The organism is Dactylosporangium sp. NPDC049742 (assembly GCF_040674675.1).
Lineage (GTDB): Bacteria > Actinomycetota > Actinomycetes > Mycobacteriales > Micromonosporaceae > Dactylosporangium > Dactylosporangium maewongense.
Genome location: NZ_JBFANF010000015.1, coordinates 57,672 through 173,014, shown reverse-complemented (window position 1 = coordinate 173,014; position 115,343 = coordinate 57,672). Strand labels below are relative to the sequence as shown.

General features: G+C 73.3%; 79 protein-coding genes and 2 pseudogenes (2 of these 81 cut by a window edge). 38 read left to right on the top strand and 43 right to left on the bottom strand.

Annotated features, from left to right (window positions below; all coding sequences use genetic code 11):
* From AB0J72_RS20890 to AB0J72_RS20875, 4 genes are all read right to left on the bottom strand, one after another.
* On the bottom strand, positions 1–645 hold the 5' portion of the coding sequence (locus tag AB0J72_RS20890) for a hypothetical protein (protein ID WP_363401049.1). Its footprint begins 288 nt before the window's first position; only the first 645 of its 933 coding nucleotides appear in the window; it begins with the start codon at positions 643–645; its stop codon lies beyond the left edge, outside the window.
* A 41-nt stretch (positions 646–686) separates the two neighbouring features.
* Complete coding sequence (locus tag AB0J72_RS20885; RefSeq protein WP_363401047.1) at positions 687–1,682, bottom strand: peptidoglycan bridge formation glycyltransferase FemA/FemB family protein; 996 nt, start codon at positions 1,680–1,682, stop codon at positions 687–689.
* 605 nt (positions 1,683–2,287) lie between these two features.
* Complete coding sequence (locus tag AB0J72_RS20880; protein WP_363401045.1) at positions 2,288–3,430, bottom strand: DUF5925 domain-containing protein; 1,143 nt, start codon at positions 3,428–3,430, stop codon at positions 2,288–2,290.
* A gap of 143 nt (positions 3,431–3,573) precedes the next feature.
* Positions 3,574–4,689, bottom strand: coding sequence for a hypothetical protein (locus AB0J72_RS20875; protein WP_363401043.1), 1,116 nt, complete (start codon positions 4,687–4,689; stop codon positions 3,574–3,576).
* Positions 4,690–4,786: 97 nt separating this feature from the next.
* On the opposite strand from AB0J72_RS20875, the gene AB0J72_RS20870 reads away from it, so the two are divergent.
* From AB0J72_RS20870 to AB0J72_RS20840, 7 genes are all read left to right on the top strand, one after another.
* Positions 4,787–5,863, top strand: coding sequence for a hypothetical protein (locus AB0J72_RS20870; RefSeq protein WP_363401041.1), 1,077 nt, complete (start codon positions 4,787–4,789; stop codon positions 5,861–5,863).
* Entirely contained in the window at positions 5,863–6,978 is a 1,116-nt protein-coding gene (locus tag AB0J72_RS20865) for a hypothetical protein (RefSeq protein ID WP_363401039.1), read from the top strand. The genes AB0J72_RS20870 and AB0J72_RS20865 overlap by 1 nt, the downstream gene beginning before the upstream one ends.
* Positions 6,975–7,838, top strand: coding sequence for a hypothetical protein (locus AB0J72_RS20860; RefSeq protein WP_363401037.1), 864 nt, complete (start codon positions 6,975–6,977; stop codon positions 7,836–7,838). The genes AB0J72_RS20865 and AB0J72_RS20860 overlap by 4 nt, the downstream gene beginning before the upstream one ends.
* Complete coding sequence (locus tag AB0J72_RS20855; protein ID WP_363401035.1) at positions 7,835–12,412, top strand: CHAT domain-containing protein; 4,578 nt, start codon at positions 7,835–7,837, stop codon at positions 12,410–12,412. The genes AB0J72_RS20860 and AB0J72_RS20855 overlap by 4 nt, the downstream gene beginning before the upstream one ends.
* A 103-nt stretch (positions 12,413–12,515) precedes the next feature.
* Positions 12,516–12,791, top strand: a complete 276-nt coding sequence (locus AB0J72_RS20850; protein ID WP_363401034.1) for a hypothetical protein — start codon at positions 12,516–12,518, stop codon at positions 12,789–12,791.
* 56 nt (positions 12,792–12,847) lie between these two features.
* Entirely contained in the window at positions 12,848–13,030 is a 183-nt protein-coding gene (locus tag AB0J72_RS20845) for a hypothetical protein (protein WP_363401032.1), read from the top strand.
* 16 nt (positions 13,031–13,046) lie between these two features.
* A complete protein-coding gene (locus tag AB0J72_RS20840) occupies positions 13,047–13,715 on the top strand; it encodes a class I SAM-dependent methyltransferase (RefSeq protein WP_363401030.1) in 669 nt (222 codons plus the stop codon).
* Between the two features lie 340 nt (positions 13,716–14,055).
* On the opposite strand, the gene AB0J72_RS20835 is transcribed toward AB0J72_RS20840, so the two are convergent.
* Genes AB0J72_RS20835 through AB0J72_RS20820 form a run of 4 tightly spaced genes read right to left on the bottom strand, consistent with a single transcriptional unit; the run spans position 14,056 to position 17,895 of the window.
* On the bottom strand, positions 14,056–14,925 hold the full coding sequence (locus tag AB0J72_RS20835; RefSeq protein ID WP_363401028.1) for an ROK family protein: 870 nt from the start codon (positions 14,923–14,925) through the stop codon (positions 14,056–14,058).
* An 8-nt stretch (positions 14,926–14,933) separates the two neighbouring features.
* The gene (locus AB0J72_RS20830; protein WP_363401026.1) at positions 14,934–16,106 is read right to left on the bottom strand and encodes a sugar ABC transporter permease; all 1,173 of its coding nucleotides are present in this window, start codon (positions 16,104–16,106) and stop codon (positions 14,934–14,936) included.
* Positions 16,103–16,822: an ATP-binding cassette domain-containing protein gene (locus AB0J72_RS20825; RefSeq protein WP_363401024.1), complete on the bottom strand. Its 720-nt coding sequence runs from the start codon at positions 16,820–16,822 to the stop codon at positions 16,103–16,105. Before AB0J72_RS20825 ends, AB0J72_RS20830 begins: the two co-directional genes overlap by 4 nt.
* A complete protein-coding gene (locus AB0J72_RS20820) occupies positions 16,822–17,895 on the bottom strand; it encodes a sugar ABC transporter substrate-binding protein (RefSeq protein ID WP_363401022.1) in 1,074 nt (357 codons plus the stop codon). Before AB0J72_RS20820 ends, AB0J72_RS20825 begins: the two co-directional genes overlap by 1 nt.
* 120 nt (positions 17,896–18,015) lie before the next feature.
* Here AB0J72_RS20820 and AB0J72_RS20815 point away from each other — a divergent pair, with 120 nt between their 5' ends.
* The gene (locus AB0J72_RS20815) at positions 18,016–19,215 is read left to right on the top strand and encodes an ROK family transcriptional regulator (RefSeq protein WP_363401020.1); all 1,200 of its coding nucleotides are present in this window, start codon (positions 18,016–18,018) and stop codon (positions 19,213–19,215) included.
* A 53-nt stretch (positions 19,216–19,268) separates the two neighbouring features.
* On the opposite strand, the gene AB0J72_RS20810 is transcribed toward AB0J72_RS20815, so the two are convergent.
* The 13 genes from AB0J72_RS20810 to AB0J72_RS20750 form a co-directional block, all read right to left on the bottom strand.
* Complete coding sequence (locus tag AB0J72_RS20810) at positions 19,269–21,914, bottom strand: hypothetical protein (protein WP_363401018.1); 2,646 nt, start codon at positions 21,912–21,914, stop codon at positions 19,269–19,271.
* Between the two features lie 75 nt (positions 21,915–21,989).
* The gene (locus tag AB0J72_RS20805) at positions 21,990–23,591 is read right to left on the bottom strand and encodes a family 20 glycosylhydrolase (RefSeq protein WP_363401016.1); all 1,602 of its coding nucleotides are present in this window, start codon (positions 23,589–23,591) and stop codon (positions 21,990–21,992) included.
* 312 nt (positions 23,592–23,903) lie between these two features.
* On the bottom strand, positions 23,904–24,824 hold the full coding sequence (locus AB0J72_RS20800) for a zinc metalloprotease (protein WP_363401014.1): 921 nt from the start codon (positions 24,822–24,824) through the stop codon (positions 23,904–23,906).
* Between the two features lie 247 nt (positions 24,825–25,071).
* Complete coding sequence (locus tag AB0J72_RS20795) at positions 25,072–26,667, bottom strand: ATP-binding protein (RefSeq protein ID WP_363401012.1); 1,596 nt, start codon at positions 26,665–26,667, stop codon at positions 25,072–25,074.
* The gene (locus tag AB0J72_RS20790; RefSeq protein WP_363401010.1) at positions 26,664–28,052 is read right to left on the bottom strand and encodes a hypothetical protein; all 1,389 of its coding nucleotides are present in this window, start codon (positions 28,050–28,052) and stop codon (positions 26,664–26,666) included. The genes AB0J72_RS20795 and AB0J72_RS20790 overlap by 4 nt, the downstream gene beginning before the upstream one ends.
* Positions 28,027–29,031 carry a sugar transferase gene (locus tag AB0J72_RS20785; RefSeq protein ID WP_363401008.1) on the bottom strand — a complete coding sequence of 335 codons (1,005 nt, stop codon included), beginning with the start codon at positions 29,029–29,031 and terminating at the stop codon, positions 28,027–28,029. The genes AB0J72_RS20790 and AB0J72_RS20785 overlap by 26 nt, the downstream gene beginning before the upstream one ends.
* Before the next feature lie 40 nt (positions 29,032–29,071).
* A complete protein-coding gene (gene asnB / locus AB0J72_RS20780) occupies positions 29,072–30,958 on the bottom strand; it encodes an asparagine synthase (glutamine-hydrolyzing) (RefSeq protein ID WP_363401006.1) in 1,887 nt (628 codons plus the stop codon).
* A gap of 41 nt (positions 30,959–30,999) precedes the next feature.
* Positions 31,000–31,779 carry a WecB/TagA/CpsF family glycosyltransferase gene (locus AB0J72_RS20775; protein WP_363401004.1) on the bottom strand — a complete coding sequence of 260 codons (780 nt, stop codon included), beginning with the start codon at positions 31,777–31,779 and terminating at the stop codon, positions 31,000–31,002.
* Between the two features lie 374 nt (positions 31,780–32,153).
* Positions 32,154–32,840, bottom strand: a complete 687-nt coding sequence (locus AB0J72_RS20770) for an ElyC/SanA/YdcF family protein (RefSeq protein ID WP_363401002.1) — start codon at positions 32,838–32,840, stop codon at positions 32,154–32,156.
* Positions 32,841–32,861: 21 nt separating this feature from the next.
* Positions 32,862–33,329, bottom strand: coding sequence for a hypothetical protein (locus AB0J72_RS20765; RefSeq protein ID WP_363401000.1), 468 nt, complete (start codon positions 33,327–33,329; stop codon positions 32,862–32,864).
* A gap of 26 nt (positions 33,330–33,355) precedes the next feature.
* Positions 33,356–34,951, bottom strand: coding sequence for a BTAD domain-containing putative transcriptional regulator (locus AB0J72_RS20760; protein ID WP_363400998.1), 1,596 nt, complete (start codon positions 34,949–34,951; stop codon positions 33,356–33,358).
* A gap of 164 nt (positions 34,952–35,115) precedes the next feature.
* Entirely contained in the window at positions 35,116–35,634 is a 519-nt protein-coding gene (locus AB0J72_RS20755; protein WP_363400996.1) for a MauE/DoxX family redox-associated membrane protein, read from the bottom strand.
* Between the two features lie 144 nt (positions 35,635–35,778).
* Positions 35,779–35,973 carry a hypothetical protein gene (locus AB0J72_RS20750; RefSeq protein ID WP_344508793.1) on the bottom strand — a complete coding sequence of 65 codons (195 nt, stop codon included), beginning with the start codon at positions 35,971–35,973 and terminating at the stop codon, positions 35,779–35,781.
* A 207-nt stretch (positions 35,974–36,180) separates the two neighbouring features.
* Between AB0J72_RS20750 and AB0J72_RS20745 the strand changes: the two genes are divergently transcribed.
* The 4 genes from AB0J72_RS20745 to AB0J72_RS20730 all read left to right on the top strand — a co-directional run bounded on the left by AB0J72_RS20745 (position 36,181) and on the right by AB0J72_RS20730 (position 40,298).
* The gene (locus AB0J72_RS20745; protein ID WP_363400993.1) at positions 36,181–36,687 is read left to right on the top strand and encodes a TlpA disulfide reductase family protein; all 507 of its coding nucleotides are present in this window, start codon (positions 36,181–36,183) and stop codon (positions 36,685–36,687) included.
* Positions 36,684–38,465 (top strand): ABC transporter ATP-binding protein, encoded by a 1,782-nt coding sequence (locus tag AB0J72_RS20740; RefSeq protein WP_363400991.1) that lies wholly within the window; start codon positions 36,684–36,686, stop codon positions 38,463–38,465. The genes AB0J72_RS20745 and AB0J72_RS20740 overlap by 4 nt, the downstream gene beginning before the upstream one ends.
* Positions 38,462–38,911, top strand: coding sequence for a signal peptidase I (gene lepB, locus AB0J72_RS20735; protein ID WP_363400989.1), 450 nt, complete (start codon positions 38,462–38,464; stop codon positions 38,909–38,911). The genes AB0J72_RS20740 and lepB overlap by 4 nt, the downstream gene beginning before the upstream one ends.
* A 199-nt stretch (positions 38,912–39,110) precedes the next feature.
* The gene (locus tag AB0J72_RS20730; protein WP_363400987.1) at positions 39,111–40,298 is read left to right on the top strand and encodes a hypothetical protein; all 1,188 of its coding nucleotides are present in this window, start codon (positions 39,111–39,113) and stop codon (positions 40,296–40,298) included.
* Between the two features lie 70 nt (positions 40,299–40,368).
* On the opposite strand, the gene AB0J72_RS20725 is transcribed toward AB0J72_RS20730, so the two are convergent.
* The 5 genes from AB0J72_RS20725 to AB0J72_RS20705 form a co-directional block, all read right to left on the bottom strand.
* Positions 40,369–44,079: a tetratricopeptide repeat protein gene (locus AB0J72_RS20725; RefSeq protein WP_363400985.1), complete on the bottom strand. Its 3,711-nt coding sequence runs from the start codon at positions 44,077–44,079 to the stop codon at positions 40,369–40,371.
* A 71-nt stretch (positions 44,080–44,150) separates the two neighbouring features.
* Positions 44,151–49,013, bottom strand: coding sequence for an NAD-glutamate dehydrogenase (locus AB0J72_RS20720; protein ID WP_363400984.1), 4,863 nt, complete (start codon positions 49,011–49,013; stop codon positions 44,151–44,153).
* A 200-nt stretch (positions 49,014–49,213) separates the two neighbouring features.
* The gene (locus AB0J72_RS20715) at positions 49,214–49,831 is read right to left on the bottom strand and encodes a hypothetical protein (protein WP_363400982.1); all 618 of its coding nucleotides are present in this window, start codon (positions 49,829–49,831) and stop codon (positions 49,214–49,216) included.
* 43 nt (positions 49,832–49,874) lie between these two features.
* Positions 49,875–52,211 (bottom strand): FHA domain-containing protein, encoded by a 2,337-nt coding sequence (locus AB0J72_RS20710; RefSeq protein WP_363400977.1) that lies wholly within the window; start codon positions 52,209–52,211, stop codon positions 49,875–49,877.
* The gene (locus AB0J72_RS20705) at positions 52,208–54,001 is read right to left on the bottom strand and encodes a protein kinase (RefSeq protein ID WP_363401101.1); all 1,794 of its coding nucleotides are present in this window, start codon (positions 53,999–54,001) and stop codon (positions 52,208–52,210) included. The genes AB0J72_RS20710 and AB0J72_RS20705 overlap by 4 nt, the downstream gene beginning before the upstream one ends.
* Positions 54,002–54,157: 156 nt before the next feature.
* Here AB0J72_RS20705 and AB0J72_RS20700 point away from each other — a divergent pair, with 156 nt between their 5' ends.
* Together AB0J72_RS20700 and AB0J72_RS20695 are read left to right on the top strand one after the other, a co-directional pair.
* Positions 54,158–58,171 (top strand): BTAD domain-containing putative transcriptional regulator, encoded by a 4,014-nt coding sequence (locus tag AB0J72_RS20700; RefSeq protein WP_363400975.1) that lies wholly within the window; start codon positions 54,158–54,160, stop codon positions 58,169–58,171.
* An 87-nt stretch (positions 58,172–58,258) separates the two neighbouring features.
* Entirely contained in the window at positions 58,259–58,669 is a 411-nt protein-coding gene (locus AB0J72_RS20695) for a hypothetical protein (RefSeq protein ID WP_363400973.1), read from the top strand.
* Positions 58,670–58,778: 109 nt separating this feature from the next.
* Here the strand turns inward: AB0J72_RS20695 and AB0J72_RS20690 are convergent, their stop codons facing one another.
* Positions 58,779–59,465 (bottom strand): hypothetical protein, encoded by a 687-nt coding sequence (locus AB0J72_RS20690; RefSeq protein WP_363400971.1) that lies wholly within the window; start codon positions 59,463–59,465, stop codon positions 58,779–58,781.
* 232 nt (positions 59,466–59,697) lie between these two features.
* Between AB0J72_RS20690 and AB0J72_RS20685 the strand changes: the two genes are divergently transcribed.
* The 9 genes and pseudogenes from AB0J72_RS20685 (at position 59,698) to AB0J72_RS20645 (ending at position 69,511) form a co-directional block, all read left to right on the top strand.
* Complete coding sequence (locus tag AB0J72_RS20685; protein ID WP_363400969.1) at positions 59,698–60,849, top strand: histidine kinase; 1,152 nt, start codon at positions 59,698–59,700, stop codon at positions 60,847–60,849.
* Positions 60,846–61,508, top strand: coding sequence for a response regulator transcription factor (locus AB0J72_RS20680; protein ID WP_363400967.1), 663 nt, complete (start codon positions 60,846–60,848; stop codon positions 61,506–61,508). The genes AB0J72_RS20685 and AB0J72_RS20680 overlap by 4 nt, the downstream gene beginning before the upstream one ends.
* A gap of 425 nt (positions 61,509–61,933) precedes the next feature.
* Entirely contained in the window at positions 61,934–62,569 is a 636-nt protein-coding gene (locus tag AB0J72_RS20675; protein WP_363400965.1) for an NADPH-dependent F420 reductase, read from the top strand.
* Positions 62,570–62,657: 88 nt separating this feature from the next.
* Positions 62,658–63,335: pseudogene (locus AB0J72_RS20670) on the top strand (SDR family oxidoreductase); the annotation flags it as partial.
* 171 nt (positions 63,336–63,506) lie between these two features.
* Complete coding sequence (locus tag AB0J72_RS20665; RefSeq protein ID WP_363400963.1) at positions 63,507–64,094, top strand: vitamin K epoxide reductase family protein; 588 nt, start codon at positions 63,507–63,509, stop codon at positions 64,092–64,094.
* Entirely contained in the window at positions 64,084–64,503 is a 420-nt protein-coding gene (locus AB0J72_RS20660; protein ID WP_363400961.1) for a cytochrome c oxidase subunit 4, read from the top strand. The genes AB0J72_RS20665 and AB0J72_RS20660 overlap by 11 nt, the downstream gene beginning before the upstream one ends.
* Positions 64,500–66,032: a cytochrome bc complex cytochrome b subunit gene (locus AB0J72_RS20655; RefSeq protein ID WP_363400959.1), complete on the top strand. Its 1,533-nt coding sequence runs from the start codon at positions 64,500–64,502 to the stop codon at positions 66,030–66,032. The genes AB0J72_RS20660 and AB0J72_RS20655 overlap by 4 nt, the downstream gene beginning before the upstream one ends.
* Positions 66,025–67,728 carry a cytochrome c oxidase subunit I gene (gene ctaD, locus AB0J72_RS20650; protein ID WP_363400957.1) on the top strand — a complete coding sequence of 568 codons (1,704 nt, stop codon included), beginning with the start codon at positions 66,025–66,027 and terminating at the stop codon, positions 67,726–67,728. The genes AB0J72_RS20655 and ctaD overlap by 8 nt, the downstream gene beginning before the upstream one ends.
* Before the next feature lies 1 nt (position 67,729).
* Positions 67,730–69,511 carry a glycoside hydrolase family 15 protein gene (locus tag AB0J72_RS20645; protein WP_363400955.1) on the top strand — a complete coding sequence of 594 codons (1,782 nt, stop codon included), beginning with the start codon at positions 67,730–67,732 and terminating at the stop codon, positions 69,509–69,511.
* Between the two features lie 10 nt (positions 69,512–69,521).
* Here the strand turns inward: AB0J72_RS20645 and AB0J72_RS20640 are convergent, their stop codons facing one another.
* The 3 genes from AB0J72_RS20640 to AB0J72_RS20630 form a co-directional block, all read right to left on the bottom strand.
* Positions 69,522–69,776, bottom strand: coding sequence for an SHOCT domain-containing protein (locus tag AB0J72_RS20640; RefSeq protein ID WP_363400953.1), 255 nt, complete (start codon positions 69,774–69,776; stop codon positions 69,522–69,524).
* A 10-nt stretch (positions 69,777–69,786) separates the two neighbouring features.
* A complete protein-coding gene (locus tag AB0J72_RS20635) occupies positions 69,787–70,233 on the bottom strand; it encodes a DUF6325 family protein (protein WP_363400951.1) in 447 nt (148 codons plus the stop codon).
* 73 nt (positions 70,234–70,306) lie between these two features.
* Positions 70,307–71,296 carry an aldehyde reductase gene (locus tag AB0J72_RS20630; RefSeq protein ID WP_363400949.1) on the bottom strand — a complete coding sequence of 330 codons (990 nt, stop codon included), beginning with the start codon at positions 71,294–71,296 and terminating at the stop codon, positions 70,307–70,309.
* 172 nt (positions 71,297–71,468) lie between these two features.
* Between AB0J72_RS20630 and AB0J72_RS20625 the strand changes: the two genes are divergently transcribed.
* Together AB0J72_RS20625 and AB0J72_RS20620 are read left to right on the top strand one after the other, a co-directional pair.
* A complete protein-coding gene (locus tag AB0J72_RS20625) occupies positions 71,469–73,064 on the top strand; it encodes a histidine kinase (protein ID WP_363400947.1) in 1,596 nt (531 codons plus the stop codon).
* 181 nt (positions 73,065–73,245) lie between these two features.
* A complete protein-coding gene (locus AB0J72_RS20620) occupies positions 73,246–75,159 on the top strand; it encodes a DUF4118 domain-containing protein (protein ID WP_363400945.1) in 1,914 nt (637 codons plus the stop codon).
* A 346-nt stretch (positions 75,160–75,505) separates the two neighbouring features.
* On the opposite strand, the pseudogene AB0J72_RS20615 reads toward AB0J72_RS20620, so the two are convergent.
* The 8 genes and pseudogenes from AB0J72_RS20615 to AB0J72_RS20580 all read right to left on the bottom strand — a co-directional run.
* Positions 75,506–75,649, bottom strand: a pseudogene (locus AB0J72_RS20615) (MbtH family NRPS accessory protein); the annotation flags it as partial.
* Between the two features lie 11 nt (positions 75,650–75,660).
* A complete protein-coding gene (locus tag AB0J72_RS20610) occupies positions 75,661–81,180 on the bottom strand; it encodes an amino acid adenylation domain-containing protein (protein ID WP_363400943.1) in 5,520 nt (1,839 codons plus the stop codon).
* Complete coding sequence (locus AB0J72_RS20605; RefSeq protein ID WP_363400941.1) at positions 81,177–87,239, bottom strand: amino acid adenylation domain-containing protein; 6,063 nt, start codon at positions 87,237–87,239, stop codon at positions 81,177–81,179. The genes AB0J72_RS20610 and AB0J72_RS20605 overlap by 4 nt, the downstream gene beginning before the upstream one ends.
* Positions 87,236–88,330, bottom strand: a complete 1,095-nt coding sequence (locus tag AB0J72_RS20600) for a 2-oxo acid dehydrogenase subunit E2 (protein WP_363400939.1) — start codon at positions 88,328–88,330, stop codon at positions 87,236–87,238. The genes AB0J72_RS20605 and AB0J72_RS20600 overlap by 4 nt, the downstream gene beginning before the upstream one ends.
* Complete coding sequence (locus AB0J72_RS20595; protein WP_363400937.1) at positions 88,323–89,291, bottom strand: transketolase C-terminal domain-containing protein; 969 nt, start codon at positions 89,289–89,291, stop codon at positions 88,323–88,325. The genes AB0J72_RS20600 and AB0J72_RS20595 overlap by 8 nt, the downstream gene beginning before the upstream one ends.
* Positions 89,288–90,202 (bottom strand): thiamine pyrophosphate-dependent dehydrogenase E1 component subunit alpha, encoded by a 915-nt coding sequence (locus AB0J72_RS20590; RefSeq protein ID WP_363400935.1) that lies wholly within the window; start codon positions 90,200–90,202, stop codon positions 89,288–89,290. The genes AB0J72_RS20595 and AB0J72_RS20590 overlap by 4 nt, the downstream gene beginning before the upstream one ends.
* On the bottom strand, positions 90,183–91,643 hold the full coding sequence (locus AB0J72_RS20585; RefSeq protein ID WP_363400933.1) for a condensation domain-containing protein: 1,461 nt from the start codon (positions 91,641–91,643) through the stop codon (positions 90,183–90,185). The genes AB0J72_RS20590 and AB0J72_RS20585 overlap by 20 nt, the downstream gene beginning before the upstream one ends.
* Entirely contained in the window at positions 91,640–93,103 is a 1,464-nt protein-coding gene (locus AB0J72_RS20580) for a class I adenylate-forming enzyme family protein (protein ID WP_363400931.1), read from the bottom strand. Before AB0J72_RS20580 ends, AB0J72_RS20585 begins: the two co-directional genes overlap by 4 nt.
* Positions 93,104–93,180: 77 nt before the next feature.
* On the opposite strand from AB0J72_RS20580, the gene AB0J72_RS20575 reads away from it, so the two are divergent.
* Positions 93,181–94,506 carry a hypothetical protein gene (locus AB0J72_RS20575; protein WP_363400929.1) on the top strand — a complete coding sequence of 442 codons (1,326 nt, stop codon included), beginning with the start codon at positions 93,181–93,183 and terminating at the stop codon, positions 94,504–94,506.
* A 59-nt stretch (positions 94,507–94,565) separates the two neighbouring features.
* Here AB0J72_RS20575 and AB0J72_RS20570 read toward each other — a convergent pair whose 3' ends face one another.
* On the bottom strand, positions 94,566–95,771 hold the full coding sequence (locus AB0J72_RS20570) for a hypothetical protein (protein WP_363400927.1): 1,206 nt from the start codon (positions 95,769–95,771) through the stop codon (positions 94,566–94,568).
* A gap of 290 nt (positions 95,772–96,061) precedes the next feature.
* Here AB0J72_RS20570 and AB0J72_RS20565 point away from each other — a divergent pair, with 290 nt between their 5' ends.
* From AB0J72_RS20565 to AB0J72_RS20555, 3 genes are all read left to right on the top strand, one after another.
* Positions 96,062–96,463: an SH3 domain-containing protein gene (locus AB0J72_RS20565; RefSeq protein WP_363400925.1), complete on the top strand. Its 402-nt coding sequence runs from the start codon at positions 96,062–96,064 to the stop codon at positions 96,461–96,463.
* Positions 96,391–96,984 (top strand): response regulator transcription factor, encoded by a 594-nt coding sequence (locus tag AB0J72_RS20560; protein ID WP_363400923.1) that lies wholly within the window; start codon positions 96,391–96,393, stop codon positions 96,982–96,984. Before AB0J72_RS20565 ends, AB0J72_RS20560 begins: the two co-directional genes overlap by 73 nt.
* A 74-nt stretch (positions 96,985–97,058) precedes the next feature.
* A complete protein-coding gene (locus AB0J72_RS20555; RefSeq protein ID WP_363400921.1) occupies positions 97,059–98,261 on the top strand; it encodes a sensor histidine kinase in 1,203 nt (400 codons plus the stop codon).
* Positions 98,262–98,277: 16 nt separating this feature from the next.
* Here the strand turns inward: AB0J72_RS20555 and AB0J72_RS20550 are convergent, their stop codons facing one another.
* Entirely contained in the window at positions 98,278–99,129 is an 852-nt protein-coding gene (locus AB0J72_RS20550; RefSeq protein WP_363400919.1) for a helix-turn-helix transcriptional regulator, read from the bottom strand.
* Between the two features lie 85 nt (positions 99,130–99,214).
* Between AB0J72_RS20550 and AB0J72_RS20545 the strand changes: the two genes are divergently transcribed.
* From AB0J72_RS20545 to AB0J72_RS20535, 3 genes are all read left to right on the top strand, one after another.
* Positions 99,215–100,174: an SDR family oxidoreductase gene (locus AB0J72_RS20545; RefSeq protein ID WP_363400917.1), complete on the top strand. Its 960-nt coding sequence runs from the start codon at positions 99,215–99,217 to the stop codon at positions 100,172–100,174.
* A 21-nt stretch (positions 100,175–100,195) separates the two neighbouring features.
* The gene (locus tag AB0J72_RS20540) at positions 100,196–101,143 is read left to right on the top strand and encodes an acyltransferase domain-containing protein (RefSeq protein WP_363400915.1); all 948 of its coding nucleotides are present in this window, start codon (positions 100,196–100,198) and stop codon (positions 101,141–101,143) included.
* 103 nt (positions 101,144–101,246) lie between these two features.
* A complete protein-coding gene (locus AB0J72_RS20535) occupies positions 101,247–101,696 on the top strand; it encodes an SCP2 sterol-binding domain-containing protein (RefSeq protein WP_344508720.1) in 450 nt (149 codons plus the stop codon).
* 57 nt (positions 101,697–101,753) lie between these two features.
* On the opposite strand, the gene AB0J72_RS20530 is transcribed toward AB0J72_RS20535, so the two are convergent.
* From AB0J72_RS20530 to AB0J72_RS20520, 3 genes are all read right to left on the bottom strand, one after another.
* On the bottom strand, positions 101,754–102,752 hold the full coding sequence (locus AB0J72_RS20530; RefSeq protein ID WP_363400912.1) for a carboxymuconolactone decarboxylase family protein: 999 nt from the start codon (positions 102,750–102,752) through the stop codon (positions 101,754–101,756).
* A 124-nt stretch (positions 102,753–102,876) separates the two neighbouring features.
* Positions 102,877–104,514: a GMC family oxidoreductase gene (locus AB0J72_RS20525; RefSeq protein ID WP_363400910.1), complete on the bottom strand. Its 1,638-nt coding sequence runs from the start codon at positions 104,512–104,514 to the stop codon at positions 102,877–102,879.
* Positions 104,511–105,041, bottom strand: coding sequence for a DUF5987 family protein (locus AB0J72_RS20520; protein WP_363401099.1), 531 nt, complete (start codon positions 105,039–105,041; stop codon positions 104,511–104,513). Before AB0J72_RS20520 ends, AB0J72_RS20525 begins: the two co-directional genes overlap by 4 nt.
* 285 nt (positions 105,042–105,326) lie before the next feature.
* On the opposite strand from AB0J72_RS20520, the gene AB0J72_RS20515 reads away from it, so the two are divergent.
* The 6 genes from AB0J72_RS20515 to AB0J72_RS20490 all read left to right on the top strand — a co-directional run.
* The gene (locus tag AB0J72_RS20515) at positions 105,327–106,475 is read left to right on the top strand and encodes a carboxymuconolactone decarboxylase (RefSeq protein WP_363400908.1); all 1,149 of its coding nucleotides are present in this window, start codon (positions 105,327–105,329) and stop codon (positions 106,473–106,475) included.
* The gene (locus AB0J72_RS20510) at positions 106,433–106,999 is read left to right on the top strand and encodes a hypothetical protein (RefSeq protein WP_363400906.1); all 567 of its coding nucleotides are present in this window, start codon (positions 106,433–106,435) and stop codon (positions 106,997–106,999) included. Before AB0J72_RS20515 ends, AB0J72_RS20510 begins: the two co-directional genes overlap by 43 nt.
* 2 nt (positions 107,000–107,001) lie before the next feature.
* Entirely contained in the window at positions 107,002–107,577 is a 576-nt protein-coding gene (locus tag AB0J72_RS20505; protein ID WP_363400904.1) for a copper resistance protein CopC, read from the top strand.
* Between the two features lie 53 nt (positions 107,578–107,630).
* Positions 107,631–108,623, top strand: coding sequence for a DUF1702 family protein (locus AB0J72_RS20500; protein ID WP_363400902.1), 993 nt, complete (start codon positions 107,631–107,633; stop codon positions 108,621–108,623).
* Between the two features lie 111 nt (positions 108,624–108,734).
* Positions 108,735–109,706, top strand: a complete 972-nt coding sequence (locus AB0J72_RS20495; protein ID WP_363400900.1) for a DUF1702 family protein — start codon at positions 108,735–108,737, stop codon at positions 109,704–109,706.
* A 6-nt stretch (positions 109,707–109,712) separates the two neighbouring features.
* Positions 109,713–115,343, top strand: partial view of a type I polyketide synthase gene (locus AB0J72_RS20490; RefSeq protein ID WP_363400898.1) — the 5' portion only. 201 nt of this gene lie beyond the right edge of the window; the window shows 5,631 of its 5,832 coding nt (coding positions 1–5,631); it begins with the start codon at positions 109,713–109,715; its stop codon lies beyond the right edge, outside the window.

Sequence of the window (115,343 nt, the reverse complement as noted above, 5' to 3'; positions counted from 1 at the left end):
CTCCAGGGCCTCGGGCGTGACGCTGTCCATCCGCTCGAGGTACCACGCGGCCTGCACGGCCCGGCCGTCGTCGGGCCCGTGCAGGTCGGCGAGCACCGCCGCGAGGATCTCGGGATCCGGCCGCAGCCCGGCGCAGACCACGCACCCGCACCGTGCCCGCGCGGTGCCGGCGCGGGCGGCCTCCTCCTCGGTCAGCTCGTCGAGCGGCAGCAGGAGGTCGTCGCCCCGCAGCCCGTCGTCGTCCACGAGCCACAGCCGGTCGCGCAGGACCACGAACCGCTCGTCGCCCGCCGTCGCTTCGGGCCGCGGCCCGGTGATGGTGACCCCGTGCCGCCCGGCGACGTACCCGACCCGCTTCCAGTCGACGGCGGCGGCGACGGCGCACCAGTGCGCCCAGGCGAGCATCGAGCGCGGGCAGGTGCCGGCGGGGTTGGGAAACCACCAGTACATCCGCCGGTCTCCGGCCCGATGCGGCTCCGCGGCCGGTTCGAGCCCGTCGAGGTAGTGGTCCAGCTCGTCGTACGCCTTGCCGCCGAGCACATGGAACCACTGCGCGAACGTCCGCAGCTCCTCCCACACCGCCACGCGCGCCGTGTCGACGTCACCGTCGCCGTCAATGCTGATCGAGAACCCAGTGCCACCCATGCGCGCGGACGTTACCAACCGCGCGCCACCCGCTCGGCCCGTCAGCGACGGGTCGCCGAATACGCCAGGTAGACCGACCGGTAGGCGTGGTACAGCGGGCTCACCGGCAGTTCCCAGGTGCCGAGGTAGTACCGGTAGTCGCCGCCGAACGACAGTTTGAACCTGGTCAGTCCGGCCCACGGGTGTTCCGGCTCGTCGGGCGGCGCCACGCCCAGCGAGTCGAAGATCTTCTGCCCGCGATCCTGTGCGTCCAGGACCATCGTGGCGCGCATGATGGCGCCCGGGTGGACGTGCCGGTGGGCGTGCATGCTCCCGGAGTGTGCGACGTGGCGGGTGGTCGGGCTGTCGAAGACGATCGCCGCGGAGACCGGCTCGCCGTGGTGCCGGGCGATGTACAGGGTGGCCGCGTCGCGGGGCAGCAGCACCTGCGCCATGGTCCGGTAGTAGTCGTCCGGGTGCTGAACGATGCGGTTGTGGACGGCCACCTCGTGGACCACCATCAGCAGACCCTCCACATCGCCGGGATCATGGCTTGCCTCGATGCGCACACCCGCCTTGGCGGCATTGCGGTACCGCTGCCGGTTGTTCTTGGACATCTCCTTGAGAATCTGGTCGCGCGGCTTGGTCAGGTCCTGCAGCCACACCAGCGAGGGCTGGATCTCCTTCAGCGCCGGCCGATGTTTGAGCTGCTTCAGGTCGGCCTTCGTCACCGGCGCCCACGGCTCCATCCGTACGAAGATGGCACCCTGGTCCTGGGCCAGCGCCTTCAGCTCCTCGATCGCCTGCTGGTAGCTCACCATGCTTTCGGCGACCGGACCGTACGGGCAGTAGAGGCGGGTCGCCTTGTTGGAGCGCTCCAGAATGGCGAAGCACTGCCAGCCGGGTCCCCGGCCGAAGAACAGTTTCCGGCCGAGCTGCTGGTTGAACGCGCCCCAGTGGGTGCTCTGCAGGAAGTGCCCGCCGCGGGCGAACAGGTCGTCGTCCCACGACTTGCCAGGCACCTCGTCGGACCACGCGATGGGGGAATGCTGTGACATGCGGGGGTCACCTTTCGGAGGGGGAGAGCAGCTGAGCCGGGACAAGCGCCGCGCTGGAGGGGGCGGCCACCTCCGCAGGCCGACCCGCTGCCCCGGGGCGCGGCTCGCTGAGGTCGGCCGCGCCGGCCCGGTCGATCGCGCTGAGGCACATCAGAAGTCCGCACATGAGCTTCCTCATTCGTCGCGCGCCGCTCCGGCGCCGCATGCGCCCCGGTGGCGGAACGGTAGGGAGGCGGTCGTGCGGATCCGATGAAGAAGCCGCGCGGAAGCCGCGAACGGCCGGGATCGGATCGAAACCCAACGCGGGCTTCACAGGTTGCTCATGATCGGCCCGGTGGCGGCGCTGACCATGGGTGCGCGAACCGCGGATCCTGGTCGCCGAGCACGACCGAAGCAGGCCGGACTTCGACGCCGGCGACTGCCTTGCTTTGACCTAGCAGCCTAGGATGCCGTGGTTGAAAGTGATGGCCATCTCAGCGTGTTGACCGGACTCAAAACCTGTCCGCCTCACCCCGACATCGTCAGGATGAGGCGGACGGCAGGACGTTCAGCGTCACGGTGACCGGTGCACCGGGTAGGGCGTGCCGGTCCGCACGGCCGGGCGTTTACAGGTACTGGCCGCTGAGGACCGGCTCGCGTTCGACCGTCATGTCGAAGCCGTCACGCAGTGCGTACAGCTGGGCGAGGGTCGCGCCGTCGGCTGGGATGCCGGCCGACGTGCCCAACCAGCCCGCCGCCTCGCCGAACGGCAACGCGGGCACCTCGATCCGGGCCAGGCAGCGGCCCGGCCGGACGACAGCCGGGTGCAGCCGGGCGAGATCCTCGTTGGTGGTGATCGCCACCAGAACCTTACGACCTTGGCCGAGCAGACCGTCGGTCAGGTTGAGCAGCCGGGACAGCGCCTGCCCGGTGTGCTGCTTGGCCTCGCCGCGGATCAGTTCGTCGCAGTCTTCGAGCAGGAGCAGCCGCCACTTCTCGTGCTTCTTGTCCGGGCACGAACAGTCGCCGGCCCGGTTGAGCGCGACCTCCATCAGGTAGGCCGGGCTGCTGAACAGCGAGTCCGGGTCGAGCACGCAGTCGAACTGGCACCAGTCCTGCCACTCGTGGGCCAGCGCGCGCAGCACCGTGGTCTTGCCCGTGCCCGGTGGCCCGTGCAGCAGCAGGAGCCGGCCGCGCACCGAGGTGCGGTCGACCCCGACCAGCCGGTCGAACTGCGTCGCGGCGCTGCGGGCATAGTTGTTCCGGATGTCGGACCACGGACCGGCGGTGATGGGCCGCGGGTTGCGTTGCGGGCCGTTCGCCGAGGCGTACCAGAAGCCCATCGAGACGGCCTTCTCCAGCGGTGGCGGCTCTTCGGTCATCCCGGCGACCGCCGACGCGATGATCTCGTCGCCGAGCTCCGCGCTGGTCGCGGTGACCGACACCGTGGCGGTCTTGTTGCGCGGCCAGTGCACCGCGCGCAGGGTCCAGCCGTCGCCGGTGGCCAGGCTGGCGCGCTCGGTCTCGTTGACGGCCGTGCGCAGCACCAGCACATCTGGCGGGAGGAGGGTCGCATCGTCGCGGACGTTGTTGAGGTCTTTGGTGGCCGCGTGCGGCTGGGCGCCGGTGACGAACGAGGTCAGCGCGAGGGCGTCGATGACGTCGCGCGGGGAGTCGGCGTCGTCGACCGTGACGACGATGGGCAGCAGCGCCTCCGGCGCGGTGCCGGGGGCGCCGAGCTGCAGCGGGAACTGCCGTGGAGTACGCACGGATCAATGATCGCCGCTGAAGTTGTTGCGGTACACCGATTTTCCAGGACCTGGCCGGCCGCGGCGGCGCCGCCGCCGAGCACCTGGATGGCGACTTCGTCGATCCGGCGGCGGCGGTCGGGCACGCGGATGAGACGGGCGGGTCACCACTGCCAGCGGAAGCCGGCGGCGGAGCGTTCGAGGAGGCGGAGGAAGCGGTGCACGCTGTGTTCGGTGTCCAGGGCGACTGGCTCCTCGTGCACGAGGCGGCCGGCGCTGTAGTCGTCCCAGACCGCCCACCAGACGCGGGACGGCAAGCGGTGCGGGTGGAACGTGACGCGGATGTCGACGTTGTCGGTCTGGTTGTGGGCGAACCGGCGGAACTCGGTCGGCGGGAGGCGCTCGGGGAAACGGGTGTCGTAGCGCAGTGAGGTGACCTGCCCGGGATTCAGTGGCGTCGTCAGCCTGATCTCCAGGGCGTCGAGTTCGGTGCCGAACGGGAAGCGGCTTTCGATGGTGCCGCCGTGGCGGACGGTGACGTCGGCGCTGCGGATGTGCGGCACGTACACGTATCGGTCGACGACAGTGTCCAATGCGGTGATCGCATGAACGGTGGTGTGCACGGCGCGGCGGCCGTCGGCGTCGAGTTGATGATGTTCGAACACGGCGATGGTGCGGTGCAACTGCTCGACGACAAGGGGGACAGGACGGGCGAGTGAGCCGGTGACGGTCGTCGCGTGGGTGCCGCTGTAGGCGGCCCAGAGCTGGTCGGCGTGATGGGAGCGGATGCCGAACGCGTCGATGAACCACTGCAGCGTCTCGGGTGTGAGCACCGTCCCGCGCAGCGCCCTGGCGACCTTGTCCTTCAGCTCCCGGGGCAGTGTCGTGCGGCTTTCCTGCTGCTCACCGCTGTCCCAGAGCTGCTCGGCGATGACGCGCGACACCGCGGCCAGGTTCAGATCCGTCGATGTGGTGCGTGCCGCCCTGCGCATCCACAGATCCCGGTAGCGGGGTTCGGTGCGCAGCAGGTCGGCGAGGAGCCGGGCGGCCGCCGCGACCCTGGCCGTGCCGGCGCCTCCCTGCGTCATACCTGCAGCATCGACCAGACGCATGGGCGGCGACAATGCGAATCGCCGACGACGAACCGATGGTTTCGCGGTTGCCGGGAACGGCTGATCCGGGGCGGTGCGCGCAGGTGTCGGCGTGGGGCCGACCGGCCGGGCGTTGTGACCCGAAAGCTGATTACGCACCGCAAGCGCACCGATACGTTGACGCCGCAACGGTGCGTGTCCGCAGAGTCACCTGCGTCATTGCTGCGACGTACCCGCGCTCTACTGACCTCGAACCGGTCCACGTGTTGAGAGGTGTTCCTTGAGCATGGTTGACGTTCCCGCCGACCGGCATTCACCGGTCAGGCCGATGCTGGCGGGCGACATCGTCGAAGGCCGCACGGTCGCCGGCTTCGCCTGGGTTTCCCCCGGGGTCGGGGTGCGCACCACCCACGTCGACGACCGGCTGCTCTTCGAGGGCGACGAGGCGCTCGCGGCACCGCCGCGGCGGCCCGTGCCGCAGACCGTCGACGGGGCGGCCGCAGGGGCGCCGATGCCACCCGCCGACCTGCCTCACGCGCTCGTCCGGCCGGCGGCGTCAGTCGACCCGGCGATCGAGCTGCGTGCCGGCGCGCTGCTGGACCTGCCGGGCACCCCGTGGCAGCCGGTGGCCAGGGCACTGTTCGCCGCCGTGCACGGCACCGGGCACCGCATGTGGCTCGCCGGCGGGACCGCGCGTGACATCGTCGCCGGGGTGCCGGGCCGCGACGTGCGGGACCTCGACCTGTCCGGCACCGTCCCGGCGGGCCGGTTCACCGACATCGCCTACCAGTCGTTGCGGGCCTCGCAGATGTCGGAGTACCGGATGACCGTGACACCAGACTCGCTGGTCTGCGCGGTCGTCCCACCCCGCTCGAAGGTCCGGCTGTTCGAGTACCGCGGACTCAAGCGCGACGGGTTCCGCTTCCCCGCCGTCGGCAGCGCCCTCGCCGAGGACGCCCGGCAGCGCGACTTCACGTTCAACACGCTGCTGTACGACGTCATGGACCACGTCGTCCTCGACCCCGGCGGTCACGGGCTCGACCACCTGCTCGGCGAGCGGCGCCTGTTTCAGCCGCTGGCGACCGCCCCGGACGCACCGGGCGCGGCGCACCTCGTCCTGCGGGCGATGAAGTTCGCACTGCGCTGGGACGGACACCGGGCGTGCGACCTGACACCGCTGCGCACCTGGATCGGCACCCTGCCGCCGGACCTGTGCCGGCGGCTGCCGGCCAAGACCGTGCAGAAGCTGCGCGAGACCTGCAAGAGGGACGTCGACGCCCCGGCCGAGCGGCAGCTGGCGTTCGCCGCGACCATGCCGCAGCCCGCCCGTGAGCTGCTCGAACTGCTGATCGGACGGGGCTGATGAACGCCGTACACCGGCCGCTGAGCGCCTGGGTCGCGCAACTGCACGCCGACCCGTCGGGGCGGCTCGCCCTCGGGTCCGTCAACGACGGCGACGACCGCGCCGACGCCCGGCTCCTGGCCGACTTCGCCGAGGACTGGCGCCGCACTGCCGTGCAGTGGGGTGACCGGCACGTCCTCGGTCTCGTCCACCCCGCCACGAACGTCGCGGTCGTCGAACTCGACGACTTCGGCGCCCCGATCGTCGTCAGCACCGCCGCCGCCGCGCTGATCGATCGTGCGGAGCGGGACTGGCCTGCCGTCGACGACGCGCTCGCCCTGGAGTTCCAGGCACTGGCCGAGGAGCCGTTGCCGCTGCGGTACTGGCTGCTGGAGCGACTCGACGCCGAAGGCGCCCCGCCCGACACGGTCTTCTCGGTCCTGCCCTGGGAACTGCTCGACCGGGCCGTCGCAGCGGTCCGCGCAGCGCTCGACGGCGGCGTCGGCGACCTCGTCGAGATTCGGCACTGGCTGACCCCTGCCGTGCGTGGGGTGTCCGGTCCGCTGGAGCAGCTCGACGAGGCGCTGCGAACCCGCCCCGACCTGTTCATCGTCGCCGCGTCGGCGCTACTGCGAAACCTGACCGCCGTTCCGGTGACACGGATCCCGTGGTCGTCGCGGGAGCGGCTGCGCGGCCTGGTGGTCATGCTCGGCCGCGTCGACGTCCGGCTCACGCACCTGGCCGATGAGGCCGACGCGGTCCTCGCCGGCCCCGCTGCCGGCGGGCCAGCCGAGCCGCCGGCCGCATGGTTCGGGGCCGAACTGGTCAGCGTCGGCTACAAGGGAACCCCCGCACCGGCGACGCCCGGCGTCGCCACCCTTGCGCTCACCGCGTCCGCGGCGGCGCGGCTCGGACCGGGCGTGCGGGGCACCGTGTCCCGTGCTGCCGGCGGGCTGGTCGTCACCCTCGCCCGGCTGGACCCGGCCGCACCGGCGATGACGGTCAGCACCGGCGAGCCCGGCGCCCCGGTCGTGCCGTTCACCCGCCGCGGTGCGGCGCTCATGGCGATCCTGCCGTGGGACCGCCCGGAGCTGCCGGCCCGCCTTGTCTTCCACCTGCCGGACGACCCGTCATGAGCCGCCGGGAAGGGCGGCCGGGCGCTCCACGGGAAGGCCGGTCCGGTGCTTCGCCGCAGCAGGACGGGGAGACGTTCGACGACGTCGTCGCCGAGCTCGGCGGTGCGCCGCGCCTCGCGGAGCGCGACGCGCTGCAACTGCTCGCCGCCGCGCTCCAGCACGCCGGCGACCCGAAGCTGCTCGCGCGCTACGAGCGGCTGCTGCTGGACCGCGCCGCCGTCGACACGGTCCGCCCGATGGTCGCAGGCCTCGCCTGCCCCAGCGCACAGCAGATCGTGGACGCCGCCCGCGACCGTTTCGACACGAACCACCCCGACGCGCGGCAGCTCATCGCCGCCGTCACCCACCGGCCCGCCGAACGTGTCCGCCGGGCTCTGTGGCTGCTCGCGGTCCCGCCGCGGACCGTCGCGTTCGAGGCCGCCGACGCCGACGCGCTGGCCCGCGAGGGCGACAACCCGATCAGCACCAGCACCAGCACGTTCACCGTGCTCAACGCCCTGGTGTCCGTCGCCACGTCGGCGTTCATCGTCCGGTACGCGATCCAGCATCACGACTGGTGGCCGGTCGCGCTGATCTGGCCGGTGTGGCTCGGCCACCCGATCGTGACCCTGCTGATCGCCGCGGTCCTGTGGCCGGCGACCGACGCGATCACTACCCTGTCCGCGCTGGCACTCGCGGTCCTCGATCTTGCGATGGTGCGCACAGAGCAGCGCAACGCCCTGATCCGCACCGGGATGCGGATGACGATCGGCCAGTGGCGCACACACGTGCGGCTGGGCCGTCGGAGCCAGGCCCGGATCGTCACGGCGCTCGTCCAGCTGCGGCGTGCCCGCCGGTGCGCCGCCGGAGGAGCGGCATGAGAGGCGGGCGGCTCGTCAGCAACGGCACCCTGGTCGCGATCTGCGCATATCTTGTCTGGTCGGTGCTGGTCATCCTCGACGACCGGTGGGTGGTCCTCGGCACAGGCACCGTCCTCGCGCTGATCGCCCTGTCGGGCCCGACGGTCGCGTCGCTGCCCGGACTCGCGTTCGCGATCTACCTGGTCGAGCCGTGGCTGATCGCGGCGTTCACGATCATGTTTCTGATCCACCTGTACCCGCAGGTGATGCCGATTTGGATCGTCCGCCGGCGGACCCCGCCGGAGGTGCTGCTCGCCGCCCTCGAGGCGGTCGAACCCGCAACGCTCGCGGCGCTGACGTCCCACGCGCCGGCGCAGCCGATCTCCACCGTCACCCTCGTGCACGCGGCCGCGGCACAACACCCGGCGCTCTGGCGCGACCACCTCGCCGAACTCACGGGCGCCCGCTGGGACGGGTACCTGCTGCGGCCCGGCCACGGGCACACCTGGACCTCGGTCGCCGCGGAAGCGGTCGTACTGGCCGGGCTGCTCGCCAGGGAGAGCAAGGAGACCCGCCAGCTGCAGCTGCTGGCCGCGGCCGCCACCCTCGTGGCAGAGTCCGCGGCGTCGGCACTGCTACCGCGGCTGAAACCGCCGCTGGCGGTGCGGGCCACCGGCCTGGCGCTGCAACACCTCGGCGAACTGGCCGCGGAGTTCGGCACAGGTCCCGCCGGCGGCGACGCGGTCCGCCGGGCCGCGCTCAGGATGCAGCTGGACCCCGACCGCACGGTGCCGAACGAGGTGCTGTTCGCCACCTCCGACCGCCGGCTGCTGCTGGCCACGCTCGGCGGCGGGATGGCCGGGCCGGTGGCGGTGGTCGCGTTCGTTGCGACGCTGCCCTTCCAAGGGCTGCGGTGGTTGTGGCGCCTGCTGACGGGGCGCCGGCCGGACCGTCGACCGCGACCTGCGACGACGACGCGCCCCGAGGTGGGAGTGCAGACGGTGTACCCGGACTGGACGGCCTCCTCGCCACAGGGTTGGACAGGCCCGCAACGCCCGCCGAACCAGGGCTGGACCGGTCCGTCCCGGTCGCAGGGCCCGGGCCGCCCGCACTCGTCCGCGCCGGTGCGGAGCACTGCCGGCCCGTCCGTGGCGTCAGCGGCGCCGGTGGCGGGTCCGACGGTGCCGCCGGCGGCGTCGAGGCCGGGTGTGCCGGGGCAGCGTCAGCCCCGCGTGGTGCGGCCGCCTCGAGCGTCCGGGCCGCCGCCGGGTGGCTTGTTCGCCCGAATGGGCGCGTGGTGGCAGATGACCGCCGCGCGGACGTCGTGGCCGAGCACGATGGCGCTGCGGCTCGTCCGTCCCGCATGCGCCGTCGCTGTCGCGGTCCTTGCCGTGCTCTCCGCGCTGCCCTGGTGGGCCGGTGTGCCCATAGCGGTGACCGTTCTCATCGTCAAGCCACTGCGGCGGTGGTGGCTGGAGCTCCTGCTCGCCGCCGGTCTCGCGGCCGCAAGCCTCAGTGGTGGCCCGCTGCTGCTGTCCGCGGCGGCGATCGTGCTCGCCAGGCTCCTGGTGACCCGCTTGGCGCTCATCGGCACCGACCTGGACCGCGCGGTCGTCGGCCCCCGCCGCCTGCTGCCGGAGGCGTTGACCGGCGAAGACGACGCGCGCCTGACGACACCGAAGGAGACGCGGGCTCGCTACCTGGCGATCCTCGCCGACGATGACAGCTTCGCCGGCGACAGCCTCGAATATGTCGCCTCGGCGTGGGCCGCCGCAGACGGGCCCGTGCTCGCCTTGGCGCTCGTCGAGGCGGTGCGGTGCGAGCTGTTCGGCTGGATGCCGCAGGCCCTGCCCCGGCCGCTGCTGATGCGGCGTATGCGGCGGTTGGTGGTCGTGGAGTCGGTGGTCAGCCGGGTGCCCCAGTACACCCTGGCGGCCCTCGCGGCAGTGTCCGCGGTCATCACGCTGCCCGGCGGCGATCTGACGCCTGGCCCGGTCCGGCTGCCGGTGGCGTGGCTGTGTGCCGCCGGGGCCGCGGCCGTCGTGCTGCTGACCACCCGTCCCAAGCCGCGCTACGTGCCCGCGAGTGTGGTGGTCATCGCGGTGCTGCTGGCGCAGGGGCTGCGGTTCCTGCCCACCCTGGCCGTCGTCATCACCGGTGCGGTCGGTGCGTGGGCGCTGCGGCAGTTCGTGACCCGGCGGACCGTGACAGCGGCGGCGCACCTGTCGTGGGTCGGCCGGTGGGTGACCGGGCTGCGGTTCCGCAACCAGTACCTGGCTGCGTCGACCCTCGCGTCCCGTGGCCGGCCCGGCGTCGCTGTCGACCTGCTCGACGAGATCGTCACGGACTGTCCGAAGTGGCGGCCGGCGCTGCTGACCGTGGCGCTGGCACAGCGGTCGCTGATCGAGCTCGACCGGGGCAACCTGCAACTGGCGGTCGAGCACAGCGAATCGGCCCGCCGGCACAGCGAGCGCAGCATCTCCCGGACCGCGAAGGCCGTGTCGTCCTACAGCCACGGCGTCGTGCAGTTCAGCGTCGGCGCGTACGCGGAAGCGGTGACGTCGCTGCGGTCGGCCGAGCGGAGGCTGCGCCGTACCGGCGAAGGCGGCACCTGCCTGTCGGTCCTCGCCCGCGCGGAGGCCGCCATCGGCGCCGTCGACGAGGCGATGGAGACCGCCGCCCGTGCCGCGATGCCACTGGCGTCACCAGGTCAGCTGCTGGCCCTCGTCGAGTCGCAGCTCGCGGCGGGCTGGGCGCTGTTCGACTCCGCCGCCCGCGCCGACGGCACCGCCGAGTCGAAGGCCATCGTCGAGGAGATCCTGAGCGGCTTCGCCGAACCGTTCGAGGCCGGCATTCGCGTCGACGATCGGACTCGGCACGTGTGGTTCCGGCAGCTGGGTCTCGGGCAGCTGCTGCTGGGACGGATCCGGTTGCGGGAGGGCGACGCGGCCGGTGCGATGAGGGCACTCGAGGACGCGGTGCAGCAGCTGCGCCGCACGGTCGCGCCGGACCTGCTGGGCATGGCGAGGATCTACCAGGGGCAGTGCCACCGGATGCAAGGCGCGTGGGCGGCGGCCCGTACGGCGGTCGGTGACGGCATCGGCCTGCTGGAGCAGCGGCGCGGCCAGCTTCGTTCCGGCGACAGCCGGGCCGACGCGGTCAACTCCGGGATGGCGCACTACGACGCGGCGCTCGCCATCCTCGCCGACGCCCAGCACCACGGCGATCCGGAGGCCGGCCTGCTCGCCGCGGGACTGATGGAATCGTTGCGGCGCAACGCGCTCGCCACGACACTGCGCGACGAACGCGCGTCGTTCGTGGACCGGCTCCCCGCCGAGGCACGGGCGGTCATCGCGCAGATCGACCGGCTCGAGCTGGGCGTCACCACCGCGATCCACGCCGCCACCGACCAGCCCGCGGATCCGCGGGCCGCGGAGCAGCTGCAGCACCTGCGCAAGCAGTTGGCGGCGGCGGTGTCGGGCGGTTTCGCCGCCGCGTACCTGCCGGTGAACGTCGACTACGGCAGCCTGCTCGGGGCCGTCGGCCCGGCGCACGTGCTGCAGTTCGAATTCACGCGGACCGAGCCGGGCCGCTGGGACGGCCACCGCGCGTGGAGCCCGCCGAACGGCACGCCGTGGGTCGATGCGATCACCGTCACCGACGCCGGCGCGCTGGAGATCCTCCGGGCGATCCACGACCGCGACGGCGCCGGCGACGCCGTGTTCTCGGTGACGCTGCTCCAGGTCAGCGACGCCTGGACGGCGCTGGCCGCGGCGCTGCTGCCAGCGGGACTGATCGCCGAACTGTGCGCCCGGGATCCCGGCGATCCGGCGCGGCTGCTCGTCGTGCCCGGCGAGCACCTCGCCTACCTGCCCTGGGGAGCGCTGCTGCTCGACCAGGACGACGCGGAGTCGGTGCTGGTGCACAAGGCGATCACGCAGCTCGTGCCGTCGCTGAACCTGCTGCGCTCAGAGGAGATTCCGGCCGCCGGCAGCGAGGTCCTGGCCTACCTCGACGAGGACGCGAAGCTCGTCACGCAAGACCCCGCGGCCGGAGCGACGTTCTGGCAGCGGCTCACCACGACGCTGCCGATGGTGCCGGTGTCGTCGCGGCACGAGTTCGAGCAGGGACTGGTGCGGCGGCGCCCCGCAGGTGTCTTCCTGACGGCCCACGGCACCGGGACCGGCCTGTCCCAAGGCATCCACTTCAGCGACGGCGGGATGCTGTCCGCGGCGACGGCGTTTCGCCTGCCGTGGCCGCGCTGGATGGTGTTCGCATCGTGTTTCGTCGCCAAGGTCGAGCAGCGGGCGGGTCGGGAGCCGCTCGGTCTCGTCGTCGCCTGCATGCTCGGCGGTTGCCGAAGCATCGTCGGCGGGGTGATCGCCGTCGAAGGCGTCGCCGCCGGCGAGATCGGCGCAGACGTCGCCATCGCCATGTCGAAGGCGACGGACCCGGCGGCGGCGCTGCGCGACGCTCAGCGCGCGTTCCTGCGGGAGTGGGGCGCCGCCGCGTTCATCAACCACTGGGCCGGCCTGATCTGCATCTCGACGGAGTGGACGAAGCGCTGGGCGGCTCCGCGGGGGCGCGGGTCATGAGGTCGTGGACGGCGTCGCTGTCGTGCCGGAGAGGTCAGGCCAACCGTGAATGGAACGAACGAGGACTGCACCAGATACACATCTGCGTTCGGATTGGGAATCAATGCTGAAGCCTGACGGTCGATGGAGTGCCGCCGCCATTGTTGCGAGCGCCTTTCTGGTGCTGTTCGTGTCCGGGTGCGGAGACAGCGCCAAGACGTACGACATCGGTCCGCTCTTCCCCCTGACCGCCGACAAATGTCAGAAGTACAACGGAACCGAAGAAGGTTCGGGACCGTTCAAGAAATGCTGGGTCACCCTCGAGGACTGCGAGAGGGCGGCAGCGGACTGGGCCAAGGCGACGAAGAACCTGCCGGACGCAATCAGGTTCCAGTGCTGACCGAGGCTCGCACCGACGCGTGGATGTTCGACGCCCGATAATCTGGAGGATACACAATGGGGAGAAAGACGGACGCCGTTGCCAATGGCGTGAACATGACACTCAAGGTGATCACATCGCTGCTCTGGGGGGCGGCGTGCGTCGGCGGATTCGCGGCGGGGGAGCCGATTGTTGGCGTGGTGGCAATTGCGTACCTGACGTATCTGTGGGTCTTCGGCGGTCGCTGGCTGATCTACTGACGTGGACATTCGTCGAATGGTGTTCTGGGCGGCGTACGCCCGCGTCTACGATCAGCTGTGGGACAACGAGCTGATGGCAGCCGTGGGCACGTGCGTCGCCCGGAATCTCCCGGCGGGCAGCGCGGTGCTGGACGTGGGCGCCGGCACAGGGATCGTCGCCGCCCAGCTTCAAGCCCACGGACACACGGTCACGGCCTGCGAACCGACGCAGGCCATGGCCGCGCGCTGCGCCCGGAAACTCCCCGGCTTGGCGGTTGCCCCGACCAGATGTGAGGACCTGGCGGCGGGCGTCGCCGACAACGTGGTCGCGGTCAACCTGGTGCACATGCTGGAGGATCCGGTGTCCGGCGTGGCCCAGCTGCGTCGGGTCTGCCGTCCGGGCGGCGTCGTGGTCCTGGTGACGCCCGACCCGGACAACGGCCTGCTCGCGGTGGCCGCGGCCCAGCGCCGGGCCGGGGTTAATCGCTGGCGGGCGGCCCGGTTCGTTGCCTGGCACCTGATACTTGGACCGCTCGCCGCCCTGTGTGGGCTGCCCGCGCCCCGCCAGCTTGACTGGGTCCGGCCGGACTCCGCTTGGCTGGCTCAGGCAACCGATCGCATCGGCCCGATCGGCGGCGTGTACTGGTTGTTCACCCTCCCGGCCGCCGGCGGAACGGGTCAAGGAGTTGAGGCCGGCGGGAGCTGACGTCGGTCGTTGGTCAAGGCCGTGGTTCATGACCAGCAACGGCAAGTCCTGACCGATCGAACGTGGCAACGCCCGCATCCGCCGGGGCGGGCGGCCTCTCGGGCACTTCCTGGACCTTCATGCGCGGGCTGCCCAAGGAGCTCGTCGAGGCGGCACGCGTCGACGGCAGCCGGGGCAGCGCCTGGTATCTGCTCTCCGTATCTGCGCTCCGCCGCCGCGTTCGTGTCGATGGTGGTGCCGCTGGCGGTCTTCCTGTCCATGCAGCGCTTCTTCGTCCGCGGCGGCCTTGTCCGCGACGCCCTGCTCTGAGAGCTGGGGGCCCTCGGGTTGTTCCGCCACCTCACGCCAGCGCCAGGGCCAGGGCCAGGGCGCCGACGAGCGGGGCGTCGTCGACGAAGGTGGCGGTCGTCAGTTGTGGCGGGAAGGGCACCGAGCGGGTGAGGGCTGTCGCCACCCGCGGGAGGATGTGCTGGGCGGCGCCCATCAGGCCGCCGCCGATGACGACGCGTTGCGGGTCGAGGGTGATGCAGAGGTTGGCGATCGTCCGGGACAGGGTGTCCAGCGCCTCGTCCAGCAGTTCGCCGACGCCGGGTTCGGCGTGCAGGTCGAACAGTTCGGCGGCGGTCACCTCCCGGCCGAGCAGGGCCGAGCCACGGCGGGCCAGGGCGCTGCCGGAGACCGCCTCCTCCAGCGGGGCGTGGCCGTCGGCGAAGGCCGGGGCGGAGGCGGAGTCGCGCAGGTAGCCGATCTCGCCCGCGGCGCCGTGGGCGCCGGTCAGGACCCGGCCGCCGGCCACCAGCGCGGCGGCCAGACCGGTGCCCAGGTTGACGTAGAGGCCGACGTCGACGCCGCGGAGGGCTCCCCAGCGCAGCTCGGCGGCGGCGCCGGCGTTGACGTCGTTGTCGATCGCGACGGGGGTGTCACCGAACTCGGTACGCAGGAGCCGGGGCAGGGCCATGCCGTCCCATCCGGGCACGTTCGGGGCCAGGCGGATCACGTCGTCGCGGACCACGCCGAAGGTCGAGACCCCCACCGCCGCCGGGGTGCTGAGCAGTTCCCGCGCGGCCGTCAGGGTGCGCTCGACGACCTGCAGCGCCCCCCGGGCGCCCTGGGTGGGCAGGCGCATCATGGTGTGCGGGCGGCCGTCGGGCGCGTCGACGGCCGCCGTTCCCAGCGCGACCTTGGTGCCACCGAAGTCGATTGCCAACACGTGCCGCGTCACCTGGGCTGCCCCCGCCGGGCGAGCGAGTCGATCGCCACGGCTACGGCGAGCACCGCGGCGGTGACCATGTACCGCACCGAGGAGTCGACGCTGAGCAGCAGCATGCCGTTGGTGATCGACTGGATCACCAGGATCCCCAGCAGCGCGGCGTAGGCCCGGCCCCGGCCGCCGAACAGCGACGTGCCGCCGATGACCGCCGCGGCGATCGCCATGAGCAGGGTGTCGCTGCCGCCGGAGCTCTGGTTGACCGCGGCGAGCCGGCTGGCCGCGAGGATCCCGCCGAACGCGGCCAGGGCGGACCCGGCGACGAACGCGAGGACACGGATCCGGGTGATGTCGATACCGGCCCGGCGCGCCGCCTCGGCGTTGCCGCCGACCGCGTACATGTGACGGCCGAAGACGGTGTGCCGCAGCATCAGGTCGAGGCACACGACCAGGGTGCCGAAGATGACGAGCAGCAGCGGCACCCCGCGGTCGGCCGTCAGCACCAGCACCACCACCGCGAGGACGGCGGCCAGGCCGGCCAGCCGCAGGGTCAGCCACAGGCCGGAGGTGACCGGCAGGTCGGCCGCGCGGCGCAGCCGCCGGTTGACCAGTGCGCCGGCGCTCCAGCCGGCGACGATGAGCGCGGCCACCAGCCAGCCGGCCCACGGAGGCAGCCAGGTGTCGCTCAACCGCGCGAGAAGCCCGTCGAACGGCAGGTTGATCGTCCCGCCGCGGCCCAGCAGGTACAGCATCAGGCCCTGCCAGCCGATCAGCCCGGCGAGCGTGACGACGAACGAGGGCATCCGCAGCTTGGTGAACATCCAGCCGTGCAGCAGGCCGACCAGCACGGCGCAGCCGAGCGCCGCGGCGACCGCGACCAGCGGGTTCCAGCCGTGGCGCACGGACAGGATCGTCATGACGACCGCGCACAGGCCGCTGACCGAGCCGGCCGACAGGTCGATCTCGCCGAGCAGGATCACCATGATGATGCCGAGTGAGATGGTGCCGGTGGCCGCCATCTGCAGGGCCAGGTTGGTGAGGTTCTCCGCCGACAGGAAGTGCTCGTTGAGGGACCCGAACACGACCGCGATCAGGATCAGGCCGCCGACGACCGGCCATGCGCCGAGGTCGGTACGCGTCGCCGCGCGCAACGGTTGCAGCGGCTTGACTAGTGTCGTGGTCATGCGGCGCCTCCGGTGATGGCGGCGACGACGGCCTCCGGGGTGGACTCCGCGGTGCCGAACTCGCCGGCGTTGCGGCCCAGCCGGAGCACCACGATCCGGTCGCTCACCGCTCGGACGTCGGCCAGGTTGTGGGAGATGACGAGCACCGCCAGCCCCCGGTCGCGCAGGCGGCGGATCAGGTCGAGCACCTGCGCGGTCTGTTCGACGCCGAGCGCGGCGGTCGGCTCGTCGAGGATCACGACCCGCGGCTCGCCGATGAGCGCCCGGGCGATGGCGACGGACTGCCGCTGGCCGCCGGAGAGCATCGCGACGGGCACCCGGATGTCACGGATCCGGACGTCCAGCGACGACAGCAGGTCCCGTGCCGAGCGTTCCATCCGGATGTGGTCGAGCACCGTCCAGCGACGGCGTTCGGCGCCGAGGAACAGGTTGCCGACGACGTCGAGGTTCTCGCAGAGCGCGAGGTCCTGGTGGACGGTCGACACGCCGAGCTGCTGCGCCTCGTGCGGGCTCGCGATCCGGACCGGGCGGCCGTCCTGCTCGATCGCCCCGTCGTCCGCGGTGACGACGCCGGAGAGGACCTTGACGAGGGTCGACTTGCCGGCGCCGTTGTCGCCCACCAGGGCGACCACCTCGCCGTCCGGCAGGTCCAGGCTCACCCCGTCGAGAGCCTGGACCGCACCGTAGCGTTTGCTGATGTTCGACGCGGCGAGCACTACTGGATTCCCGCCTTGGTGCACGCCGGGACGACCGGTCCGGTGCAGATGTCGGACGCCTTGTAGAAGCCGTCCTTGACGATGGTGTCCTTGATCCGGTCCGCGGTGACCGCGATCGGGTCGAGCAGGAACGCGGGGATGTCCGCGGTGCCGTTGGCGACCTTCGTCGGCGCGGCCGGCTTCTCGCCCTTGGCGAGCGCGACGGCCAGCTCCGCGGACTTCTCCGCCTCCTGACGGATGTCGAGGTAGATGGTCATGTACTGCTCTCCGGTCAGGATCCGTTGCACCGCCGCGAGTTCCGCGTCCTGGCCGGTGATCGGCGGCAGGGTCGGGTAGCCGGCGCGCTTCATCGCCGCGATCGCACCGCCGGCCATGCCGTCGTTGGCGGACAGGACCCCGACGATGGTGTCCCGGCCGAGCGCGGTGATGGCCTGCTCCATCTCCTGCTGGGCCTTGTCCGGGCTCCAGTCGGGCGTGTCGAACTCGCGGCCGATCTGGACCTTGCCGTCGAGGACCTTGTGCGCACCGGTCTTGTAGTCGGCCGAGCTGGGGTCGGTCGGGGCGCCGTTGAGCATGACGATCTTGCCCTTGTCGGCCCTCCCGGCCTTGGTCAGCGCGTCGAGCAGGGCCTGGCCCTGCATCTCGCCGACCCGGACGTTGTTGAAGGAGACGTAGTACTCGTAGCTGATCTCGGAGATCAACCGGTCGTACGCGATGACCGGCACCTTCTTCTGCTTGGCCTGGTTCACCAGCGACGCGACCGCGCTGGCGTCGACGGCGTCGAGCACCAGCACGTCGGCGCCCTGGGCCAGGGCGGCCTCCACCTGCTGCTGTTGCTTGGCGGCGTCCTGGTCGGCGTTGGCGTAGAGCAGCTTGCAGTCGGCGCACAGCGCCTTCACCTTGGCCTCGAACAGTGGCCGGTCGAACGCCTCGTACCGGGTCGTCTTGGACTCCGGCAGGAACAACGCGATCGTCGGCGCGTCGCCGCCGGTCGGCTTGTCTTTGGCGTTGCCGCCACACCCGCTGACAACGGCGGCCGCGACGACGACTGCGACGAACCATCTGGCTCTCACGGAGGGGCACCTTTCCTGAGAAGGGTTCTGCAAGCATGCTGAGCCACCCGGCGGACCTTGGCAAGGTCCTTTACGAATTTGATAAATGACCTTTCTTAATTGGTGTGGCACGCTGGTCAGGTGCAGACCACCGGCACCGCGAGCACGACCAGCGTGCTGCGGGTGATGAACGAGCGCGCCGTCTTCGCTGAGATCTTCCGGCTGGGCCGGGTGTCGCGCCCCGAGCTGGCCCAGCACACCGGGCTGTCCAAACCCACCGTGGCCGTGGCGCTCACCAACCTCGAACGCGCCGGGCTGCTGCGCCAGGTCGGGATGCGCGCGGGCGCGGCCGGACGCTCCGCGGTGCTGTACGAGGTGCGCCCCGAAGCGGGCTGGGTGTTCGCGGTCGACGTCGGTCGTTCGTACGTCCGCGTCGGCCTGGCCAACCTGGTCGGCACGGTCGTCGCGCGCAAGGACGAGTCGTCGCGGGGCACCCGCGCCCGCGACCTCGTCGCGCAGCTCACCCGGCTCGCCGAGGAGATGGTCGCCACGGCCGGCATCACGCGCGACGACATCACGCTCGCCGTCTTCGGTACCCCCGGCATCCACGACAAGGCGACCGGCGCCCTGCACCTGGCACCGAACCTGCCCGGCTGGGACCGGCGCGGGAGCGTCGAGCGGCTGGCGGGCATCGCCGGCTCGACGTACGTGGTGGAGAACGACGTCGACCTGGCCGCCGTCGGTGAGGCGAGCTACGGGCTCGGCCGCGGTGTCCAGCATTTCGTCTACGTCTCCATCGGCACCGGCACCGGCATGGGCATCATGATCGACGGCAAGCTGTACCGCGGGTTCCGCGGCGCGGCCGGCGAGATCGGCTACCTGCCGGTCGGTGAGGGCGACCCCCTGCTGGACGCGCCCGCCGCGCGACGCCGCGGCATGTTCGAGTCGGTGGCCTCGGCCGACGGTGTGGTCGCGCTGGCGCAGCGGCTGGGCCTGCACGACGCGGCGAACGCGAAGGACGTCTTCGACGCCGCCCGTGCCGGCGACGAGACCGCGCGGCTGGTCGTGTCCAGAGTGGTGGACCATGTCAGCCACGCGCTCGCCGGGATCACGGCGGTGCTCGATCCGGAGCTCGTCGTCCTCGGCGGCGGCGTCGGCAGCCAGCCCGGCGACCTGCTCACCGGCCCGGTTGCCGAGCGGCTCCGCAACCTCGTCGCGCTGCATCCGCCCCGCATCGAGGTCTCCACGCTCGGCACGGACGCCGTCCTGCTCGGCGCGCTCGCCGTCGGCCTGACCGAGGCGCGCGACCTGGTCCTCGACCGGCCGGCGCCCGCCCGCTGACACCGGCGACGCCGGGGCGGCGGGCCGCTGACCCACCGCCCCCGCGCTCCGGATCAAGGCACCGGCACCGAGACGGTCGGGACGTTGTAGCCGCGCACCCGCAGATGGGCGGGCAGCCCGCCCAGGTCAGCGGTGGCGTAGACCGCCGTGACCTGGGTCGACTCGCCGGGGAAGAGCGAGACGTAGTTGTCGGTGTAGGTGACCGGCACGACCTCGTTGCCGCCGTTGCCGGCGGTCACCTCCGGGCGGACGAAGAACGCGATGTTGGCCGGACTCGTGTTGGTCAACGTGATCGTGACCGTCTCCTGCCCGCCGGCGACCGACCGGGACACGCCCGTGGTGACGCCGGCGTTGGCGGCGAGGCTGTTCAGCCCGGTGAGGTTGGCGTAGGTCTTGACGCTGGTGGAGTACCAGTTCTTCTTGTTGCCCAGCGCGTCGGCCGTGGTGGAGTACCAGTAGAGGTTGTTGCTGACGGTCGTGCCGCTGGAGTCCTTCAGCTGGAGGCGGACGAAGTAGGTCGACGTCAGTCCGGTGATCGCCGGCAGCGTCAGGATCGGCGCGGAGGCGTTCGCGGGCGCGCTGACCGCGACGCTGGTGGTGTACTTCTGGGTCAGGTCCGGGACGTTGTACACCGTGGCGGTGGCGGTCAGCCCGGTCCGGCCGGTGAGGGTGGAGTTCACGACGTATGCGTTGCGGCTGAAGTAGTCGTAGGCGACGTGGACCGGCTCGGTGGCCTTCCTGGTGCCGTAGAACGATCCGCCCGGCTTGAAGTAGTAGTCGTAGAGGTTCCAGTGCAGCGCCGGCCAGGCGTTGTTCTGCATCCACCAGATGCTGCCGAACGACTGGGTGTGCTGCCGGGCGCTCCACGCCTCGAAGAACGAGCGGGTGTTCTCGTAGTTCATCACCTCGGACTTCTTCGAGTAGTCCGCGGCGCTGGTAGTGGTGCCGTACCGCCGGTTGAGGGCGGTGGTGTAGACGTCGGTGTTGTCGAAGACGCTGCCGCCCCGGCCCGCGTGGTAGTTCCAGGCCGCGTTGCCGACCGGCCAGGTCTGTGCCGGGGTGAGGAACCGCGAGAGGCTCTCCAGCGGCGGCGGCGCCTCGGTGCCCTCCTCACCGGTGGTCCCGAACGCCGAGCCCTGGCGGGTGAGGTCCCACCACAGCACCGGCGGCTCCCACTTGTAGGGACCGTCCATCTTCATGCCCGCGTTCGCGTTGGACCAGGTCGCGACGTTGTCCACGGTCGGGTTCTGCCAGTGCAGGCCGGCGGCGATGTTCTTGTACGCGGTCAGGTGCGCCGCCGTCGGCGGCTGGTCGCTGCCGTAGTTCCACATGAACGTGCTGGCGTGCGCGCGCAGGGCCCGCATCTGGGTGTTGAGCGACGCCTGGGCGACGGTGGTCTGCTCCGCGGTCCAGCCGCTGTCGTTCTCCCAGGCGCTGCAGCAGACGAATCCCGGCATGATCATGATGCCGGCCGCGTCGGCGAGGTCGTAGAGCTCCTGGTTGCCGAGCGTCCCTTCGAGGCGGATCGTGTTGAGGCCCATGCCCTTCACGTAGTCGACGTGTGCCTTGTTCGTCCTGGTGTCCCACCGTTGCAGCAGGTCCCAGACGTACCCGCCGCCGCGGAACAGGATCGGCTGGCCGTTGACCTTGTACCCGGCGAAGGAGGTGCCCTGCACCGTCGTGCGGTAGTCGGTGAACTGCCGGACGCCGAAGTTGACCGTCTTGCTGTCGGACGCCGCCCCGGAGACGCTTGCCGCCGTCGTGACCTGGTACAGCTCGGGGCTGCCGAACTGGTACGGCCACCACAGCACGGGGTTGACGACGTGCAGCTGCGGGTAGCCGGCGGGATCGAAGACGAGCTCGCGGCGCTCTCCCGCCGCCAGTGTCACGGTCTGGCCGGCCGTGATCGTCGGCTGGCCCGGCTTGCTGATGGTGGCGGTGACGGTCGTGGTGACCGGCGCCGCCGTCGCGTTGATCGCGTCGGCGTAGACGGTGAGGTCGGCCGCATTGGTGGCCGGCAGTGGCAGGACGGTCTTGACGTACGGGTCACGGACGGCGACCGGACCCGTCGTGTCGACGGACGTGCGGCCCCAGATCCCGGCGTTCATGTCGGGCGCCTCGGGGTTCCAGTCGACGGTGCACACCGACAGGTCGGCGCAGGCGTGCCGCGGCGGGGTCACCCGGATCGCGACGGCGTTCAACGCGCCGGGCACGATCGCGCCGGTGACGTTGTACTCGTGCGAGACGAACGTGCCGACGGCGTTCGCGTCGAGCTGCGTGCCGTTGAGCCAGACCTGGGCGCGGTAGCTCAGGCCCTGCAGCCGCAGCCAGTAGACCTGCCCGGGGCTCGTGGCCGCGGCGGTGAACTGGCCGCGGTACCACCAGTCCTGGCCGGTCAGGTCCGGCACGGACTGCAGGTTCGTGCCGGCGTAGATGTTGGTGTAGACGTTGTTCGCCACCAGCCCGGCCAGCACGGTCGAGGGCAGGGCGACCGGGCTCCAGCCGGCGGTCGGGTAGCCGACCTGGGAGATCGTGGCGCCGGTGTCGGCCAGGCCGGTGGCGGAGCGCAGGGCCCAGCCCGAGGTCAGCTCGGTGGAGCCCACGGTGGCGGCCGAGGCGCCGCCGGGGCCGAGCGCACCGATGGTCAGGACCGAGGTCACGGTGAGCAGGAGCGTGGCCAGCGCCCGCCGATACATCATCCGATTTCGTGACAATTTGCACCTCCGACGGTATGCGGAGCCGCAAGCCCGGTGGCGTTGCGGCTCCGCCGGCGGTTACGAGCCGCTCGGCCAGGTGACCTGGGTCGAGTGGTAGTAGTTGATGCCCATGACGTTCCAGCGTGGTCCCTGCGCACCGAGGCGCTGCTTGAACGCGGTGAGGTTGTGCGTGCTCCATGGCGACCAGCCCAGTTCGGCGATCGCGGGCAGCCGCGGGAAGGCCATGTACTCGATGTCGGCCGTGGTCACGAGCGTTTCCGACCACAGCGGTGCCTCGACGCCGAGCACGGCGGTCTCGCCGGCACCGGTGAGGTAGGCGCCCGGGTTCCATTCGTACGCCGTGTTGACGTCGATGAGACCGGCCCACTTCTGACCGAGCCTCGTGTTGTTGCGGTACTTCATGTCCAGGTAGGTCTTGTTGGCCGGGGACATGACCACCTTGGTGCCGTTCGCCACCGCCGCGGCCAGCGGCGCGTTGCTGGTGGTGGTGCCCCAGAACTGGGCCACCGTCGAGGGCAGCAGGGTCGCGTTGGCCACGTCGTGCCATCCGACGACGGTCTTGCCGTGCGCGGCGACGATCTGCTGTACCCGGTTGATGAGGTACGAGTAGTCGGCCGCGGTGGTGGAGCTGGCCTCGTCGCCGCCGATGTGCACGTACGGCCCCGGGGTCAGCGCGGCGATCTCCCCGATCACCTGGTCGATGAATGTGTACGTCAGCTCCAGCGGCACGCACAGCGAGCTGAACCCGACCTGCGTGCCGGTGTACCGGGCCGGCGCCACGCCGTTGCAGTTGAGCTGCGCGTACGAGGCGAGCGCGGCATTGGTGTGCCCGGGCATGTCGATCTCGGGAATGATCGTGATGTACCGGTCGGCCGCGTAGTTCACGATCGCCGTGTAGTCCGCCTGGGTGTAGTAGCCGCCCGGCCCGCCGCCGACCTGCGTGCCGCCGCCATAGGTGGCCAGGTTCGGCCAGGAGTTGACGGCGATGCGCCAGCCCTGGTCGTCGGACAGGTGCAGGTGCAGCACGTTGATCTTGTACAGCGCGAGCTGGTCGAGGTACCGCTGGACCTGGGCCACGGTGAAGAAGTGCCGCGCCACGTCGAGCATCGCACCGCGGTGCGCGAACCGCGGGTGGTCGACGATCTGCCCGCCCGGCACCGGCCACGGTCCGGACTGGAGTGTCGCCGCGTCGGCGGTCACGGGCAGCAGCTGCCGCAGCGTCTGCACGCCGCGGAACAGCCCGGCGGGCTGGTTCGCCCGGATGGTGATCGCGCTCGCGGTGACGTCGAGCTGGTAGCCCTCGGCGCCGACGCCGGGCGGCGCGCCGGTGAGCAGCAGGGCGATTCCGTCGGCCGGGCCGGCGACGGTGGTGACGACCGGCAGTGGCAGCCCGGTCGAGACCCGCAGCCGGGCTGCGAGCTGGTTGGCGATGGCCGCCGCCGGTGCGGAACCGGGCGCGGCGTAGATGGTGGTGGACGCGGTGATGCCGTGGCTGACGCCGGGCGTGGCGGTGGCCGTGACCGGGGCCGGGACGACCGAGCTGAACGCGACGGCGGTTGCGGCGGCGGCGGGAGCGGTGGTGGCGGACAGGAGGGCGGCGACAACGCCGAGGCCGGTGAGGGCCCCGCCGAGTCGTCGTGGCAGGGACGGGGTGGCCATGACGGTCCTCTCGCAGAACGCGCCGGCCTGCGGGCGGGCTCGCACCCGCCATCAGGCATTTGCATTTGACGATCCCCAGTTCAGCCAGGATGGCACGGGCCCGAGTGAAAGGCAAGGTGCTTTACAAATGGCGCTCGGGTCATGCCTGATCGTGGCGACGGCGCCTGCCCGGCGGCGCACCGTCGTCAGCGCTCCACGCTTCCGCGACCGGCGGGAGCGTCTGACGTCGGCGGCGATCCGCCGCCCTGCGGACATGAAGCGGCCCGCAGCGCACCGGGTGGTGCGCTGCGGGCCGTCGGCCTCGATCCCTGGTTACTTCCCGCCACCGGCGCGGAATGCCACCCAGGCGTCACTCATCCGGTCCGCCTGCCCGGCGGTGAACATGTTCATGCACGAGTCCTGCGAGTAGTCCATGAAGTTGTGGATCGGGTCCAGCCCGGGAGCGCTGCACGTGTCCGCGCCGACCGGGCAGTCGAACTGAGGGATGGCCTCGCGCGGGGTGTCGGCCACGTAGTCGCCGGACGCGGCGCACCCGTGCGCGAAGGTGTGCTCCAGCATCAGCCAGTGCCCGACCTCGTGCGTCAGGGTGTCGCCCTCGGCGTACTTGCCGGCCGTCCCGCCGGGCATCGATTCGTCGAGCATGACCACGCCGTCGATGTAGTCGCGGCCGTTGTTGTACCCCTTCGGGAAGTAGGCCCAGCCGAGCAGCCCGCCGCCGATGTTGCCCGCGTACACGTTGAGGGTGCGGGCGTCGCCGGTGTACAGCGCCCGCTTCATGTCCCGCTCGTTCTTGCCCGGCACGACGGTGTACCAGTCACTGTTCACCGTCCAGGTCGTGCTGGTGAGCGAGAACCGGAACGGTGTGTCGGACGCGTCCGCAGCCGTGCGACCCGAGTACGAGTCGTTGAGCACCGCCATCTGTGCCGCGATCAGCGTGTTCCACCGATCCTTCTCGGCGGCGCCGAACGGGTGGTCGGAGATCATGTGAAAGACCGTGGGCACGGTGACGCTGCCGTTGGCCAGACGCGGCGAATCCTTGATCACACCGTAGGCATTCGCTTCGTTCTTCGGGTACAGCTCCGGCTCCTGAGCGGTGGCACCCTCGCCCATCCGCGCCCCGCTGGCACCCGGGTCGCACGCCGCGGCGCCCGCGGAGGCGTGCACGGTATCGGCCGTGCGGGCCACGCTGGAACCGCCACCCGCCGTCACGAAAGTCGCCACGGCAGCGGTCATGACCGCCAGCCGTAGCGTTGATCTTCTGCGCATCGTTCACCTTCCACACCGCTGTCAGCAGGCGGGATCGTCGCCTCCCGGCATGAGAACACGGTGCGGTGGTGGCGAGAAGACTGAGTGTGGCAACCAGGGGTCGTAATAGGGTCGGGCGCGTCGAAGCGAGTCGAACGCGGCCATGGTCACGCACATGATCGACGGCAGCAGGAGACTCCTGTGGCGCACCTCGTGGTGCGTGACGCTTCCGTCCCTAAGGGCTGACCACGGGTCCAAGATCGCTCGGCGGGGAGCCTCCGTGCGAAACGACGGGGAGCGTCGCGCGCAGTTCCGTGCCGCCGTCGGGCGGGGTCACGACGTCGATCGTCCCACCGAGCGCCTTGACGCGATCCTCCAGACCGGTCAGACCCGAACCTCGGGCGGAGGCGGCGCAGCCGCAACCGTCGTCGCGGACGGACAGGCTGAGCGCGCGATCCGAGTTTCTGACCCGCACCGTCACGCCCGAAGCCCGGGCGTGCTTCGCCACGTTGCTGAGCGCCTCGGACACGACGTGGTACGCGGCCACCTCGATGCCCTCGGGAAACCGGGTGTCGATGCGGATGTCGTAGTCGGCGGGAACCGTGGAGCGGCGGATCAGCGCCTTCAGCGCGGGCTCGAGACCCCCCTCGGAAAGGATCGTCGGATGAATCCCCCGCGAGAGCTCACGCACACTCTCGGCCAGCTCCTTCAAGCCCTCCTTGACGGACGACAGCTGGACGTGCAGGTCGGACAGTTCCGGCGGGGCGGATGACTCGGCGATGGTCAGTTCGATGGCCAACGAGATGAGCCGCTGCTGCACCCTGTCGTGGAGCTCACGCTCCAGCCGCCGCCGTGTCTCGTCGGCCGCGGCAACGATACGGGCGCGGGAGGTGGTCAGCTCGGCCTTGTTCTGGGTGTTGGCGATGCTGGCGGCCAGAAGCTCGGTGAAGTCACAGATGCGGGTCTCGGATTCGGCCGGAAGCGGGGCGGGCCGCGTCACGGCGGCGATCGCGGCTCCCCAGAGACGCCGGTCGACGACGATCGGCGCGGCGACGGTCGAGCAGATGCCCAGTTGCCGCGCCAGGTCCGCGGCAGGGCCGAGGACCCGGGCGTAGTCGTCGACCCGCGCCGGGCAGTGGGACTGGAACACCGCCGTCGCGACGACGGAACCATCGAGCTTGTAGTTGACGCCGGGCCGCAACGCGCTTGGTCGTCTGCTCCAGACGGCGACCACGGTCGCGGTGGAGTCCGGCTCGAAGCGCACCACGGTCGCGAGGTCGGTGTCGAAGATCCTGCCGACCTCGGCGGCCACCGCGCCGAACACCTCGGCCGGCGGGGCGTCCTGCGCAACCAGCGTCGCCACCCGCCGTAGCGCCGCCTGCTCGCTGGTGAGCAGGCGGCGCGCGGTCTCCGCCGCCACGCTCCGGCGCTGGGCCATGGCGGCGAACTCGCCGACGGCAGTCGCCAGCAGGAGGAACACCACGGCCTCGGTCAGGTCGCCGCCTGCGGGGATCCCGATCGGATGCGTGGGTGGCAGGTAGTACCAGTCGAAGGCGAGGAAGCTCGCCAGCGCTACCGGGACGCCGAACACGACGCCGGCGTAGTGGGTGATCGCGACGATGCCGGCGATGCCGAAGACGATGAGGATCTCGATCGGGATGTACGGCCCGACGTGCTGGACAAGGATGCCGACGAGCGGAAACGCGGCAGCACCTGCCAGGAGAGCGAGCGCCGGTCTGCCACCTGCCCGTATGGCCCGCCAGAGTACGGACGTGCTCACAGCCCCGACATTAACGCGGCGCCGACCCGTTCTCGGCTGCGCCGAACTCAAACGCTTGGCCGGACGGCAAGTCCTGGCCGATCGAGCGTGTCGACGCCCGCATCCGCCGGGCCGTGCGGGCCCTCGGGCACTTCCTGGACCCGTCTCAGGGCGTAGGCGTAGAGGGTGACCATGCAGATGAGGCTGGCGGCCGAGCCGGTGAGCAGGCCCCAGGCGGCGCCGTGCAGGCCGCCGTGGCCGGCGCCGAAGGTGAGGCCGCCGAGGGAGACGACGACGAAGAAGACGTAGTGCACGAAGAGCATCCGGGCGCGGTGCATGCCGCGCATCGCGGCGGTGAAGGGGACCTGGAACAGGTAGAGCGCGCCTTGCAGGGCGATGGGCAGGACCAGCGGGGCGGCCTCGGCGAATTTCTGGGTGTGGACCAGAACGTAGGAGACGACGGGCCAGAAGATGAGCACCATGAGCGCGCCGAGGATGGCGAAGGCGATCGCCAGTTGGCGGGTCTGGCGGCGCAGGGCGAGGGCGGCACGGGCGCCTTCGGGGCCGGGTTCGGCGGCGTTGGCGGCATTGCGGGAGACGTGGGGGACCAGCAGGTTCTGGACGGCGGTGATCAGGTTCTGCACGGGTTGGAGCTGGACGGTCTGCACGAACCGCAGGTTGGCCAGGTCGATCTTGGACAGGCGGCCGGCGACGATGAAGCTGATCGCCAGGACCTGGACCTGGGCCACGATGGCGGTGATGGTGAACCAGCCGGACAGCTGCCTGGTGTCGGCCAGCCAGGCACGCGGGCTGCCCTGCCAGGGCAGCCGGTGTTCCCGGATGAGGTAGACGGTGACGCCGGCGGTGGCACCGAGACCCCAGCCGGTGAGCAGCCCGCCGGCGCTGGAGGTGTGGGTGAGGATCATGATGACGACCACGACGGCCTGGGTGCCGGCCCAGACCAGGTCGATGCCGAGGGCCTTGTCCGGGCGGCGGTCGGCCAGACAGTCGAAGCGGGCGGTGTCGTGCAGCATGATCGGGACCATGAACGGCGCGAGCCAGATGAGCTGGCGCAGGTCGATCTCGCCGCGGCCGGGGTAGAGGGCCCACAGGACCACGAAGACGACAGTGGTGATCAGGCCGGAGCACAGCGCGGTGGCCAGGCCGTTGCGGGCCAGGCGCACGCGGGGCTCGCCGTCGTGGCGGGAGGCCAGCGCGAGCAGTACGTCACCGACGACCGCCCGGTTGAGGCACGTCGCGAAGTAGCCCACCGCCAACGCCAGGGCGAGCGCGCCGAACTGCCCTTTGGGTAGCAGGATCCCACCCAGGAGGGTGTTCGCCGAGTTAGCGGCGGCGATGACCATCTGGTCGAGCAGCCCGGCACCGGCGAGCCGGCCTCGGGCGCGCGGGATGCGCGGGATGCGCGTCCGCTCAGACGTCCTGGGTCTGGCTGGCATTGTCGAGCAGCATCGGCGGCTGTCCGTCGGTCCGGCTCGCCAGCACCGCGGCGGGAGCGGTCGCGGCGAGCACCGGCTCGTCGTAGTGACGCTCGCCGCGGACCGTGGTCAGCACGGCGCGGACGAGCAGTTGCAGGTCGAGCAGCACGCCCTGGTGCTCGATGTAGGCGAGGTCCTTCGCCAGCCGCTCCTGCGGCGGCATGTAGAACCTCTCGATCTGGGCGATGCAGGCGATGCCGGGCCGCACCGTGTGCCGTTCGGTGTAGCCGGGCACCGACTCGAGGTGCTTGCGGACGAGCACGGTGCGCAGCGGCCGCGGCCCGACCAGGCTCATCGAGCCGCTGAGCACGTTGATCAGCTCGGGGAGCTCGTCGAGGTGCCAGCGACGCAGCCGGCGACCGACCTTGAGCGTGCGCGGGTCACCGGCCGGCGACACGACCGGTCCCGTGAGCCGCTCGGCGCCGTACTGCATGCTGCGGAACTTGAACTGGCGGAACGTGCGGCCGCCGCGGCCCACGGAGTTCTTGGTGAAGAAGATCGGCCCGGGCTCCTCGAACCAGATGAGCAGGCCGATGATCGGCCACAGCGGCAGCGTGAACGCCAGGCCGACGAGAGCGCCGGTCACGTCCAGGATCCGCTTGCCCCGCGGTACCGGACGCATGGTGCAGGCATTGTGATACCTCAGGACCGCGCGCTGGACGGCGGGCGACGGCGGCGCGTTGTCCTCGACGATCCCGGCGGTGGCGCCGCTGAGCACGATCCCGCCGGCGAGCGATCCGGTGATCAGGATCATGGCGACCCGTGCCGGCACCTCGTGGTCGAGGCGCAGCCAGATCCACGGCGCGGCGATCAGCGCCGCGGTGACGACGAAGGCGACCCGGCAGGCCCAGGCCCGAACCCGCTTGGGGACGGAGGAGGTGAGGACGACGGCGGGCAGCAAGGCCAGCAGCAGCGGGAAGAGCAGCCACCAGATTCTCACGGGAGTTCGGACCTCCAGGGCAGGCGGGCAGGCGCCGTCGTCATCGGTATGCCTTCTCCCGCTCGGCCCACATGGTGAACAGCAGCAGGATCCAGATCTCACGGGCGTGTTCGGCCACGCCGCTGAGGTGGCGCTCGACGATCTCGTTCACCGCGTCGAAGCGCAGGTAGCCCTGCCGCCGCAGGACGTCCCGGCACAGGTACTCGCGCACCAGCGGCCGGAACTCGCCGCGCAGCCACTGCGGCAGCGGGGCGTTGAAGCCCTTCTTGCCCATGGCGAGCGTCCGCGGCGGCAGCAGGCCGGCCATCGCCTGCCGCAGCAGCCGTTTCGGTTGCCGGCCCGGGAACTTCATCGAACCCGGCAACGAGAAGGCGAACTCGAGCATCGACGTGGCCAGCAGCGGAACCCGTACCTCCAGGGAGTGCGCCATGCTCACCCGGTCGACCTTCGTCAGCACGTCGTCGGGCAGGTAGACGTGGGCGTCGGTGTACTGGAACCGGGTCAGCCGGTCGAAGCCGGCGCCGGCTTCGTAGTGCGCCTCGTGCGTGTCGTACGTGTCGCACAGCTCGGCGAGCACGTCCGGCTGCAGCAGCCGCGCCTTGTGCGCCTCCCGGAACACGACCCGCCACAGGTAGTGACTGCGGCCGGGCTCCTCGAGGGCGTTGTCGGCGAAGCGACGGGCCTTGAAGTCGAAGCTCGCCCTGGCGCTGGAGCGCGGAAGGAAGCGCAGCAGGCCCGGCACGATCCCGGCCGTCACCGCGCGCGGCAGGTGGCGGTAGTAGCGGGCGTACTTGTCGGCCTGGTAGGTGAGGTAACCGGCGAAGAGCTCGTCCCCGCCGTCGCCGCTCAACGCCACCGTCACGTCCCGGCGGGCGAGGCGGCACAGGTAGTAGGTGGGCACCATCGACGGGTCGGCGAACGGCTCGTCGAAGGCCGGCAGGATGTCGTCCACGACGTCCGCCGCCGCCGGTTCGACCACGAGCTCGGTGTGCTCGGTGCCGAACCTGGCCGCGGCGAGGGCGGCCCCGGTGCGTTCGTCGTACGACCGGTCGGCGAAGCCCACCGAGAAGGTCTTCAGCGTGGCGTCGGGCAATGCGCGCCGGGCGGCCGCGACGACCGTGCCGGAGTCCATGCCGCCGCTGAGGAAGAAGCCCACCGGCACGTCGGCCGTCAGTTGCTGGCGGACGCATTCGACCGCGAGGTCACGCAGGATCGCACTCGCGCGGGCGGCGGTGAGGTGGCGCCGCTGCGGCACGTCGGCGAGCGCCCAGTAGCGCTGCACCGTGCAGCGGTTGTCCTGCCAGACCAGCGTCGTGCCCGGTTCGAGCTTGCGGATCTCCCGGTACATCGTCCGCGGTGCGGGCACGTACATCAGCGACAGGTACGCGCTGAACGCCTGCAGGTCCGGTGTCCGATCGGGGATCGCGCACAGCACCGCCTTGATCTCCGAGCCGAACACGAGGCCGTCGGGGCGCTCGGCGTAGTGCAGCGGCTTCACCCCGACCCGGTCGCGGCACAGAACCATCCGGTGCTGGGCGCTGTCGTACAGGGCGATGGCGAACATGCCTTCCAGGTGCCGCGCGAAGCCGGTGCCGAACTCCTCGTACAGGTGCGGGATCACCTCGGCGTCGTTGCCGGAGCGGAAGGTGTGGCCGCGCGCGGCGAGGTACTGCCGCAGCCTTTGATGGTTGTAGATCGCGCCGTTGAGCACCGCGTGCACGGTGCCGTCCTCGGACCGCACCGGCTGCCGGCCGTGCAGCACGTCGATGACCGCCAGCCGCCGCACCGCCAGGCCGGCGGTGGCCGTGATGAAGAAGCCGTCCTCGTCCGGGCCCCGGTGGGCGAGGCTGCCACACATGGCGCGCAGCCGGTCCTCGTCCACGGCAGGCCCGTCGTCGGCCACTACGATTCCGGTGATTCCGCACATGAGTCCTCCGCCTCGGTCGATCGATGAACAGGCGAGCGCGGTCAGACCGGTGCGGGTTCGGCCGGCCGGTGCGAGGGCACCGGCACGTGCGGCTCCCACAGCCCCACCTTCTGCGCCGACAGCCGCACGAGGTACCGGGGGCCGAGGACCAGGTAACGCCGCCACAGCCGGCGCGGCTCGAGGACCAGCCGCCACAGCCAGGCCAGGCCGTTGCGTTGCATCCAGCGTGGTGCGTAGCTCAGCAGCCCGGCGTGATAGTCGAAGGCGGCCCCGACCGCCAGCAGCGGCATGGCGAGCAGCGGCCGCATCGCGTGGACGAACGACTCCTGCCGCGGGCAGCCGAGACCGACCAGGACCAGGCGGGCTCCCGATGCGTTGACCCGTTCGGCGATGCGCGCGTACTCGCCCGGCTCGGCGTCACGGAACCGCGACGGTTCGGCGCCGGCGATCCGCAGCATCGGGACAGTCCGGGTCAACGCCCCGGCCAACCTCGCGACGGTACGCGGCGTGGACCCGTACAGATAGACCGGCAACTCCTCGATGGCCGCACGCCACAGCACCCGGTGGGTCAGCTCCGGCCCGCTCACCCACTCGCGCAGCTCAGCCTGGTGCAGCAGGTTCAACGCCCACCGCACCGGCTGGCCGTCCGGGACGATCACGTCGAAGGCGTTGAGCCGGGCGTTGTGCCGCCGGTCGGACACCCCGGTCATCACGCCGTGCGCGGCCAGCGCGGTCAGGATGAACGGGCGCTGCTGCTGGGCGGCCGCGAACACCTTCGCGACCGCCGCGTCGTAGTCGATGACGTCGACCAACACCCCCATGACGCTGCGTTTTCCCGCGTCGACCAACGCTCTTCCTTCCTCCCGCCCCGCCGGCACGCGCCGACCACGCCGGTCGGGTCGAGGCAACGAACGCGAGCCTCGACTGCGGGATGCTGAGCGCGCCTGTACCCACGCGGTTGCCGACAAACGCCGGACGGCGGCAGAGCGGAGGTGACTTGCGGTGGGCGATCGCGTCACCGCGACGTCATGCCGACGTGCCCCTCGACCCGCCACACGCGTTTTCACCTGCGGACCCGCCGCCCGGCCCGGTGTGGGCCCTTATGCTGGCGAGGTCACGCCCGACGCACGACCGTCCATTGTGGACGCGACTCGGTCCGGCCGGGCTGTCCGGCCAGGCTGGAAGCGCTGATCGATCAATCGGCTTGCAGGGCGTCCCGGACCTGTGGGGTCGGCGGGGAGGTGACCGCCGGCGGTCGTCCGCGCAGCGCGTCCCAGGCGGCCTTGCCGCTGGCGAAGTAGTCCCGCACGGCCTTGCTGGCCAGCAGGCCGGCGGAGCAGCCGCCGCAGCGGGCGTTCACGCCGTCGGTGTCGATGCCCACCTGCCGGCACAGCGTCACCGCCCGGGACAGGTGGTAGGCCTGGGTGACCACCAGGGCGCGGGTGACGCCGTAGACGTCCCGCGCCCGCACGCACGTGTCGTAGGTGTCCAGGCCGTGCGGGTCGGCCACGATGCGGCGCGGGTCGACGCCGAGGCCGGTCAGGTACGCGGTCATCACGGCCGGCTCGTCACCGGACTCGCCGCCGCCGTCGCCGGACACCAGGATCACCCGGGCGCGGCCACTGTCCACGAGCGCGGCGGCGGTGTCCAGCCGGCCGGCCAGGCGTGGCGCGGGCGTCCGCCTGTCCGCCGCCACCTCGCCGCCGAGCACGATGACGACGTCCGCGGCCGGCGCATCCGCCTCGTCGTGCACGTGCCCGCGCGCGGCGACCTGCGTCCACAGCCATGGCGCACTGGTGAGCAGCAGCGCGGCAGCCGCGCTGAGCACCACCCGCCGACGCCACCGGCGCACCGGCTTCGCCTTCTCCCGCGCGTCCGTCATGCGACCTTCCAACCTGGCCGGTTACCTGTAGGCGGCGTACTGGACGCTGGGGGACCAGCGCCGCCAGAAGGGTAGCGGCAGGCAGCCAGCCGGGACCTCGTTTCCGATCTCGGTCTCCACTGATCCATCGGCGAGCGTGACCGAGACGGCCGAGCGGCCGGGAGCGAACACCTCCCGGACCCTGCCGGCGATCACTGAGCGGGCGATGTCTTCGAGCAGGGCGAAGTCTTCCGGGCCGGCGTCCAGTTCCCATCGGCCGCCGTAGTCACCGACCTGCAGGATGAGCCCATCGGAGAAGTCCATCCATCCGAAGGCACAGGCATCGGGTCTGCTTGGCGTGATGCCCACCGATATCCCGCCCAGGAAGCGGTCGACCTCCACAGTCGCGACCCCGGCCAACTCCTGTGCCAACTGCCTCGCGACTTGCAGAGTTGGTGTCCGGGGCGGCTGGTCGGTGTCGGGTTCGTCCTGGCCGTGCTCATCGGTCACGCGGTCAGTCTGCCAAGCACCAGGGGTCAGGCTGCGGAGCGGTACGAGATGCGCAGGTCGCCGCAGGAGAGGGTGCGGGAGCGGCGGCGTTCGGTGATCAGGTCGGCGGCGAGGCGGTCGAGGGGGACGTCGGGGGCGCTGGCCAGTCGGGCCGCGACGATGCGCAGGGCGAGGGGGAGGCCGCCGCACAGTTCGACGAGGGTCTGCAGGGAAGGTTTGGAGGCGGCGGTGATGCCGGTGCCCGAGATCGTGGCCAGGAGGCGGATCGCGTCGTCGTCGCTGAGGGGGGCGACCTCCACGTGTGCGGTCGCGTCCAGTGCGGCGAGCTTCCGGGCGCTGGTGACGATGACGGCGCTGCCGCTCGTGGCGCTCAGCAGGGGCCGGACCTGGGCCTCGTCGGCGGCGTTGTCCAGGAGGATGAGTAAGCGGCGGTCCGCCGACGCGGAACGGAACCGGGCCGCCGCCTCCTCGACGTCGCTGGGCACCTGGCCCGCCGGGGCGCCCAGGGCCCGCAGGAACCAGCCGAGCACCTGTGCCGCGCCCGCCGTGCGCAGGTCGGCGTACAGCTGGCCGTCGGGGAACACCGGGATCAGCTCCGTCGCGGCCCGGATCGCGACCGCGGACGCGCCCGCGCCGCTCGGACCGTGGATCGCCACGACGGTCGGCATCCCGGCCCGCTTCCCGGCCGGCACCGCGCCCTCGCCGCAGCGCGACGCGACGGTGGCGACGAGCGAGGCGACCTCCCGGTCCCGCCCGATCAGCGTCGGCGGCGAGACCGGCAGTTCCCGGGGCGTCCAGGTGGTGACCGTGTTGACCATGGCCCGGGGCGCGACGACCGGCCGCAGCTCCGCCCGGGGGCGCGCGACCGGCCCGCCCAGCGCCGGGTCGCGGGCCAGCACGGCCTGGTGCAGCTGGACCAGGTCCGGCCCGGGTTCGACGCCGAGGTCCTCGATCAGGACGGTGCGGGCGCGCTGGAATGCGGCCAGGGCGGCGCCGACGTCACCGACCCGGTACAGCGCCAGCACCAGATGCCCCCAGAGCCGCTCCCGCAGCGGGTGGCTCTCGGTCAGCCGGCGCAGGTCGGCGATGAGGTCCGCGTCGCCGTGCGTCTGTTGCCGGGCGTTGATCCACTCTTCGACGACGGCCAGTCGCTGCTCGTCCAGCGCGGACAGCCGCCGGTCGAGGAACCTGGAGCGTGGCACGTCCTCGCCCGCGGCGCCGTGCCACAGGTCCAGGGCGTCCCGGAAGTACGTCGCCGCCCGGTCGGGCTTGCCGTCGGCGAGCGCGGCGTACCCGGCGCCGGCCAGGTTCGCGAAGACGGCCGTGTCCAGCTCGTCGTCGTCGACCTCGATCAGGTACCCGGGGGGCCGGCCGTGCACCCGGGGGCGCCGCCACCCGTCGATGATGGCGCCGCGCAGCCGGGACGCGTACGTGCGGATGTTGGAGACCGCCGAGTTGGGCGGCTCGCCGTCCCACAGCACTTCGAGGAGTCGCTCCATCGGCACGACGTGGCCCCGTTCGAGCAGCAGCGCCACCAGCATCGCGCGCTGTTTGCTGGGTCCGAGCGGCAGGGACTCCGCACCGCACCGCACCGCGACCGGTCCGAGCAGCTGAAATTTCACGATTGCTCCCCGTGGACAGACAGATGTTCGTCATGGTCTTGCACGAACATGTTCAATATCTGCTGCAAAGTTCGCAAACGCGCGACGGATTGTAAAGACCTCGCCCCCTGCCGGAAACAGTGCGCGGCCGCGCGGGGACTTGGATCAAGCCGGGGCGGCGGCCGTCATCGGCGATCCGCCGGACCGGTGCTGAACAGGCCTGCGATGTCGTCGGCCCACACGACCAGCAGCGCCCCGATGACGCCGGCGAACCCGGCGACGATGAGACCGGCGGGCTCGGTCCCGCCATCCGCGAGACCCAGCGCGGCGAACGCGGTGAGGATCACGTTGCGCACGAGGTGCTCCGGTCCCAGCCGCCGCTCCGACACCCCGAAGCAGCGGCACGGCGCCTGATCCCCTCGCCGCAGCGCCAATCCGACGACGGCGGTGAATCCGACCGTCATCGCCAGGGCGGCCACGGTACCGGCGAACGCCGCGCCCGGCACGACGAGCAGCACGGCGATCGTCAATTCGGCCACCGGTACAGCGGCAGCCACCGCAATCCTGTCGGTCAATGCGTGCGCGGCCGGCAGCAGCCGGGCCAGGGACTGCCGGAACCCGGCAAGGTCACGCAGCTTCGCCACCGCCGCGACCGCGAAGGTCACGCAGAGCAGCACCTGGGCACCGAACGCCACATACCCCATGCCCCCGCACGGTACGTGCGGCCGGCATACACGACATACATCGTCGATACATCCGGCGCCTTCGCCGGGAGGGTTCGAAACGAGCTCCGGCCGTGCCTGCCCGATGGTGAACGGGCGGGCACGGCCGGGGGCCTGGATCAGTTCTCAGCAGCTACCGCAGGGGTTGTAGTACGTGGTGACGCCCTGACCCTCGCAGTAGATGCGCCACCAGTACTGGTACGCGCCGGCGCCGCAGTAGTTGCAGCCGTGGCCGCCCGCGAAGCACGCCGCCTGAGCCTTTGCCTTGGGGGCAACAATGCTCAGCAGCCGGTCGCTGATGGTGTTCATGGTCTTGACCATTTTGGCCCTCCTTTCGTCCAGGCCACGCTAAGGAGGATCGGTACATTCCCGATGATACGAGCCGTATATCGCGGAGCCGCGGAAATGTATCGGGGAGGTACCCGCAATGTATCCGCGCTGAATACCGTCACCCGGCATGCCGACCTGCCCGAGGAGTTGCTGATGGGTCTTCTTACCGCCGCCGTGGTGATCGTAGGCGCATTGTGCGTGATCGATCTCCTGCTCACCGTGGGTGTCATCCGCCGTCTCCGCGAGCACACCGAGCTCCTCGCCAGCAGCGCCCAGCGCGTCGTGGGTGGCGGCCCGATGCAGCTGCTCGAGGAGGGCACCCAGGTCGCCGACTTCGCCGCCACGACCACCGACGGCGAGCCGATCTCCCGCGAGATGCTCCCGGCCACGAGCGTCGTCGCCTTCTTCTCGCCGGGCTGCAAGCCGTGCGGCGCGATGATTCCCGAGTTCACGAAGTACGCCGCCACCCTGCCGGGCGGGCGCGCGCAGGTCATGGCGGTCGTCGTCGGGGACCCCCGGCAGGCCGGTGAGTACGCGGGCCTGCTCACGCCGGTCGCGCGCGTCGTCACGGAAGGGTTCGAGGGCCAGATCTCCGAGGCCTTCAAGTCCCGGACGTACCCTGCGCTGTACGTGCTGGACGGTGAGGGAAAGGTCGTCAGCAGCGGCACCGAGATGACGGTGCTGCCGAAGCCGTCGATGCGATGAGGCGCAACGCCGCCGAGGCGGGGAGGCTGGTCTGGCGTACCGCTCCCGCCCTGACCGTCTTCTATGGACTGACCACCCTCGTCGAAGCGGTCGCTCCCGTCACGGTGGCGTGGCTGACGAAGTCCATCCTCGATCGGCTCGTCGGTGACGGGCCGATCGCGGCGCTCGCGGCCGCGCTCGCGGCCGCCGGCGTGGCGGTCGCCCTGGTGCCGCAGCTCGGACGGTTCCTGAGCAACGACCTGGGCCGCCGGGTGAGCCTCGGCGCGTCGAAGCGGCTCTTCACGGCGACCGATCGGTTCGTGGGCCTCGCGCCCTTCGAGAACCCGTCCTTCCTCGACCGCCTGCGCCTCGCCCAGCAGGGCGTCAGCTCCGCCGGCAACCTCGTGACCGGGGTGTTCGGGCTCGGCCGCAGCGCGGTGAGCCTCATCGGGTTCCTCGTCGCGCTCACCGTGATCAGCCCGGTGGTGACCGCCGTCGTCGTGGTCGCCGCAGTTCCCTCGCTCTGGGCCGAGTTCGGGCTGTCGCGCAACCGCGCGGGCGTGATGTGGCGGATCGCGCCGCACCAGCGCCGTGAGTTCTTCTACAGCCAGCTGCTCGCCACCGTCGAGGCGGCCAAGGAGATCCGGCTCTTCAACCTCGGGTCGTTCCTGCTGGGACGGATGCTCGGCGAGCGCGGCACCGCCGATGCCGCCGAGCGGCGGATGGATCGCAGGGATCTGCTCACGCGTGCGGGACTGGAGGTCCTCGGCGCCCTCGTCACCGGCGGCGCGCTGGTGTGGGCGCTGCTGGCCGCCCGCCGCAGCCAGCTGACGATCGGCGATGTCTCGATGTTCATCGTCGCGGTGGCCGGGGTCCGCTCGGCGCTGAGCGGACTGATCCGGGATGCGGCGGGCACCCACCAGATGCTGCTGATGTTCGGGCACTTCACCGAGATCGTCCACAGCGCCCCGGATCTCACGGTCGCGGCCGAGCCCGTTGCGCTGCAAGGCTTGCGGGGCTCGATCGAGCTGCGTGACGTCTGGTTCCGCTACAGCGACGACCATCCGTGGATCTTGCGCGGGGTCGATCTCACCATCCCGCACGGCGCCGCAGTGGCGCTCGTCGGGCTCAACGGCGCCGGCAAGTCCACCGTGGTCAAGCTGCTCTGCCGCCTGTACGACCCGACGAAGGGCGCGATCCTCTGGGACGGCACCGATCTGCGTGACGTCGACCCGGCCCGGCTCCGCGAGCGGATCGGCGCGGTCTTCCAGGATCACATGGCCTACGACTTCACCGCCGCCGACAACATCGCCGTGGGCGACCTGACCGCGCTGGACGACCTGGACAGGATCAGCGCGGCGGCGGTCCGGGCCGGCGCCCACGACAAGCTCGCCGCCCTCCCCGGCGGTTACGGCACCATGCTCACGCGGATGTTCGCGGCCGGGCAGGGCATGGACGGGCCCGACACCGGAGTCATGCTGTCGGGCGGTCAGTGGCAGCGGGTCGCGCTGGCCCGCGCCTTCCTGCGCGACGGGTGCGACCTGATGATCCTCGACGAGCCCAGCTCCGGGCTCGACCCGGAGGCCGAGCACGACGTCCACGAGCGCATGCTCCAGCACCGGGCCGACCGCACCAGCCTGCTGATCTCGCATCGGCTCAACGCGGTGCGGGAGGCCGACCGGATCGCCGTGCTCGACGAGGGCGTGATCACCGAGCTGGGCGGGCACGACGAGCTGATCGAGGCCGGTGGCGTCTACGCGCGGCTCTTCAAGATGCAGGCGAACGGGTACACGTCGTGATCCTCGTGTCGATCGCCGTGTCGATCGGCGTGGTGCTCGGCCTGGTGGCGGCGGCCGCGATCTGGGCGGGCCGGCGCTTCGTGGTCGTCACCGTCGACGGCGGCAGCATGCTGCCCGCCTTCACCGACGGCGACCGGGTGCTCGTGCGCCGGGCGCGGCTCGGGCGCATCCGCACCGGCGACGTCGTCGTCATGCGGCACACCCCCGGCCCGCACACGATCTATCACGTCATCAAACGGGCGGTCGCCGTGCCCGGCGACCCGGTGCCGCGCGACCGGGTCCCGCCGCTCGCCGACGTGCCGGAGCACACCGTACCGCCGGGAAAGCTCGTCCTGCTCGGCGACAGCCCGATCAGCACCGACTCCCGGCACTACGGATACGCCGAGGAGCGGCACCTCCTCGGCGTGGTCGTCCGCCGGATGGTCACCTCGGTCCCGCCGCGGTGAGCGCCCGGCAAATAAGAATGGTTCAGGCAATACAATAGGCGTGGTTCAGGCAAAGGAATTTGATTGGTTCAGGCAAATGCTTCGGAATGACCGCGCGAATGCCCTCAAAATGGAGAGCGCGACATGTTGCGGGTTTCCTTTGTTGCATTGATCATGAACAATTGCTGGCATGAATTTAACGCCCACAGGGTGGCCCGCCATGGTGTCCAGCCGTGCCTGGCCGCGAACCGCCACCTTCGCCGCCGTCGCCGTCGCGGCGCTCACGCTGCTCGTCGGGGTGTCCGCCGCACCAGCCGCCGCGGGCGGCACCGGAAGCACCGGTAAGAGCACCGGCACGTCCACCGTCACCGGCGCCAACTCGAACGTCGCCGCGAAGCCGCTGCCGGCCGCGCCGTCGCACGGGCCGAACGTGCAGCTCGGCACGGGCTTGCCGCTGAAGCCGGCCGTGCCGCAGCGGCAGTCCACCCTGGCCGCCGCCTGGCAGGTGTCCCTCAACGTGCCCGGCATGGCGCCCACCAGCGAGGGTGTGATGACCGCCGTGTTCTGGGTGACGCAGAACGCCCGCATCACGGCGACGGCGAACCAGGACGTCGGCCCGACGCCGTACTACATCCGGATCTACCGCAACTCCACGCAGTTCGCGATCTGCGGCACCGGCACGTCCTGCTCCATCGACGCGACCAGTTCGGTGATCGACTCGGCCTGGTTCAGCGCCGACATCAGCGACGCCGCCGGCAACAAGATCGTCGCGTCGAACCCGCCGTTCGTCCTGGTCGACTGGCACTCGACGACCGTCGGGCTGAGCACCAGCCAGACGACGACCAGCATCGGCAGCGCCGTGACGCTGACCGCGACGACGGCGTTCGACGTCGGTCCGTCGCCGTTCTACACCCAGATCTTCGACCTGACCACCGGCGCCCGGGTGCAGATCTGCGGGACCGGCACCAGCTGCTCGGTCAACATCGCCCAGTCGAGCGCGACGACGCACAGGTACCGGGCATTCGTGTCGCACAACAGCGCCACCTTCCCGCTGCCGGCCGTGCAGGCCACCAGCCTGATCAACTGGGTCACCTGGTCCAACAGCGGGCTCCGGGTCAGCCTGACGGCGCCGGTGTTCACGCAGACGACCGAGACGGTCACCGCTACGGCGAACTCGAGCGTCACGCCGACACCCTGGTACATCGAGATCTTCGACGCTGACACCGGTGTCCGGATCGCGTTCTGCGGCAATGGGTCGGTCTGCTCGCTGACCGGCTACACCCCGCCCACGCCGAACGTCGACACCCACCTGGTCGCGTTCATCTCCAGTCTCAGCACGGCCTTCCCGCCGGCCAACATCCAGGCGTCGTCCAACGTGGTCACGACGATGCACTACGTCCCACGCTGACCGCCGCGAGACCGGGGCCGGCGGTCCGGGCCATCCGACACGGCGGATGACCCGGGCCGCCGGCGAGCGTTCACGACTGATCCGGAAGGGCCCGCCCAGGCTCGCGGAGCGCCCGCAGGCGGATCTCGTCGTAGGCGGCCGGCGCGCCCGCGAGCCGGCGCAGCTCCACGGCCCGCTCGTGGTGCGCGACCGCCGCGTCCCGGTCGGCGCGGGCGGCGGCCAGGTTGCCCAGCTGGCTCCAGCCGGTCGCCTCGTCCATCGGGTTGCCGAGCGCCGCGTTCATGGCGATGCCCGTGCGGGTCAGCTCCTCCGCACGGGCGGCGTCGCCCCGCTGGGACGCCAGCATGCCCAGCTGGTGCCAGGTCGCCGCCTCGCCCGAGCGGTCGGCGAGCTGCCGGTACAGCTCCAACGCCAGCAGGTGGTGCGTCTCCGCGTCGTCCAGGTGGCCGCGGCGCTGGGCCACGTTGCCGAGCTGGTGGTGCCCGACGGCCGCGTCGCGCCGGTTGCCGAGGCGTTCCGCCTCCGCGAGCGCCAGGCGGTACAGGCGCTCCGCCTCGGTCAGGTCGCCCTCCGCCTCGGCCAGCAGACCCAGCTGGTGCCAGATCGCCGTGACCGCCGCCGCGTCGCCGAGCTCCTCCGCGATGTCCAGCGCCTGGTGGTACTGCCGGGCGGCGTCCCGCAGGTCGCCCCGCTGCTGGGCCAGCTCCGCGAGCTGGTGCAGCTCCCGCCCGACCGCCTGGCGGTCACCGAGCGCCTCGGCCATCGCCAGCGCCGAGGTGTACCGCGCCCGCGCCGTCGTGAGGTCGCCACGCAGCCGCGCCAGCAGACCCAGTTGATGGTGGGACGCCGCGACCGTCGCCTCGTCCGCCGGGAACCGGTCCATGTTGCGCTCGAACGCGGCCGCCGCCTCGGCGTGCTCGCCCCGCAGGTACGCCAGCATCGCCAGCTGGTGGTGCACCAGGGCGGTGTCCCCGGCCGACCGGTACAGCCGCTCGGCCTCGTCGTGGTCGCCACGGTCCTGGGCGACGCGGCCCAGCTGGAAGGCGGTGGCCGCCCGGTCCGGCGCCAGGCGGATCAGGCGCTCGGACTCCGCGACGTCGCCGCGGCGGTACGCGATGATGCCCAGCTGCCCCTCGAAGCGGCCGCGCGCCGGGTCGCCGGCGGGCAGCAGCCGCAGGGTGTCGTGGATGACGCCCGCCTCCACGTCCCACGCGCCCAGCGTCTCCAGGACGGCGCACAGCTCGCCCGTCACCTCGACCGCCTGCGCCACGTCACCCGCGGCGAGCAGGTGGTGCCGGGCCTCGGTCAGGTCGTGGGCGTCACCCGCCGCGGACTGCGGCCAGCTCAGCACCCGCCAGCGCCGGAACGCCGCCGCCCGCCGGTGCGCCCCGGTCATGTCGGCGAACGCCCGCAGGCCGGTGGCGGTCGACCGGTGCACGAAGAACTCGCGCATCAGGTCGTCGCCGTCGACGAGTCCACTGTGGACCAATGCGGTCAGCGCGTCGCCCATCTCGGGCGGTGGGCGCAGGCCGGGGCGAGGCAGCCCGCCGCACGCCTCGACCACCTCCATCAGCTCGGCCTTGGCGAGCACAGGGCTCTCGGAGTCGCCCAGCACGTCGTTCAGGTCGGCCACCGTCGCGCCCAGCCGGTCCAGCAGCAGCCGCAGCGCGTGCTTGTGCGGTGTCACCGCCGCGTCCGGGTCGGTATGGCCCACCGCGTGCGCCACGCCGTACAGGTCGACCGGCGAACGGTGGACGCTCAGCCCCACCAGCAGGTCGACCGCCCCGGGGACCCGCGACAACCGGGCCAGGTGCTCGCCGAGCAGGATCTCCTCCGTGGCGACGGCGACCACCGCGGCCATCGCGGCGTCGCCGTCCCCGCCCCCAGCTGCGGTCGGGGTCGGGGTGGCCGCGCGCGCCAGCCGGCGGGTGACCTCGCTGGTGCGGCCCTCGCCGTCGCCGAGCAGCGCGTCCAGGTACTCCAGGGACCTCGGGTGCCCGCCGACCGTGCGCCACACCGACTCCGGGTCGCCGTGGCGGTCGAGGTTCGGCAGCGACCAGATGAGCTTCTCGGTCTCGGCGAAGCTCAGCGGCGGCACGGTCTCGCGGCGCAGCCGGTCCTCCGCGCCGCCCGGCAGCCGCACCGGGAACCGGGACGTGACGAGCAGCCGGCACCGGCCCGGGTCGCCGGCCAGCTCGGCCAGCAACGCCGCCAGTCCCGGGTCGGTGACCGTGCCGGTGCCGTCGTCGCCGACGTCCAGGTTGTCCTCGAAGTTGTCGAGCACCAGCAGCACCGGCAACGTGTCGAACACGTCCTCGCGCAGCAGCCGCGACCTGTCCCGCCACGGCTCCGCCACGCGGTCGGCGACCCGGGCCGCGTGCGCCACGCGCGGGTCCACCGACTGCGACCGCAGCAGCTGCACCCGTACCGCCGCGGCGACCGCGCCGAGCACACCGTCCACTGTGGCCGGTCCGACGACCGTCGCCAGCAACCAGCCCGCGCCCAGCGACACGACCAGCTCGGCGGCCAGGGCGGTCTTGCCGATGCCGCCGATGCCGCTGAGCATCAGGCCCGCCCACCGGTCGCCGGTGAACACCTGTGGCAGCACCCGCAGCTGGTGCCGCCGTCCCACGAACGACCGCCGCGCCCCCAGCCCGCCCAGCCGCGGCATCCGCACCGGCGGCGCCGGCACCTCGGCGGCGCCGTCGACGACGGACAGGTCCGGCTGCCCGCACAGCAGCGTGACGACACCCCACTCGTCGTACACCGCGAGACCGTCGTGCGACTGCTCCAGCGTGCGCTGCACCGACCGGCGCGCGTCACCGACCGCCCGGGCCAGGTCGAGGTTCCGGGTCAGCCCGGCGTACACGGCGGAGAACAGCAGCGTCGCGTACCGGTCGGTGACGCTGGTCTGCGTGCCCACCACGGCCCGGGCGCCCCGCTGCGCGAGCCGCGCCGCGTACGACGGGCCCTGCCCTTCACCGTCCACATCGGAGTAACAGGCCGCCAGCGCGAGCACCGGCGGCATGCGGCCCGGCGGCACCGCCTCCTCCAGGAAGACGTCGGCGGTGACCGGGCGGGCCGCGCCGTGCTCGTCCTCCAGGTACAGCACGCCGGGCGCGCCGTGGGCGGAGATGTGCAGCACGTGCACGCCGCCCGGCACGTCGAGCGCCTCGCGGATCGCCGCCGTCGTCGCGAACTCCACGACGGACACCCGCGCCCTGCCCCGCCGGGCCCCGCGGACCGCCGCGAGCACGCTGCGCAGCTCGTGCTCGTAGTTGAGCAGCGCCCCGCCGCCGTGCTCCGGCGCCGCCACCGCCACGACGATCCTCAGCGGACCCGGCAGCGCCTCGCCGCGGTCCGCCCCGCCGAGGCGGTACACGGTCACGAGCGGGTGCAGCGCCAGCGGCCGGCCCGACACCGGGTCGGGCAGCGCTTCCCACGGCAGCGCCGCGAACCCGGGCGCGTCGACGGCGAGCCGCACGTCGAGCGTGCCGGCGTCGGCCCGGCGGACCAGGTCGGCGAGGGCTTCGGCGACGGGCGGCGGCAGGAAGGACTCGGCGAGCAGCCTGCCGGCCTGCCGCAGCGACAGCCGCCCGCCGCCCTGCGCGGGCAGGTCGCGCGAGCGCTGGTGCGCCGCCCGCGCCCGGCCGCGGCGCACGTCCTGCAGGGCGTTGACCAGCCCCGCCTTGACCCCGCCGTGCGGCGCGGACACGTCGGTGGTGTCCGTCCGCAACCGCACGGTGGACGCGTTCACGGTCAGCGACGCATCAAGGCTCACGGGGAGACTCTGACGGACCGTTCGCGGTACGGAGGCGAACGGCGGGACAGGGGTGAACGGCGGACCAAGGTTCAGGCGGCGGAGGTGCGGACCAGCGTCCTGATCTGGCGCAGCACCACCGAGATGGCGGCCAGGTCGCCCAGGGAGCCGCCGAACTCGCCGATGGCGTTGCGGGTGCGGGCGATCAGGACGGCGTTGCTCTGCTCCCACTCGTGGACGCGGGTCTCGGCGTCGGCGTCGGGGGCCGTCGCGTTGAGGACCTCCGCGGTCAGGGCGGCCAGCGCGGCGTACAGGTCGTAGCGCAGCGCCATGCGGGCGAGCGTCTGCCAGCGGTCCCCGCGCGGCAGGTCGGAGATCTTCGACAGCAGGTCGTCGACCCGGAACCACTCCGACAGCACGTAGTAGACCGTGGCGACCTCGTTGACGTCCTGGCCGGCCTGCGAGGCGACCTCGACGATGTCGAGGAGGCCGAAGCCGTACGCGACCCGGGTCGTCATGTCGGCGATCTCCGCCGGCAGGCCCAGCCCGCGCAGTGTGGCCGCGCTGGTGTGCAGCGCCTCGCGCTCCTGACCGCGGAACAGCGAGTCCAGCTGCGGCAGCAGGCACGAGATGCCGGGGCGCAGGTGGGCGATCTCGCCGGGGACGTCGATCGGCAGGCGCCGGTTGGAGACCAGCCAGCGGACCGCCCGGTCGAGCAGCCGGCGGATCCTCACGTTGACCGCCGTCTGCGCCTCCGTCGGGACCTGGTTGTCGAGGGACTCGACGGCGCGGCGGAGCTCGCCCAGCCCGTACACGTCCCAGATCACCACGGACGCCCGGAGGATGTCGGCGGCGCCGGCCCCGGTCTCCTCGGCGGCACGGTGGAAGAACAACGGGCCGCCGCGGTTGACGGCCTCGTTGACCACCTGCGTGGTGACGATCTCGCGGCGCAGCGGGTGCTCCGCCATCGCCTCCACGAAGCGCTCCCGCAGCGGGGTCGGGAAGTAGTCGACGAGCACCCCGGTGGTCCACTCCTCGTCGGGCAGGCCGGAGTCGAGGATCTCCTGCTCGAGCACGATCTTCACGTAGGACAGCAGGACGGCGAACTCCGGCGAGGTCAGCGCGACGCCGGTCACGGCCCGCGTGTCGAGCTCCTCGTCGGTCGGCAGCGCCTCCAGGGAGCGGTCGAGCTGACCGCGGCGCTCCAGGTCGGCGATGAGCCGCTTGTGGACCGGCAGCAGCGCGCGGGACTGGGCGCGGGCGTTGCCCAGCGTGGTGGCCTGGTCGTAGTTGTCCTTCAGGACCAGCTCGCCGACCTCGTCGGTCATCCCGGCGAGCAGCGCGTTGCGGTCCTTCGGGTCGAGCGTGCCGTCGACGACCGCGCGGTCGAGCAGGATCTTGATGTTGACCTCGTGGTCGGAGCAGTCGACGCCGGCGGAGTTGTCGATGAAGTCGGTCGCGACGCGGCCGCCGCCGAGCGCGAACTCGATCCTGCCGCGCTGGGTGAGGCCCAGGTTGCCGCCCTCGCCGACGACCTTGGCGCGCAGCTCCCGGCCGTTGACCCGGATGTAGTCGTTGGCCTTGTCGCCGACGTCGATGTGCGACTCGGCGGTGGCCTTGACGTAGGTGCCGATGCCGCCGTTCCAGAACAGGTCGACCGGGGCCGACAGGATCGCGTGCATCAGCTCGTTGGGCGTCAGCGCGGTGACCGCCGCCGGGAGGCCGAGCGCGTCCCTCGCCTCCGGCGAGATCGGGATCGACTTCGCCGTCCGCGGGTAGACGCCGCCGCCGGCGGAGATCAGCGACCTGTCGTAGTCGTCCCACGAGGACCGGGGCAGCGCGAAGAGCCGGGCCCGCTCCTCGAACGACGTCGCGGCGTCAGGGTCAGGGTCGACGAAGATGTGCCGGTGGTCGAACGCGGCCACGAGCCGGATGTGCCGCGACAGCAGCATCCCGTTGCCGAACACGTCGCCGGACATGTCACCGACCCCGACCACCGTGAAGTCGGTGGTCTGGGTGTCGACGCCGAGCTCGCGGAAGTGCCGCTTGACCGACTCCCAGGCGCCCCGGGCGGTGATGCCCATCTTCTTGTGGTCGTAGCCGGCGGAGCCGCCCGAGGCGAACGCGTCGCCCAGCCAGAACCCGTACTTCACCGAGATCTCGTTGGCGATGTCGGAGAACGTGGCGGTGCCCTTGTCCGCGGCGACCACCAGATACGGGTCGTCGGGGTCGTGGCGCACCACGTCGGGCGGCGCGACCACCTTGCCGCCGTCGAGGTTGTCGGTCACGTCGAGCAGGGCCGAGATGAACAGCCGGTAGCACTCGACCGCCTCGTCCCGGTCGCCCGGCTTCTCCTTGAGCACGAACCCGCCCTTGGCGCCGGATGGCACGATGACCGCGTTCTTCACCACCTGCGCCTTGACCAGGCCGAGGACCTCGGTGCGGAAGTCCTCACGCCGGTCGGACCAGCGCAGCCCGCCCCGCGCCACCGCACCGAAGCGCAGGTGCACACCCTCGAACCGCGGCGAGTACACGAAGATCTCGAACCGCGGCCGCGGCGCCGGCAGGTCGGGGATCGACTGCGGGTCGAGCTTGAACGCCGTGTACGACTTGGGGCGCCCCAGCTCGCCGCGCTGGAAGAACGAGGTGCGCAGGGTGGCCTGGATGACGTGCAGGAACGAGCGCAGGATGTGGTCCTGGTCGAGGCTGGTCACCGTGTCGAGGTCCTCGTTGATCGCCGCGACCATCTCCTTCGACCACTCCCTCCGCGCCGTCTCGGACAGGTGCAGCCGCAGGTCGAAGCGGGCCGTGAACAGGTCCACGAGCTTCGAGGCGATCGCCGGGTACTGCAGCAGCGTGGTCTCCATGTAGTCCTGCGAGAACACCGTGCCGGCCTGGCGCAGGTACTTCGCGTAGGCCCGCAGGACGACGACCTCGCGCCAGGTGACGCCGGCCTTGAGCGCCAGGGCGTTGAACCCGTCGACCTCGGCCTCGCCGTGCCAGGCGGCGGAGAACGCGTTCTCCAGGTCGGGGCGCACCTCGGTGATCGCCCGCGCACCCGGCGGCAGCTGCAGCCCGAAGTCGTAGAGGTAGATGGTGCCGTCGGCGCGGACGATCTCGTAGGGCCGCTCGTCGGTGACCCGCACGCCGAGGGAGTGCAGCACCGGCAGGACGGCGGACAGGATCATCGGCCTGCCGTAGCGGAGCACCTTGAACCGGATGTCGCTCTCGGCCTGGCGGCGCCGGTAGACGTGCATGACGAGCTGGCCCGGCTCGTCGAGCAGCTCCAGCTTGGCGACGTCCTGCAATGCCTCATACGGCGTGTACTCGTTCTTGTACGTGTCCGACAGCGCGCCGCCATACCGCTGGTAGAGCAGCTTGGCCTGCTGCTCGTCCTCGAGGTTGCGCTCCAGCACCAGCCGGAAGTCGTCGTCCCACATCCGGGTGGCGTTGGAGAGCCGCTCGGTGAGGCGGCGGACGTTGATGTCGCCGGGCGGGTTGCCGGGCTCGGTGCGCACGATGAGATGCACCCGGGCGAGCTTCGACTCGCCGACCCGGGTGGCGTAGTCGACGCCGACGCCGTTGAGCTCGGCGAGCAGGATCTGCTGGATGCGCAGCCGGTTGGCGGTGGTGAACCGGTCCCGCGGCAGGTAGACCAGGCAGGAGATGAACCGGCCGTAGGTGTCGCGGCGCAGGAACAGCCGCAGCTGCTGGCGGCCGGCCAGGCGCAGCACGCCCATGACGGCCTGGACGAGCTCGTCGGTGGTGATCTGGAACAGCTCGTCGCGCGGATAGGTCTCCAGCGTCTCCAGCAGATCCCGGCCGGAGTGGCTGCGCGGCGACAGCCCCGAGCGCTCCATCACCTCGGCGACCTTGCGCCTGACGACCGGCAGGTCACGGACGCTGGTCCGGTAGGCCGCCGACGAGAGCAACCCGAGGAACCGCTTCTCCCCGACCACCTCGCCGTCGGCGTCGAACAGCTTGAACCCGATGTAGTCCAGGTAGGCCGAGCGGTGCACGGTGGCCCGCGAGTTGGCCTTGGTGATGATGATCAGCCGCTTCTCCATCGCCTTGGCGTAGGCCTCGGCGGTCATCGAGCTCAGCACGAGCGGACGGGTCTGGTCGGCCCGCAGGATGCCCAGGCCCGAGCCGAGCACCGCCTCCAGCAGCTCCTCGCCGCCGTCGCCCTTGACCAGTCGGTACTCCCGGTAGCCGAGGAACGTGAAGTGGTCGTCCACCAGCCAGCGCAGCAGCTCGACGGAGTCGGTGACGTCCTTGTCCGGCACCGGCAGCCGCGCGCCGCCGAGCTGGTCGGCCAGCGCGAGCGCCCGCATGCGCATCTTCGGCCAGTCCTCGACCGCCTCACGTACGTCGTCGAGCACCCCGGCCAGGCCGTTGCGCAGCTCCTCGAGATCGGCCTCGGCCCGGATCCGGTCGACCTCGATGCGGATCCAGCTCTCCACGATGTCGCCGGGCGCGGCGTCCTCGGGCTCGACGCCGACCCGGACTCCCTCCAGCGCGCCCAGCGGCGCCCGCCGCACGACGACGAGCGGGTGCACCAGCATGTCCACGTCGATGTTGCGCGACGACAGTGCGCTGGTGACCGAGTCGACGAGGAACGGCATGTCGTCGGTGACGATCTCCAGCGACGTGCGGTCGGCGGTGCTCGTGCCCAGCCGCAGCTTCAGCTCGCCGGGCACCCGCTGCTGGGCCAGCTCCAGGTGCGACCGCGTGGCCTCGACCATCCAGGCCGGCTGGCAACCGGCGAGCTCCTCGTCTGGCACGAGGCGCCAGTAGCGCGCGACCAGCTCGGGGTCGGCGTCGCGGGCCGCCGCCAGGTCGACGGCCTCCGCGACCAGGTGCTCCGCGTCGGGCACGTACCGCTCCGGCTCGTCGTCCTTGACCGCAGGTCCGGTAGTGCCGGCGCTCACCCGGGTGGCTGTGGGCCGGTTCATCGGTCGTTCCCCCTGACCCACGGCACTGTGGGCAAGTGTGTTGATCCGTCTCAGCGGCGGTGGAGTGGCTCGTGGCCTGCTCCGAGCAGACGGCCAGGTCCGCTCGAAGAGGACAAGCAGCCACTTCCTTGTAGTGTCTCTCGGCCTGCCCGGACCGGCCAGGATCCCCGTTGCCGGCGCCCCGACGTCAGGTGCCGGCGTCAGGTGCCGTTGCCGATGGCGCGCTGTTGGGTGGCTTCGGCGATGGAGCGGGGGAGTGCGGCGAGGCCCGGCAGCTGCAGGCCGCCGGGGCCGTACACCAGGTGCGCGATGCTGACCGTGAGCCAGGGGGCCGCCGGCCCGTGCAGCATGATCGGGTCACCGACCTCGTAGCGCAGGACGAACAGCCACTGGGTGACGTCGCCCTGGAGCTCGGTGATGCCGTTGTGCCAGAAGCTCAGCCACCGGTTGCGGTAGTCGCACATCAGGCGCTGGTTGGTGAGGATGGTCCGGACGGTGGCGTGGTCGCGCCACTGGGCGGCCGCCTGGGCCGCCGCGCGCTGCTTCGCGGACGAGTTCGCGATCGCGGTCGCGGCCATCCCGGCGGCGACGAACGCCGCCGAGCCGAGCAGGAACGTGCTGTTGCGCTCGTACGTCACCGTGGTCCCGTAGAAGCGGGCGTAGCCGAGCATCGTGTCGGCGTACGCCACCTCACCCGGGTTCAGGCGCACCGATCCGGGCGGCAGCGCGGCCAGCTCGCCACCGGCGTGGAGATGCCCGTACAGCTGGCAGGCGCTGGACCAGCCTTCCCGCAGGGCGTGCTCGAGTCCGCCGTCCATCCTGTGACCCACGTGTTCCTCCAGCCTTTCCAGATCCCGGTGCTCAGCGGCCCGGCTCGTGGCGCCGCAGCGCCCACCTGGCGGCGCCGGTGAGCGTCACACCCTGCAGCGCGAGGACGCCCATCGCCCACCACCACGCCCCGGCGGTGTGCTTCCACAGCGCGTCCGCGCTCGGGTTCACCACCAGCGAGCGAAGGTCGACGGTGGCGGCCGCGGCGGCGTACCCCCACCGGGACGGTGCCAGCCACGACAGCTGCTCGACACCGGAGCGGCCGACCACTTCGAACAGCCCGCCGCAGAGCACCAGCTGCGCCATCACGAGCCCGACCAGGATGGGCATCGTCTGCTCGCCGGAGGAGACGTACGCGCTGACCAGCAGGCCGGTCACGGTCGCGACCAGCGCGGTCAGCCAGACCACCGCGATCAGCTCCAGCAGCGGCCAGCGCAGCGCGAGCGCCTCGTGGGCACCCGGCCGCCCGGCGAGACCGACGAGCACGAACAGGGCCGCCTGTACCCCGTTCACGACGCCGAACGCCAGCACCTTCGAGCCGAGGTACGCGCCCGGCGCGAGCCCGACGGCCCGTTCCCGGCGGTAGATGGGGCGCTCCCGGACCAGCTCCCGGACGCCGCCCGCCAGGCCGAAGAACACCGCGCCGATGATGAGCACGACGAGGAGCTGGGACGCCTCGGTACCGCGCGCCAGCGGGTTGTCCGGCCCGGCGAACCCGTTGTCGCCGGGGATGACGTGCAGCAGCGCGGCGAGGCCGAGCGGCAGCCCGAGCAGCAGGGCCACGTACATCCGGTCGGCCAGGGTGACGGCGGCGATCCGCCGGGTCAGGATCGTCAGCTGCCGCCACCAGCCCTGCCGGGCCGGCGGTGCCTGGGCCGGTGGCGTCGAGGGGGCGACCGGCCCGGCGGCGGCGGGCCGGGGCGTCACCCGGGCGGCGAACCGTGCCGCCCAGCCGTCGGGGTCGTCGTACACCTGCTTGAAGACGTCGGCGTACTCCTGCACGCCGAAGAACGGCAGCAGCTCGCCGGGCGGGCCGAAGTAGGCGACCTTGCCGCCCCGCCCGAGGACCAGCACCCGGTCGCAGACGTTGAGGTGCAGCGGGCTGTGGGTGACCACGACGACGGTCCGGCCCCGGTCGGCGAGGTCCCGCAGGCTCACCATCACGTCCCGGTCCAGCGACGGGTCGAGCCCGGACGTCGGCTCGTCGAGGAACAGCAGCGACGGCTCGGTGAGCAGCTCCAGCGCGACCGAGGTGCGTTTGCGCTGGCCGCCGGAGAGGGTCTCGATCCGCTGGTCCGCCTGGGCGGTCAGGCCGAGCTGGCCGATCACCTCGTCGATGCGCTGCTCCCGTTCCGCGCTCGTGACGTCGGAGCCGAAGCGCAGCGCCGCCGCGAACCGCAGGGCCCGGCGGACGGTCAGCGCCAGGTGCAGGATGTCGTCCTGCGGCACCAGGCCGATCCGCTGCCGCAGGTCGTCGTACTCGGCGTACAGGTCGCGGCCCTGGTAGACGACCGCGCCCTCGTTCGCCGGGCGGTACCCGGTCAACGCGCCCAGCAGGGTCGACTTGCCGGCGCCGCTGGGGCCCACCACGGCGAGCAGGCTGCACTCGTCGAGCGCGAAACCGACGCCGGCGAGCAGCCGCCGGCCGCCGGCCACGGTGACGCCCAACCCGTCGACGTGGAGCGAGACCCTTCCGGTGTCGACGTACTCCCGCAGCTGCGTGCCGTCGACGACGAGCTGGTGCCGCCCGAACGACAGCAGGTCGCCGGGGCGCAGGTCCGCCTCGGCGATCCGCCGGCCGTTGACGAACGTGCCGTTGCTGGTGCCGAGGTCGACGAGCCGCAGCCCGTCCGGCGTCCGCAGCAGGTCCGCGTGGTACCGCGACACCTGCAGGTCGTCGAGCACGATGTCGTTGTCCGGGGCGCGGCCGATCCGGGTGCGGTGCGCGGCCCGGTGGATCGCGGAAGGCACCCGGCCGGCCTCGAACCGCGGCCCGGACGCGGCGGCCGCCGGGTGGCTCGCCGCCGTGACCGTCGGCGGCGGCACCCCCGGGACCGGCTCCGGGCGCAGGGTGAGCGACGGGCCGTCGGCGGCGCCGAGCCGCACCTGGCACGGCCGGGTCAGGTCGAGCTCGTCGACCCGGACGCCGCCGGCGTAGGTGCCGTTGTGGCTGCCCAGGTCCCGCAGCCACCAGCCGTCGGCGCGGAGGGACACCTCGACGTGCTCCCGGGACACCCGGGGGTCGTCGACGACGATCCGGCACAGTGGGTCGCGGCCGATCCGCAGCACGGCCTCCGCCGGCGTGATGCGACGCTCGCCGTCCGGTGAGCCGATCAGGAGGGCCCCGGCGGTCACCGGCGACCCGGTCATGGGCCGCTCTTCGGGAGTCGCTTCGCCATCGCGGTGGCGAGCTGGATCGCGTCCGACTGGTAGCTGCCGTGGACGAGGTCCATGAAGGTCTGCCCCGTCACCACCACCTCGATGGCCGCCTGACCGCTGCGGACGAACACGATGGCGAGCTTGGTGCTCCCGTTGTCGCTGAAGATCCCGAGCGTCTCGTCGCCGAGCTTCGTGGTCTGCATCTCCGTCCACCCGCACCGGGCGGCGGTGCTGCGCAGCGAGGCGAAGAAGACCTTCGCCTCGTCACCGAAGAAGCCGGCGACGGCCGAGCCCACGAACGGGTAGCCCTCGGCGCCCGTGACCTTGAAGTTGTTCGTCTCGGAACCGGCGATGGCGTCCCCGGCCACCGCGCCGTCGGCGCACAGCTTCAGGCTGGACAGCCCGCCCTGGAGATAGTTCTCGTCGGACCTCGAGTTGACCGTGTCGCGTGACGCGCGCATCACCGTGGTGATGTCACCGACCGAGACCAGCGCCCCGCGCAGCTCCGTCACCGGCGGCGGGGGCTTGCTCTTGTCGAACGACCTGGTGGGCCTGGCGCCGGCACCGCCACCGGATCCCGGTTGACCGGTGGTGTCGGTGAGATCCGCCCCGAACTTGTAGGCGGAGAAACAACAAGCGACGACGAGCAGCAGGATCGCGCCGAAGATGATCAGCGGGGCCTTGGCGCCGCCCTGCTTCGGCGGCGGGGCACCGAGGTATCCACCGGTGGCCGGCGGGAACGGCGCCCCGCCGAGGCTGCCGGGCGGCATCGGGTAGCTCACCGGTTGCGGCGCGGGGCCGGCGAAGGAGCCGGGCGGCAGCCGGTATCCGGGCGGGGACACGGCCGTGGTCGTCGGCGGCGGCGCCGGGACCGGCGCCGGGAGCTGTGTCGGGAGCTGCGCCGTGCCGGCGGTCGTCTCCGGTGGCGGCATCCGCAGGGCGCGGATCCAGCGGGCGGCGCCGGCCGGGCGCGCGTCGGGCTGCGCGGCGAGCATCGCGAGGATGCCGCGCGCCTCCCGGTCCTTCCCCGGCCCGAGCGCCGACATCAGCCGCTGCGTCATCCCCTGTACGTCGCCGGGGATCGGCGCCTCGCCGGTCAGCGCGTAGTAGACGGTCGCGCCCAGCGTGTACCGGTCGGTCGCGGGGCTGTACTCGCCGCGGGCCAGCGACTCCGGCGCCATGAACGGGGCGGTGCCGAAGATCCGCGAGGTGCGGTCGGTGCCGCGCAGGCGGACCAGCCCGAAGTCCACCAGGTAGACCCGGCCGTCGGCGGCGAGCAGGACGTTCGCGGGCTTGATGTCGCGGTGGAGCACCGGGGCGCCGTTGGTGTCCTGCCCGCTGTGCAGGTAGTCGATCGCCTCGGCGACGGGCTCCAGCGGCGCCAGCACGTCGAGGCCCTGGATCTCGCCGCGCTCCAGCGCCTCCTGCAGGTTGCGGCCCTCGATCCACTTCATCACGAAGTAGAGCCGGCGCCCCGTGGCGGAGGCGCCCTGACCGGCGGGGTGCGGCGGCGGGCCGAGGAAGACCTCCTTCACCTTCACCAGCGCCGGATGCTCCAGCTGCGTGGCGAGCGCCGCCTGCAGCCGCAGCTCTTCCAGCTGCCGGTCCGCGACCGAGTCGTCGTCGATCCGGATCACCTTCACGGCGTACGGGAACGACTCGGCGCCGTGGTGCTCACGAGCCAGCCACACCTCGCCCTCGCCGCCCGCGGCGTGCCGCTGCACGAGCTCATACCGGTCGAGCGCGTCGGCCGGGCCGGCATGACCCGGGCCCCCCTCCATCGACACCAATCCACACCATTCTCTTGCGGCCCCTGGGCAACGGCCGCCAGTTTAGGGACGCTTCGCCGCCGGCATCGATCGTTTGTTAGCGGCTTGTTAGAGGGCCGGTGTCCTGTTTGATATCAATGGCCGGTGGAGTTTGCGCTGCTAGGACCGATGGAAGTCCGGGACGCCGGGCGGCTCCTGCCCGGCGGTAGCGGACGGGAGCGGCTGGTGCTCGCCACGTTGCTGATCAACGCCGAGCGGCTGATCCCCCTCGACGAGCTCATCGCCCGGCTCTGGGAGCAGCCGCCGGGATCCGCGAGGGCGCAGCTGCACAACCTCATCAGCGGGCTGCGACGCCGGTACCGCGCCATCGACACCTCGCTCATCGAGACCAGGCCGACCGGATACCTGCTGCGGCTGGGGCCGCACCGCCTGGACGTCGCGGAGTTCCGTGGCCTCACCGAGCGGGCCCGTGCCGCCGCCGCGGCGGGCGACCACGCCACCGTCGTGACGGCGCTGGACCAGGCGCTGTCGCTGTGGCGGGGCCCGGCGCTGGCCGACCTCGCCGACGCGTACTCCGGCGAGGTCCGCGAGGCGCTGGACCGGGAGCGGCTCGCCGCGGCCGAGGCGAAGCTGGACGCCGCGCTGGCGCTCGAGGACCACGACACCGTGCTGCGCGAGGTCGAGCCGCTCATCGCCGAGAACCCGTACGCCGAGCGGCTCTACCGCGGGCAGATGCTGGCGCTGGCCGGTGTGGGCCGCCGCGCCGACGCGCTCGCCGTCTACCGGCGCGCGTACCGGCGTCTCGTCGACGACATCGGGGTGGAGCCCGGACCGTCGCTGCGCGACACGGAGCGGCAGATCCTGTGGGGACGCCAGGCGGGCGGGGCGGCGCCGGCCGGGCCGCCGGTGCCGCGGCAGCTTCCCCGGGCGGCCGCGCTCACGGGTCGCGGCCCGCTGCTCGACCAGATCGCCGGGCAGCTCTCCGACGACGCCGAGGCTTCCACGGTGGTGCTGCTGGTGGGGCCCGGCGGGGTCGGCAAGAGCGGACTGGCCCTGGCGGCCGGTCACCGGCTGGCGCGGGCGTTCCCGGACGGGCAGCTGTACGCCGACCTCCGCGGCAGCCAGGACACGCCGGCGGAACCCTACCGGGTCCTGGAGCGGTTCCTGCGGGCGCTGGGCGTCGACGGCACCGACCTGCCCAGGGACCCCGACGAGCGCGTCGCGCTGTACCGCAGCCAGTTCGCGCGCGGCCGGATGCTGGTGGTGCTCGACGACGCCGCCGACGAGGCCCAGGTGCGGCCGTTGCTGCCCGGGGCGGGCGCCGCCGTGGTGACGTCGCGGCGGCAGCTGGGAGCGCTGCTCAACGCGGCCCGCTTCCTGGTGCCGGCGCTGCGGGCCGCCGACGCGACCCAGCTCCTCGCCAGCGGTGTCGGCGACGCGCGGATCGCCGCCGAGCCGCAGGCCGCGAAGGAGATCGTGCGCCTGTGCGGCGGGCTCCCGCTGGCCGTGCGCATCGTGGCCGCGCGGCTGGCGCTGCGGCCCGACGCCGGCCTCGACGAGCTGCGGCGGCGCCTGGCCGCGGAGCGCGGCCGGCTGGACGAGCTGGCGGTCGGCGACCTCGACGTCCGGGCGACGATCGCGCTGAGCTACGAGGCGCTGCCGGCGGACACCCGGAAGCTCTTCGTGCGCTCCGGCCTGCTCGGCACGGCGGACTGGCCGGAGTGGGTCGCCCAGGCGCTGCTCGACGCGCCGGGCGAGCGGGCCCGCGCGCTGCTCGACGAGCTCGCCGACGTCCACCTGGTGGAGCCGCTCGGCCGGGACGTGACCGGGCAGGAGCGGTACCGGCTGAACGAGCTGGTCGCCGAGTACGCCCACGAGCGCGGCACGTCCGACGAGGCGCCGGCCGAGCGGAGCCAGGCGCTGGAGCGGCTGCTCAACGGCTGGCTCGCGCTGGCCACCGAGGCCGGTGAGCTGCTCGGCCACCACGCGGGCGGAGCCGAGCTGGAGGTCCCGCCGCCGCCCGGCAGCGGCGCCCGCGCCATGCGGGCCGGCCCGCTCGACTGGTTCGAGACCGAGCGCGCCGGCCTGGTCGCCGGGGTCGACCAGGCATGCCGATCGGGCCTGCCCGCCATCGCCGGCGGGCTCGCGCTGAGCCTGTCGGGTTTCCTCGGCAACCGGTCCTACTCCGACGACTGGGAGCACACGCTCCAGCAGGCGACGGCGTGCGTCCGTTCGCTCGGATCGGACCGGCTCCTCGCCCGCCTGCTCGGCGGGCTGTACGACGCCCACCTGCACCGCGACGAGTACTCCCAGCTGCCGACCATCGCGGCCGAGCAGCTGAGCGTGGCGCGCCGGCTCGGTGACCCGGAGCTCGAGGTGCGGTCGCTGCGCAACGCCGGCATGGCCGCGGTGCGCCTCGGGCGGTTCGGCGACGCGTTCGACTGGCTGGAGCAGGCGGTGGCGGCGGCCCGCGCCCGGGCGGTCGCCGACTGGCCGCTCTGCGACGCCCTCGACGGTCTGGGCTTCGCGAACTGGGAGGCGGGCGACGCCGTCACCGCCGTGACGTTGCTGGAGGAGGCGCTCGCCGTCGACGGCGTGGCGGGCCGGTCGCTGCAGCTCGCCCTCGTCCGGTACCACCTCGGCCTGGCGCTCATCGACGCCGGGCGGCCCGCCGACGCGGAGCCGGTGCTGGCCGCGGCGCTGCGGACCAGCCAGGAGATGGGCGACGACCTGGGCACGGCGTACCTCGAGCAGGCACTCGCCGACGCGGACATCCGGCAGGGGCGGTGGACCGGGGCCGCGGCCAGGCTGAGCCGGGCGCTGGCCGGCCACCAGCAGGCGGGACGCCCCGACGGCCTCGCCGAGACGTTGCGTGCCACGGGTGACCTGGCCGCCGCCGAGGGACGCTGGGCGGAGGCGGCCGGCCCGCTGCGCCAGGCGCTGGACATCTGGCGCCGCATCGGCGCGGCACCGCAGATCGCCCGCACGTCGGCCCGCCTCGAACGGGTCTCGGCGGCCTCCGGTGACCACGCCGCGGCCGCCGCCCACCACCGGCAATGGCGCTCGGTCGTCGCCGGGCTGGACGTCGGCGACGCCGTGCTGCGCCTGCCACCGTTCTTCGCCGGGATCCCCGGTACCGACCGGGAGCGGCCACCGGCGGCGCGTGCGGTGTCCAGCCCCGATCCCGGACCCGGCGAGGGCTGGTCCGGGCTCCTGTCCGGGATGGTCAGCGACGAGGCGGCCGCGGCCTTCGGCCGGCTCCTGGCGGCGTCCCAGCTGCCCGTCGGTCACCGGCCGGGCATGCTGGACCTCGACGAGGGCCCGGGGCGGGAGCTGTTGGACGCCGGGGTCATCAACATCACCGGCAGCGGCGACGCCCGGTTCGCCCGTACGGTGCACCCCTCCATCGCGCTGCGCCGGCTGCTCGACCGCCAGCATCGCAAGCTGGCGGTGCTGCAGCGGCAGCTGGGCACGGCCTGGGAGCAGTTCGCCAGCATGATGTCGCCGACGGCCGGCCTGGCCGACAGCCCGATCGACGACGACAACGTCCGCGTCATCCGCGACTATCCCGAGGTCGCGCGGCTCGCGTCGGGGCTGTACCGGTCACCGAAACGCCTCCTCCGGGCGACGCTGAACGGCCAGTTCGTCGACGGCGCCCCCACGCACGGGGTGCTGCTCCCACCGGCGGACGCCGTCGCCGCGGGGGTCGAGTTCCGCATGATCTACGACGCGATCCACGTGTCGGACCCCTGGGGCGCGTACAGCGTCGAGCAGTCCGTGCAGGCCGGCGAGCAGGCCAAGGTACGCAAACACATGCCGGTGAAGATGATGCACGTCGACGACACTGTCGCCCTGGTGACCATCGACGGGACCGGCACGGCCGGCGCGCTGCACATCCACTCGGGCCCCCTGCTCGAACTGCTTGCCGAGTGGTTCGACCTGCTGTGGCACGACCCCGGCAGCACCGTGGTCGGCGGCGGCGCGGACGACACCGAGCTCACCGGCGCCCAGCGCAGGGTGCTCCGCCTGCTGGCCGCCGGCCTCACCGACGAGGCCATCGCACACCGCACCGGCACCGCCGTCCGGACCGTACGCCGCCACGTCGGCGCGATCCTCAAGGTGCTCGGCGCGGACAGCCGCTTCCAGGCCGGCGCCGCCGCGGCGAAACGCGGCTGGCTGTAGCGCGACGCGGAATCCGGCGGGTGGATCACCTGGCCGGAACCGGACAATGTCCGGAACGGTCCACGCTCCACGGTCGGAGGAGGCGGCATGTACATCCCGAACCGCCGGAACCGGCGCCGCCTGCGCGCCTGGCTCCTGGTCGGTGCCGTCGTCCTCACGTTCGTCGGCCTTCTCTCCGGGTGGGTCGCCATCGACGAGGCGCGGGGCGGCGTGGTCGATGCCGAGGTGGTCGGCGTCCGGAACATCTCCTCCGGCCGCCGGGTCTACGACGTCCGGTTCGACGCGGCCGGGCGGGTCTGCTCGACCCGGGTGGACTCCGGCTCCAACCCGAAGCCACGCGACGTGCACGCCGGCGGGACCTCCCGGCTGCACTACTCGGCGTCGGACCCGTGCACCAAGGTGCGCGAGACCGGCGGCCCCGCCCCCGGCCCGCTCCCGATCGTCCTGCCGGTCGTCGCGGCCGGGTTCTGGGTGGCGGTGTGGCGGCTCCGGCCCTGAGCGATCGGCCGGCGACTGTTCCATGTCTCCGGCACGACGTGGTTCTACCGCAAGCTGGCCGGCGGTGGACGGCGAATCGCCGTCCACCGCTGCGTGGTGGGCACGGGGGTCAGGCCGTCGCGAGGGCCTCGGCCTGGACGACGTCGGGGGACGTGCGGCGGACCAGGCGGGCGCCGAGGAGCATGAGCGGGGCGTAGCAGGCCAGGGCGACCACGGCGCCGACGACGGCGGGCAGCATGGCGGCGGCGATGAACGGCACGAGGATCACCGGCACGGTCCACCAGCCGACCACGCCGGCGCGGGCCAGGCCGGCCAGGAGCAGCGGGAGCATGACCACGCCGCCGACGACGCCGGTGAGGCGCCACAGGACCATCGAGGGGTCGGCGGCCACGGTGTCGAACACCTTGACCGCGTCGGCGAGCGGGACCGCGCCGGGCATCGCGCCGGTGAACCAGTCCGACAGCAGCATGCCCGACATCTGGATCGCGCCGAACGTCGTCAGGGCGACCCCGACGGCGGTGAGGGTCCGGCCGCGGCGGCCGCGCAGCAGGGTCAGCGTCGCCGGCACGCCGAGCGCGATGAGCACCCAGGCGTAGTGGAGGAGGTTCGCCGACAGGACGGACAGGGCGTAGTCGTCGGCGAGGGAGCTGAGGTACGCCGCGGAGGAGTCGTCGGCCTGCGGCGGCGAGGTGAGCATGCCGCCGAACATGAGGAACGGGGCCAGGACGAGGGCGCCGCCGGCGAGCCGGCGCAGCGGGGCCGGCGTGTTGCTGGTGGTGGTGACGTTATCGGACATCGCATTGAATCCTCTCGGGGTTGCAAGCGCCGGTGTTCGGCGTGATGCAAACGCTATGGCGGTGCGACGCCCGGCGGATCGGCGTGCGGGGCCGCTCCGGCTGCGACCTCGGGGCGACCGGCGGGCCCGGGGGTCCTACCCGGGGAGGACCCCCGGGCCGGCGATGTCGTCCCTGGATCTGATGCCTTCGTGGCCGCGCGCTCGATACCGTCGGTGGCGAGAGGAGGCCCCGGTGCGCGTTCCACGGAGTCAGCGGCAGTGGCTGGTCGTCGGCGGGGTCGCCGGCGTGTTGTTCGCCGCCCTCGCGCTCGTCGAGGCCTTCGGCGACCCGCGGGCCACGGACACCCGCCTGGCCGCGGTCGCGACGGTCGTGGTGCTGGCGCTGTGCTTCCCGCTCGCCGCGTGGTTCCCGGTCACCGCGATGACCGTGGCGATGCTGTCGTTCCCCTACGCGATCCTGCTCGGGGGACCGGGGGTCGGCGGCGCCCAGCTCATCGCGGAGCTGGTGCTCGTCGTCCATGCCACGTTCCGCAGCCCGCCGCGCCGGGCGCTCGTCGCGTCGGTCGCCGCCGCGGTGGTGCCGTCCGCCCTGCTCGTCTGGAGCGGCGAGGGCGCGTGGGAGTTCGTGTTCTTCGGCACGCTGATCGGCGCCGCCTGGGGGCTCGGGACGTTGCTGCGCCGCGAGCAGGCGCGGTCCCGGCAGCTCGCGATGCTGGCCGCCCAGCTCGACGCGGAGCGCGAGAACCGGGCCCGTGCGGCCGTCGACGAGGAGCGGGCCCGCATCTCCCGCGAGCTGCACGACGCGGTGGCGCACACGGTCAGCGTCATGACGATGCAGGTCGGCGTGGTGCGCCGCCGGCTGGGCGACCGTCCCGCCGAGCGTGACGTGCTGGTCCAGGTCGAGCAGCTCGGGCGGCGTTCGGTGACGGAGCTGCGGCGGGTGGTCGGGCTGCTGCGCCCCGACGACAGCGACGGCCTCGCCCCGCCACCGTCGCTGCGCCGGCTCGAGGACCTGGTCGGTCATGTCCGTTCCGCGGGGCTGGACGTCACGCTGCGGGTCGAGGGGGAGCCTGTACCACTGCCGGTGGCGCTGGACGTCTCCGCCTATCGCGTCACGCAGGAGGCGCTCACCAACACGCTGCGGCATGCCGAGGCCGGGTCCGCCACGGTGGTCGTGACGTACGAGCCGGCGGCCGTCAGCCTCCGCGTCGCCGACGACGGGCGGGGCGGCGCCGCGCCGGGCCCGTCCCCGGGCGGCGGGCACGGGCTGGTCGGCATGCGGGAGCGGGTCGCGATGTTCGACGGCGAGCTGCGGACCGGGCCCCGCGCCGATGGCGGTTTCGAGGTGTACGCACGCTTTCCGCTGGGCGAGGAGACGCGATGATCCGGGTGCTGCTGGCGGACGACGAGGCGATCGTGCGGGCCGGCCTGCGCATGCTCATCTCCGACGAACCCGACCTCGAGGTCGTCGGGGAGGCCGCAGACGGTCACGAGGCGGTCCAGGCCGTCGCCGTGCTCAGCCCCGACGTGGTCCTCATGGACGCCCGCATGCCGGGGCTCGACGGCATCGGCGCGGCGCGGGCGATCGCCGAGGGGCATCCCGGGGTCAAGGTGCTCGTGCTGACCACGTTCGACGAGGAGGTGCTGCTGGACGGTGCGCTGCGTGCGGGCGTCGCGGGGTTCCTGCTCAAGGTGTCGCCGCCCGAGCAGTTGCTCGACGCGCTGCGGGAGGTCGCCGCCGGGCGTGGGCTGATCGACCCGGCGGTGGTGCCCCGGGTGATCGGCGGCTACGCGCGCGCACCGCAGGCGCCGGTCCGCGCCCCGGCCCTGGACCGGCTCACGGGGCGCGAGGCGGAGGTGCTGGCGCTGGTCGGCCGGGGCCTGTCCAACGCCGAGATCGCCGCGCGGCTCTTCCTCGGCGAGACGACCGTGAAGACGCACCTCGGCCGGGCGCTGGACAAGCTCGGCCTGCGCGACCGTCCCCAGGCGATCGCGTTCGCGTACGAGAGCGGCCTGATCCGCCCCGGCGACCACACCGGCTGACGGGCCGCCCGCCCCGGCGACGACGTCGGTGGACGGGTCGGCGGTCCCGGCTCTGGGGCTGGTTGACGGGCGTCTGGCGAGGCGGCGGCATCGGTTTGACTGGCCGTCCGTCCGGGCAGCAGGCCGTCCGTCCGGGCAGCAGCAGGACCCTGCGTTCCAGGTCGATCGGGTCGGTAGTTCGCATCGATGGGATCGTTGCCGCAGGACGCCGCTGGCCTTCCGACGGGGAATCCGGGGGACGATCGTGTGTCGGGCGTCGCCGGGGTTGGTGTGATCCGCGGTACGAGCGCCGGTCAGTCGGCAGCGGAGATAGTGGCGATCCGCGCCAGTGCGATGTGACACCAGGCTGACTGACATCTGCGGGCGGTCCGACCTCCCGTGACGGTCTGTCGCGTGAACGGGACGGCAGCGGGTAGGCGGCAGGTATGAAGATCGGTGTGATCGGCGCCGGCAAGGTTGGCTCCACGCTGGCTCACCTGTACGTGACGGCCGGCAATGACGTCGCCATCGCGAACTCCCAGGGGCCGGACAGCCTGCTCGACCTCGAGCATCAGCTCGGCCGTCACGCACACGCCGTCACCGTCGAGGAGGCGGCCCGCTACGGCGACGTCGTGATCGTCGCCGTGCCGTTCTGCCAGTTCGAGGACCTGCCCGCCGATGCGCTGGCCGGCAGGACGGTGGTCGACGCGACCAATTACGTCCCTGAACGGGACGGGCACGACGCGGAGCTGGAGCGCGGCGACGTGACCAGCAGCGAGCTGATGCAGCGGCACCTCGCCGGGTCGCACGTGGTCAAGGCGTTCAACGCGATGCGCTGGGACCACCTGCGCGACTACGGCCACTCGGCCGGGTCGAACTTCCGGTACGGCATTCCGGTCTCCGGTGACGACCCGGACGCCAAGTGGCGGGTCCTCGACCTCGTTGAAGAGATCGGCTTCGAACCGGTCGACGCCGGGCCGCTCGTCGAGGGCGGTCGCAAGTACCAGCCCGGGACGGAGGTCTACACCGCGGATCTGGAGGCCGACGAACTGCGCGCCCGCATCGGCGTCGAGGCCGCCTGAATCTGGCTGGTTAGCCGAGGTCCGCATGGGTAGCGGGGGGCCTGGCTGCACCTGCCTGGACGGCGGGTGGCGGGTGGGAAGGAGGACGGTGGGGATGGCGACACGGGACGGTCAGCGCGTGGTCGCGGTGACCGGGGCGAGCGGGGGAGTCGGCCGGGCGTCCGCCCGGGCGTTCGCGGCCCGCGGCGACGCGGTCGCGCTGCTGGCCCGCGGCGAGGACGGGCTGGCCGGCGCCGAGCAGGACGTCCTCGCCGCCGGGGGCCGCGCCCTGCCGGTCGAGGTCGACGTCGCCGACAACGACGCTGTGCAGGCGGCCGCGGACCGGGTCGAGGACGAGCTCGGCGTGTGGGTCAACGTGGCGTTCTCGTCGGTGTTCGCGCCCTTCGTCGACGTCGCCGCGGACGAGTTCCGGCGCGCGACCGAGGTCGCCTACCTGGGGTACGTCAACGGTACCCGCGCCGCGTTGCGGCAGATGCTGCCCCGCGACCGGGGCGCCGTGGTGCAGGTCGGGTCGGCGCTGGCGTACCGCGGCATCCCGCTGCAGAGCGTCTACTGCGGCGCCAAGCACGCCATTCAGGGCTTCACCGAGTCCGTCCGCTGCGAGCTGCTGCACGACCGCAGCCGCGTCCGCGTCACGATGGTGCAGCTGCCGGCAGTCAACACGCCGCAGTTCGACTGGGTGCTGTCGCGCCTGCGCCGCCACCCGAAGCCGGTCCCGCCGATCTACCAGCCGGAGATCGCCGCCCGCGCCGCCGTCTGGCTGGCCCGCCGCCGGGCCTGACCCAAGACGGGCCTGACACACAAAGACCCAAGACGGGCCTGACACACAAAGACACAAGACGGGCCTGGCGCAAGGACGCAAGGACGCAAGGACGCAAGGACGCAAGGACGCAAGGACGCAAGGACACAAGGACACAAGGACACAAGGAGGCACCGCATGGCTCCCGGCGCGAACGCCGGCCTGCTCCACCGCCGCGCGTCGACGCCGTGGTGGTGGCGGCGCGCGCTCGACGGGCCGTCGGCGTGGCCGCGACGCGTGGCCGTGGCCGTGCTCGCCTGCGCCGGGATGCTGATCTCGCTGCGGCTGGCGTTCTTCCAGTACGGCCTGGTGCCGGCGGTGTGGGAGCCGTGGTTCGGCGACGGCAGCATCCGCGTGCTGGAGTCCGGCTTCTCCCGGGCGCTGCCGGTGCACGACGCCGCGCTCGGCGCCGCGGCGTTCGCGGCCGAGTTCGTGCTCGAGCTGTCGGGCGGCACGACGAGGTGGTGGCGGCGGCCGTGGCTGGTGGTGCTGCTCGGGCTGGTCGCCGGCGGCATGGCGGTGGCCGCGCTGTTCCTGGTGGCGATGCAGGCCTTCGTGGTCGGCGCGTTCTGCACGCTGTGCCTGGTCACGGCGGGGATTTCGGTGAGCGTCGCCCTGCTCGTCGCCGACGAGGTGGTCGCGGTGCGGCGGCAGCTGCGCCGCGCCCGCCGGTACGGGCGGCCCTGGGTGGCGGCGCTGCGCGGAGGAGTCGTGGGTGCGCACTGAGTTCAAGGTGTTCGGGGTGATCGCCGGGTTCCTGCTGACCGCGTCGGTCGTGTACCTGTGGTGGACCGGCAGCGGTGCCGCCCACCCGGAGCTGACCGGCGGCATCGTGCTGGGCCTGTCCGGCGTGCTGAGCCTGATCTGCGGCAGCTACTTCTGGCTGGTCGCCCGGCGCATCCCGCCGCGCCCGGAGGACCGGCCCGACGCCGAGATCGCCGACGGTGCCGGCCCGGTCGGCTTCTTCGCGCCGCCCGGGTTCTGGCCGTTCGGCATCGCCGTCGCGGTGGCCGCCGGAGCGGTCGGCATCGCGCTGAGCCAGTGGTGGCTGGCCGGCACCGCCACGATCGGCGCGCTGCTGGCCACGACCGGTCTGGTGCTCGAGTTCTACGCCGGCGCCCCGGAGTCGCGGTGAGCCGCCGGCCGCGCCGGCCGCCCCGGGCCACCCGGGCGGCCCGGGCGGTGGACGAGCGGTTCCAGGCCGCCACGCCGCTGCGCCGGGCGGTGAACAAGGTCTTCCCGGACCACTGGTCGTTCATGCTCGGCGAGCTGGCGCTGTATTCGTTCGTGATGCTGGTGCTGACCGGGGTCATGCTGGCGCTGTTCTTCGACCCGTCGATGCGGCAGGTCACCTACGACGGCTCCTACGTGCCGCTGCGCGGGATGCCCATGTCGGCCGCCTACGACTCGACGCTGCGCATCACCTTCGACATCCGCGGCGGGCTGCTGCTGCGGCAGATGCACCACTGGTCGGCGAACCTGTTCATGGCGGCGATCGTCGTGCACATGGCCCGGATCTTCCTGACCGGCGCCTTCCGCAAACCGCGCGAGGCGAACTGGGTCATCGGCATCGTCATGTTCTGGCTCGGTTTCGTCGAGGGCTTCGCCGGCTACTCGCTGCCCGACGACGGCCTGTCCGGCACGGGCCTGCGCATCGCCGCCTCGATCGTGGAGTCGCTGCCGGTCATCGGCACCTGGGCGTCCACCTCGCTGTTCGGCGGCGAGTTCCCCGGCGAGGTCATCGTCGGCCGCCTGTACATCGTCCACGTCCTGCTGGTCCCCGGGGCGCTCGTCGCGCTCATCAGCGTGCACCTGGGCCTGATCGTCAAGCAGAAGCACACGCAGTGGCCGCGGGTGCTGCACAGCGGCGCGAACGTCGTCGGCGAGCGGATGGTGCCCGGGTTCGCCGGCCGCTCCACCGGGCTGGCGCTCATCGTGTTCGCCGCCGTCGCCGCGCTCGGCGGGCTGGTGCAGATCAACCCGGTGTGGCTGTTCGGCCCGTACGAGGCCGCCGTGGTGTCCTCGGCGAGCCAGCCCGACTGGTACGTCATGTTCCTCGACGGCGCGCTGCGGCTCATGCCGCCGTGGGAGGTCCGGGCGTTCGGCTACACCCTGTCGCCGGTCTTCTGGCCCGGCGTCGTGCTGCCCGGGGTGCTGACCATGCTCGCCATCGGCTACCCGTTCGGCTATGCGTGGCGGCACCGCGGCGAGGAGTACCACAACCTGCTGCAGCGTCCCCGTGACGCGCCGACCCGTACCGCGGTCGCCGCCATGGCCGGCACCTTCTACCTGGTGCTGACCGTGTCGGCCGCCAACGACCTCATCGCCGACAAGTTCCAGCTCAGCCTCAACGCGCTGGTCTGGGCCGGGCGCATCGGCGCCCTGCTGCTGCCGGCGCTCGCCTTCGCGGTCACCCGCCGGCTCTGCCTGGGGTTCCAGCAGCAGGACCGCAAGCGGCTCGCCCACGGGATGGAGACCGGCGTGGTCATCCGCACCCCGGACGGGGAGTACCGCGAGATCGAGCAGCCGCTCGCCGCCGCCGACCAGCTGCCGCTGCCGTACGCCGGCTGGGTGGTGCCGAAGCGCATGCAACGCGTCGGGGCCGCCCAGCGGGAGCTGGAGAGGTCCGCCGAGCGGGAGCTGGAGAGGTCCGCCGATGAGTGACCGTTCGGTGCTGCCGATCGACCCGGTGCACACCCCGAGGCTGCCCGGGCCGCTGCGCCGCACCGTGCCCGGGTCGCGGGTCGTGCAGGCGCTGGCGACCACCGACGCGAAGCAGATCGGGGTCATGTACCTCGTGACGTCGTTCGGCTTCTTCGCGATCGGCGGGGTGCTGGCGCTGCTGATGCGGGCCGAGCTGGCCCGGCCCGGCCTGCAGTTTCTGTCGCCGGAGCAGTACAACCAGCTGTTCACCATGCACGGCACGATCATGCTGCTGCTGTTCGCCACCCCGCTGCTGTTCGGGTTCGGCAACTTCCTGGTCCCGCTGCAGATCGGCGCCGCCGACGTCGCGTTCCCGCGGCTCAACGCCCTCGCGTACTGGCTGTACCTGACCGGCGGCATCGTCACCGTCGCCGGCTTCGCCACCCCGGGCGGCGCCGCGGACTTCGGCTGGTTCGCCTATTCGCCGCTCAACAGCCACGTGCACTCGCCCGGCGTGGGCGGCGACCTGTGGACGATGGGCCTGGTGGTGGCCGGCGTCGGCACGGTGATCGGCGCGGTCAACATGATCACGACCGTCATCACGCTGCGGGCGCCCGGGATGACGATGTTCCGGATGCCGATCCTGACGTGGAACATCTTCATCACCGCGCTGATGGTGCTCATGGCGTTCCCCGTGCTCACCGCGGCCCTGCTCGCGCTCGAGGCGGACCGCAAGTTCGGCGCGCATGTCTACGACCCGGCGCACGGCGGGGCGATGCTGTGGCAGCACCTCTTCTGGTTCTTCGGCCATCCGGAGGTGTACATCGTCGCCCTGCCGTTCTTCGGCATCATCACCGAGATCCTGCCGGTCTTCTCCCGCCGGCCGGTCTTCGGCTACAAGGGTCTCGTCGGCGCCACCATCGCGATCGCCGTGCTGTCCATGAGCGTGTGGGCGCACCACATGTTCGTCACCGGGCAGGTGCTGCTGCCGTTCTTCTCGTTCGTGTCGTACCTGATCGCCGTGCCCACCGGCGTGAAGTTCTTCAACTGGATCGGCAGCATGTGGCACGGCCAGCTGACGTTCCAGACGCCGATGCTGTGGTCGCTGGGCTTCCTGGTGACGTTCCTCTTCGGCGGCCTCTCCGGGGTGCTGCTCGCCTCGCCGCCGATGGACTTCCACGTCTCCGACACGTACTTCGTCGTCGCCCACATGCACTACGTGCTGTTCGGCACGATCGTCTTCGCCGCGTTCGCCGGCGTCTACTTCTGGTTCCCCAAGATCACCGGCCGGATGCTCGGGGAGCGCCTCGGCAAGGCGCACTTCTGGCTGACGTTCGTCGGGTTCCACACCACGTTCCTGGTCCAGCACTGGCTCGGCACCCGCGGCATGCCCCGCCGCTACGCCGACTACCTGCCCACCGACGGCTTCACGGTCTACAACACCATCTCCAGCGTCGGCGCGCTCATCCTGGGGCTGTCGATGCTGCCGCTGCTGTACAACCTGTGGTCCTCCTACCGGTTCGGCCGCCGCGTCGAGGGCAACGACCCGTGGGGCTACACCAACTCCCTCGAGTGGGCCACCACCTGCCCGCCGCCGCGGCACAACTTCAAGAGCCTGCCGCGCATCCGTTCCGTCCGCCCGGTGTTCGACGCCGTGCACGGCGAGCACGCCGGCCGGGACCACGGCAGCCCGGACCCGTCCGGCAAGGAGGCATGACATGACCGCCGCCCACGGTGCCCCGCCGGGCCGCGCCGCCGGCGTCTCCGCGCCGCAGGTGCTGCGGCAGTACGCCCTGCTGGCCGACGGCCGCCGCGGCGCGCTCATCGGCCCGCGCGGCGACGTGGCCTGGCTGTGCGCCCCGGCCTGGGAGTCGGACGCCGTCTTCACCAGCCTCCTCGGCGGCCCGGGCGGCTACGTGGTCGCCCCGGCCGACGACCGGTTCGTGTGGGGCGGGTTCTACGAGCCGGGCACCCTGATCTGGACCAGCCGCTGGATCACCACCGACGCGATCGTCCACAGCCGCGAGGCCCTCGCCCTGCCCGGCGAGCCGCACACCCTGACCCTGCTGCGGCGGGTGGCGGCGGTCCGCGGCGACGCGGTGGTGCGGCTGCTGCTGGACGTGAGCGCCGGGTTCGGCCGGCAGCCGCTGCGCGACCTCACCCGCGACGAGCACGGGTGGACCGGGCGCGCCGGCGACCTGTACGTGCGCTGGCACGGCGCCCCGCAGGCGCAGCCGGACGCCTCCGGCGTCCTGCACGGCGAGCTGCGCCTGCCGCCCGGCGGCCACCACGACCTCACGCTGCAGCTGTCGACCCGGCCGTTCACCGGGCCGGCGCCCGATCCGGACGAGCGGTGGCCCGCCACGGCGGCGGCCTGGCAGGCGGCCGTGCCCGCCACGGTGAACGGCTTCTCCGGCCGGGACGCCCGGCACGCCCGCGCGGTCCTGCACGGGCTGACCACCCCGGAGGGCGGCATGGTCGCCGCCGCCACGACCTCGCTGCCGGAGCGGGCCGAGGCCGGCCGCAACTACGACTACCGCTACGCCTGGATCCGCGACCAGTCCTACGCCGGGCACGCCGCCGCCGCGGCGGGTGCCGACGGCCTGCTCGACGCGGCCGTGCGCTTCGTCTCGCAGCACCTGCTGACCGACGGGCCGGCGCTGGCGCCCGCCTACGTGGCGGGGTCGGGCCAGCCGGTGCCGGACGAACAGGACCTCGGCTTCCTGCCCGGCTACCCGGGGGCGCCGGTGCGCACCGGCAACTGGGTCAACGGGCAGTTTCAGCTCGACGCGTTCGGCGAGGCGCTGCTGCTGCTGACCGTGGCGGCCCGCCGGGACCGGCTCGACGCCGACGGCCGCCGGGCCCTGCACCTGGCCGCCGACACCATCGCCCGGCGGTGGCGCGATCCGGACGCCGGCATCTGGGAGCTGCATCCGCGGCCCTGGACCCATTCCCGGCTCACCTGCGTCGCCGGGCTCCTGCGCGCGGCCGGCGCGGTCACCGGACCCACGGCCACGCGCTGGCGCGACCTGGCCGGGGCCATCCTGGCCGACACGCAGGCGACCTGCCTGCACCCGACCGGCCGTTGGCAGCGCGCGCCGGACGACCCGCGCGTCGACGCCGCCCTGCTGTTCCCGGGGATCCGTGGCGCCGTGCCGCCCGGCGATCCCCGCACCGCCGCCACGCTCGCCGCTGTGCGGGCCGAGCTCACCGAAGACGGTTACGTGTACCGGTTCCGGGCCGACGACCGGCCGCTCGGCGGTGCGGAGGGCGCCTTCCTGCTGTGCGGCTACGGCATGGCCCTGGCCGAGCAGCAGGCCGGCAACCCGGTCGCCGCCGCCCGCTGGTTCGAACGCAACCGCGCGGCCTGCGGCCCGCCGGGCCTTTACGCGGAGGAGTACGACGTCCGGCAGCGGCAGCTGCGCGGCAACCTGCCCCAGGCGTTCGTGCACGCCCTGCTCCTGGAGACCGCCGCGACGCTGCCCGATCCGACGGGCTGAAGAGGAGTCGTCAGCTGCTGAGGATCCGGGCCTTCTGCTGCTCGAACTCGGCCTCGGTCAGCACGCCCTGCGCCTTGAGCGCGCCGAGCTGCTGGAGCTGCGCGAGCCGGTCGGACGTGTCGTCCCCGGCAGCGTAGGCGGCGGCCTGTTGCTGGTCCTGCGCCGCCCACCGGCCGGCCTGGCGCCGGGAGACCCGGTTGGACACGGCGGTCGCGGTGCCGGCGACCACGGTGGTGCGGGCGATGCCGCGAAGCAGTCCTGGCATGGTCGGCCTCCTATCGGCTGACTTCGGTGTCGACGCGCTCGACGGCCGCGAGCAGTGCCTGCACGGGGATCCGTCCGCCGGCGACGAGCTGGCCACCGCCCCGGCGCAGCGTTGTGGCCAGTGGCGCGGCCCACCGGTTCTCGTACACGAGAATGGCCGCCACGCTGCCCTGGTTGAGCACGTCGGCGGCGTCGGCGAGGTCTTCGGCGTCGACCAGCCCGGTGGTGACGCCCTCGAACATCAGCAGGTCCAGCTTGCCGTCGTGGTCGACGTCGGTCAGTTCCAGCCCTTCGACCGTGCCGTCGCCGCGCTTCCTGACGAAGACGAGGTCGAGAATCCTGATGATGCCGCGTTCGACGAGGTCGACGAGCAGCGGCAGCCCCTCGCCGGTCACCCGGCCGTCGGGGAACTCCACCACCAGGTAGTCGACCGGACCCATGTCATCGAGATCCCGCATGCAGAAACCATGCCGCCGCGCGCCGGGCGCCGCCCTCGCCCACGCCGGATGACCGGCCGGGGCGGGGTTTCCGTCATCTGGGAAGGGCGAGCAGGCTCTCGGCCGTCTCGACGATGGTGTCCTCGATCGGGCGGGGCTTCCAGCCGAGCAGGCGCTCGGCCTTGGCCGACGTCGCGCCGAGATCGCGGCCCAGCAGCCGGCGCAGCGCCCGCAGCTGCGGGTTGACCAGGGTCAGGGCGCGCGCGACCGGCAGCGGCATCTCGCGGGTCGGCACCTTGGCAGCCCGCTCGCCGAGCCGCGTGCGCAGGACGGCGGCGATGTCCCGTTGCCAGAGGCTGTGGCCGGCGGTCGCGATGAACCGCTCGCCCGCGGCGGCCGGCTCGGTCATGGCGAGCACGTGCAGCGACGCGACGTCGCGGACGTCGACGTAGCCGGAGGCGAACTTCAGCAGCGCCGGCATCGACCCGTCGAGCATGCGGGAGATGAGGCCGAGCGACGGTGAGTAGTCCGGGCCGAGCACGCCCGTGGGGTTGACGGTGGCCAGCTCGATCCCGTCGCCCTCGCCGGCCACGAAGTCCCAGGCCGCGCGCTCGGCGAGGGTCTTGGACCGCTGGTACGGCTCGATCCCGCCGCCCAGGTCCGTCCAGTCCTGCTCGGTGAACGGGGTGTCGCGTGGCGGGTGGCCGTAGGCGATCGCGCCGATCGCGGAGGTCATCACCACCCGCCGGACGCCCGCGTCACGGGCCGCGCGCAGCACCCGCAGCGTGCCGTCGACGGCCGGGCGGACCATCTCGTCCGCGTCGCGCGGCACCTGGGTCAGCGTCGGCGACGCGACGTGCAGCACCGCGTCGCAGCCGGCCGCCGCCTCCCGCCAGCCCTCGTCCCGCCGCAGGTCGGCGCGCACGAAGCGGACGTCGGCGCCGGGGTCCGCGCCGCCGTTGCGCAGCATCTCGCGCGCCTGGGGCTCGCGGGCCGGGTCGTGCACCGTGGTGCGCACCGAGTGCCCGGCGTGCAGCAGCGCCAGCGTGCACCAGCTGCCGATGTAGCCCGATCCGCCGGTCACCGGCCTTCCGGCCCGGCCTCGGCCCGGCACGGGTGATATCCGGGGTGGCGGCAGGGGCCGGCCGGACGGCTGCGGCGTGCGCGCCGGGTCGATGCGCGGCGGACGGCGACGCGGGGGCGGTAGCGTAAAGCGAATGTCGTTCTGATCGCCTCTGGTCAGGATCATCCCCTTGTTGCGCAGACCCTGGTCGACCTCGCTCCTCGTCGCCGCTGTGTCGGTGGTTGCCGTCGTCGGTCTGGCGAGTTCGGGGCTGCTGTCCCCGCGGTGGTCGGGGCTCCTCGACGACGCGGGGCAGTTCTCCGCGGCGCTCGCGGCGACCCTCGTCTGCTGGATCACCGCCCGTCGGCAGTCCGGCGGTCAGCGGTGGTGGCGGGTGTGGATGGGCGCCGCGACGTGCGGCTGGATGATCGGGCAGTTCCTCTGGTCCTGGTACCGGCTGATCAACGGCGACGTGCTGCCGAGCCCGTCGCTCGCGGACGCCGGGTACCTCACGCTGCCGGTGTTCGCGCTCCTGGCGGTCTACACCCTGGCCGCCGAACAGCCCGCACAGGCCGCCACGTGGCGCCGCCGGGGGAGCCTGGTGATGGCGCTCGACGGGCTCATCGTCGTGGGTGCGCTGTTCGTGCTCACCTGGGCCACCACGCTCGGGGCGGTGGTGCAGGCCGGTGCGGCCACCACGCTCGCGTACTCGGTCGCGATCGCCTACCCGGTCACCGACCTGCTGCTGACCATCATGATCGTCCTGCTGCTCGCCACGACGGCGGCCGCGCCGAACCGGGCGCAGCTGATCATCCTCGCCGCCGGACTGTTCGCGCTGTCGTTGTCGGACAGCGTGTTCGCGTATGCGGTGACCGGGGGCGTGGAGAGCATGTCGCCGCTGGCCAACTCCGGGTTCGTCGCCGGGCACGCGCTCATCGCGGTCGCCGCGCTGACGCCCGTCCGGGAGATGCCGCATTGGCCGGTGCGCCCGCGGGCCCGCTGGGGCCACATGATGCTGCCGTACGTGCCGGTCGTCGGCACGGGTGTGCTGGTGATGGTGCAGCTCGCCCGGGGCGTCGTGATGGACGGCACCGAGATCGTCGCCGAGACCCTGGTCATCGTGCTGCTGATCATCCGGCAGGGGGTGGTGCTCGTGGAGAGCGCCAACCTCGTCGCGTCGCGGACCCGGCTCGTGCTCGCCGCCGACGAGACCCGCCGGCGGCTCGAACGCGACCTGCACGACGGCGTGCAGCAGCGGCTCATCTCGCTGGGGCTGGAGGTGCGCCGGGTCGAGATGACGGTGCCGCCGGACCTGGCGGAACTGCGCCAGGACCTGTCCGCGGTCGTGGACGGGCTGAACGGCGCCGTCGACGACGTGCGGGAGCTCTCCCGCGGCGTACACCCGGCGATCCTCGTGCAGGGTGGCCTGCGACCCGCGCTCAAGGGGCTGGCCCGCCGCTGCGCCGTCCCGGTGGACCTGGAGATGCACGTGGACGGCCGGCAGCCGGAGCCGATCGAGGTCGGGGCGTACTACGTGGTGGCGGAGGCGCTGACGAACGCCGTCAAGTACGCCGAGGCGACGCTCGTCCACGTCGTCGTGTGCGCGCAGGGTGGCTACCTGCACGTGACGGTGAACGACGACGGCACCGGCGGCGCGGACCCGAAGGGGGGCACCGGTCTCATCGGGCTGATCGACCGGGTCGAGGCGCTGGGCGGCACGCTGACCGTCGAGAGCCCCGCCGGCCGGGGCACCCGCCTGCAGGCCGATTTCCCGCTCGGCGAACCGTGACCGGGCCCGGATCGTGGGTAGGAACGAGCGCGGCCGTACCTCACGTGCCGCGGGTGAGATGTCACCCGCATCGGGTGGTGTTGACGGTCGTCAGGAAGGCGAACGGTCGGACGTGTGCATGCCGGACCGGTACGGACGCGGCCCAGTCCCGCAGCCACGCCCTCGCCGACCGGGAGGCCGCATGACGGTGACCAGCAGTGTTCGGCGCCGGCTCACGGCGTGGTTGCTGCCGGACACGCCGCCGCCGCTCCTCGTCGGCGTCCTCGTCGCCGTGGTGGTCATCGTGGCCGAGACGGCCGTGCTCGGGCTGCTGCACGCCGCTGAACCGCAGAGGTCGCCGACCGCCGTCATCTACATCCTCGGCGTGGTGGCGCTGACCATCGTGTGGGGCGTCCGGCTCGGCGTCGGTGTGGCGGTGGCCAGCACGCTGGTGTTCAACTTCGTCCACGTGCCGCCGGGCGGCCTGCACCTGACCGCGGCGCAGGACCTCCAGCGGGCCGTGGTCTTCGGGATCGTGGCACTGGCCAGCGGCGGGCTGGCCGACCTCGCCCGGGCGCGCGCGATGGAGGCGCGGCAACTGGCGGCCGAGGCGGACGTCGCCGCCCACGTCGCCCGCTGCGTCCTCGGCGCGGACGACTTACCGTCGGCGCTGCGGTCCGGGGAGCGGTGTCTCGCGGCCGGGTTCGGCCTCTCCCGCGTGTCGATCGAGGTCGGCGACGCACCGGATCCGGCGAAGGTCGCCGGCGCGACCGTGCTCGGGCTGGGCGACGGGAAGCGCAGCCCGGTGTGGCTCGTCGTCCCGGCCGACACCCCGCCGGCGACGCTGGAGCGCATCCGCGAACGGATCGGCCCCTCGCTGGAGGAGGTCGTCAGCACCGCCGTGAAGCGCCAGGAGCTCGTCGGTACCCTGCGGGCCAGCCAGCGGGCGACCCAGGCCCTGCTGTCGGAGCAGGCGGCGCTGCGGCGGGTGGCCACGATGGTCGCCGCGGGCGGGCCGCCCGACACGGTGTTCGCGGCGGTGACGGCCGAGCTGCACCGCCTGTTCCGGGGGTTTCACACCGCGCTGCTCCGGTACGAGTCGGACCGTTCCGTCAGGGCGGTCTCGGAGCGGGACGAGGGCGGGCGGGTGCTGCCCTACCAGCCGAGCCTGTCCATCGAGGGCGAGAACATCGTCAGCACGATCCTCCGCACCCGCCGCACGGCACAGATCGACTACGACACCGCCAGCGGGCCGATCGCCGAGGAGCTCCGGGCCCGCGGCGTCCACCGCGGCCTCGGCGTGCCGATCATCGTCGACGGTGAGCTCTGGGGGGTCACGCTGGTCCTGTCCCACAAGCCGGGGCCGGTGCCGGCCGACGCGGAGAACCGCCTGCTCGCCTTCACCGAGCTCGTCGCCACCGCCATCGCGAACACCGAGAACCGCGCCCGGCTCGTCGCGTCCCGCGGCAGGCTGGTCGCCGCGGCGGACGACGCCCGGCGGCGCATCGAACGCGACCTGCACGACGGGCCGCAGCAGCGCATCGTCGCCCTCGCCCTGCGGCTGCGCATGGCGGAGGAGTCGGCGGCGGGCGACGTGCCGGCGGCGCGGCGGCTGCTGTCCGACACCGTCAGGAACCTCACCGAGATCCACGAGTCCATGACCGACCTCGCCCGCGGCATCCACCCGGCGCTGCTGACCCAGGGCGGGATCTGCCCGATGCTGCGCACGCTGGCCCGGCGCAGCGTCGTGCCGGTCGAGCTGCGGATGCAGGTGCCGGGCCGGCTTCCCGAGCGGGTGGAGGTGGCCGTGTACTACGTGGTCTCGGAGGCGCTGACCAACGTCGCCAAGCACGCGCAGGCGCCGGTCGCCTACGTCACGGTGGGCGCGGACGAGCAGTTCATCTGGCTGTCGGTCCACGACGACGGTGCCGGCGGGGCCGACCCGGACTGCGGCACGGGGCTCGTCGGCCTGCGCGACCGCATCGAGGCGCTGGGGGGCCGGTTCGGCGTCGTCAGCCCGCCAGGGCAGGGGACGACCCTGACCGCGGAGATCCCGCTCGCCCAGCCGGACCCGCACGCCGTCGCGGAGTCGTTCCCGATGGTCGCCGCCGGCTGAGTGCGCGCGGGCCGGCGGACGCTCCCGATGGGCGCCGCCGGCTGAAGTGCGCGCGGGCCGGTGGTCCGGCGGACGGTCAGCGGGCCGCCCGGTGCCGGAGGCGTTCGGCCGCGACGAAGTCGGTCAGGGTGTCCAGGTCCTCCAGGGCGTGCTGGTTGAAGTCGGCGGCCACGCCGTACTCCGTCTCGATGGCGTCGACCAGGCGGATGATCGCCAGCGACGACACGCCCATGGCGACCAGCGAGCAGCCGGCCGTGGCGACCTCGTCCGGGGTGAGCCGGTCGTCGCAGGCCTGCGAGACGGCGCCGGCCAGCCAGGCGCGGATCCGGGTGCGGGCCGGGGTCTGGTCGGTCCAGACCCGTTCGACGTGGTCGAGGCACTCGTCCCGGGTGCCGTGGTGGCCCTCGGCGACCCAGCCGGCCGGCAGGTCGTCGGCCACGGGCCAGACCGAGTACTGCTCGTCGGCGTTCATCACGACGCGGTGGTCCATGGGGGTTCCCTTCACGATGGGCGGTGGGTGGCGGCCCGCGCCGCCGCGTCCAGGGCGTGCCGGATGTCGGGCGCCGGCGTGTCCAGCACGGTCAGGCCGACCAGGTCGTCGGCGAGGGCGTCGGGCACCTCGTCGTCGAAGCGGCGCAGCACCCGCAGCCCGACCGCGGCGACCGCGGCGACGGCGATCGCGAACACGGCGAACATGAGGCCGAGCCCGCGCTGCGGTCCGGTGCCGAACATGGGGCCGAGGCTGCCCGCGAGGGGGCCGCCGTCGCGCAGCAGCGGGCGGAACAGCTCGGCGCCGAAGGGCGCGACGACCCCGAACCCGATCGGCATCGTCGACCACGCGATCAGCGTGTTCAGGGAGAACACCCGCCCGTGCAGCCGCTGCGGGACCTTGACCTGGATGATCGTGGTGTACACGCCGTTGAGCAGCGTCAGGGCCAGCGCGAGGCCGAGCGCGCCGGCGCCGATCAGGACCAGGTTCTCGCGCAGGCCGGTGACGAGCGCGCACACGGCCAGGCCGAGCGTCGCGACGAGGACGCCGAACATCCGCCGGTGCTGCGGGCCGCCCCAGGCGGCCATCACCAGGCCGCCGAGGAACACGCCGAGCGCGGAGACGAACGACACCTGGCCGACCTGACGCAGCGTGCCGAACGACAGGACCAGCGGCGAGAGCATCAGGAAGATCGCGGACAGCGGCACGTTCAGGACGGCGAACCAGAGCAGCATGCGGCGGAAGTTCCGGTTGCCCCAGACGTACCGGAAGCCGCCGGCGATCTCCGCGCGCAGCGTCTCGTGGCGCCGCCACGGCATGGTGGCGGGGAACCGCACCGCCAGGACGACGACGACCGCGACGAGGTAGGTCGCCACGTCGAGCGTGAGGATGCCGCGCAGCCCGATCGTGGCGAGCAGCCCGGCGCCCAGCAGCGGGGCGAGCAGCTGGGCGAGGCCGGCCCCGAGCTGGCCGATGCCGGCGGCGTGGCCGAGCAGCCGCTTCGGCACCAGCTGGGGGATCGCGGAGGTGTACGCGATGCGCTGGAACGACAGCGCGACCGACAGCGCGACCGTGGCCGGATAGAGGGCGGCGACGCTGAGCTGCCCGGCCCAGAGCAGCGCGGCCAGCACGGCCTGGACCCCGCCGGCGGCCAGGTCGCCGGCGAGCACGATGCGGCGCCGGTCGTGCCGGTCGACGAGCGCGCCGGCGATCGGCAACGTGATCAGACCCGGGACGAGGCCGAGCACCGCGAACAACGCGAACTGCGCGACCGACCCGGTGGTCAGGTAGATCCAGACCGGGATCGCGAACTCGGTGAGCGCCGACCCGAACATCGACGCCAGCTGGCCGGCGGAGACGGCGGCGAACCGGCCGAGGCTCGGCTGCGGGCCGGTGGCGACCTCACGGCCGTGCGACACACCGTGCCGGTACCAGGTGCGGCCCGGCTCGTCGGCCGGCGCCGACGGTTCGAACATGGGCGTGTCGATGATCTCGGCGATCTCGGTGGCCCGGTACTTCAGGAAGAAGTGCCCGGCCTCCCGCAGCACCACGACGGCGCTGTGGTCGGACAGGAAGTGCCACTCGCGGAACCGTTCCTCGTAGAACTCGGTGGCCGGGTCGCGGGTGCCGACGACGGTGACGAACGAGGCGCGCAGCCGCTCGGCGCCGGTCGCGTACATCCCGGTGTAGTACCGCTCGGCGTCGACGGAGTCGCGGCGCAGGTTGCGCACGATGTGGCGGGCCTCCGCCGGGTCGAGGCCGCCGAGGTCGGCGCCGATCGAGGTCAGCCAGTTCTGGTAGATCCGGTCGCCGCGCAGCGACTCCATCCGCGCGACCTTCGACAGCGTCCGGGCCAGGCGGCCGCGCGGTTCGGCGAACGGGAACATCGCGCCGATGTATACGGTGCGCACGTCCCGGCCGGCCGCCTCCAGCCGCCGCGCGAGGGCGACGGCGAGGGCCGACCCGACGCCGCAGTGGCCGTACAGGCTGATCGGTCCTTCGATCGTCGCGAGGATCTCGGCGACGCAGCGGTCGATGAGCGTGTCGAAGTCGAGCCGGTCCTCGATGACGCCGACGTCGTGGCCGGGGATGGCGACCGAGTAGACCGCGTACCGCTCGGGCAGCGCGTCCGCGAGGGGCTGGTACACCACGGCGCTGCCGCCGCCGAACGGCACGCAGACCAGGGAGATGGCGGCCTTCGGCCGGTTCGGCGTGAGGCGGCGGATCACCGCCCGCGGGCCGTCGTCGGGCCGGTCGATGAGGGCGGCGAGCTCCCGCACGGTCGGGTTCTGGAACAGGTCGATGACACCGACCGAGGCGCCGGTCCTGCGGAGCCGGGCCACCACCTGCGTCGCCAGCAGCGAGTGGCCGCCGAGGTCGAAGAAGTCGTCGTCGGCGCCGACCGCGGGCACGTTGAGCACGGCCGACCAGACGTCGGCGACGACCTTCTCGGTCGGGGTGGCCGGCGCGGTCCCGCCGCCCGCCGCGCGGACCGGGGCCGGGAGGGCGCGCCGGTCGAGCTTGCCGTTCGCCGACAGCGGCAGCGCGTCGAGCTCGACGAACGCGGCCGGGACCATGGCGTCGGGCAGCAGGCGCTTCAGCGCGGCGCGGTCCGGCGCGGCGCCGACGACGTACGCGACGAGCCGCTGGTCGCCGGGGCGGTCCTCGCGGACGACGACGGCGGCGTCCCGGACGCCCGGCTGCTCGCGCAGCACCGCCTCGATCTCGCCGAGCTCGATGCGCTGGCCGCGCAGCTTGACCTGCCCGTCGATGCGGCCGAGGAACTCCAGCGTGCCGTCGGGGCGCCAGCGGGCCAGGTCGCCGGTGCGGTACAGCCGGGCGCCGGGCGCACCGAAGGGGTCGGGCACGAAGCGTTCGGCGGTCAGCCGCGGCCGCCGCAGGTAGCCCTCCGCGACCTGGACGCCGCCGATGTGCAGCTCGCCGGGCACCCCGACGGGCTGCGGACGGAGCCGGTCGTCGAGGACGTGCAGGGTGGTGTTGGCGACCGGGGCGCCGATCGGCACGCGGTGGGCGTCGCCGAGCGACTCGGTGGTGACGGCCCAGGCGCTGACGTCGATGGCGGCCTCGGTCGGGCCGTACAGGTTGTGCAGCTCGGCGGCGGGCAGCGCGGCCAGGCAGCGGCGGGCGAGGTCGGCCGGCAGCTCCTCGCCGGAGCAGACGACGGCGCGCAGCCCGGCGCCGCCGGGCGTCGTCTCGTCGGAGAGGAATGCCGCGAGCATCGACGGCACGAAATGCAGGACGGTGACGCCTTCGCGGTCGATGAGTGTCCGCAGGTACGCCGCATCCCGGTGGCCGCCCGGCTGGGCGAGGACCAGGCGCGCGCCGACGATGAGCGGCCAGAAGAACTCCCAGACGGACACGTCGAACCCGGCGGGGGTCTTCTGCAGCACGACGTCGCCGGCGGTCAGCTGGAAGCGTTCCTGCATCCAGGTGAGCCGGTTGACCACGCCGCGGTGCGCGTTGGGCACGCCCTTGGGCCGTCCGGTCGAGCCGGAGGTGTAGATGACGTAGGCGGTGTCGGTGGCGGTCGGCAGCGATAAAATGTTGAAATTTCGGATATGTCGGGGAGCGGAGCGAGCCGACATATCTGCGGCGGCGGCCAGGGGATCCGCCGTGACGGGCTGGGGATCGGTGTGAGCTGACGTGTCCGCGGCGGACTGGGGATCGGTGCGGGTCGAAGTGTCCGCGGTGGCGGGCAAGGGGGCCGCCGGGTCGAGGTGGTCGAGGCGGATCACCGGGCAGGTGGCGAACGCGTCGGCCAGCTCCGATCCCCAGCCGGCCGGCGGGTCGAGGACGAGCACGGCCCGCAGGTCCGCGTCGGTCGCCATGAAGGCCAGCCGTTCGACCGGGTAGTCGGGGTCGAGCGGCACGTACGCGGCGCCGGTGCGCAGCACGCCGAGCAGCGCGCCGGGCAGCTGCAGCGAGCGCGGCGCGCACACGCCGATCCGCGTGCCCGGTCCGGCGCCCACCGGCCGCAGCGCCGCGGCCACCCGGTCGCAGTAGGCGTCCAGCTCGGCGTAGCTCCACGTGGTGCCGTCGAACGTCACGGCCGGCGCGGCCGGGGTGGCGGCGACCTGCGCGGCGAACAGGCCGGGCAGGGTGGCGCCCGCGTCGAACGGGGCGGCGGTCGCGTTCCAGGCGGCCTGCGCCGCGCGTTCGTCGTCGTCGCGCAGGTCGAGCGCGGCCACCGGCGTCAGCGGGTCGGCGACGGCGCCGCGCAGCAGCGCGGTCAGGTGGCTGACGAGCCGCCGCACGGTCGCCGCGTCGAAGAGCGCCGTGTTGTGGATGAACTGGCCCCACAGCCCGCCGTCGGCGGTGTCGCTGATGTACAGCTCGAGGTCGTAGCGGGTCGCCCACGACCTGATCTCGTACCCGTCGAGGCCGTCGCCGCCGCCCGTGCCGTAGTTCTGCACCGCGAGCAGCGCCTGGAACAGCGGCGACCGGGACACGTCGCGGGGCAGGTTGAGGTCGGCGACGACGCGTTCGAAGGGCGTGTCGGCGTCGGCGAGCCCGGTGAGCGCGGTCTCCCGCACCCGCAGCAGCAGCTCGGTGAACGTCGGGTCGCCGCTCAGGTCGACGGGCATGACGAGCGTGTTGACGAAGCAGCCGATGAGGTTCTCCAGCTCCGGGACGCCGCGGCCGGCGACGGGGGAGCCGATCGTGAGACGGTTCTGGTGCGCGTGCCGGCCGAGCAGGCAGGCGTAGGCGGCCAGCATCGTCATGTACAGCGAGGCGCCGTGGTTGTCGGCGAGGGCCCGGATGCCGGCCGCGAGACCGGCGTCGAGCTCGAACTCGACGCTGCCGCCGTCGTAGGTCAGCTCGGCCGGGCGCGGCCGGTCCGTCGGCAGCGCGAGGGGCTCGACGCCGTCCAGGCGCTCCGCCCAGCGGGCGACGTCGGGCGCCGGCTTGTCGCGCTGCCAGGCCGCGTAGTCGCCGTACTGGACGGGCAGGGCGGGCAGGTCGCCGCCGTCGTACGCGGTCATCAGCTCGGCCAGCAGCAGCGGCACGGACCAGCCGTCGATCGCGATGTGGTGCACGGCCATGGCCAGGATCGCGTCGTCCGGGGACAACCGGACCAGCGCGGCCCGCAGCGGCTGCTCGGCGGCGAGGTCGAACCCGCGGGCGTGCACCGCCTCGACCGCGGCCCGGGCGGCGGCGTCGTCGGCGACATCGACGACGGTCAGGTCGACGGCCGGGTCCTCGTCGACGACGAGCGTCGGGATCCCGTCGTCCCGGGCTGGGAACCGGGTCCGCAGCGCCTCGTGCCGGGCGACGACGCGGCGCAGCGCCCCGGCCAGCCGGTCGGCGTCGACCGGGCGCCGGATCCGCCGGGCCACCGGCACGAGGTAGGCGCGGTTGCCGGGCGCGTACTGCTCCATGAACCAGAGCCGTTCCTGCGCGAACGACAGCGGCGGCACCGTGCCGGCCGGCCGGGTGGGGACGGTCCGGGTCGCCGTGCGCCGGCGCAGTCGTTGGGCCAGCAGCGCCTGGCGGGCTTCGTCGACGGTCATCGGGTCTCCGCTTCCAGCAGGCCGGCCACCTCGTCGTCGCTGAGCTCGGCCAGATCGGCGAGCAGCCGCTGCTCGACCGCGGTGGCCAGGTCGGCCAGCCGGCGGTGCGTGAAGAGCAGACGGATGGGCAGGTCGAGGTCGGTCATGGCGCGCAGCCGGGCGGCCACGCGGACGGCGAGCAGCGAGTGGCCGCCGAGGGTGAAGAAGTCGTCGTCCACGCCGACGCCGCCGATGCCGAGCACCTCGGTCCAGACGTCGGCGATCAGCTGCTCGGCGTCGGTGCGCGGCGGCGTGGACGGTCCGGAGGGCCCGGCACTGCCGTCGCCGGGCGGCGGCAGTGCCCGCCGGTCGATCTTCCCGGTGGGCGTACGGGGGAGCGCGTCGACCGCGACCCAGCGGTCCGGCACCAGGTGGCCGGGGAGCCGGGCCGCGAGCCGGGCGCGCAGCGCGCCGGCCGGTGCGGTGCCGGCGACGTACGCGACCAGGGCGCCGCCGTGCGCGACGACCACCGCCCCGGTCACCCCCGGGCACTCCAGGAGGTGGTGCTCCACCTCGGCCGGTTCGATCCGGAACCCGCGGACCTTCAGCTGGTCGTCGAGCCGGCCGGCGAAGTCGAGGCGGCCGTCGGCCCGCAGCCGCACGCGGTCGCCGGTCCGGTAGCAGCGCGCGCCGCGCCCTGACAGAGGCCACGTGACGAACCGGTCCCGGGTGAGGTCGTCCCGGCCGAGGTAGCCGCGGGCCAGGCCGGCGCCGCCGAGCAGCAGCTCGCCGTAAGCGCCGGGCGGCACCGGGCGCAGGCCGGCGTCGACGACCGCGACGCGCACCCCGGGCAGCGGCACGCCGATCGGCGGCGGGCCGGTCGTGTCGTCCGGGCCGAGGTCGGTCGAGGTCGCGATGATCGTGGCCTCGGTGGGGCCGTACGTGTTCACCAGCCGCACGGTGTCGCCGAACCGGGCGCGCCAGCGGGCCACGGCGGCCGCGTGCACCGCCTCGCCGCCGAGGATCACCAGCCGCAGCCGGGGCGGCCAGGCGATCGCGTCGATCTGGGCGACCAGGTCGTGCCAGTACGCGGTGGGCAGGTCGAGCACGGTGACGCCGGCGCCGTCCGGGCCGGCGAGCACGTCGGGCAGGCTGAGCGGGCCGTCCGGCAGCAGCCGCACCGTGGCCCCGGCGCCGAGCGCGGGCCAGAGCTCCTCCGCGTGCGCGTCGAACGCGAGCGGCGCGAACTGCACGACCGTGTCGCCCGGGCCGAGCCGGTAGTCGCGGCGCATCCAGCCGACCCGGGCGGCGAGCGCCTCGTGGTCGACGACGACGGCCTTCGGGGTGCCGGTGGACCCGGAGGTGTACAGCACGTACGCGGCGCCGTCCGGGGCCGCGTGGTCGACCGCCGGCACCGTCCCGGCAGGCGGCGCGACGACCCGCAGACCGTCCGGCCAGGGCGCGTCCCCGACGGCCAGCCCGGCATCGCTGCCCGCGACGAGCTCCGCGATCCGCCCGGCCGGCTGCTCCGGGTCGATCGGCAGGTACGCGCCGCCGGCCCGCCAGACCGCCAGCAGCGCGACGATCGTGCCGATGTCCCGGTGCGCGGCGACGGCGACGACCGGCGGACCCGCGGCGACCGCCGCGCGCAGCGCCAAGGCGAGTGCGTCGGCCCGGCGGTTGAGCTCGGCGTACGTCAGCGACTCGGTCCCGCAGCGGATCGCGACCGCGTTCGGCGCCGCGAGCCGGGGCAGCCCGGGAGCCGGCGGCTGCGGCGGGGAGGGCGGCGGGGCGGCGAGCGAGCCGACGAGCGCCTCGTCGGCGGCGGTCAGCAGCGGCAGCGCGCCGACCGCGGCGCCCGGGTCGGCGGCGATGCCGGCGCACAGCACCTCGAACCGGCGGGCCCAGCGCTCGACGGTCGCCGCGTCGAGCAGGTCGGTGTCGTAGCCGAAGACGAGCGTCAGGCCGTCGGCGGCCCGCCACGCCTCCAGCATCAGGTCGAACTTGGCCTGCCGGTAGCCGGAGTCGAAGAACGACGCGTGCAGGTCGGCGAACCGGTCGACCTGGGTGCCCTCGTCCTGGGTGTGCAGGATGCACATGGTCTGGAACAGCGGCGCCGCCCCGGCGGCGAGGTGCTCGAACGGCGCCTCGGCGTGGGTGAGCGCGTCCAGCACGCACTCGCGGGCCCGGCCGAGCAGGCCGGTGAACGGCTCGGCCGGGTCGACCTGGTTGCGCAGCACGACGGTCCTGGCGAAGTAGCCGACGGCCCGCTCGGTCTCGACCCGGTCCCGGGCCGCCAGGGTCGAGCCGACCAGGACGTCGGACTGGCCGGTGTGCCGGGCGAGCAGCACCTGGTAGGCCGCGAGCAGCACGGCGAAGAGGCTGGTGCGGGCCTGGCCGGCCAGGCCCTCGAGGCGGGCGGTGACGCCGGCCGGCAGGTGGGCGCCGAGGAACTCGCCGCGGTGGGTGGGCTCGGCCGGGCGGGGCCGGTCCGTCGGCAGGTCGAGCGCGGTCGGCTCGGCGAGGCGGTCCCGCCAGTAGGCGAGGTCGGCCTCCTGGTCGCCGTCGTTCGCCGGTACGGGCGGCAGCGGCGCCAACGGCAGCCCGGCGTAGAGCGCGGCGAGGTCCTCCCGCAGGACGTTGAGCGACCAGCCGTCCCCGGCGATGTGGTGCACGACCAGGCAGAGGACGTGATCGTCGGGGGCGAGCCGGAGCAGCGCGGCCCGCACCGGCGCGCCGGCCCGGAGGTCGAACGGCGCGTTCGTCCGGTCCGCGACGGCGGCCCGGGCCGCCGCCTCCGGCTCGGCCGCGGACTCCAGCGGGATCTCCTCGAACGGCACGGTCGCGGGCCCGACCTCGACGGCCGGCTCGCCCCCGACCTCCGGGTAGGCGCACCGCAGCGCGACGTGCCGGGCGGCGAGGGCGTCCAGGGCCCGCCGCAGCGCGTGGCGGTCCAGCCGGCCGCGCAGGCGCAGCACCAGGAACATGTTGTACGACGCGTCGCGCGGGTCCAGCCGCTGCAGGAACCAGAGGCGGCGCTGGGCGTCGGACAGCGCCGGCGCGCGGTCCGGCGGGCCGGCACCGGCGTCGCCGGCGGCGGCCGGGATCCGCAGGGCGAGGGCCTCGACCGCCGGATGGTCGAACAGGTCGCGGACGGTCAGGCCGGGCAGCCGCGCCGCGACCTTGACGGCCAGCAGCGAGTGGCCGCCGAGCGCGAAGAAGTCGTCGTGGGCGCCCACCGCGACGCCGAACACCTCGGCGAACACCGCGGCGACGCGGGTCTCGGCCGCGGTGCGCGGTGGCACGTACGCGGCGGTGGCGGACGGTCGCGGGTCGGGCAGGGCGGCCCGGTCCACCTTGCCGTTCGGGGTGAGCGGCAGCGCGTCGAGCACCGTTACCGTGGCCGGCACGGCGTAGGCCGGCAGGGTGGCGCGGGCCGCGTCGCGGATCGCGTCCGGGTCGACGCCGGCGCCGGGGCGGGCCGTGACGTACGCGGCGAGCGCGTCGTCGCGGACCGCGGCGACCACGGCGGCGACGCCCGGACAGGCGGCGAGCACGGTCTCGACCTCGCCCAGCTCGACCCGGTGCCCGCGGACCTTGACCTGGGTGTCGAGCCGGCCGAGGAACTCCAGCGTGCCGTCCGCCAGCCGGCGGGCGCGGTCGCCGGTGCGGTACATCCGTGCGCCCGCCGGACCCCACGGGTCGGGCACGAACCGGTCGGCGGTCAGCCGGGGCCGGCGCAGGTAGCCGAGCGCGACGCCGGCACCGGCGATGACGAGCTCGCCGGGCACGCCGGCGGGGGCGGGCCGCATCCGGTCGTCGACGACGTACACCCGGGTGCCCGGGATCGGGCCGCCGATCGTGACGGCCGCCGGGTCGCCGGGCACCGGCCAGTACGTCGACCAGATCGTGGTCTCGGTCGGGCCGTACACGTTGGTCAGCCGGCCGACCTTGCCGCGCAGCTCGGCGGCGAGCGGCACCGGCAGCGCCTCACCGCCGACCAGCGCGGCCGGCACGTCGTGGTCGAAGCCGGCGGCGAGCAGCATCCGCCAGCCGGACGGGGTGGCCTGCACGTCGGTGACGCCGGTCGCGGCGATGAGCGCCCGCAGCGCCGCGCCGTCGCCGGTCTGCGCGTCGCCGGCGACGACGACCCGGCCGCCACGGCTGAGCGGCAGGAACAGCTCGAGCCCGGAGATGTCGAACGACAGCGAGGTGAGCGCCAGCCAGGTGCGGCCCGCCTGCGGCCCGGTGACGGCGGCCATCGCGGCGACGAACGCGGCGAGCGCGCCGTGCGGCACGACGACGCCCTTGGGCCGTCCGGTGGACCCGGACGTGTACAGCACGTAGGCCGGGTCGTCCGGGCCGACGACGGCGGCGGCGGGGGCGACCTCGTCCCGCGGCTCGTCGTCCGAGGCGTCGATCAGCAGCGCCGCCGCGCCGAACCGGTCCGCGAACGCCGGCTCGGTGAGCACCGTGCCGACGCCCGCGTCGGCGATGACGAACGCGAGCCGGTCGGCCGGGTACGCCGGGTCGAGCGGCAGGTACGCGGCGCCGGCCCGCCAGACGGCGAGGAGCGCGACCACCATCGCCGGGCGCCGGGACAGCCCGACCCCGATCAGCGGCCCGCGCCCGCGGAGGCGCGCGGCCAGCCGGTCGACCTCGGCGTCGAGCTCGCGGTAGGTGAGGTCGCCGCCGTCGCCGGTGACCGCGACGGCGTCCGGCGTCGCCCGGGCCCGCTCCCGGAACAGCTCGGCGACCAGCGGGGTGGTCTCCCCGGCGCCCGTGCCGTTCCAGCGGGTCAGCGCCTCGCGCCGCTCGTCGTCGTCGAGCCGGCGCAGGTCACCGGCCGGGACGTCGGGGCGCCGGGCCGCGTCGTCGAGCAGGATGAGCAGCCGGCGGATCCACCGCTGCGCGGTGCCGGGGTCGAACAGGTCACGGTCGACCGTGAGCACGCCGACGGCGGCCTCGGGGCCCTGGATGACGTCGAGGGACACGTCGGTGCGGGCGACGTCGAACGGGTGGTCCAGCAGCTCGGCGTCGAGTCCGCCGAGGCGCGGCCGGTCCTGCTCCTGCCGCAGGTACATGAGCATGGCCTGGAACAGCGGGGTGCGGCTGCGGTCGCGGGGCGCGCCGACCGCCGACACCACGCGTTCGAACGGGGCGGCGTGGCTCAGCGCGCCGAGCACGGTCCGGCGGGCGGTCCGCAGCAGCTCGCGGAACGTCGGGTCGCCCGACAGGTCCGTCCGCAGGACCAGGGTCTCGGAGTAGCAGCCGACGCGGTCGTCGAGGTCCGGGTCGTCGCGGCCGAGGACCGGCGTGCCGAGGCAGACGTCGTCCTGGCCGCTCATCCGGCCGAGCAGCAGCGAGAACGCCGCGACCAGCGTGGTGAACACGGTGGTGCGCTCGGACCGGGCCACGGCCTCCAGGCGGCGCAGCAGGTCGACGGGGATGTCGAAGACGACGGAGCTGCCGCGGCCGCGGCGCACCGGGGGGCGGGGCCGGTCGGTCGCCAGGTCCAGCACCGGGGCGCCGGCGAGCCGTCCGGTCCAGTACCCGAGGTCCGGCGCGGCGTCGACCGGGACCGGCGGCGGCTCCGGCAGGTCCGGCAGCGCCGCCGGGGTGCCGGTGGCGTACGCCTGGTACAGCGCGTCGAGGTCGCGGCGCAGCACCCGCAGCGACCAGCCGTCGGCCGCGACGTGGTGCGCGGCGAGCGCGAGCACGTGCTCGTCCGGCCCGACGCCGATCAGCAGGCAGCGGGCCATCGGGCCGGCGGAGAGGTCGAACGGCCGCGTCACGAACGCGGCGACCAGGTCGCGGGCCTCCTCCAGGCCGGTCGCGGCGGCGGTCTCCAACGGGACGCCGCCGGCGGCCGGCACCAGCACGGGCGCGCCGTCGAGCTGCGCGACCCGGGACCGCAGGGTCTCGTGCCGGTCGGTCACCGCGGCCAGCGCGCGCTCCAGGGCGGCCCGGTCCAGGCGGCCGCGCACGTGCAGGACCAGCGGCAGGTGGTACGACGCGTCGGCCGGATCCAGCTGGTGCAGGAACCACAGCCGCTCCTGGCCGGGCAGCAGCGGCCTCATCGCGGCTCCTCCTGCAGCGTCCGGGCCAGCGCGGCCAGGAAGCGGGCCGCCTCGCGGCCGTTGACGACGCGGTGGTCGTAGGCGAGACCGACCTGGCTCACGGTCCGGGTCGCCGGCGTGCCGTCGTCGCCGAGGTGCAGCTCGGGGCGCGGGGCCGTGACCGCGACCGCGCAGGTCTGGCCCGGGTACACGATCGGGATCGCCAGGCTCACATTGGCGTCCTGGTGCAGGGTCAGCGTGATGGTCGCACCGTCCAGTTCGGACGGACGGAACGCGCCGCCGGCCGCCGTGACCCGGAACCTGGCGAGGGCGCGGGCGATCTCGGCGACCGTCGCGGTGCCGGCGTCGCGGACCACCGGCACGTACAGGCCCTCGCCGAGGTCGACGGTGACGCCGACGTGCGCGGCGCCGCCCGGGTGCAGGGTGTGGCCGTCGTCGTCGAGCCGCGCGAAGCACATCGGGTGCTCGGCGTGCGCCGCCCCGATCGCGGCGACGAACAGCTCGGCGAGGCCGACGGGCCGCCGCACCGCGCGGGTCAGCCGGGGCATCCGCTCCAGGGCGGCGCCGACGTCGATCGTCATCGCGGTGTACGCGGCCGGGACGGTGGCGTGCGACCGGGCCACCGTCCGGGCGACCGCACGCTGGTTGCGGGACAGGCTGCCGGTCGCCGTTCCGGTCGCCACCGGCGGCGGTACGGCCACCAGTGCGTCGACGTCGGCGCGGCGGACGATCGGGCGGCCGAGCGCGGCGACCTGCTCGGCGCTGACACCGAGCTCGGCCATGCGGGCGCGGGCCGGCGCGGTGATCGTCGGGCCGTCGTCGCCGGCCGGTCCCGGGACCGGTGCCGCGCCGGCGGCGGTGGGGTCGTCGAGGAGGGCGATCACCTGACCGGGGGCGATCTCGGCGCCGGTCGCCGCGCGGTGGCGCAGGACGCCGCCCGTCGCGGCGGTCAGCTCCTCGACCGCCTTCGACGTCTCCACCTCGGCGACCGGCGCGCCGGCCGGCACCGCCTCGCCGTCCGGGGCGAGCCAGGCGAGCAGCACGTAGCTGTCGTCGTTGGTGTTGAGCTTCGGCACCGCGATCTCAGGCACGGACGGTCCTCATCAAGGCGTCGTGGATGGTGCCGGCGCTCACGAGCACGTGACGCTCCAGGTGTGGTGCGGCGGGGATGACGGCGTCGGCGCCGTGGACGAGCGTCACGGGCGCGGCGAGGTCCGCGAAGTGGCGCGCGTGGACGTGATGCGCGACCTCGGCGCCCCAGGTGCCGCCGGCGGTGCCGTCCTCGGCCACCACGACGTGCGGGACGGGCGGCAGGTCGAGGCGCACCGGGTACAGCCGCGAAGGAACGACCAGCAGTCCGGCGATCTCCTGCTCGATCAGCAGCGTCCGCAGCGCCGTCAGGGCGCGTTCGGCCATGCCGCCCGGCGCGATCAGGACCAGCTCCGGGCGTTCGCCGGTCCCGACGTACGCCACGCCGTCGCGCACCTCGACCGTGAACGGGGCGGCCACGGCGGGCAGCATCCGGCGGGTGTAGAGGATCTTGTCCTCGACGAACACGCACGGCTGCCCGAGCGCGAGCATCTCGGCGAACACCTCGGCCGCGTCGCGGAAGGGCGACATCTCGAACACGGCGAGGCCGGGCACGCCGATCAGGTGCTTCGTCAGGCTCTGGCTGTGCGTCGGCCCGTAGCCGCGGCCGCCGCCGCTGGGGCAGCGCACGACCATGCGCATCGGCAGCCGTTCGCCGTACATGGTGACGGACTTGGCGGCGAAGTTGACCAGCTGGTCGAAGCCGAGGGTGAGGAAGTCGGCGAACATGTACTCGACGATCGCGGTGTCGCCGGCCAGGGCCAGGCCGGCCGCGATGCCGGTGATGGCCGACTCGCTGATCGGGGTGGACAGCACCCGGTCCGGGAACCGGGTGGAGAGCCCGCGCGCGACCTTGAACGCGCCGCCGTACGGGTCGAGGAGGTCCTCACCGATGAGGTACGCCCGCTCGTCGCCCGCCAGGACCGTGTGCAGCGCGGTGTTGATGTTCTCGGCGACCCTCATGAGACGGCCCACTCGGCGGGTGGGCGGGCCGACACCTCGGCGACGACGCGGGCGACGCGGTCGCGCTGGGCGCGGTCCAGGTCCGGTGCGGCGGCGGCCACCGCCGGGTACCAGTCGGCCAGGGCCGCGACCTGGTCGGCGGGGCGGGTGTCGTCGCCCTTGCTGTGCGGGCCGAGCCGCGGGGCGCGGAACTCGACGACGAGCGGCGCGCCGTCGCGTACACCGGCGACGAACGGGGCGAGCTCCGCCCTGATGCGGGCCGGGTCGGTCGCGGTGACCAGCGTGTGGGCCAGTCCGAACGCGGCGGCTCGCCCGGCGACGGTGCCGGCCATGGCGTGCCCGGTGGGCGTCGACTGGGCGATCCCGTTGTGCTCCACCACGACCAGCAGCGGCAGCCGCCACAGCGCGGCGATGTTGAGCGCCTCGTACACCGCGCCCTCGCCCCAGGTGCCGTCGCCGATGTACGCGCAGGCGAGCGCGCCCGGCCGGTGGCGGCGCAGGTGCAGCGCGAGCCCGGCCGCGACCGGCAGGCTCTCGCCCTGCACGCCGGTGGAGAGGTATCCGCGCCGGTGGATGTGCTGGCTGCCGCCGACGCCGTGGCACACGGCGCCGGCCCGGCCCATGATCTCCGCGAGGAGCCCCTCCGGGTCGTCGAACCGCGCGAGGTAGTGGCCGTGCCCGCGGTGGTTGCTCAGCACGTGGTCGTCCGGTCCGAGCAGGCCGCTCACCGCCACGGGCACGTACTCCTGGCCGAGGCAGGTGTGCGTGGTCCCGGACAGCTCGCCGCGCGCGAAGAGGTCCAGCAGCGCCGTCTCGAAGTGCCGGATGAGCAGCATCGCCGCCCGGTCGGGCGCCTCAGCGGGCGCCTCAGCGGGGGCCTCGGCGAGCGCCTCAGGAAGCGCTGACGGCATCCACGACTCCGTTGACCGTCGGGTGGTCGAAGAACGTGTCGATGTCGACGTCGACGCCGAGCGTCTTGCGCATCCGCGCGATGATCTGCGTCGCGGTCAGCGAGTCGCCGCCCAGGTCGAACAGGTCGTCGTCGGGGCCGATGGCGGGGTCGCCGAGCACGTCGCACCAGATGGCCAGGACCGGCTCCACGAGCTCACCGCCGCGGGCCGGTGCCGGCGCGGCGGCCCCCGCCTCGACCGCGGCAGGCGGCGCGGAGGTGCCCGGGGCGGCGGCGGGGCCCAGGTCGCGCAGCAGGGTCCGCGGATCGGCGGCGACCCGGGTGAGCACCGCGCAGAGGTCGCCGGCGAACCGTGCGGCGACCGGCGCCGCGGCGGCCGAGTGGCGCAGCCGGGCGGTGACCGTCGTGCCGTCGTCGACCGCCTGCAGCTGCAGGTCGCCGCGCACGCTGCCGGCGAACGCCAGCCAGTCGACGGCCGCCGGGGCGCCGTCGAACCGTGGCGCGGCGCCGACCCGGCGGTAGCTGACGGAGACGGGCGCGATCGCGGCGTGCGGCCGCAGCCGGCGGACCGCGCGGGCGAGGGGCACCGACCGGTGCGGGTACATCGCGCGGAGCGTCGCCCGGACCCCGGCGGCGAACTCCGCGAACGGGGAGTCCGCGTCGGGCCGCGTGTCGACGGGGAACTCGGTCGCGAACGGGCCGACGGTGTCGAACGCGCCGGGCTCCCGGGTGGACACGTCGACGCCGGTCGTGACGCGCGGGTTGCCGTAGCCGCCGAGCAGGGCGTGGACCGCGGCCAGCAGCGTCTCGAACCGGGTCAGCCCGGGCAGGTCGGGCACGGGCGGCTCGAACGCGTGCACCTGACCGGCCCCGTGGTCGCGCCCGGTGAGGACGTGCTCGCCGACGACCACGGGCAGCGGCTCGGCCCACCGGCCGGACCAGTACTCCTCCGCCGCGCCCCGGCCGCCGGCCAGCCGTGCCGCCTCGGCGGCGAGCTCGTCCTCGGCGGTGCGCGGCAGCGGCGCCGGGATCTCACCGGCGTAGAACGCGGCCAGGTCCCGCAGCAGCACCTCCTTGGACAGCCCGTCGAAGACCAGGTGGTGCGCCGTGACGACCAGCGTCCGGCCGAACAGCGCGAACCGGACCAGCGGTCCCGCGCCGAGGTCGAAGGGGCGGGTGGCCTCCTCCTCGACCGACTCGTCCGGCCCCGCAACGCGCAGGACGGGAACGGTGCTGCGGGCGAGGTGGGTGACGCCGTCGCGCTCGACGACCGAGACGGCCAGCAGCGCGTGCCGCTCGACCACGGCCGCGCAGGACTTGGCGAGGAGCCCGGCGTCCGGTTCGTGGGCGAACGTGACGACCAGCGGCATGTGGTAGGCGGTGGGGGCGGCACCGGACGCGGCGAGCCGCATGCCGTGCTGGACGGCGGACGCCTGGATCACGTCAGGCTCCTTCGCAGGGATCGTTTGTCGACCTTGCCGCCGCGGTTGCGCGGAAGCTTGTCCACGACGTGGACGAGGGAAGGGATCTCGTGCGGCGCGAGGCGGCCGGCGAGGAACGCCCGCAGCGCCTGCGGGGTCAGTGCCGCGCCGCCGCCGACCACGATCACGGCGGCCAGCTCGACGCCGAGCACCTCGTGGGGCAGCCCGACGACGGCGGCGTCGGCGACCGCCGGGTGCTCGTGGATGGCCGCCTCGACCTGCAGCGTCGACACCCGGTGGGCGCCGGTCTTGACCAGGTCGCCGTCCCGCTCGACGAGGAACAGGAAACCGTCCTCGTCGACGTAGCCGACGTCGCCCATCCGGACCCAGCCGTCCTGGAAGGTGGCACCGCTCGTCACGGTGTCGCCGACGTACGTGCGGGGCGGGGCGGGGGAGCGCATCCAGACGGCGCCGATCTCGCCCGGCGCGCAGGGCCGCCCGTCGTCGTCGGTGACGCGCAGGCCGCCGCCGGCGATCGGCCGGCCCACGCTGTCCGGGCGCTCCGGGTCGTACGTCATAGCGGTCTGCGCCGGGGCGGCCTCGGTCGAGGTGTAGTAGTTGACGATCGTCGCGTTCGGGAACGCGGCCGCGAGGCGGGCGGCGACCGGCCCCGGCAGCGGCGCGGCGGCCGACCCGAGCAGCCGGACGCTGCTCAGGTCGTGGCCCTCGGCCACGGCGAGCAGCTCCATGGCCATCGCCGGGACGACGAACACCGTGCCGGCGGACCAGCGGGCGATGGCGCGCGCGAAGCGCAACGGGGTGAACTGCGGCAGCGTCACCACGGCGGGGTGGGCGAGCAGCGCGGTCATCAGCATGACCTGGGCCGCGTTCGTGCCGATCGCGAACGCGTGCAGCAGGTGGCGCGAGTGGCGGAACGGCCGGTGCCGGGCGCCCGCCCCGTACGTGAGGTTGGCGTGGGTGGCGGCGACCCCCTTGGGCCGCGCCGTCGTGCCGGACGTGTACAGGATCTGGGCCAGACCGTCCGATGTGGACAGATCCGCGCCGCCGTCGCCGGTGTCGTCGTCGCCGTCGGTCGCGGCGTGGGTCCACCCGCCGGTCCAGCCGGGCGCGCCGCCCCCGTGCACGAGACCGGTGGCGGCGCAGTCGGCGAGCACGTACGCCAGCTCGGCGGGCGCCGCGTCGCCGGGGACCGGCACGGCGACCGCGCCTAATCGCTGCACCGCCACGTAGGCGACCGCGAAGTCGAGCCATTCGGCGGCGCCGAACCGCAGGCCGACGCGGTCACCCGGCGCGACGCGGCGCTGCCGCAGCCGCTCGGCGAGGCCCGTGGCACGGCGCTGCCAGGCGCCGAAGGTCAGCGCCCCGACGCCGTCGACGACCAGCGCCTCGCGGTCCGGGTCCGATGTGGACCGGCCGGTGAGGAGGCGGGGAACCGTCGGCGGGACGGCGTGCAAAACCACGGCAACAGGGTTGCATGACGCAGTGAAGTCCTGCAATATCCAACGCACTCGACTTTAGAAACTGAACAGGAACGGGAATGAAACCGACTCGACGGGGGCCGCTGACCTGCGCGCAACGTGAGTGGTTCCTGGACGTCGGCATCGACGCGGACTCGCCGTGGTCCTCCGCCGCGAACTTCACCGGCGTGGTCGACGGCGCCGGCGCACCGGTCGGCGTCGCGCTGGCCGCGATCGGCGACCTGCTCGACCGGCACGAAGGGCTGCGGACGCTCCTGCCCGTGACCGGCCCCGGCGTTCGTGAGCAGCATGTACTCCCGGCGGCGGAGCGGCTGGGCGAGGTGGTGCGGGTCGCGCCGGCCGGCACCGAGGCCGACGCGGCGATCGCGGCGGCCACGGCCACGGCGTTCCGCCTCGGCGAGCAGCCGCCCGTGCTCTTCGTGCTGGCGGTGGCCGCCGGCGCCGTGCGACGGATCGGGATCGTCGCCGACCACTCCGCGGTCGACGGGTGGGGCATGCGGGTGCTCCGGAGCGACTTCTTGCAAGCCTTGCGGAGCCGGATGGGCGGACGTGCGGCGTTCGACGGCGGGCCCGCGCCGGAGCAGCCCCTGGAGACCGCCGAGTGGGAGACGTCCGCTCCGGGTCTGGCCCACGCCGAGCGCGCCGAGGCGCACTGGCGGCGGCAGCTGGGCGCGCTGCGCGACGGGCTGTCCGGCTGGCGCCCGGAGGGCGGGACGGCGGCGGCGGACCCGGTGCTGCGGTCCCGGTGGCTCGCCTCGGCGCACGCCGCCCGGGCCGCGCAGGCCGTCGCCACCCGCGCCGGTGTGCCGGTGTCGGCGGTCTACCTGACCGCGTTCGGCTCGGCGATAGGCCTGGTCGAGGGCTCGCCGTGCGCCGGTGTCCAGGCCCTGGCCGCGAACCGGCTGTCGGCGGGGACACAGGCGTCGGTCCGCAAGGCGGTCATGCCGGTGCCCGTCCTCGTGCCCGGGGGCGGCGACCTGACCGCGCGGCTGGCGGCCACGGCCAGCAACCAGCTGCACGGCCACCGGTTCGCCAACCTCGACCCCGCGCGGGCCGCGGCGGTCAGCGCGGAGATCCTCGGCGAGCTGGCCGGGACGGGCGCGGCCGTGGCCCGGTTCAACTACATCGACGCGTCCATCGTGGGCAGCGCGGCGAACAGCCGCTCACTCGGCGCCGAGGCCATCCCGTTCACCGACCCGGCCGTGCAGGACCGCGTCACCGAGCAGCCCGACCGGCCCGGCGGGTCGCGGTACATCCTGTCGGTCCAGCACCGCCCGGCCGCCGCGCTGATGACGATCGCCTGCCACCTCGACACGGCGTGGGCGCCGGCGGCCGGCGACATGCTCAGGCACGTCGAGGCCGTGCTGGTGCGCGCCGCCGGGTAGGCCGGCGCCGATGACGCGCCGGCCCGGGCGCTGACGGCCCGGGCCGGCGACCGGAACCGTCAGGTGGTCGGGATGGTCACCTGACCCGGGGTGTTGCGCTGGGTGGTGGTGCCGTCGCCCAGCTGGGAGTTGCCGTTGTTGCCCCAGCACCACAGGCTGCCGTCGGTCCGGACGCCGCAGGTGTGGTAGTTGACGACGAAGCCGGTCGTCCAGGTGGTGGCGGTGCCGACCCGGGTGGGGGTGGAGCGGTTGGTCGTGGTGCCGTCGCCGAGGCCGCCGGCCATGTTGTTGCCCCAGCACCAGAAGCTGCCGTCGGTGCGGGAGGCGCAGACGGTGTTGTCGCCCGCGTTGGCCTTGTTCCAGGTGGTGGCGGTGCCGACCTGCACCGGGGAGGTCTGCAGCGGGCCGGCGGCGCCGAGCTGGCCGTAGCCGTTGTTGCCCCAGCACCACAGGGTGCCGTCGGTGCGGGTGCCGCAGCTGTGCGCGTATCCGGCGGTGACGCCGTTCCAGGTGGTGGCGGTGCCGACCTGCGCCGGGGTGGTCGAGTAGCTCAGCGTGCCCACCCCGAGCTGCCCGCTCGAGCTGTCGCCCCAGCACCACAGGGTGCCGTCGGTGCGGGACCCGCAGGTGTGCGCGTATCCGGCCGTGACGCTCGCCCAGGTGGACGCCGTGCCGATCCGGACCGGCGAGGTCAGGTAGTAGTCGGCGGTGCCGGTGCCCAGCTGGCCGAGGCGGTTGAAGCCCCAGCACCACAACGAGCCGTCGGTGCGGACGCCGCAGGTGTGCGCGTCGCCGGTGCTGACGCTCGCCCAGGTGGTGGCGGTGCCGACCTGGACGGGGGCGTTCCGGTTCGTGGTCGTGCCGTCGCCGAGCTGGCCGCGGACGTTCCTGCCCCAGCACCACAGCGTGTGGTCGGCCTTCACCCCGCACGTCTGGCTGCTGCCGGCGTCGATGGCCGCCCAGGTGGTGCCGGTGCCGATCCGGGTGGGCGTGGTCCTGGTGTCGTTGGTGCCGTCACCGAGCTCGCCGCTCCAGTTGCTGCCCCAGCACCACAGCGTCGCGTCGGTCCGGATCCCGCAGGTGTGGGCGTAGCCCGCGGCGACGCTGGAGATGGTCGGGGCGGCGGCCAGCGCGGTGCTCTCCGGTGCGGCCGCCGCGGGGCCGCCGATGGCCGCCGTGCCGAGCGCGACGCCCGCGATGGTCGCCGCCACGGCGATCGAGCGCCGCAATCGGGCGCGCAGCCCGCCGTCCTGATAACTGCCCATGTGATGTGCTCCCTCACCGACGTCGATGCGCGGACCTTGATCGCGGGGACGCTACGGTCGCGCGAGCCCGGACGGCAACGCCGCGGGCGCCGCGCCGCCACGGGCCTGGGCCGACCGCCGAAACTTACAGCGATCGATCGGCTACCCGGGTACGGCGACGGGTTGACCCGGGACACCGGGTAACGCGGAGGTCGTACGCCACGTTCAATCCGCTGCCGGATGCGTGGCATCCACGCCGGCGAATAGCTTCGGGCCTGGCAGATCCGTTGCCCACGACCAGAGGAGCCAGCATGACCCAGCGAGTCCGCAGGATCGCCGCGACCGCCGTGGCGGCCACCGCCGCGATCGCCGGAAGTCTCGTCGTCGCGTCGCCCGCGAGCGCCGACCCGGTCCGGTGCGGGTCGAGCGGCAGCGACCCGCGTGCCTGGTGCGCGTACGTCAAGGACGCCCCGAACGGGCTGACGATCCGGTCCGGCCCCGGCACCGGGTACAGCCCGGTCGGCACCCTCCGCAACGGGCAGAAGGTCGAGGTCGACTGCTGGGGCTACGGATCCAGCGTCAACGGTTACCGCATCTGGGTCCGCCTGTACTCGCCGCCCTGCTGCGGGCGGCGCCCGAGGTGGACGTGGTCGGCGAGGCGGCGGACGGCGCGGAGGCCATCCGGCTCGCCGGGTCGCTCCGGCCGGACGTGATCCTCATGGACGTGCGGATGCCGGGCGACGTGAGCGGGATCGACGCCACCGAGCGGATCATCGCCGCGGCGCCGGTCGCGCCGCCCCGGGTCATCGTGCTCACCACGTTCGACCTGGACGAGTACGTGTACAACGCGCTGCGGGCCGGCGCGCACGGCTTCCTGCTCAAGGACACGCCCCCCGAGCGCCTCCTGTCCGCGGTCGCCGCGGTGGCGGAGGGCGAGATGCTCTTCGCCCCCAGCGTGACCCGCCGCCTGGTCGAGGCGTACACCGGCGGCGGGCAGCCCGCGTCGCACGCGCCGGAGCAGCTCGTCGAGCTCACCACCCGGGAACGGGAGGTGCTGCGGCTGGTCGGCAGGGGACTGTCGAACCTCGACATCGCCGGGCGGCTGATCATTTCGGAGGCGACCGTCAAGACCCACCTGAACCGGGCGATGAGCAAGCTCGGGCTGGCCAGCCGGGCCCAGGCGGTGGTGCTGGCGTACGAGACGGGGCTGGTGACACCGGGCCTCGCCGGCTGAGCTACCACGCTGGTTGCAGGCCGCTACGACGCGAGGTTGACGGCAACGCGGGTCCGTGCCGCTAATCTGCGTCGATGCGGAAGTCGATGCCCGGGTCGACGCCGGCCGACCGGTTCGGCGGGCTGTCGACGCCCGTGGTCGACGCCCTGTTCGCGTCCGGCGTGACCGTGGCGACCTGCCTGGCCGGCCTGGCGTACCAGCCGGCGGACTGGCGCCCGTTCGACGGGCTCGCCGCCCTGATGGGCTGCCTGACCTGCCTGCCGCTCGCGGCGCGCCGGCGGTGGCCGATGTCCGCGCTGCTGGCGACCTGCGCGGGGTACACCGGCTACCTCCAGCTGGGCTACCCGCCCTCGCTCCTGTGGTGGGGGCCGGTCCTCGGCCTGTACACGGTCGTGGTGCTGCGGCCCGGCCGGTGGGCCGTCGCCGGTTCGGTGGTCACCGCCGCCGTCGTGGGCTTCAGCGGCGTCAAGGCGCCCGCCCTGCCGCCGCTGGTCGTCGTCATCCAGCCGCTGCTGGTGCTGGCCGGGGTCTGGGTGCTCGGCGGCGGGGCCCGGGCCCTCGCCGACCGCAACCGGCAGCTCGCCGTGCTGACCGCGCGGCTGCGCCAGGAGCAGCGGGACCGGGCCCGGCACGCGGTCGCCGAGGAGCGCGTCCGGATCGCCCGCGAGCTGCACGACGTCGTCGCGCACCACATGTCCGTGATCTCGGTGCAGGTCGGCCTGGCCCGCTACGTGTTCGCCTCCGACCCGCCCACGGCGCGGACCGCGCTGGACACCATCGCCGGTGCCGGGCGGGAGGCGCAGCAGGAGATGCGGCGCCTGCTCATGGTGCTGCGCGTCGGCGCGGACGAGGAGGACGCCGGCCGGTTCGGCGCCCTCGTGCCGGGACTGGCGAGGATCGGGGACCTGGTAGACCGGGTCCGGGCCACCGGGCTGCCGGTCGAGGTCGAGGTGCGCACCGCGGACCCGGTGCCGCCGCTGCCCGCGCACCTGGACCTCTGCGTGTACCGGGTGATCCAGGAGTCCTTGACGAACGTGCTCAAGCACGCGGGCCCCGCCACGGCGACGGTGACCGTCGAGCACCGCCCCGGCGCCGTGTCGGCCCGCATCGTGGACGACGGCCGGGGCGTCGTGGAGCAGTCGTGGCCGGAGCCCGGGTACGGCCTGCTCGGCATGCGCGAACGCGTCCGGCTCTACGGCGGCACGCTGTCGACCGGCCCGCGCCCGGAGGGCGGGTACATGGTCCAGCTGACCCTGCCGGTCCCGGTCCGGTCATGACCTGGCCCGCCCCTCGTCACGCGTCGGTGCCGACGACCTGGTGGGCGCCGATGACGGCGAGCAGCTGGAGCTTCTCGTGGCTCTCGCTGCCGGGGACCGCGGTGTAGACCAGCAGGGAGTGCGACTGGTCGGGGTCGAGCAGCGCCTGGCACGTCAGCTCGAGGAGGCCGACCTCCGGGTGGATGAAGCGCTTGACGTGGCTGTAGTTGACGCCGATCTCGTGCTCGTCCCAGACGGCCCGGAACTCCTCGCTCCGCTCCAGCAGGAGCCGCTGGAGGTGGGCGGCGTACGAGTCGGGCCCGCGCAGCGTGACCCTCGCGCGGAGCCCGGAGGCGAAGACGCGGGAGTGCAGCGCGTGGTCGTCCGGGTGGTACAGGGCGCGGCACGCGGGGTCGGTGAACCAGCGGTAGCCGATACTGCGGGCCGGGCCGGTGTAGCGGGTCAGGTCGCCGGTGAGCGCGACGCCGAGCGGGGTCTGCCGCAGGGTCTCGCCGACCTCGGTGACCACCTCGGCCGGGGTGTCGGCGAGCCGGTCGAGGATGCGCAGCAGGCCGGGGCTGATGTGGGCGCTGGTGGTGCCCCGCACCGGCGGCCGGTGACCGGCGAGCCGGAAGAGGTGGTCGCGCTCGTCGAGCGACAGGTGCAGGCCCTGCGCGATCGAGGCGATCATCTGCTCGGACGGGTGCGGCCCGCGCTCCCGCTCCAGCCGGCTGTAGTAGTCGGCGGAGATGTGGCAGAGCGTCGCGACCTCCTCGCGGCGCAGGCCGGCGGTCCGGCGGCGCTGCCCGCGCGGCAGGCCGACGTCCTCGGGCTGCAGTGACTCGCGGCGCCGACGCAGGAACCCGGCGAGCCCGGCACGGTCGATCATCTCTCGGTTCTACCACCGTCGCCGCGGCGGAGCCTGGGATTGAGAGGCCGTGGATACGGCCGCGGAGCACGCGCACAGTGGGGACATGACCCGCAAACCGGACATCACCGTTCCCAGTCTCAACGGACGGCTCGCCGTCGTCACGGGCGCGAGCGACGGCGTCGGGCTCGGCCTGGCCGCCCGGCTCGCCGCCGCCGGCGCCGAGGTCGTCATGCCCGTGCGCAACCGCCGCAAGGGCGAGGCCGCGGTGGCGACGATCAGGCAGCACCATCCGGACGCCGCCCTGTCGCTGCGCGAGCTCGACCTGTCGTCGCTCGCCTCCGTCGCCGCGCTCGGCGCCGCCCTGCGCGCCGACGGCCGCCCGATCCACATCCTCGTCAACAACGCGGGCGTGATGACGCCGCCGCGGCGGCAGACCACCGCAGACGGCTTCGAGCTGCAGTTCGGCACCAACCACCTCGGTCACGTCGCGCTCGTCGGCCACCTGCTGCCGCTGCTGCGCGCCGGCCACGCCCGGGTGACCTCGCAGATCAGCATCGCCGCGAACCAGAACGCCATCAACTGGGACGACCTGAACTGGGAACGCACCTACGACGGGATGCGGGCCTACAGCCAGTCGAAGATCGCGTTCGGCCTGTTCGGCCTCGAGCTGGACCGGCGCAGCCGGGCCGGCGGCTGGGGCATCACCAGCAACCTCGCCCACCCGGGCGTCGCCGCCACCAGCCTGCTGCAGGCGCGGCCCGAGGTCGGCCGGGCCCGCGCCACCGCGGGCGGGCGTCTCATCCGCGCGCTCGGCCGCCACGGGATCCTCTTCGGCACCGTCGGGTCCGCGCTGCTGCCCGCCCTGTACGCGGCGACCTCCCCGGACGCGGGCGGCGGCCGCCTCTACGGCCCGAGCGGGTTCCAGCACCTGTCCGGCGCCCCCGCCGAGCAGCCGGTCTACCCCCGCCTCCGCGGCGAGGCCGACGCCGCCCGCGTCTGGGAGATGTCGGAGCGTCTCGCCCGCGTCACGTTCCCGGCGGCGGTGTCCCCGTCCGGCAGGTAGCTGCCAGGTAGGGTCGTCCGCGTGGATCTGGACGACATCGCCGCCCGGCTCGGGGTGGGTGCTGAGGAGATCGCGCGGGTGCACGGCCTGGCCGGGGACCCCGCACCGGCGGCGTTGCCCGCCAAGGGTGCCGCGCCCGCGATGCTGGAGCGGCTCGGGGTGGGGCCGGACGACGCCGCCGAGATCATGGCGGGGTGGCCGGATCCCGGCTCTCCACTGTGGACGGACGAGCTGCGGTGGCTGCTCGACCGCTCGGCCGCGCTCGTGCGCGCGGACCTCGGCGGGTACGGCTGGCTGGTGCCCGGGCCGGAGCTGCCGCGCGACCGGGGCCCGGCGTGGCGGCATCTCTACGTGTACGTCTACCTGGCGCTGGTGGACGCCGTCATGGGGTACCACCGCGAGCACGGCGTCGCCGAGGAGGTGTCGTGGGCGACGCTCGCGGACCTCGGGCGCAACCTGGCGGTCGACCGGCGGATGCGGGGCGAGGGCTGGCCGGTCATGCAGGCATGGCTGAGCCTGCACTGGCGGGGCGGCGTCTACGAGCTGGGGCGGCTGCAGCACCAGCGCGGCGTGGGCGCGATCGACCTGCACGTGCCCGACTCCGGCCCGCTGACGCCGGCGGCGATCGACGCGTCCCTCGCCGAGGCGCGCGCGTTCTTCCCCGTGCACTTCCCCGACGAGGCATACACGGAGTTCGCCTGCGGGTCGTGGCTGCTGGACCCGCAGCTGCTGGAGTACCTGCCGGAGGACTCCAACATCGTGCGGTTCCAGCGCCGGTTCGAGCTGGAGCCGTACGAGGAGGCGGAAGGGATCGACCCCGACGTCGAGGTGCGGCGGTTCGTGTTCCGGACCCTGACCACGCCGCTGGACCGGCTGCCGCGGGGGACCGCGCTGCAGCGCGCCGTCGTCGAGCACTTCGAGGCCGGCGGGCACTTCCAGTGGCGCAAGGGGCGCTTCCCGCTGCGGTAAAGCCCGCACGGATGGAGACGTGGTGGCGGGCGTCGATGTCTAGGGTGCTGGGCAGAGCCGCCTTGCATCGGCTTGATGCGGCGGGTGGTGGAAGGGGATAGCCATGACCGTGCCCGACGTCAACCCGGCAACGCTCCCGCAGGCGGAGTTCGCCCAGGTGGTGAAGCGCAGCTCCGCCGGGGACCTGCGCCGGCTCATGACCGGCGAGCAGCGCCGGGCCGTGCTCGACGAGGTGTTCGTGCGGATGCCCGGCGTGTTCCGCGCCGACCGCGCCGGCTCGGCCAACGCGGTGCTGCACTGGAAGGTCGGAGACCGGCCGGACGGTGGCGCCGACACCTACGAGCTCGTCATCGCCGACCGCACCTGCACGCTGTCGCCCGGGCCGGACCGCACGCCGACGCTGGAGCTCAGCATCGGCGCCGTCGACTTCCTGAAGATGGTGACGGGCAACGCGAGCCCGATCGCGCTGTTCATGCTCGGCAAGATGAAGGCCAAGGGCGACATCGCGTTCACCGCCCGGGTGCCCAACCTGTTCGACGTGCCCAAGGCCTGAGCCACGGCACGACCGGCACCGGCGGCGCATGATGCACAGCGCCGCCGGTCTTTCGTGTCAGACGGCCGGTGCGCCGTCGGGCAGGCGCGCACCGATGCAGCGGGCCGCGGTGAGCGCCGCCCAGGAGACCGCAGCCACCAGCGACGCGTCGCGCGGGTCGCGGTCGCGGAACGCGCCGACGGCGCGGTCGCCGACCTGGTAGGCCGACTGCGCGGTCAGCAGGACGAGCCGGCCCACGGCCACCTCGTCGTCGGGCACGCCCGCGAGGGCCGCGTCCGCCCACGACGCCGAGACGCCCGGCGGGCTGCCGTCCCACTCGGACAGCCGCGTCAGCAGCAGGTACCGGATGCGCTCCGGCACCACGGGGACGGCCGCCTCCTCGACGGCCGCGCCGGCCCGGGCGAACGCGTCGGCGATGCGGGTCTGCCCGGCCCACGCCAGGTCCGGCGGCACGGGGGCGGGCGGCAGCAGGTCCAGCGACGGGCCGGGAGATGCCTCGCGGCGGGCGAAGGCGCCCATCATCCGCCCGGCGACCCACAGCGTGCCGCGGCGGGTGAAGGCGGGCAGCGGCGGCAGCGGCGAGGGCCGCAGGAAGACGCTGACCATCCGGTTGATGTAGTGGAAGACGACCGCGACGCCGCCGAGCTCCGGCAGCTGCTCGGCGGGGAACGGCGCCGCGCCGCGGAGGACCGGGTCGCGGGCCCAGCCGGCGATCGCGCGCAGCCGCGGGTCGGCGACGTCGTCGAGCCGGCCGGCGGTGATCGCCTGGGCGTCGGGTCCGCCGCCGAGGCCGGTGAGGGCGGCGCCGTGGATCTCGACGCAGTAGGGGCACGCGTTGGCCGCCGAGACCGCCGCGGCGACCGCCTCCTTCGTCGCGCGGGGCACGGTGCCGGTCACGAGCAGCGTCTCGCGCAGCATCGTCCAGGCGGCGGCGAGCACCGGGGGCGCCGGCGAGTGCAGCGCGACCGGCGGGGCGAGCATGCCGAAGTCGCGTTCGACCTGGCGGTACACCTGACCGACGAGACCGGTCGCGGACGACGGCTCGACGGGTGTCACGCGACCGATGTGGGGCAGCGCGATGCGACCGGCCACACGGGTGAACAGGGACACGGGAAGCCTCACAGGGGTGAAAAGGAGCCCGCCGGAAAGTGGTCCGGCGGGCTCCAGTGGCCGGAGGGGGCTAGGACCGGTTCAGCACGGGCCGCCGGGCGAAGGACTGGCCGGTGGGCGACGGCGCGCCGTAGGTGACGGCGACGCCGCGGGCCTGCAGCGCCTTGACGATGCCGGGCACCGCGCGCTCGGCGAGGGCCGAGATGGTCAGCGCCGGGTTGACCGTCAGCGCCCCGGGGACCGCGGAGCCGTCGGTCACGAAGATGCCGGGGTGGCCGCGCAGCTCGTGGGAATCGTCGAGGGCGGACGTCGCCGGGTCGTCGCCGATGCGGCACGACGCGAGCGGGTGCACGGTGTAGGCGCCGATGAGGTCGTTGGTCCACGGCGTCACCGTCGCCAGCCCGTCGCGCTCCAGGATGTCCTTGACGTCGGCGTCGGACAGGTCCCAGCCGCGCCAGGTGTTCTTCGTCGGCTTGTAGGAAAGCGGGCCGTGGCCGAGCATCTGCTGCGACATCCGGTGGGCGTTGCCGGTCTCCGGCGGCGGGCCGAACACGCCCTCGTTGTCGTCCTCGGACATCGTGAAGATGGTCAGCCACGACTTCCAGGTCCGCAGCATCTCCTTCTTCTCCACGCCGAACCAGCTGGCCGCGGACGGGTCCTTGACCTGCGCCAGGATCGTGCCGAGGCCGGGCGGGAAGTACAGCTGCTCCAGCGAGTAGCGCTCGTACTCCGGCAGCGAGCCGTCGAGCTTGTCCCAGCTGGCGACGGTGGGGCCGCGGCCGATCTGGTACGCCTCGTAGGGCACCCCGTCGCCGCGGTCCAGGCCGAGCACGTCACGGACCCGGTCCTCGTTGAAGATCGCGGTGTTGAGCCGTTCGCCGTTGCCGGAGAAGTACCGCCCGACCGCGTGCGGCATGGTGCCCAGGTCGGCCTCGGAGCGCTGGAGGATCACCGGGGTGGCGCCGGAGCCGGCGGCGACGATGACGATCTTCGCGTCGATCGCGCCCTCGTCGTGCAGGATCCGGTAGTCCTCGTCGTCGACGATGCGGTAGTGCACCCGGTAGGAGCCGTCGTCGTGCCGGGTCAGCCGCTGCACCTCGTGCAGCGGGCGGATCTGCGCGCCGTGGGCGATCGCGCCCGGCAGGTAGTTGAGCAGCAGGGAGCGCTTCGCGTCGAAGCGGCAGCCGGCCATCATCCAGTTGCAGTTGGTGCACATGCTGACGTCGACGGCGGACGGCGACGGGTTGGCGGTGCGCCCGGAGTGCGCGCACGCGGCGGCGAACAGGCCGCCGGCGTAGGGGATCTGCTCCCACCGCTGCGGCGTGATCGGCAGGGCCTCGCTGACCACGTCGTACCACGGGTCGAGGGTGTCGCGGGTGATCGCGGCCGGCCACATCCGGCGGCCGATGCTGCCGTGGCGCTCGAAGACGAACCGCGGCGCGCGGGGCATCGTGGCGAAGTAGACGACGCTGCCGCCGCCGACGCAGTTGCCGCCGAGGATGCTCATCCCGTCGCCGACGACGAAGTCGAACGCCCGCGTGTAGGACGAGCCGAGCTTGAAGTCGTGTTCGAACTCGTCGGCCTCCAGCCACGGGCCGCGCTCCAGCACGACCACCTTCGCGCCGCCGGCGGCGAGGTGGTAGGCGGTGATCGCGCCGCCGAAGCCGCTGCCGATCACCAGGACGTCGGTTGATTCCACGTACGTCATGCCGGGCTCCCGGTCGGGGTCGTGTTCGGGTGGATGGGGGCCAGCTGGCGGCCGTAGGAGAACCGCGGGAACCGCCACAGCCCGTCGGCTTCCGGGGTCGCGTAGCCGATCGCGAGCAGGCCGGGGTGGCCCGCCGCGAGCGCGTCGGTGGTGTTCATGTGCGCGGCGCTGTCGTAGGCCATGTTGCTGAACAGCGCCAGCCCGACCCAGATCTGCTTCTCCGGGTGGTCGGGGTCGGTGAGCCGCCGCACGAGCGCGGTGCGGTGCTCGAAGTCCAGCGCCACGAACGGCGGGACGTCGTCGTCGAGGGTCAGGTCGTGTTCGGCGGCGTACTCGGTGGCGTGCATGTCGAGCAGGAAGGCGAACGTGCCGAGCTGCTCGGCGAGCCCACCGGCGGACCACGTCAGCAGCTCCAGCGCGCCGGCGGCGACCGCACCGCCGCCGGGTGCCGCACCCGCGCACACCCGGTCGTCCGGAGAGCGCCGCTCCCCGGGGATGATGGTGTCCGCGTATGCCTCGATGGTCATCGCCTGGAGCGGCTCGATGTCCACATCGGACACACTTGCGGCAGTGGTGTCGGATTGCACGGCAACTCCTGACATAAGGCGAGAAGAGTTAGCCGCATCCTGCCCGTCCACGCCGCGGAAATGCATCTCCGGCCGTGCTGCGGAATTGACTGTTCTTCAATCATGCGCTGTTTGTGTCACGTCGATGTTCGGCTATGTCCAGCGGCATTGTCGCGTCGCTAATGTGGCCCACCAGCGGGGTGGCTGCGAGCGGTGCCGCCCCATGGACGACGACGGGAGGCGGTCGTGGTCATCAGTCGGGTGGCTTCCTCGGTGATCCAGCGACAGGTCAGGTACGTGACGCCGGTGTCGTTACCGGCGGCCTCCGGCGTGGTGGCGCAGGTCTACGCGCAGGTCGCCGACGAGATGCGGCTCGTGGTCCCGCCGGCGCAGCTGCACTCGCCGTCGCCGGACCTGCTCGCCGCCTACTGGATGCTCACCCGCGAGCCGCTCGCCGGGCCCACCGTCGGCCGCGACGCGAAGGAGGCGGTCGCCGCCGCCGTCGCGGTCGCCAACATCTGCCCCTACTGCGTGGAGATGCACAGCGTCGGCATGTACGACCTGACCGGCGAGCACGACGCGGAGGCGGTCGCCGGCGACCGGGTCGAGGCGATGCTCGACCCCGAGCTGCGCGCGGTGACCGCATGGGCCCGCACCGGGCACCAGCTCGACGACGCCGCACCGGAGCCGGTGGGGCTGAGCGGCGCCGAACGGGCCGAGCTGCTCGGCGTCGTCGTGGCCTTCCACTACGTGAGCCGCATGGTGAACGTGTTCCTCTCCAACTTCCTGCTGCCGCCGGGCCTCGGGCCCCGCTCGCGGCGGCGGATGAAGCAGGGCATCAGCCGGCTGCTGCGCCCGACCCTGCGCACGCCGCGCGAGGGCGGCCGGTCCGTCGGGCTGCTCGGCCCCGCGCCGATGCCGGTCGACGCGGCCTGGGCCGGCGCCAACCGGGACATCGCCGGCGCGATCGCCCGCTCCTACCAGGCATTCGAGTTCGCCGGCGCCCGGTCCCTGCCCCTTTCGGTGCGCCGGCTGGTCCTGGACCGCCTGGACGCGTGGCGCGGCGAGGACACCGGCCTGAGCACGGCGTGGTGCGAGGACCTGATCGCGGACCTGCCGGCGCACGAGCGGCCCGCCGGCCGGCTGGCGCTGCTGACGGCGCTGTCGTCCTACCAGGTCGACGAGGGCACGGTCGCCGAGTTCCGCCGGGTCGAGCCCGCCGACGCCGCGCTCGTGGACGCCGTCGCGTGGTCCGCCTTCGCCGCGTCGCGGCTGATCGGCAACCGGATGGCGGCGGCCCGCGCCGTGGCGGCGCCGTTTGTGAGCACCACCGGCAATGTAGAGGAGTCGAAGTGGCGAAAGTCGAGCTGGCACAGGGACGGCCGGGCGGCCTGAACGGCCGTTTCCACCGGGTCGGGTTGAACGTGTTCATGGTGGTGGTCCTGGCGCACTGGGCCGAGCACCTGGCGCAGGCGTACCAGATCTGGGTGCTGAACTGGCCGCTGAAGGAGTCGCGCGGCGTGCTGGGGCTGGCCTACCCGTGGCTGGTGAAGAGCGAGTGGCTGCACTACGGCTACGCGCTGGTGATGCTGGTGGCGCTGTTCGCGCTGCGGGGGGCGTTCACCGGCCGGGCCCGAACCTGGTGGACGATCGCCCTCGCGATCCAGTTCTGGCACCACATCGAGCACCTGCTGCTGTTCCTGCAGGCGCAGACCGGGCACTTCCTGTTCGGAGCGGCGGTGCCCACGAGCGTGCTGCAGACGGTGTTCCCGCGGGTGGAGCTGCACCTGTTCTACAACACCGTCGTCTTCCTGCCGATGGTGGTCGCTGTCATCCTGCACATGCGCCCGAACCGCGCGGAGGCCCAGGCGGCACCGTGCAACTGCGCCAGGCCGCTGGTCGCGGCCGGCGCCGTATGACCATGACGACGTCGAGCGGGGCCCGCGCCCGCGGGCTCCGCTCGGCCCTGCGCTCCCCGGTCGCCTGGGTGGTCGGGGCGGTCGCCGCCGCGGTCCTGGCCTTCGCGTTGCTGGCGGAGCCGGCGCCGGGCCGGCTGTCCACGATGGACCCCGCCGACGGCGCGACCGTGACCACCGCACCGACCGCGGTGACCGCGACGTTCACCGGTGAGCTCGCGACGTACGACTACCACCTGGCCGTCGCCACCGAAGGCGGGGTGCCGGTGACCACCGGCCCCGCCCGGCTGGACGGCAACATCCTCACCGTGCCCGTCGAGCTGACCGGCGGCACGTATCTCGTCGCGTACCACGTGCGGCTGGCCGGCGGCGCGGAGCTGTCCGCGGTGACCCGCTTCGGCGTCGGCGTGGCCGCCGCGCCCGTCGGCGGCGACGACCCCGCCGCCGCGGCGACGGCCGGGCACCAGCACATCAGCGACGACCCGATGAACATGGCGCTGCTCGCCGTCGACGCGGTGCTGCTGCTCGCGCTCGCGTTCGCGGTGCTGCTGCGCCTGGGACGCCGGTTGCGACGTCCCTGAGGCCGAGGCGCCCGCCTCCGGCCGGATCGATCCAGGTTTGAGGAGGCACGACCATGCCGAGCACACTCGGTTCCCTGCGGCGCCTGGTGCTGACGCCGTCGTTCAAGGAGGTCTCCTTCGCGCAGCGGGGGTTCCCGGTCGAGCCGACCGACGCGACCCGCCGGCTCGAGGCGATCCCGCAGGCGGTCCTCGTCGGCTTCGAGTGGGGCATCGACACCAGGACGCAGGCGGAGCTGGTCCAGCGGCTGGAGCTGGTGGAGCCGGAGATGCGCGGCTTCGCCTACGAGGGCGCGACGATGGCGGTCACGGTGCTCGACGCGATGGCCGGCGGCCGCGGCCACCGGGCCCGTGACCTGCTGTCCGGGCCGGCGGTGCCGCACACGTTCCTGACCTACATCGGCATCGGCTTCGCCATGGCCCGGTTGCCGCGCCCGCTGTGGAAGAAGATCCTGCCGGACCTCACCGGCACCCCGTACTACCCGACGATGAGTTGGCTCGCCGTCGACGGCTACGGCTTCGACCGCGCCTACTTCCAGACCGGACGGTGGGTGGACCGGCAGGAGCGCCTGGCGGTGTACCCGTGGCAGGGCCGCGCCGACTACTTCCAGCGCGCCTGCGACCAGGGCATCGGCCGGGCGCTGTGGTTCATCCACGGCGGGCAGGTGCCCGGCGTCGCGGCCGCGGTGGGCCGCTTCGCCGCCGACCGGCAGGCCGACCTGTGGAGCGGCGTCGGGCTGGCGGCGACGTTCGCCGGCGGCAGCGACGCGGCCGGGCTCGCCGCGCTGCGCCGTGAGGCGGGGGAGCACTGGACCCACGTCGCGCAGGGCTCGGTCTTCGCGGCCAAGGCCCGCGTCTTCTCCGGCTTCGAGCCCGAGCACACCGCGGTGGCGGTGGCGGCGCTGACCGACCTGACCGTCGCCCGGGCCGCGGAGCTCGCCGACGACGTGGCGGTGGGCGGCACCACCGTCGAGGGGGAGCTGGACTACGAGGCGTGGCGGCGCAAGATCCGTGAGGCCGTCGCCGTGCCGGCCGCGTCCGTCCGGTAGGAACCGGCACTCGCCGCGTTCAGGGAATGCAACGGTCGCAATGGCGGAGATGACGTCACCTATATAGGCCGACGACAATTTGTTGAAACGGTCTATCTGGGGGAACCCGAAATGACGATGTTTCAATCTCTCCGCCGGCGCGTCCTGACGCCAAACGTCTCGGAAACCAAAATGGATGTCCGGGGCTTTCACGTGAAGAACGCCGAGGCGCGCGACCGGCTGGAGAACGTCGGCCGTCAGTTCCTCGCCGGGTACGCGATCGCCGCCGAGGTCGGGCAGCCGGCCGAGGCGGACGCGCGGCTCGCCGACATCCCGCACGCCTACCGCGGCTTCGCCTACGAGGGCGCGGCCATGGCCTTCGCCGTCCGCGACGGGCTGCCCGTCGGCGGTCGCCGGCACGTCGAGGACTTCCTCGCCGGCCCCGCCGACGACCACATCTACATGGCGTACGTCGGCGTCGGCTGGGCGATGGCCCGGATCCCGAAGTTCCGCTGGAACACGCTGCACGCGCCGGACCCGCTGCTGCGCTGGCTGGTGCTGGACGGCTACGGCTTCCACCAGGCCTACTTCAAGACCCAGCGCTACGTGCACGAGTGCTACCAGGACGAGTCCTTCCCGTGGCCGTCGGACGGGCCGTCCTGGTACGCCGCCCGCGCCACCGACCAGGGGGTCGGACGGGCCACCTGGTTCGTGTGCGGCACCGACCCGCGGCGCGTCGTCGCCGCGTTCGACAAGTTCGACGAGCGCCGCCGCGCCGACCTGTACGCCGGGGCCGGCCTGGCCGCCACGTACGCCGGCGGCGCCGACGAGGCCGAGCTGACCTGGTTCCGCGACGCCGCCGGCCAGTACGCCCCGGACGTGGCGCAGGGCTCGGCGTTCGCGGCCGCCGCCCGCCTCCGGGCCGGGCTCGTCGTGACCCACAACGAGGTGGCGACCAGGGTGTTCTGCGAGCAGTCCGCCGCCGCCGCGGCCAAGGTGACCGACGAGGCGCTCATCGGGCTGCCCTTCGACGACGAGATCCCCGCCTACGAGATCTGGCGGCAGCGCATCAAGCACGCGCTCGTGCCGGCCACGGAAAGGTGACCTGACATGACCAACATCGCCGTGGTGGGCATGGCGTGCCGATACCCGGACGCCACGTCGCCCCGGGAGCTGTGGGAGAACGCGCTCGCGGGGCGCCGCGCGTTCCGCCAGCTGCCCGACGAACGCATGCGGCTGGACGACTACTTCGACGCCGACCCCAAGGCCCGGGACCGCTTCTACGCCCGGCTCGCCGCCGTCATCGACGGCTACGAGTTCGACCGGATCGCCTACAAGATCGCCGGCAGCACGTACCGCGCGACCGACCTCACCCACTGGCTCGCCCTGGACATCGCCGCGCTCGCGCTCGCCGACGCCGGCTTCCCGATGGCGGAGGGCCTGCCGCGCGAGCGCACCGCCGTCATCGTCGGCAACAGCCTCACCGGCGAGTTCGCCCGTGCCAACCAGATGCGGCTGCGCTGGCCGTACGTGAGCCGCATGGTGACCGCCGCGCTCAAGGCCCAGGACTGGGACGACGACCAGCTGCAGAACTTCCTGGCCGACTTCGAGGACGCGTACAAGTCGCCGTTCCCGGAGATCGACGAGGACACCCTCGCCGGCGCGCTGTCCAACACGATCGCCGGCCGGATCTGCAACCACTTCGACCTCAAGGGCGGCGGGTACACCGTCGACGGGGCCTGCTCCTCGTCGCTGCTGTCCGTCGCGACCGCGTGCAAGGCGCTCATCGACGGCGAGGCCGACGTCGCCGTCGCCGGCGGCGTCGACCTGTCCATCGACCCGTTCGAGATCATCGGCTTCGCCAAGACGGGCGCGCTCGCCACCGGCGAGATGCGCGTCTACGACCGCGGCTCCAACGGCTTCTGGCCCGGCGAGGGCTGCGGCATGGTCGTGCTCATGCGCGAGCCGGAGGCGGTCGCCGCCGGGCACCGCATCTACGCGTCCATCGCCGGCTGGGGCATCTCCTCCGACGGCAAGGGCGGCATGACCCGGCCGGAGGCCAACGGCTACAAGCTGGCCCTGCGCCGCGCGTACGAGCGGGCCGGCTTCGGCATCGAGACCGTCGCGCTGTTCGAGGGGCACGGCACCGGCACGAAGGTCGGCGACGCCACCGAGCTCACCGCCCTGTCGGAGGCCCGCCGCGAGGCGGACCCGGACGGCACGCCGGCCGCGATCAGCTCGATCAAGGGCATGATCGGCCACACCAAGGCCGCCGCCGGCGTCGCCGGGCTCATCAAGGCGTCCCTGGCCGCGTACCACCAGGTGCTGCCCCCGGCGATCGGCACCCGCGACCCGCACGAGGTGCTCACCGGCGACGCGCCCGCCCTGCGGGTGCTGCGCAAGGCCGAGGCGTGGCCGCGGGAGACGCCGGTGCGCGTCGGCGTCACCGCCATGGGCTTCGGCGGGATCAACACCCACATCGTGCTGGAGAACACCGCGCCGCGCCGCCGGGTGCCGCTGGACAGCCGCACCAAGGCGCTCGCGTCCTCGCTGCAGGACGTCGAGCTGCTGCTGGCCGACGCGGCCACCGCGCAGGAGCTGCGGGAGAAGCTCGACGAGCTCGTGCACTTCGTGCCGAAGCTCTCCTACGCGCAGCTGTCGGACCTGTCCGCCACGCTGCACAACGGGCTGCGCGACCTGCCCTACCGCGCCGCCGTCATCGCCTCCTCGCCCGACAACGCCGTGCAGAGCCTGCGCCGGCTGTGCGAGATCCTCGACGCGGGGGAGACCACCCACTTCGCCGCCGACGGCCGCAGCTTCCTCGGCCACGCCAGCGGGCCCGGCAAGATCGGGTTCCTGTTCCCCGGCCAGGGCTCCGGCCGCGGCGTCTCCGGCGGGGCACTGCGCCGCCGGTTCGCCGAGGCGGAGGAGGTGTACGTCGACGCGGCGCTGCCGGTGACCGGCGACGTCGTCGCCACCGAGGTGGCCCAGCCGCGCATCGTCACCGGCTCGATGGCCGGCCTGCGGGTCATGTCGACGCTGGGCATCGAGGCGACCGTCGCCGTCGGGCACAGCCTCGGCGAGCTCGCCGCCCTGCAGTGGGCCGGCGTGATGGACGAGGCGGCGCTGCTGCGCGTCGCCGCCCTGCGCGGGCGCACCATGTCGCAGCACAGCGCGTCGGGCACGATGGCCGGCATCGCCGCCGGGCCGGAGGCCGTCGAGACCCTCGTCGCCGGGCTGCCGGTCGTCATCGCCGGCTACAACGGGCCCAACCAGACCGTCGTCGCCGGGCCGGTCGACGCGGTGCAGACCGTCTGCGAGCGGGCCGCGGCCGCCGCCGTGCAGTGGTCCCGGCTGCACGTGTCGCACGCCTTCCACTCCCCGCTGGTCGCCCCGGCCGCGGCGGCGTTCGGCGCCGCCCTGGCCGAGGAGGACTTCTCCCCGGTCGGCCGGCGGGTCGTCTCCACCGTCACCGGCGACGTGCTCACCCGCGACACCGACGTCGCCACGCTGCTGCACCGCCAGATCACCGACCCGGTGCTGTTCAACCAGGCGGTCGAGCTGGCCGCCAAGGACATCGACCTGTTCATCGAGGTCGGTCCCGGCCGGGTGCTCAGCCACCTGGCGGCGTCGGTGACCGACGTGCCGACCGTGGCACTGGACACCGACGACGAGTCCCTCGCGGGCGTGCTGCGGGCCGTCGCGGCCGCGTACATCGTGGGCGCCGCACCGGTCGACAGCGCGCTGTTCCACGGCCGGCTCATCCGGCCGGTCTCGGTCGGCGCGACGTTCTCGTTCTTCGCCAGCCCCTGCGAGCAGGCGCCGACCGCGCCGGTGGTCCGCCGCAGGGCCGCCCTCACGGTGGTGCCGCAGCCGGCGGCCGAGCCGGTCACGCCGGCCGGCGGCGACGTGCGGGCCCCCGAGGACCGGCCGGCGGAGACCAGCGTCGAGCTGCTGCGGCGCTTCGCCGCCGACCGGGCCGAGCTGCCGATCGAGCTGGTCGGCACGAGCAGCCGCCTGCTGGACGACCTGCACCTGAGCTCGATCACCGTCGGCCAGGTGCTCAACCAGGTCGCCCAGCAGATGAACCTGCCGGTGGCGCAGCTGCCGACGAACCTCGCCACCGCGACCATCGAGGAGCTGGCCGAGGCGCTCGACACGCTCGCCGCGACCGCCCAGCACGGCGACGGCGCCGCGTCCGCGGCCGCCCAGGTCGCCGGTGCGGCACCGTGGGCCCGGCCGTGGTCGCTGGACCTCGACGAGCTGCCGCTGCCGCCGCGCACCGCGCGGCAGGACAACGGCGCCTGGCAGGTCTACGCCGACGCCGGCAACCCGCTCGCCGAGCCGCTGCGCCGCGAGCTGGAGCGCGCCGGGGTCGGCGCCGGGTTGCTGGTCTGCCTGCCCGAGCAGTGCACCGAGGAGCAGCTGCAGCTCGCGCTGCACGGCGCCAAGGCGGCGGTGACCGGCCGGGACCAGGGTCAGGGCACGGCCAAGCGGTTCGTGCTCGTGCAGCACGGCCGCGGCGCGGCCGGCCTGGCCAAGACGGTCCGGCTGGAGGCGCCGCACCTCACCACGACGGTCGTGCACGTGCCGGCGGTCCCCACCGCGGTCGGCTGGGTCGTCGCCGAGGTCGCCGCGACGAACGGCTTCGCGGAGGCGTACTACGACCTCGGCGGCGTGCGGCGGGTGCCGACGCTGCGGGCGATGCCGGTCGAGCCGGCCATCACGCACGTGCCCCTCGCGCGCACCGACGTGCTGCTCGTCACCGGCGGCGGCAAGGGCATCACCGCCGAGTGCGCCCTCGCCATGGCCAGCGACAGCGGGGCCGCGCTGGCCCTGCTCGGCCGGTCCGACCCGGCGCAGGACGCGGAGCTGTCGGCGAACCTGCGCCGCATGACCGAGCACGGCATCACCGTCCGGTACGCGCAGGCCGACGTCACCGACGCCGCCGCGGTCCGCCGGGCCGTCGCCGGGCTCACCGCGGAGCTGGGCCCGGTCACCGCCGTGCTGCACGGCGCCGGGCGCAACGAGCCCGCCTCGGTGACCAGCCTCGACATGGCCGCGTTCCGGCGCACGTTCGCCCCGAAGATCGACGGGCTGCGCGCGGTCCTCGACGCGGTCGACCCGTCCGGGCTGAAGCTGCTGGTGACGCTCGGCAGCATCATCGGCCGGGCCGGCCTGCGCGGCGAGGCGCATTACGCCACCGCCAACGAGTGGCTCGCCGACCTCACCGTGCAGACCGGCCGGGACTTCCCGAACTGCCGCAGCATCTGCATGGAGTGGTCGGTGTGGTCCGGCGTCGGCATGGGCGAGCGCCTGTCGGTGGTGGAGTCGCTGACCCGCGAGGGCGTCGTCCCCGTCACCCCCGATCAGGGCATCGCCATCCTGCGCCGGCTCCTCGCCGACCCGGAGGCCCCGTCGGTCGTCGTCATCAGCGGCCGTACGACGGGCATCGACACGGTCCGCTACGACAAGCCGGAGCTGCCGCTGCTGCGCTTCGTGGACCGGCCGCTGGTGCGCTACCACGGCGTCGAGCTGGTCTGCGAGACGGAGCTGAGCGCCGGCAGCGACCTGTACCTCGCCGACCACCTCCTCGACGGCAACCTGCTCTTCCCGGCGGTGTTCGGCATGGAGGCGATGGCCCAGGTCGCGGCCGCCGTCACCGGCAACGAGGGCGGGCCCGTCATCGAGGACGCGCGCTTCCTGCGGCCGATCGTGGTGCCGCCGGACGGCAGCACGGTCATCCGGGTCGCCGCGGTCGTCACCGCCGACGACACCGTCGAGGTCGTCATCCGCAGCGCCGAGACGCAGTTCGCCGCCGAGCACTTCCGGGCGAGGCTGCGGCTGGATCGCGGCGAGGCCCCCGACGGCCCGCCCGTGCAGGCCGACGCCATGCCGGCGGTGCCGCTGGACCCGCGCACCGAGCTCTACGACGGGGTGCTGTTCCAGGGCGGCCGGTTCCAGCGGCTGCGCTCCTACCACCGGGTCGCCGCCCGCGATGTCGACGCCGACCTGGCCGCCGACCCGGACACCCGGTGGTTCGCCGGGTACCTGCCGGACCGCCTGCTGCTCGGCGACCCCGGCGTGCGGGACGCGCTCATGCACGGCAACCAGGTCTGCGTCCCCGACGCGACCCTGCTGCCGGCGGGCGTGGAGCGCATCTACCCGGCGGGGGAGGGGCTCACGTCGGCGACCGGGCTGCGGTACTGCGCCACCGAGCGCAGCCACGACGGCGACCTGTACATCTACGACATCGCGCTGCGCGACGCCGCCGGCACCGTGGTCGAGCGGTGGGACGGCCTGCACCTGCGGGCCGTGCGCAAGCTGGACGGCCGGGGACCGTGGGTGGCGCCGCTGCTGGGCTCCTACCTGGAGCGCACCCTCGAGGACCTGGTCGGCACCAGGGTCGCGGTCGCGGTCGAGCCGGACGGTCCCGACACCGGTGAGGAGCACGTCGAGCAGCGGCGGGCCCGCACCGCACTCGCCGCCGGGCGGGTCTTCGGCCGCGCCGTCGAGGTGCGGTACCGGCCCGACGGCAAGCCGGAGGTCGACGACCCGCGCACGGTCTCCGCGGCGCACGGCGCGGGGCTGACGCTCTGCACCGCCGCCACCGGCGTGCTCGGCTGCGACCTCGAGGCGGTCACCGCCCGCACGACGCAGGAGTGGCGTGGGCTGCTCGGCCAGCACGCCGGGCTGGCGGACCTCGCCGCCGACCTGACCGGCGAGGACGCCGACACCGCG

What these genes read in the sequence shown, in the direction of transcription:
- AB0J72_RS20885 (WP_363401047.1), bottom strand. Translation starts at nt 1,682, where the DNA reads ATGTCACAGCATTCCCCCATCGCGTGGTCCGACGAGGTGCCTGGCAAG.
- AB0J72_RS20870 (WP_363401041.1), top strand. Translation starts at nt 4,787, where the DNA reads ATGGTTGACGTTCCCGCCGACCGGCATTCACCGGTCAGGCCGATGCTG.
- AB0J72_RS20865 (WP_363401039.1), top strand. Translation starts at nt 5,863, where the DNA reads ATGAACGCCGTACACCGGCCGCTGAGCGCCTGGGTCGCGCAACTGCAC.
- AB0J72_RS20860 (WP_363401037.1), top strand. Translation starts at nt 6,975, where the DNA reads ATGAGCCGCCGGGAAGGGCGGCCGGGCGCTCCACGGGAAGGCCGGTCC.
- AB0J72_RS20855 (WP_363401035.1), top strand. Translation starts at nt 7,835, where the DNA reads ATGAGAGGCGGGCGGCTCGTCAGCAACGGCACCCTGGTCGCGATCTGC.
- AB0J72_RS20850 (WP_363401034.1), top strand. Translation starts at nt 12,516, where the DNA reads ATGCTGAAGCCTGACGGTCGATGGAGTGCCGCCGCCATTGTTGCGAGC.
- AB0J72_RS20845 (WP_363401032.1), top strand. Translation starts at nt 12,848, where the DNA reads ATGGGGAGAAAGACGGACGCCGTTGCCAATGGCGTGAACATGACACTC.
- AB0J72_RS20840 (WP_363401030.1), top strand. Translation starts at nt 13,047, where the DNA reads ATGGTGTTCTGGGCGGCGTACGCCCGCGTCTACGATCAGCTGTGGGAC.
- AB0J72_RS20830 (WP_363401026.1), bottom strand. Translation starts at nt 16,106, where the DNA reads ATGACCACGACACTAGTCAAGCCGCTGCAACCGTTGCGCGCGGCGACG.
- AB0J72_RS20810 (WP_363401018.1), bottom strand. Translation starts at nt 21,914, where the DNA reads ATGATGTATCGGCGGGCGCTGGCCACGCTCCTGCTCACCGTGACCTCG.
- AB0J72_RS20805 (WP_363401016.1), bottom strand. Translation starts at nt 23,591, where the DNA reads ATGGCCACCCCGTCCCTGCCACGACGACTCGGCGGGGCCCTCACCGGC.
- AB0J72_RS20800 (WP_363401014.1), bottom strand. Translation starts at nt 24,824, where the DNA reads ATGACCGCTGCCGTGGCGACTTTCGTGACGGCGGGTGGCGGTTCCAGC.
- AB0J72_RS20790 (WP_363401010.1), bottom strand. Translation starts at nt 28,052, where the DNA reads ATGCCAGCCAGACCCAGGACGTCTGAGCGGACGCGCATCCCGCGCATC.
- asnB (WP_363401006.1), bottom strand. Translation starts at nt 30,958, where the DNA reads ATGTGCGGAATCACCGGAATCGTAGTGGCCGACGACGGGCCTGCCGTG.
- AB0J72_RS20775 (WP_363401004.1), bottom strand. Translation starts at nt 31,779, where the DNA reads ATGGGGGTGTTGGTCGACGTCATCGACTACGACGCGGCGGTCGCGAAG.
- AB0J72_RS20770 (WP_363401002.1), bottom strand. Translation starts at nt 32,840, where the DNA reads ATGACGGACGCGCGGGAGAAGGCGAAGCCGGTGCGCCGGTGGCGTCGG.
- AB0J72_RS20755 (WP_363400996.1), bottom strand. Translation starts at nt 35,634, where the DNA reads ATGGGGTATGTGGCGTTCGGTGCCCAGGTGCTGCTCTGCGTGACCTTC.
- AB0J72_RS20750 (WP_344508793.1), bottom strand. Translation starts at nt 35,973, where the DNA reads ATGGTCAAGACCATGAACACCATCAGCGACCGGCTGCTGAGCATTGTT.
- AB0J72_RS20740 (WP_363400991.1), top strand. Translation starts at nt 36,684, where the DNA reads ATGAGGCGCAACGCCGCCGAGGCGGGGAGGCTGGTCTGGCGTACCGCT.
- AB0J72_RS20730 (WP_363400987.1), top strand. Translation starts at nt 39,111, where the DNA reads ATGGTGTCCAGCCGTGCCTGGCCGCGAACCGCCACCTTCGCCGCCGTC.
- AB0J72_RS20720 (WP_363400984.1), bottom strand. Translation starts at nt 49,013, where the DNA reads ATGAACCGGCCCACAGCCACCCGGGTGAGCGCCGGCACTACCGGACCT.
- AB0J72_RS20715 (WP_363400982.1), bottom strand. Translation starts at nt 49,831, where the DNA reads ATGGACGGCGGACTCGAGCACGCCCTGCGGGAAGGCTGGTCCAGCGCC.
- AB0J72_RS20710 (WP_363400977.1), bottom strand. Translation starts at nt 52,211, where the DNA reads ATGACCGGGTCGCCGGTGACCGCCGGGGCCCTCCTGATCGGCTCACCG.
- AB0J72_RS20705 (WP_363401101.1), bottom strand. Translation starts at nt 54,001, where the DNA reads ATGGAGGGGGGCCCGGGTCATGCCGGCCCGGCCGACGCGCTCGACCGG.
- AB0J72_RS20700 (WP_363400975.1), top strand. Translation starts at nt 54,158, where the DNA reads ATGGAAGTCCGGGACGCCGGGCGGCTCCTGCCCGGCGGTAGCGGACGG.
- AB0J72_RS20695 (WP_363400973.1), top strand. Translation starts at nt 58,259, where the DNA reads ATGTACATCCCGAACCGCCGGAACCGGCGCCGCCTGCGCGCCTGGCTC.
- AB0J72_RS20690 (WP_363400971.1), bottom strand. Translation starts at nt 59,465, where the DNA reads ATGTCCGATAACGTCACCACCACCAGCAACACGCCGGCCCCGCTGCGC.
- AB0J72_RS20680 (WP_363400967.1), top strand. Translation starts at nt 60,846, where the DNA reads ATGATCCGGGTGCTGCTGGCGGACGACGAGGCGATCGTGCGGGCCGGC.
- AB0J72_RS20675 (WP_363400965.1), top strand. Translation starts at nt 61,934, where the DNA reads ATGAAGATCGGTGTGATCGGCGCCGGCAAGGTTGGCTCCACGCTGGCT.
- AB0J72_RS20665 (WP_363400963.1), top strand. Translation starts at nt 63,507, where the DNA reads ATGGCTCCCGGCGCGAACGCCGGCCTGCTCCACCGCCGCGCGTCGACG.
- ctaD (WP_363400957.1), top strand. Translation starts at nt 66,025, where the DNA reads ATGAGTGACCGTTCGGTGCTGCCGATCGACCCGGTGCACACCCCGAGG.
- AB0J72_RS20645 (WP_363400955.1), top strand. Translation starts at nt 67,730, where the DNA reads ATGACCGCCGCCCACGGTGCCCCGCCGGGCCGCGCCGCCGGCGTCTCC.
- AB0J72_RS20640 (WP_363400953.1), bottom strand. Translation starts at nt 69,776, where the DNA reads ATGCCAGGACTGCTTCGCGGCATCGCCCGCACCACCGTGGTCGCCGGC.
- AB0J72_RS20635 (WP_363400951.1), bottom strand. Translation starts at nt 70,233, where the DNA reads ATGCGGGATCTCGATGACATGGGTCCGGTCGACTACCTGGTGGTGGAG.
- AB0J72_RS20620 (WP_363400945.1), top strand. Translation starts at nt 73,246, where the DNA reads ATGACGGTGACCAGCAGTGTTCGGCGCCGGCTCACGGCGTGGTTGCTG.
- AB0J72_RS20610 (WP_363400943.1), bottom strand. Translation starts at nt 81,180, where the DNA reads ATGACCGTCGACGAAGCCCGCCAGGCGCTGCTGGCCCAACGACTGCGC.
- AB0J72_RS20605 (WP_363400941.1), bottom strand. Translation starts at nt 87,239, where the DNA reads ATGAGGCCGCTGCTGCCCGGCCAGGAGCGGCTGTGGTTCCTGCACCAG.
- AB0J72_RS20595 (WP_363400937.1), bottom strand. Translation starts at nt 89,291, where the DNA reads ATGAGGGTCGCCGAGAACATCAACACCGCGCTGCACACGGTCCTGGCG.
- AB0J72_RS20590 (WP_363400935.1), bottom strand. Translation starts at nt 90,202, where the DNA reads ATGCCGTCAGCGCTTCCTGAGGCGCTCGCCGAGGCCCCCGCTGAGGCG.
- AB0J72_RS20575 (WP_363400929.1), top strand. Translation starts at nt 93,181, where the DNA reads ATGAAACCGACTCGACGGGGGCCGCTGACCTGCGCGCAACGTGAGTGG.
- AB0J72_RS20570 (WP_363400927.1), bottom strand. Translation starts at nt 95,771, where the DNA reads ATGGGCAGTTATCAGGACGGCGGGCTGCGCGCCCGATTGCGGCGCTCG.
- AB0J72_RS20565 (WP_363400925.1), top strand. Translation starts at nt 96,062, where the DNA reads ATGACCCAGCGAGTCCGCAGGATCGCCGCGACCGCCGTGGCGGCCACC.
- AB0J72_RS20555 (WP_363400921.1), top strand. Translation starts at nt 97,059, where the DNA reads ATGCGGAAGTCGATGCCCGGGTCGACGCCGGCCGACCGGTTCGGCGGG.
- AB0J72_RS20550 (WP_363400919.1), bottom strand. Translation starts at nt 99,129, where the DNA reads ATGATCGACCGTGCCGGGCTCGCCGGGTTCCTGCGTCGGCGCCGCGAG.
- AB0J72_RS20545 (WP_363400917.1), top strand. Translation starts at nt 99,215, where the DNA reads ATGACCCGCAAACCGGACATCACCGTTCCCAGTCTCAACGGACGGCTC.
- AB0J72_RS20535 (WP_344508720.1), top strand. Translation starts at nt 101,247, where the DNA reads ATGACCGTGCCCGACGTCAACCCGGCAACGCTCCCGCAGGCGGAGTTC.
- AB0J72_RS20525 (WP_363400910.1), bottom strand. Translation starts at nt 104,514, where the DNA reads ATGACGTACGTGGAATCAACCGACGTCCTGGTGATCGGCAGCGGCTTC.
- AB0J72_RS20520 (WP_363401099.1), bottom strand. Translation starts at nt 105,041, where the DNA reads ATGACCATCGAGGCATACGCGGACACCATCATCCCCGGGGAGCGGCGC.
- AB0J72_RS20505 (WP_363400904.1), top strand. Translation starts at nt 107,002, where the DNA reads ATGACGACGTCGAGCGGGGCCCGCGCCCGCGGGCTCCGCTCGGCCCTG.
- AB0J72_RS20500 (WP_363400902.1), top strand. Translation starts at nt 107,631, where the DNA reads ATGCCGAGCACACTCGGTTCCCTGCGGCGCCTGGTGCTGACGCCGTCG.
- AB0J72_RS20495 (WP_363400900.1), top strand. Translation starts at nt 108,735, where the DNA reads ATGACGATGTTTCAATCTCTCCGCCGGCGCGTCCTGACGCCAAACGTC.